The sequence below is a fragment of the Klebsiella sp. GW_Kp182 genome (assembly GCF_040062275.1).
Lineage (GTDB): Bacteria > Pseudomonadota > Gammaproteobacteria > Enterobacterales > Enterobacteriaceae > Klebsiella > Klebsiella michiganensis.
The window spans coordinates 115,343-230,087 of the sequence record NZ_JBEAFQ010000002.1; the positions used below are offsets into that span (position 1 = coordinate 115,343).

The window sequence follows — 114,745 nt, forward strand, 5'->3', positions numbered from 1 at the left end:
AATATTTATGCGACAACGTCGATAGCGACTGGGTTTTCTTTTACGATGATGATGCCTGGCCCGAGAGCGATGCGCTGGAAAAATTTGCCCAGCTAGAAAAGGCTAACTGTCGGGTGTTCACCGCTTTGGTCAAGGATCTTCAGGGGCAACCCTGTCCGATGAACATGCCTTTTGCCAAAGTTCCGTCGTCGTTTATGGACACATTACGCTACATCAGAAATCCTGCGGAGTTTCTTCCGTCGGTTTCCCGGGCGTGTGCGGTACAGACGGTTTCCTTTGTCGGTATGATTATTCAGCGAGATGTGCTACAAAAGCGTCTCCACAGTATTCACGACGAATTATTTTTATATTTTGACGATCTCTATTTTGGCTATCAGCTGACATTAGATGGCGAAGCTATTCGCTATTCTCCCGAGGTCATCTTTACCCACGATGTGAGTATCCAGGGGAAATGTATTGTTCCCGAATGGAAGGTTTATTATCTTTGTCGAAATCTTATTTTGGCGAAGAGAATTTTTCCGCGAGTTGCCATTTTTAGCCGTCTCTCAATCCTTTTACGGTTGATTAAATATGTATCAATATTGCCATGGCAACGCAATAAATTGTTATATTTTAAATACTTGCGTCGTGGAATTATCCATGGTGTAAAAGGAATCAGCGGTAAGAATCATTAAGTGGATATAGCAATGAAAAAACTGTGTTATTTCATAAACTCGGATTGGTATTTTGATTTGCACTGGATTGATCGTGCGATCGCCGCCCGAGATGCTGGTTATGAGATTCACATCATCAGTCATTTTGTCGACGGTAAAGTGCTGAATAAATTTAAAACATTCGGTTTTAAGTGTCATAATGTCCCACTTGATGCTCAATCATTTAATGCATTAACTTTCTTTCGGGCCTTTTTTGCCTCCCGAAAGCTCATTAAAGAAATTAATCCCGACCTTTTACACTGTATCACTATTAAACCCTGTCTGATCGGTGGGCTCCTGTCCAGGACAAACAACCGTCCCATCATCGTGAGTTTTGTTGGTCTGGGTCGTGTATTTTCAGGTGATACGGGTTTGCTTAAGCTATTGCGCAATATCACCATCATGGCCTACAAATATATTGCCAGTAATAAGCGCAGTATATTTATGTTTGAGCACGATAAAGATCGTAAAAAACTGGCGGGTTTTGTCGGGATTGACTATCAGCAGACTATTGTCATCGATGGCGCGGGTATCAATCCGGAGATCTATAAATATTCTCTGGAGCAGGAGCGTGACGTTCCGGTTGTGCTGTTTGCCAGCAGAATGCTCTGGAGTAAAGGGCTCGGGGATTTAATTGAAGCCAAGAAAATCCTCGAAGCAAGAAATATTCATTTTACGCTAAACGTCGCCGGGATACTCGTTGAAAACGATAAGGATGCTATATCCCTTGCGGTGATCCAGCAATGGCATAAAGAAGGCCTGATTAACTGGTTGGGTCACAGCTCTAACGTCTGCGACTTGATCGAGGAGTCGAACATTGTGGCATTACCTTCGATCTATTCCGAAGGCGTGCCGCGTATTCTGCTTGAGGCTTCCTCGGTTGGCCGGGCCTGCATTGCCTACGATGTTGGCGGCTGCGATAGCCTGATCATTAATAACGATAACGGCATTATCGTGAAAAGTAACTCTCCGCAGGAGCTGGCCGATAAGCTTGAATTCTTGTTAGCCAATCCCAAAGCACGAGTAGAGATGGGTATTAAAGGACGGCAACGCGTTCAGGATAAGTTTTCTAGCGGTATGATCATTAGCAAGACCTTAAAGACTTATCATGATGTGGTTCAGGGATGATGTAACGCAAGAGATTACAGCTTCATGTAAATCAAACACCTCCGAAGCGGTTGCATTTTAAGCTATGTAACTGCTCAGCAAACGCATGATGAGTTTAATGATTGCGTGCCACTTATTTTGAAGGTGATTGAATGTCTGATGAATCAAGTAACGTTATTGTATCCGTTATTATCCCTGTCCATAACGCCGCGGAGTATATTGCTGAGACGCTTACTACGGTGTTAGCCCAGTCTTTAAAAGAGATTGAGATTATCCTTGTTAACGATAGCTCAACGGATAATACTCTGGATATTGTCACTAAAATAGCCAGTGAAGATTCGCGAGTCCGGGTTATCACCAACCCGAGCAACGTTGGTGGCGGCGAATCGCGAAATATTGGCCTACGTGTAGCGACCGGCGAATACATCATTTTCCTCGACGATGACGATTACGCCGATAAAGAGATGTTAAAGAGAATGTCCGACCGGGCTACGGCCCTGCAAACGGATGTTGTTATCTGCCGGTGCCAGTCAATCGATCTGCAAACCAATACCCGTTCTCCCATGCCTTTGTCGGCGCGTGAGGATTTACTGCCTGAAAAAGAGGTCTTCTCTTCACGGGAAATTGCTGACGATTTTTTCAGAGCCTTTATATGGTGGCCATGGGATAAGCTCTTCAGACGCGAGGCTATCCTGGCAATGGGCCTGGAGTTTCAACCGCTGAGAACCACAAACGACCTGTACTTTGTGAGTTGTTTCATGCTGTTAGCAAATCGCATCTCTCTGGTTGATGAGATCTTAATCTCTCATACTATCCACCGCGCTGAGTCGCTTTCCTCCACCAGAGAAAATTCGTGGCACTGCGCGCTGCAGGCATTAACTTCGCTACGTTTGTTTATGCAAGATCGTGATTTACTGGCGTCCAGAAGTCGTGATTTTAATAATTACGCCGTTGTTTTTCTTGAGTGGCATCTCAATACGATTTCTGGCGGTACGTTTAACCCGTTGTTTAATGAAGTAAAGTCGTTCATCTTATCTTTAGAAATCGATCGTGATGACTTTTATGATGACTTTATCAAAGCTGCGTATGGCCGGATCGTTAATCAGTCAGCGGAAGAGTATATTTTTTCTCTGAAAGACAGAGCGTTACGCGAGCTTGAACATTCACAAATGATGAACTCAACGCTGCAGGAAGAAATGACTTCTCTTAAACAGTCGACGGTATCTCAGCGAAGTGAAATTGATGTTCTGAAGGCGCAGGTTAGCGATAAAACCACCATTATCCACGAGCTTGAACAGCGGAATACGCGTTTAGAAGAAGAATATCAAACTCAACAACAGAAATTGCTCAGCATTGAAAATGCGTACCATGAGCTGACTCAGCGCTATACAGATTTGGTTTCATCTTTGTCATGGAAAATGACGAAACCATTGAGGCTAGTTAAAGAAATAACCGCCCGAAAAAAGTCATGACGATGATAAACCGGTGATATCAACCAGCGCGCTGGCGATGTTGATATTGCAAGGGAGGCGTCATGCCGCCTCCCTTTGATCACTTACTTATGCCTGCTCCGCAGGTTTTCCACCACATCCGTTAAATTCAGCCCCTGATCCTGCAGCAGCACCAGCAGGTGATACATCAAATCCGACGCTTCATTCTTCAGTTCGAACTGGTCATGCACCGTCGCGGCCAGCGCGGTCTCCACGCCTTCTTCCCCCACTTTCTGCGCAATACGTTTGGTGCCGCTGGCGTACAGCTTCGCGGTATAGGAGCTTTCCGGATCGGCGTGTTTGCGTTCCGCCAGCAGCTGCTCCAGCTGATATAAGAACAGCCACTGATGGCCGGTTTCGCCAAAGCAGCTTGAGGTGCCTTTATGGCAGGTTGGGCCAATCGGATTAACCAGCGCCAGCAGGGTATCGTTATCGCAATCCGGGGTGATGCTCACCACGTTGAGGAAATTGCCCGACGTTTCCCCCTTGGTCCACAGACGCTGTTTGGTCCGCGAATAAAAGGTCACCTTGCCGGTCTCTTCGGTTTTCGCCAGCGCATCCTGATTCATATAGCCCAGCATCAGCACTTCACCAGAAACGGCGTGCTGCACGATGACCGGCATCAGACCGTCGGTTTTTTGCCAATCCAGCTGTTCACTTAACATACCCTAATCTCCACGCCCTGTGCTGCCAGGTACGTTTTCAGTTCACCAATATTAATAATTTGCTTGTGGAACACCGAGGCGGCCAGCGCGCCGTCGACGTTAGCGTCGCGGAAGGCTTCCAGGAAGTGCTCCATGGTGCCCGCGCCGCCGGATGCAATCAGCGGCACGTGGCACACGGCGCGGACCTTGCTTAACTGCGCCAGATCGTAGCCGTTACGCACGCCGTCCTGGTTCATCATATTGAGGACGATTTCGCCGGCCCCGCGCTTTTGCACTTCCTGCACCCAGTCCAGGGTTTCCCACTGCGTCACCCGCGTCCGGCTCTCATCGCCGGTATACTGGTTGACGTGATACTTACCGCTCGCGGCGTCAAACCAGGTATCGATGCCCACCACAATACACTGCACGCCGAAACGGTCGGCCAGACGGGTAATCAGCGTCGGATCCGCCAGGGCAGGGGAGTTGATGGAGATTTTATCCGCGCCGAAGGAGAGAATTTGCGCCGCATCGTCCAGCGACTTAATGCCGCCGGCGACGCAGAACGGAATGTCGATCACTTCCGCGACCCGCGACACCCAGCTTTTGTCCACCACGCGGCCGTCGCTGGAGGCGGTGATATCGTAGAACACCAGCTCATCCGCGCCTTCGTCGGCATAGCGTTTTGCCAGCGGGACGATATCACCGATGATTTCGTGATTACGGAACTGCACGCCTTTCACTACCTGGCCGTCGCGAACGTCGAGACAGGGGATTATCCGTTTTGCCAGCATTGAATGGCCTCCGTTACGTTAAATTTACCTTCCAGCAGCGCCCGGCCGACAATCACCCCGCGCACTCCGGTTCCGCGCAGTGCGGCGATATCATGCAGATCGCCAATGCCGCCGGAAGACTGAAATGCGACCTGCGGATAGCGGGCGCAGACTTCTTCATACAGCGAGACGTTAGACCCGGCCAGCGTCCCGTCGCGGGAAATATCGGTGCACAGCACATGCTGCAGGCCGACGGACTGATAGCTCTCCACCAGCTCCTCCAGGGTTACGCCGGAGTTCTCCTGCCAGCCGCTGACCGCCACCTGCTTGTTGCCTTCCGCGTCGATCCGCACGTCAAGCGCCAGCACCAGATGCTGCGGGCCAAAACGCGTAAACCAGCCTTTCACCACTTCCGGCGACTTCACCGCCGTCGAACCCACCACCACGCGCGCCACGCCTGCATCAAGCAGGGCGGCCACGTCTTCTTCCGTCCGCACGCCGCCGCCAACCTGCACCGGCACGTTCACGCCGGCAACCAGGGTTTTCAGCAGCGGGATCTGGCGCTTCGCCGGATCTTTCGCCCCAGTCAGGTCGACCAGGTGCAGCACTTCGGCCCCCTGAGCGGCATAGGATTGCAGGCGCGGCAGCGGGTCGTTACCGTAGTCGCGCTGCTGACCGTAATCGCCCTGATGGAGGCGGACGACCGTGCCGTCAATTAAATCTAAAGCAGGAATGATCATCACATCTCCAGGAAGTTTTTCAGCAGCTGCGCCCCGGCGCTGCCGGAGCGTTCAGGGTGGAACTGGACGCCAAAGAAGTTATCTTTCTGCACCGCCGCGGTGAAGGCCTCGCCGTAGCTGCACTGGGCGATGGTATTGACGTTGACCGGCATCGCGTAGCTGTGGACGAAGTAAAAATACGCCCCGTCTTCAATGCCGCGAAACAGACGATCGCCGGCTTTGGCGTATACCCGGTTCCAGCCCATATGCGGTAGCGGCAGGCCGTGGTCGGTCATTTTCGGCACGTCCTGGTCGATAATGCCCAGCAGGTCAACGCCGTTATTCTCCTCGCTGCGTTTTCCCAGCAGCTGCATGCCGAGGCAAATGCCCAGCACCGGCTGGGTACAGGCTTTAATCAGCTCGATTAAATCGCGCTCGCGCAGCTGGTCCATCGCCGCCTGAGCCGTGCCCACCCCCGGCAGAAACAGTTTATCGGCGCGCAGCACCACATCCGGGTCGCGGCTGACCTGCGGCTCGTAGCCGTGGCGGCTCACCGCGGATTTCACCGAATTGAGGTTGGCGCAGCCGGTATCGAGGATCACCACGTTCATCAGAGTACCCCTTTCGAAGACGGCAGCGTGTCGCCCTGGACGCGAATCGCCTGGCGTAGCGTGCGGCCGAAGGCCTTAAACAGGCTCTCTACGCGGTGGTGGTCGTTTTTGCCCTTGGTTTTCAGGTGCAGAGTGACCGCCATGGTATAGGAGAGCGAGCGGAAGAAGTGTTCCACCATCTCGGTGCTCAGATCGCCAACGCGCTGATAGGTAAAGTCTGCTTTGTATTCGAGGTGCGGACGGCCGGAGATATCCAACGCGCAGCGGGCCAGGCATTCGTCCATCGGCAGCACAAAGCCGAAACGGCCGATACCGCGCTTGTCGCCGAGGGCCAGCTTCAGCGCTTCGCCCAGCGCGAGCCCGGTATCTTCCACGGTGTGGTGATCGTCGATATAAAGATCGCCGCCGACGTTAATCTCCAGGCGGAAGCCGCCGTGGGTGGCGATTTGGTCAAGCATATGATCGAAGAAGCCGACGCCGGTGGAGATTTTGCTGCCGCCTTCGCGGTCCAGCCACACTTTCACATCCACCTGGGTCTCTTTGGTGATGCGCTCAACGTGGGCGTAGCGGTCGTGGCGGGTTAGCTGTTCGCAAATGGTCGGCCAGTCCAGCTTTTCGCGGTCATAGCGCAGGCCGGTAATGCCCATGTTATCCGCCAGCTGGATATCGGTCGCGCGGTCGCCAATCACGTAGCTGTTGGCGGTGTCCATCAGCCCTTGCTCCAGCCACGGCAGCACCAGTTTGGTTTTCGGCTTGCGGCAGTCGCAGTTATCCGCCGGGAGATGCGGACAAATCAGCACCTCGTCAAAGTTGACGCCCTGCGAGGAGAATATCTGCATCATCAGGTTGTGCGGGCCGTCGAACTCGTCCTGCGGCAGGCTGGCGGTTCCCAGCCCGTCCTGATTGGTGATCATCACCAGCCTGTACCCTTCCTGCTGCAGCTTCAGCAGGGCCGGGATCACCTGCGGCTCGAACGCCAGCTTATCGAAGCGGTCTACCTGAAAATCAACCGGTGGCTCGGAAATCAGCGTACCGTCACGGTCAATAAAGAGAAACTTCTGGGTCATACATTCTCCGCAGTCAAAGCGTCAATGACGCGCTGGCTCTCTGCACGGGTACCGATAGTGATACGCAAACAGCCGCTTAATGAAGGTTGTTTATTCTGGTCACGTAAGATAATGCCCTGATCCCACAAAGATTTAAATACCGCGCTGGAGGCGGTGATCCGCGCCAGAACGTAGTTGCTCTCGGAATCGAACACCTCTTCAACGCAGGCAATGCTGCGCAGCTGGCTGACCAGATAATCGCGTTCGCCGAGGATCTGCGCCACGCGCGCCCGCATGGCGGCAATGCCTTCCGCGCTGAGCGCCTGGGCGGCGATGTCGGCGACCGGCGTCGAGAGCGGATAAGGTGCGATAACCTTCATCAGCACGTTAATCACCTCGGCGTTGGCGAGGGTAAAGCCGCAGCGCAGTCCGGCCAGGGCGAAGGCCTTGGAGAGGGTACGCAGAATCACCAGGTGCGGATACTCGTTGAGCCAGGTTGCCAGCGTGGCCTGCGGGCAGAACTCAATATAGGCTTCATCCGCGACCACGATGGCTTTACCGCGCGCCATCTCCAGCAGGGTGCGAAAATCTTTCGGGTTGATAATCTGCCCGGTCGGGTTATTCGGGCTGCAGACGAACACCACTTTCACGCCGTCAAGATTGGCCGCGATGCCCGGCAGATCCAGCTGCCAGTCGGCGAGGGTGGGCACCGTACGGCAGGTCACGCCGATGGTTTCGGCGCTGACGCTGTACATGCCGTAGGTCGGCGGACAGTAGAGCACCGCGTCCTGGCCCGGCTCGCAGAAGGCGCGGATCAGCAGTTCAATGCCTTCATCGGCGCCGCGGCTGACCAACACCTGCTCCGGCTTGACGCCCGCATACTGCGCGTAGCGTTCAATGACCGCTTTCGGCTGCGGTTCCGGATAGCGGTTCATCGTCTGCTCGGTCAGCTGAAACGCGACCGCGGTCGGGAATTCGTTGGCGTTCAGCCAGACGTCGCCTTTACCGCCCAGACGGCGAGCAGATTGATACGGCGTCAGCGCGCGGACGTTGGCGCGGGCTAAATCTTCGATGCTCATGCTTGCTCCTTAAGGGCTGCGACGCGCAGCGTAACGGCGTTTTTGTGGGCGTCCAGACGCTCGGCGGCGGCCAGAATCTCAATCGTTGAGGCGAGGGCAGCAAACCCGTCGCGCGACAGCTCCTGCACGGTCATGCGTTTCTGAAAATCCGCCAGGCCGAGGCTGGAGCAGGTGGCGGTGTAGCCGTAGGTCGGCAGCACGTGGTTGGTGCCGGAGGCGTAATCGCCGGCGGACTCCGGCGACCAGTCGCCGAGGAATACCGAACCGGCGCTGGTAATGCCGTCGACCAGTTCGCGGGCGTTGCGGGTCTGAATAATCAGGTGCTCCGGACCGTACTGGTTGGAAATCTCCACGCACTGGGCGATATCGCGCGCCACGATGATGCGGCTGGCGGAGAGCGCCCCGCGGGCCGTTTCCGCACGGGACAGCGCGGCCAGCTGGCGCTCAACGGCTTGCGCGACGCGGGTGGCCATCTCGCTATCCGGCGTCAGCAGGATCACCTGCGAATCCGGGCCGTGCTCCGCCTGGGAAAGCAGGTCAGAGGCGACGAAATCCGGAGTGGCGCCGCTGTCGGCGATCACCAGCACTTCCGACGGCCCGGCGGGCATATCGATAGCCGCGCCGTCAAGACGCTGGCTGACCTGGCGCTTGGCTTCGGTCACGAAGGCGTTGCCCGGGCCAAAGATTTTATCGACCTTCGCTACCGATTCGGTGCCGAACGCCAGGGCGGCAATCGCCTGCGCGCCGCCGACGTTAAAGATATTGCGCACGCCGCACAGCTGGGCGGCATAGAGGATTTCATCGGCAATCGGCGGCGGCGAGCACAGCACCACCTGCTGGCAGCCCGCGATGCGCGCCGGCGTGGCGAGCATCAGCACCGTGGAGAACAGCGGCGCCGAGCCGCCGGGAATATATAAGCCGACGGAGGCGATAGGGCGGGTCACCTGCTGGCAGCGTACGCCCGGCAGGGTTTCCACATCGACGGCCTGCAGCCGCTGCGCGTTGTGGAAGGTTTCGATATTTTTGACCGCCACGGCCATCGCCTGCTTGAGCTCGTCGCTCAGGCGCGCGCCGGCGGCGGCAATCTCTTCATCGCTGACCTTCAGCGCCTTGACGTCGGTTTTATCGAACTTCGCGCCGTATTCGCGCAGGGCCGCATCGCCGTTGTCTTTAACGTTATTCAGGATCTCCGACACCGTCTTGCTGATGCTCTCGGAGGCGGAAATGGCCGGGCGCGTTAAGAGCTGTTGCTGTTGTTCTGCGCTACAGCCGTTCCAGTCGATAATTGTGTTGAAGCTCATGGTTGTTTCCCCTGTTTATCCCGTGACCGACCCGCCGGTTTACTCCATCATCTTCTCAATCGGCAGGACCAGAATGGAGCTGGCGCCCAGCGCTTTCAGTTTTTCCATGGTTTCCCAGAACAGGGTTTCGCTGCTCACCATGTGCATCGCCACGCGCTGCTTGTCGCCGGCCAGCGGCAGAATGGTCGGGCGCTCGGCGCCGGGCAGCAGGGCGACCACTTCTTCCAGGCGCTCGGTCGGCGCGTGCATCATGATGTATTTTGATTCGCGGGCCTGAATCACCCCCTGAATACGGGTCAGCAGGCGGTCGATCAGCTGCTGTTTGCTATCGGCCATCTCGCCGTCGCGCTGGATCAGGCAGGCTTTGGAGCGGAACATCACTTCCACTTCGCGCAGGCCGTTCGCTTCGAGAGTCGCGCCGGTTGATACCAGGTCGCAAATCGCGTCGGCCAGACCGGCGCGCGGAGCCACTTCAACCGAGCCGTTCAGCAGGCAGGATTTGAACGAGATCCCTTTCTGGTCAAGGTAGCGCTTCAGCAGGTGCGGGTAGGAGGTGGCGATGCGTTTGCCGTTAAGCGCCGCCGGGCCGTCCCAGGGTTCATCCGCCGGGGTCGCCAGCGACAGGCGGCAGCCGCCGAAGTCGAGACGGCGCAGGGTGAAATAGCGCGGGTCTTCGCCCTGAGCGCGGCGGCTCAGCAGCTCTTCCTCCAGCACGTTTTCGCCGATAATCCCCAAATCGACCACGCCGTCCATGATAAGGCCCGGAATATCGTCATCACGCACGCGCAGAATATCGATGGGCATATTTTCCGCCAGCGCGATCAGGCGCTGGGTGTGCAGATTCACTTTGATGCCGCAGCGGCTGAGTAATTCGCGTGAATCTTCGCTTAAACGCCCTGATTTCTGAATAGCTATGCGTAAACGGCTATTGTCTAACATTCTTATTTTCCTCTGTAACCCTGTCTGAATCTGTCCGAATTCGGTCCAAAAAAAAGCCCCCGGAAGTGAATCTTCCGGGGGCTCTCTTTGCGTTCATGCACCACTGGAAGATCCAAACGTCTTCCAGCACACATCGCCTGAAAGACTAGTCAGGATGATGGTGATGATGGTGGTTTTTAAATTGAACGCTGTTCATAAAATTCTCTGTGAATGACTATGCATTTGATGCCTTTTAACCTAAACCACTTCACTCGCATAAAGCAAGGGCTTTTTTCTATCATTAATTGATTTCATATTGACCTTAGAAATTGTCAGCTGCCGCCGGCTGGCGTAGCCTTAAGTCAGCACAGCGAAAATTCAGGAGCAAGGGGATGAAAAAGGTCGCAATTGTAGGTTTAGGATGGCTGGGTATGCCGCTTGCGCTGTCGTTGATGTCGCGGGGATGGCAGGTGACCGGCAGTAAGACCACGCAGGATGGCGTCGAGGCGGCGCGGATGTGCGGCATCGACGGCTATCCGCTGCGTCTGGAGCCGCAGCTGGTCTGCGACACCGAAGATCTGGATGCCTTAATGAACGTTGACGCGCTGGTCATTACCTTACCGGCGCGGCGAACCGGACCGGGAGAGGACTTTTATCTTCAGGCGGTACAGGAGATCGTCGATACCGCGCTGGCGCATCACGTGCCGCGTATCATATTCACCAGCTCAACGTCGGTTTACGGCAACGCCAGCGGCACGCTGAAAGAGAACTCGCCCCGCAACCCGCAAACCGCTAGCGGGCGGGTGCTGAAAGAGCTGGAGGACTGGCTGCATAACCTTCCCGGCACCTCGGTGGACATTCTGCGCCTCGCCGGGCTGGTGGGGCCGTCCCGTCATCCGGGGCGCTTTTTTGCCGGAAAATCCGCGCCGGACGGCCAGCACGGCGTCAATCTGGTGCATCTTCAGGATGTGATTGCCGCGATCGAACTGTTACTGCAGGCTCCGAAAGGCGGGCGCATCTATAATATATGTGCGCCTAAGCATCCCGCGCGCGGCGTCTTTTATCCGCAGATGGCCCGCGAGCTTGGGCTTCCCGTCCCCGTATTCTCTGATAACCCGGAGAACGGTAGCGGTAAGATCGTAGATGGCAGCCGTATTTGCAACGAACTGGGGTTTGAGTACCAATACCCCGATCCGCTGGTCATGCCGATGGAGTAATGCGCCAGCGGTGAATCGCGTACCGTAAGGGGGTAGCGATGAAACCACTGCTGGATGTGCTCGTCATTCTTGATGCCCTCGACAAAGAGGGCAGTTTTGCCGCCGCCTCGGCGAAGCTCTATAAAACGCCGTCGGCGCTGAGCTACACCATTCATAAGCTGGAAAGCGATCTCAATATTCAACTGCTTGACCGCAGCGGCCACCGGGCGCGCTTTACCCGTACCGGGCAGATGCTGCTGGAAAAGGGGCGCGACGTGCTGCACACCGCCCGCGAACTGGAAAAGCAGGCCGTCAGGCTGCAGCAGGGCTGGGAAAATGCGCTGATACTCAACGTCGACGCCACCTTTCCGTTCCCGCTGTTGGCTCCCGCGATCGCGGCGTTTTATCACCAGCATCACGCCACCCGCCTTGAATTCCGCCGCGATATCCCGGGCGCAAACTGGCAGATGCTGATGGAAGGGCGGGCGGATCTTCTGCTCGGCGTGCTGGGCGACCCGCCGGCGCTCAGCGGCTGCGGCTCTGTTCTGCTGGGAGAGGTGGCGCAGGCGTTTGTTGTTGCGCCCCGGCATCCGCTTGCGCAGATTGCCGGCCCGCTGGGCTGGCGGACGTTGCGCCGTCATCGGGCGATTGTGGCCGACGGCGCGTGGCCGCAGATTGACGCTCAGGATAGCCTGGCGGTATTCGATCTTTCCGCCCGGCTGACGCTGCTGTGCGCCGGACTGGGATGGGGCTATTTGCCGCTATTTCAGGTACAGCCTTTCATCGCCCGCGGCGAGCTACAAATATTAAAAACCACGGTGCCTGAACCGGTCAATCGCGCGTGGATAGGCTGGAATGAAGATATTTGCGGCCAGGCGGGCGAGTGGTGGCGAAAGGAGATATTAGCAAATAGTGCTATCCATCAGGTCTATAATACTAAAATCGTATGAATATTAATCTGTTAGAGAATCGCCGTAATTATTAAGCCTTGTAACATCTTGTCATCGTGCCAGTAGTTGTTGCAAAATACGCGTCCTGAAAATCAGAAACTGGCCGACGCTTTTTTAAAGTGTCGGTTATTTTTTTGGTTGAAAGACACATCATTCAATACCAAGAGGCCGGGCTTCGTACCGGATAGATATTTACTAAAAACCGACAGTGGTTGTCGCTGAGGAATACAAAGAAATGGGGCAATTTTTTGCTTACGCGCTGGCGTTCACCGTAAAAGGGGATAACTATGTCGCATAACGCTACTCCAAAAACCTCTCGCGTGGAATTACGTAAAACGCTTACGTTGATTCCGGTTGTCATGATGGGCCTGGCCTATATGCAGCCGATGACGCTGTTCGATACGTTTGGTATCGTCTCTGGATTGACTGATGGTCACGTTGCGACGGCTTACGCCTTCGCGCTGATCGCCATTCTTTTCACGGCGCTGAGCTACGGTAAACTGGTTCGCCGTTTCCCGTCGGCGGGTTCCGCTTATACCTACGCGCAGAAATCCATTAGCCCGGCCGTTGGCTTTATGGTTGGCTGGTCATCGCTGCTGGACTACCTGTTCATGCCGATGATCAACATTCTGCTGGCGAAAATTTACTTTGAAGCGCTGGTGCCTTCTATTCCATCGTGGATCTTCGTTGTCGCGCTGGTGGCCTTTATGACCATCTCCAACCTGCGCAGCATCAAGACCGTGGCGAACTTCAACACCCTGATCGTTATCCTGCAGATGGGCATCGTGGCGGTGATTGTTGGCCTGATTATCTACGGCGTTATGCACGGCGAAGGCGCGGGCACGCTGACCAGCACCCGGCCGTTCTGGTCTGAAGGCGCGCACGTGGTGCCGATGATTACCGGCGCGACCATCCTGTGCTTCTCGTTCCTCGGCTTCGACGGTATCTCTTCGCTGTCTGAAGAGACCAAAGACGCAGAGCGCGTGATCCCGAAGGCTATCTTCCTGACCGCGCTGATTGGCGGCCTGATCTTTATCGGCGCTTCCTACTTCCTGCAGCTGTACTTCCCGGATATCTCGCGCTTTAAGGATCCGGACGCATCGCAGCCTGAAATCATGCTGTACGTGGCGGGCAAAACCTTCCAGTGGGGCGTACTGATTTTCTCCAGCGTCACCGTACTGGCGTCCGGCATGGCCGCGCACGCGGGCGTTTCCCGTCTGATGTACGTGATGGGCCGCGACGGCGTGTTCCCGACGCGCTTCTTCGGCTACGTGCATCCGAAATGGCGGACTCCGGCGTGGAACGTACTGCTGGTCGGCGCGATTGCGCTGCTGGCGATTAAATTCGACCTCGTCACGGCGACGGCGCTGATTAACTTCGGTGCGCTGGTGGCGTTCACCTTCGTTAACCTGTCGGTGATCTCCCAGTTCTGGATCCGTGAAAAGCGCAACAAAACGCTGAAAGACCACTTCAACTATCTGGTTCTGCCGGTGTGCGGCGCGCTGACCGTTGGCGCACTGTGGATCAATCTGGAAGAGAGCTCCATGGTTCTCGGCCTGATCTGGGGCGGTATTGGTCTGGTCTACCTGGCCTGCGTGACCAAAAGCTTCCGCAACCCGGTACCGCAGTACGAAGACGTTGCCTGATCGCGTTTGGTGATGTGAAAAGCCGGAGGGAGACCTCCGGCTTTTTTGTTTCTGGCGTTCCGCAGGCCGGGCAGGAGCTCGGGTAACCGCTACTCAAAGCAGGCGCTGCGCTCCCGGCACTCGTCGCAGCTTGGCGACCGGCAGATAACTTCCCCCTGCTGGAGCAAACAGCGCTGACGGTAAAAGAACTTTTTCCAGCGCATATTGTGTTCGTTCATCGCCACCAGCTGCGGAAAGCAGTCGATCATCAGCAGGCGCAGTTCGGCGCGCGACGCAAGGCCCAGATCCTGCCAGAGATGGTTAAACGCCAGCGAAACCTCGGCGATAATCTGCGCCATCGGCCCGGCCTCCTGCTGCATCCAGCCCGCCAGCCACGCGCCCAGCTGCTGGCGCTCCTCTTCGCGGGTAGCGTTGAGTTCGCTCATCAGGCGGCGGCGGGTTAGCGCCTCGCCGTCCAGCGGCGTCTCCGCCTCGCCCAGGCGTCGCCGCAGCGCCTGCCAGTCGCGCGGGCTAAGCCCCATGCGCAGCGGAAAGCTGCCTTTCCCCGCGTGGTACAGCAGCCATAAGCGCCGCAGCCAGTCGAGCGGCGGCATCAGGCGACCCCCTTATGCGGCAGCGCGGCAGGCCAGCTCCCCCGGCGCTGCTGCCACCACGCGGGCAGCACTTCGGAGACCGGCCGCCACGCGCCGTCAACGCACGGTTCAATGCCTTCCTGTTCCAGCATTTGCCACGGCGTATGGCCGATACGCACGCAGAATACGGCTTTAACGTCCGCCAGCAGTTCGAGGATCGCCGCGAACCGGGCCGCGTTATCCTGCGGCTCGCACTCTTCGCGCCCCTGACAATATTTAGGCGTAAACCGTTCGTTGACCAGCACCATGCCGGCGGCCGAGAGGCTGTAGATAGAGAACCGGTCGGTGTGGCCAAAGTGGCAATCAATCACGTCCCCGCGGCTTGACGCCACGGCGACCAGGCAGGCGTCATCGGCTTCAGATTCGCCGCGGGTGGCAATGCTGGCGTGCAGCTGCGCGCGCTGGTGGAGGATTGGCAGCCAGGCCGGGAGGCTCTCCGGGGCCGGAAGCTGGGTAAACTGCTGGCTGCGATCTTCGCCAAGCATCCCGATGGCGTCGGCGCGGCACTGGTGGCAGTGGGTCATCTGCGGCATCACTTCTCCGCACCGGCTGCGGGTGGCGGCGAGCGTCTCTGCGTCCGGCTCCGGCTGGCCGTTGAGGCCAAACACCGTGCCGTGCTCCGGCCTGGCGATCAGCGGCATAATATTATGGATAAACGCGCCGCTGGCCCGCAGCGCGCTGCTCACGTCGGCCATGCCGCTATCGTTGATGCCGGGGATCAGCACCGAATTTATTTTCACCAGCACGCCCTGGGCGGTCAGCCTGCGCACGCCCTCCAGCTGACGAGCAATCAGAATCTCTCCCGCTTCGCGTCCGCTGTAGCGCTCGCCGTCCAGCCATAGCCAGGCGTAGATTTGCGCGGCAATCTCCGCGTCGAGGGTATTAATGGTGACCGTGACGTGGTCAACCCCGACGTCCAGCAGGCGGTCCACCGCGTCGGGCAGCATCAGCCCGTTGGTCGACAGGCATAACTTCAGGTCCGGCAGCTGTTCGCGGATCAGCTCCAGGGTACGGAAGGTGCGGGCGATATTGGCGAGCGGATCGCCGGGGCCGGCGATGCCGACCACCGAAAGCTGCGGGATCGCCTGTGCGACCTGACGCACTTTGACGACCGCCTGCTCAGGCGTGAGCAGCGTTGACGATACGCCGGGGCGGGACTCATTGCTGCAATCGAATTTGCGATTACAGTAATTGCACTGCAAATTGCAGGCGGGCGCGACGGGCAGATGCATCCGCGCGAAACGGTGATGCCCATTACGAGAGTAGCAGGGGTGCGCGGCAGCTTTATCGGCCACAAGCGGCGTCAGGGCGCTGTCATCCGCCGGGCGGCAGGCTGGGCCGCCAGAAAAAGAGGAGCAGGAAGTCATGGTCATACCTTCGTGGTTGGGCGATACCTTCCTGCTGCAAATGCTATACCAGAGGGGATTTTTACAACGCTATGAAAAATAAACGCTTTAACTGACTGCCGGCCAGGTAAAATTGTCGTAATTCCGCCGCGCTGGCGACAATGTCCTGAATCTCACATAACGCTTCACAGTCGCGGCATGGTGATATCCATGATCTGAATGCGATACGCCACCTGACGCGGCGTCATCCCGAGCAGCCGCGCCGCTTTGGCCTGCACCCAGCCCGCTTTCTCCAGGGCGGCGATCAGCCGCTGGCGCTCGTCGAGGCTGTTGTCGAGCCAGCCGTCTTCCGTCTGGCCGCCGTTGGGCAGCGCTTTCGGCGGGTTATCGCGATGGTTGAACAGAATCACGTCCCGGTCGATCAGGCCGCTTTCCGACATCACCGCCGAACGTTCGAGACAGTTTTCCAGTTCGCGGACGTTTCCCGGCCAGCTGTACTCCATCAGCAGGCGAATTGCCCCATCGCTGATGCGCAGCGTTCGCCCCTGGCTGTGGGCGATTTTACGTACCAGAAAATGCGCCAGTTCGGCGATATCCTCCTGGCGCTCGCGCAGCGGCGGCAGCGCGATAGGCATTACGTTCAGGCGGTAGTAAAGGTCTTCACGGAAATGCCCCAGCCGCACCTCCTCTTCCAGATGGCGGTTGGTCGCCGCGATGATGCGTACGTTGACGCGCAGGGTTTCATCGCCGCCGACGCGCTCCATCTCTCCTTCTTGCAGAATTCGCAGCAGCTTGGCCTGAAACGAGGCGCTGCTTTCACCGATTTCATCCAGGAATAGTGTGCCGCCGTCCGCCAGCTCAAAGCGGCCTTTCCGCTGGCGCACCGCGCCGGTGAACGCGCCTTTCTCATGGCCGAACAGCTCGCTCTCCAGCAGATTGTCCGGCAGCGCCGCGCAGTTAAATTTGACGAATGCGGCGGCGGCGCGCGGGGAATTATGATGAATGGCGTTGGCGATCAGCTCTTTCCCGGTGCCGCTCTCGCCGCGCACCAGCACCGTGGTATCCCAGCGGGAGACCTGACGGATAATGTCCATAATCTGCCGCATCGCCGGGCTTTTGCCGACCATATTCTCCAGGCCGAAACCGCGCGAAGGGGTACAGGCGCGCGGGCGCTCAACTCGGGGGCTCTGCTGCGGCGGCTGCGGGGCGGAGGTCGGCAGAATCATCAGGCGAATCGTCTGGGCCACCAGATTGGCGACGGTTTCGAGAAAGCGCGTGCAGGCGGGTAGCCGCTCTTCCTGACGAGCCATCGGCTGCGCCGCCAGTACGCCGATGGGCCGGGAATGAGGGCCCATCAGCGGAACGGCGATAAACGGCAGGTCGTAGTCGTACAGGCTCAGACGATCGAGAAAGCGCTGGTCATCGGCGACGCGCGGCAGCACCAGCGACTGGCCCTGCGCCAGCACGGTACCGACCAATCCTTCCCCCGGCCGGTAGCGAATTTGCGTACTGCCGGGCAGCGTCTGGTTTTCCGTTTGCTGCAGCGCTTCGATGCTCAGGATCTCCTGCTGGCTGTCGTACAGGCAAATCATCCCGTGCTGCATAAACGCATCGTTATGTAAAACGCTCAGCACCTCCTGCAGGGTCTTGCTCGCTTCGGTAGCGCGGCTCAGCACCACGCTTATCCGCTGCATGGCGGTAAACTGCTGGGAGAGATCGAAGCGCCTGACGGTGGTGTCCGAATCGGATTTATGGATCATTGCTCACCTCCGGTCAGGGTATCAAAGAGCGGGAATCGCAGAATGAGGCTGGTGCCTCCCTGGGGTCGAGAAGCCAGTTCAATCGCGCCGCGGTGGTAGGCGACCAGCGTTTGGATCAGCCGCAGCTCCATCCCTTTGCCGGGAGAGTTTAAAGCATCGGGTGAGTGGGCGTAGCGCACCTGCAGCAGCGGTACATTGTCGTTGAGATACAGCGAGAGCCAGCCCTCGTCCTCTTGGGCATAAAGCTCGATCTCCAGCGGTACGGAGGGCAGTTCAGCGGCGAGGGCCAGCGTCCGATCGAGCCATAAACTTAAGCAGGCCAGCATCTGGGTACGCTGGCCGAAGCCGACCAGATGCGGCGATGCCATGTCAACCCGCAGCCGCGCGCGGTCGTCAAAGCGGGTGCGGTAGAGGGCGTACAGGTCGTCAAAGAAGGGCTGAAGCGGCCAGACGGCGCTGCTTTCCAGCTCGAGAGAAGGGCGGCAGCGCTGCAGTCGCGCCATGGCTTCTTCGCCTTCGCGCCATGCCGCGTCCAGCGCCACGTTGCCGCTGCCTTCGCCGTTCAGCCGACGGGCCGCCGCCAGCATATTGATCGGGCAATTAAGCTGAATCAGCGCCGCGTCCAGCGACTCGCGAATGGCGGCCAGCAACTTTCCGGCGGTCATCTGCTGCTTCAGACGGTCGAGACGGCCCTGCTCCTGCTGCTGGCGCTGCTGGGTACAGTCGGCGATCACCACCAGCGTGCGCGCCGGGGCGCTGTCGACAAAATAGCGGCTGGCTTCTTCGCTTACGCCGGGCAGCGCCCAGCAGGTCACCGACAGCCAGCGGACCGCGCCGCGAACCACCACCGGCAGGATTTGCTCCGCGCCGGGCCCCATTTTGCGCGGTGAAATCTGGAGCTCGACCAGCAGCTCTTTTCCGCCGCAGTCCGCGCAGTACGTTTTGTAGGCGAGATTATCCATCACCACCCGATCCTGCTCATCCACCACGACCACGGCGGCGGGGATGTTGTTGAGCACCGCCTCCATCAGCGTCATATGATTGCGCAGCCGCTGTTCCAGGGTATAGCTGACGCTGATATCCCGCTGCATCGCCAGATAATGCTCCAGCTCGCCCTGGGGATTCAGCACCGGCGTGATGTCGATATCCACCAGATACAGGCCGCCGTCGCGGCGCTGATTAATCAGCTGGCCGCGCCACGGCTGGCGCTGAAGCAGGGTTTGCCACATCTGCTGGTAGATTTCTCGCGGCGTCTGGCTGCTGGCCAGCAGGCGCGGGTTTTGATTGAGCAGTTGCGCCAGCGAATATCCGCTCTGGCGGCAAAACGCCGGGTTGGCGTAGATAATATTCGCCCGGGCGTCGGTGAGGGAAATGGCTACCGATGCCTGTTCGACCATCGTAAAAAATAGCCCCGGATGTTGTTGAGTCAGCGCACCGGCAATCGCCTCGGGTACGGCGTTATCGAGCATCATATTCAGGGTCATCGCAAACTCCTGTGTCGCAGTTATGACAATTTGTCCGACACCGTGACGAGAACGCCGCGGCGTTTGTCGAATCTCGATAACCATGCAAAGCGTGCGCCCTTATCGGCGTGATAAGCAGAAACATTGATCCGGTAGGGGAAAACCCAGCGCTTTTTTCATTTTAAGCGGCCCGCCGGCCCCGCTGCGGGCGGCGGGAGGGCGCGGAAGCGATCGTTTTGGGGCAGGGGTGAGCCGCGATAGTGCAAAGAAACCTGGCACAGCCTTCGCAATACCTCTGCGAGAACGCGTGTTTTCAACCCCCTTTCCGACAGGAGCGCAATATGGCGAACATTGGTATTTTCTTTGGCACCGATACCGGTAAAACCCGCAAAATCGCGAAAATGATCCACAAACAGCTGGGCGAGCTGGCGGATGCCCCGGTCAACATTAACCGCACGACGCTGGACGACTTTATGGCCTATCCGGTGCTGCTGCTGGGCACGCCGACGCTCGGTGACGGCCAGCTGCCGGGGCTTGAGGCCGGATGCGAAGGCGAATCATGGAGCGAATTCATCCGCGGCCTCGACGACGCCAGCCTGAGCGGGAAAACCGTGGCGCTGTTCGGCCTCGGCGACCAGAAAGGCTACCCGGACAACTTCGTTAGCGGGATGCGTCCGCTGTACGACGCTCTGCGCGCGCGCGGCGCGCAGATAATCGGCAGCTGGCCAAATGAGGGCTATGAATTCAGCGCCTCTGCGGCGCTGGAAGGCGAACGCTTTATTGGGCTGGTACTGGATCAGGATAACCAGTTCGACCAGACCGAAGCGCGTCTGGCGAGCTGGCTTGAGGAGATTAAACGCGCGGTGCTGTAGGCGTTAACGGGTAGCCGCGAGGCTACCCGCACAGGCCCGGCTGACGGGAAATCGTTTGTTCCAGCCACTGGCGCTGATGGCGCTGCTGGCTCTGCTGCCAAAGATAATCGCGCGCGCTCTCCAGCGCCTGCTGCGGCTCCATGGGCGCGGCGGGACGAATTGCTTCACACCATAAAAGATGCCACCCCAGTTCGCTGGCTACGGGGAGGCTCAGGGCATTTTCCGCCAGTGAAAACAGCGCGGTCTCAAGCTGGGGATAGAGCAGCCCGCGGCTAATCCAGCCCAGACGGCCCTCTTCCAGGGCGCTTGGGCAGTGGGAGTGGCGGCGAGCCAGCGGAGCAAACGCGTCCCGGGAGGCGTTGATTTGCCGATACAGGCCGAGGATCCGCTGGTGTACGGCTTCGCGGTCGCCATCGACCGTCAGCAGCAGGTGGCGGGTCAGACGCTGCTCCGGGCGCATAAACTGCGTCTGGTGGCGCAGGTACCAGGCCTGCACCGTGGAGAGATCCGGCTGCGGCGCCTGGCGGGCGATATCGGTAAAGCCGACCTCCAGTCGGGCGTGATGCAGCACGATGGCTGCGCGCTCCGGCGGCGTAAATTCCCCCTCGTCGAGCCAGACGGCAAGGGAGGCGGCGATATTCTCCAGCAGCGCCGCCGGAATATCGCTTTCCGGGACCCGCGCGACGATCGCCTGCTCCATGCGGCACTGACGTTGCCAGGCCTGTTCAAAAGCCTGCGTATCGTCCGGCTCCAGGGCCGTCGGGTCGCTATTCCAGCGGCTGCGCGCCAGCCGCTGCCGGGCAAAACGTTGCCATGGGTTCATTCTTCTCTCTCCTCTATAAGGGTGATGGCCCGCGCCGGAACCCTGAACCAGCGGCCGCTAAAGTCCACGGTGTAGCTGTCGCCGGTCTCTCCGCGATCGGTCGCCTCGATGCGTCCCCGCTGGCCGACGGCCACGACGACTTCGCCGTTGACCGCGAGCGCCATCTGGCAGGCGACGTTATCACCGTATTGCAAGTTTCCGGCCAGCCACGGCTGGGTGATGGGGATCAGCTCCTGTTCGCGGCAGCCGATGATCCGATCGCTCTCCGGAAAGTGGATCTGGTAGATAATTTGATCCTGCAAAAAAACGCCCCAGTCGCGCACAAAGCCGGTGCTGCCGCGCCTGACCAGCAGCGCGCCGGGGGCGAAGCCCGCCACGGTGCCGTCGTTACGAATCGCGCGTACGACGCGGACCTCTTCGCTAAAGGTGAATTTCGGTCTCATGTTCCGCTCTCCTGAAACTGTTGCTGATAGCTCTCCGCAAGCAGTCGTCGCGCCAGCAGCCAGTGAGCGCGGGCGTTTTCCTCCAGCCGGTTTTGCAGCGGCACCTCGGCGCGCAGTTTGCGGTGAAAGGTTGCCAGCACCGGCAGGCAGCAGCGGCCAAGCAGCTCGGGCTGATAGGGGACGGCGAAAAACTGGAAAAAGGATTCGGCGGAGCGAAGTTCGTCCACGCCGGGAATTTGATAAAACCACTCCATCATTACCCCCTCGCCCGCAGGGCGGATTCACCGCACAGCTCGTCGTAGATAGCCACCAGCTCATAATCTTTCGGGCTGCGCTTCCAGTTCTCGGCGAAGCGGCGGATGGCGGGCAGCAGCTGGTTAATTTGCGCGGCGTTAAGGTGATAGCCCATCTGGTCAAATACGCCGTTGACCGCCTGACGCCCGGAGTGTTTACCCAGCACCAGCCGGTAGCTGCGGCCCATCAGGGAAGGGGCGATCGACTGATAGCTCTCGCTGTCGCGCAGCAGCGCCGCCACGTGGACCCCTGATTCATGGGTAAACACCAGCTCGCCGACCAGCGGCTGCTGCGGGTCGATGGCGCGCTGGGCGGCTTCGGCGACCCTCTGACAGAGCGCGGGCAGCGCCGGAAAATGCACGCCGGTCTTCACGCCGAGGCAGCGCTCCAGGCCCAGCGCGACGGTTTCCAGCGCCGCGTTGCCCGCCCGCTCGCCGAGGCCGAGGATCGTCGTATTCACGCTGGTGGCCCCGGCGCTTACCGCCGCCAGCGTATTGGCGGTGGCCATACCCAGGTCGTTGTGGGCGTGCATTTCGATTTCTCCGGACCAGACTTCGCGCAGGGCCGAGATTTGCGCCGCGGTGGTGAGGGGGTCGAGCAGGCCGACCGTGTCGGCATAGCGCAGGCGGGCGGCGCCGCACTGCTGCGCGACCTCGGCGATAGCGTGCAGGGCCTGGACGCCGGCGCGCGAGGCGTCCTCGCAGCCGATGCATACCCGCAGACCGAGCGTATGCGCAAGGCGGATAAACATCGCCAGCCGCTCCAGCAGCACCGTCAGCGGCTCGCGCAGTTTGTACTGCCGCAGCTTATCTGAAGCCGGAATCGAAATATCCACCCAGTCAACGCCCAGATCGGCGCTCTGGCGGATTTCCAGCGCGTTCATCCGGCACCAGGTCATCAGCGTCGCGTCGGGCAGCTGACGACGCACCAGCTGGATCCGCGCGATCTCCTCGTCCCCCATCGCCGGGGTGCCGACCTCCATCGCCGTAATCCCTGCGGCATAAAGCGCCTCGGCAATGGCGACCTTTTCGCTGGTGCGAAAGGCGACGCCGGGGCTCTGTTCGCCGTCGCGCAGGGTGGTATCGTTAATCAGCACGCGTCCCATCAGCCACCTCCGCCTTAGCCGTAAACCGGCGTGAAGACGGCGTCCGCCGGGCGCGGCTTGCCGTTGTGCCAGTAGGGCGACAGCGCGCGCAGCCGGTCGATAATCGGCGGCAGCGCGGTGACGACGTAATCGATCTCTTTCTCCCGGGTGTAGCGCGAGAGGGAAAAGCGGATGGTGCCGTGGGCGGCGGTATAGGGGATATTCATCGCCCGCATCACGTGGGAGGGTTCCAGCGAGCCTGACGTGCAGGCGCTGCCGCTGGAGGCGGCGATCCCGGCCTGGTTGAGCAGCAGCAGAATGGCCTCACCCTCAATAAACTCAAAGGCCAGATTCGCCGTGCCGGGCACCCGCGGCTGGCTACCGCCCATCACCATGACCGACGGCACGCTGGCCAGCAGGCGATGCTCCAGCCTGTCGCGCAGCTGGCCGATATGCGCCATTCCCGGCAGATGAATATTCGCCAGCTCGCAGGCCGCGCCCATGCCGACGATTCCGCAGATATTTTCCGTCCCGGCGCGCCGACCGTACTCCTGATGACCGCCGCGCAGCAGCGGGCGAAAGCGCGTTCCCCGGCGCAGATAGAGGCAGCCTACGCCTTTTGGTCCGTGAAACTTATGCGCCGAGCAGGAGAGCATGTCGATGCGGGTCTCGCCCACGGCAATCGGCATTTTGCCCACTACCTGTACCGCATCGCAGTGAAACAGCGCCCCTTGTTCATGGGCCAGCTCCGCCATTTCGGCGATCGGGAAAAGCACCCCGGTTTCGTTATTCGCCCACATCACGCTGACCAGCGCGACGCGCGGGCTGAGCGCGGCGCGGAACTGCGCCATGTCCAGCGCCCCCTCGCTATCCACCGCGATGCGATGAATCAGATAGCCCTGGCGCTCCAGGTGCTCGCAGGCCGCCAGCGTCGCCGGATGTTCGACCGCGCTGGTGATAATTTCGCGCCGCTCCGGCAGCAGGGCGATGGCCGAGGCGATGGCGGTGGCGGTAGCTTCGGTGGCGCAGGAGGTAAAGATGATCTCGCTGGGATACTCCGCGCCCAGCAGCGCCGCGGTCTGTTGATGCGCGCGCTCCAGAGCCGCCTGGGCCGGTATGCCAAAATCGTGTATCGACGAGGGGTTGCCGTAAAAGTCGGTCAAAAAGGGCATCATCGCTTCCAGAACCATCGGGTCCAGACGGGTGGTGGCGTTGTTATCGAGATAAACCTGTTTCATCTTGTCCCCCTAGGGTCAGTTAACCGCGGCTCAGGCCGCCACCACTTCCATATAACAGCCGGTACGTTCCATCAGTTTTTGCTGCAGCCAGGCCAGGGTCATATCGGTCATCATGCAGCCGCTACAGCTGCCGGAGAGGCTGACGGTCACCTGGTGGTTGGCGACGCTGAGCAGCGACATATCGCCGCCGTCGGCCTGAATATGCGGGCGCAGTTCAGCGATGGTCTCGACGACGCTCTGCCAGTGCGGATCTTTGCCGCTGGCCGCGGCGGGCGGCGTCTGCGGCGGCTGCGCGAGGATCTCCGCCAGCGCCAGCTCGATTTTTTCGTGGCAGGCGGTGCAGCCGCCGCCCGCTTTGGTGTAGTTGATCACCTCTTCAAGGGTGGTCAGGCCGTTGTTCTGCACCGCGCGGCGAATGTGTCCTTCATCGACGCCGAAGCATTTGCAGATCAGCTTGCCCTCCTCATGCTCTTCCTCCAGGCTTTCGCCGCGAAAGTTGGCGATGGCCGCGCGCAGGGCCTCCTGGCCCATCACCGAGCAGTGCATTTTCTCCGGCGGTAGCCCGTCGAGATAATCGGCAATCTGCTGATTGGTTATCTGCCCGGCTTCGGCCAGGGTATGGCCGATAATCAGCTCCGTCAGCGCGGAGGAGGAGGCGATGGCGCTGCCGCAGCCGAAGGTCTGGAAGCCCGCTTCCTGGATAATTTCGCTTTGCGGGTCAACGCGCAGCATCAGGCGCAGCGCGTCGCCGCAGCTTAATGACCCCACATCGCCTACCGCGTTGGCGTTGTCCACCACGCGCGCGTTGCGGGGATTAAAAAAATGGTCTTTCACTTTCTCGGAGTAATTCCACATGCTGTCAGCTCCAGGGATGATGACGGAAAACGCCGGGGCGCGGTTCACCGCAGGAGTGCGGTGGCGTTAACGAACTAGCAAATGCGATACCAGAGAATAAAATGCAATATTTTCAATTTGTTATATTTTGCCCTGACAAGATGCGCCCGACAGTGTCGGGATGTTTTGTGGGCTTTGTCACACAAACGACACGGCTAGCGGCGCGGGTCCGGTTCCTCATGCCACTCCTGTTCCTGCAGCAGACGGGTAAAGCGCTCCGGGTCGCGCTGGCGCGCATTTTTGCGCTGCCCTTTGTCGTACCAGTAAAGCTGGATCTCCTGCAGTAAGCCGACGATGGTAGTGTCGGCGGGAACGCGTTCGGCGCGGACGCCGACCTGCAGCAGCTGACGAAAAACCGCGTCGCCAATCGCCACGCAGAACAGCGTGACGCAATCCTCAAGGGCGTGGACCCGCCTGGCGATCTTCTCCGTCTGGTGGCCGTTCTCAACGGAGAAATCAACCACCCGGATCAGGGTGACCCGATCCGCCTTGACGCCGTATACCACCAGCCGCGGCGTGGCGCCAAAATGCTGATCGACATGACGATAGTCGGAACTGGCGAAGGCGACCTTCATAGACCACTCATCGGAGTGGACCATATCAAACTGACGGTTAATCGGCGGCATAGGCGCCTCCTGTGGAGAGTGAAGATTCGGTGTTCTGGCGAAGCGGCGATCGGTAGCGGGCGAGGTGGTGATGGCGCTCGCGCATCAGGTTTGCCAGCTCGAACAGCGTATCGCGCATTCCGCTGTATCCCTGACGCACCCGGCGGAATTCACCGAGCTTGTCAAAGATCGGAAAACCCGCGCGCACCAGCGGCAGCGCAAACTGCTCCGCCAGGTCGCAGGCGTGGGAGTTGGCCACCAGCAGGTCGGCGGGTTGGGCGCACAGCAGCGTTTGCAGATCCTCCAGATCTCCCGGCACCACGCGTTCCACCGGCAGCTGGCGCAGGCTGGGATGGCCGGTAGGAGCCACCAGCGGGCCGGGCTGCATCCCCTGGCTGTTGGCGAAATCACACCACGCCGCCAGCAGATCGCCTTCCGCCGCTATCGCCATGCGCTGGCCCTGAAGCCACATATGACAGTCGATCATCGCATCCTGCAGCTGACCGCGCTGGCGCTCCAGCCACGGGGGAACGGCGCGTCCGGAAATTTTCGCCAGTTGATGAATAAAGGCGTCGCAGCGATCGAGGGTCATCAGGTGCGGCAGGGCGATAACCTCGCCCCGGCAGCGCGGGGCCAGCAGCGATGACGCGCGGTGGAGGGAGACGCCAATGGCGAAGCTGCACAGGCTTTGTCCCATCTGTTCTATCTGGCGCAGCGGCGTCCCGCCCTGGGTCAGCGGCGAGAAATCGCCTTGCGCCAGGTGCCCATCCATCGATTGTGCCAGGTCCGGCAGGATTATCGGCTGCAGACCAAAGGCTTCGACGCATCGGCGCAGCCACTCGATATCGCCCGGCGAGCAGAGGTGGCTGACCAGCAGGTTGACCCGGCGATTGCGCTGAGCCGGGCGCGGCGTCGGCGCAACCCACTGCTCAATGACGCTCTCGAGCACCGCGCTGAAGCCGTTTTCCATGGAACCATAAAAATCCGGCGTGTTAACGGTTAATATCGCCACGCCCTTGTGCCGGGGATACTCTTCGCGAAACTGGCGAACCACGCGGGAAATGTCGCTGCCCTGAGCCTCAGACAGCCCGGTACTGAGCAGCACGATAGCCTGCGGCGCGTTGCGCTGGCAGAGGGTATCCAGGGCGGTGAAAATATTGCCGTCCGCGCCCATAATCGTCGAGGTGGGGTCCATCGCCGTCGACTGCAGGGGAACCGGGTCGTGGAAGTGTTGAATAAAAAAGACTTTGGCGAAGGCGCTGCATCCCTGCGCGCCGTGGACCAGAGGAATACTGTGTTCGATCCCGAGGCTGGCGAGGATTGCGCCGAGCGGCTGGCCGGTCTTGATCGGGCTGACCGCCAGCGGTTTATCGGTGCGGAAAATGTCTGCCATGGTGAACTCCTTAGTGCCACGGGGCGCGGGCATGGGTTTGCGGCCAGATGGGACTGTCGATGGTCTGACACAGCTGGCGGGCGAGGGTGACGATCCCCTTGTAGCCGGCAAAGGCGTGTTCGCGCTCCTGATTGATATCGAGAAACGGCAGCCTGGCTTTATAGGCGGTGTACATATTGCGTCCGCCGGCAATCATCAGGTCGGCCTGATAGCGATAGACCACATCCAGCAGCGTGCGGGCGTTGCCTTCTTCCAGCATTACCGCCTCTTCACCCATCAGCTCGCGGATCCGCTGTTTATCCTCTTCGGTGGATTTACGCGTGCCGGTTGCCACCACGGTCATGCCCAAATCCTGAAGCGCCGAGACCACCGACCAGGATTTCACCCCGCCGGTATAGAGCAGCGCTTTGCGGCCGCGCAGCCGTTCGCGCCACGGTTGTAGCGCCAGTTCCGCCGCCTGTTCCTCCCGCGCAATCAGCGCTTCGGTGCGCTGGCTAAGGTCGTCATCGCCCAGCAGCGCCGCCAGCTGGCGCAGGGCGTCGGAGGTGGCGCGGATCCCGTAGAAGCTGCCTTCGAACCACGGCGTGCCGTAGCGCTGCTCCAGCGCTCTGGCGACGTTAATTAGCGCCCGCGAGCAGACCAGCATATTGGCCTGCGCCCGATGCATGGTCTGGATCTCGGCGAAACGGCCATCGCCGGAGAGGCTGCCGAGCACGCGGATCCCCAGCTCGTCGAGCAGCGGCTGAATATGCCAGAACTCGCCGGCAATATTGAATTCGCCAATCAGGCCAATATCGTGACGCTGCTCCGGGGCAAAGGGCGTGCTCTCCGGCCAGGGCGCGGGCTCGCGCTGACCGATTACCCGTTTCACCATGACTTCGCCGGCCAGCCGGTTACCGAGATTTTTACTGCCGTAAAAACCGGCGGCGTCAATGGCGATAACCGGTACGCCGGTGGCGGTCTGCGCGGCCTGGCATACCGCTTCCAGGTCATCGCCCTCCATGGCCGGTACGCAGGTGTTGTAGATAAAGACCGCCGCCGGGTGATAACGGGTGACGATATGGCGCACGGCGTGAAACAGGCGACGTTCGCCGCGGCCCATAATCACGTCCTGTTCGTTGAGATCGGTGGTGAACCCGAGCCGATTCAGGGTGGGGCCGGAGCTGGCGCTGCCGCGGTTATCCCAGGAGCTTCCGGCGCAGCCGATGGGGCCATGGACCAGATGCGCCACGTCGGCAATGGGCAGCAGGGTTATCTGCGCGCCGTCGAACGCGCAGCCGCCGGCGGTGGCGCCGGGTTTGGGCACGCTGCAGCCGGATTTTTGTTTATGGTTGTGTTCACAGGCCGGTTCATCCAGCAGCGCCAGAATTTCATTTCCCTTCATAGTGACCTCGTTGACGGTGGGGGATGAGGGGGAAGATGCAATTCGCGCTCCATAAGCAGCGCCTTGATATTTAAAGAAAAAGGGTTGTTGGCTTTGCGACAAAGCCAACAATCGGACAAGGGATGGCGGGGCGTGTCTTGTTTTGGCGAATAATTGTTTTGGCGAATAATAAGATAAGTGGAATATTCCGTTCACGGCGATATCGCGCTGGCATGGCTATTTGTTGCTGGAAGGCTGGCAGCGAGGGGGTTAGGCGCATCAAGAAAATTGGCGAGAACGCAGGCGCGCATCCAGGACTGGCCACCAGGACGGTGGCCAGAGGGCGGTCGAGACAGGGAGGTCGAGTCCGCCCGTTCCGCCAGATGAAGCCGGAGTGGAGCGTACCGCGCAGCGGCAATTTTCAGCGCGATGCCGGGGGTCATGGGGGGCGGGCGAAACGCCCCCCATGCCGTTCACCCGCAGCGGTCGTCATCAAGAAGCCCGGAACAACCGTGAACGGAATATTCCCCTGACCGTAACGTGGGGAACGCGTCCATGCGCGAAAAAAAGCCCGCGGGGTCAGCGGGCAACAAGCACAAAACAGGGATTAAAAAACGCGCGCCTCCAGAGGGTTCTCCCGGTTAAGCCGCTTCGCCAGCCACGGCGGCAAACGGCCGGCCAGCAGCGTATTGATCGCCTCACACTGGGCATGAATCGTCGTCCCGGGCTGCGCTTTCATCGGGTGGATCCGGTGGCGGATCAGCCGGGCGGCGGCGGGCCCGCCGATCTCCTGACAAAACAGCAGCTGGCAGTCTTCAATCAGCCGGGCGCGCACTTCGCTGGCTTCCTGCTGGGTGGGCGAGGAGGGATAGCGGCGCAGATCGTGCAGCCAGCCGCCTTGCTCATCGAACGCGTAGATAAAAAACAGCCGCCCCTGACCGAAATGGCCGTTAATCATCAGGCCATCCTGGGAGCAAAACGCCGCCAGCAGCTGCGGCGTTCGCTGGGCAGGGTGAACGATGCGTAAATGGGCGGGCAGCGCGCCCTGCAGGCTCGCCATCACCCGCGACCAGCGAGCGGGGGACATCACCGCCGTCGCGGAGGGAAAGCTGGCGGCCAGCTGCGGCTGGGTCAGGGTCGCCAGCCGCGCCGGGGTCAGCGTCTCGCCGCACTCCTGCGCCAGCCAGTCGACAATTTGCGCCGGCTGCAGGTCCGGCAGGGACTGAAACAGCGCCAGCATGCGCCAGAAAAGGGTATCGTTGTCGGACATCTCCAGCTCCTTATATCAACGCGCCGCGCGTCGCGCGCAGGCTTATCGGAAAGGCGGGGCGCCCCGGCTGCGGATTGACGTAGTAGCGGCGTCCCCCTTCCAGCGAAATCGCGCCGCCCCAGCGTTCAGCGTCGTTATGCTCAATCTGCAGCACTCGCGCCTCCAGATCCTGTTTCGCGATATAGGCGTACAGGTCCGCGCCGCGCTCACGGAAAATCACGATGGGCATACTCCCTCCTGGCCCCGCATGACGCGGGGCGCCTGATGGTTAACGGACGAGATCGAAACTGTAATCGGTTTTGCCCAGCTGGCTGGTATCGCTATCCAGTTTCTCCAGCACGGCGTTTACCAGCGTCGTCACAATGTTCATCGCCCCTTCATAACCCCAGGTTGTCTGGCGGTGCAGATGGTGGCGGTCGAACAGCGGAAAGCCGAGGCGGATAAGCGGTACTTCAAAGGCTTTGCCCTTCGCCAGGGTGTCGCGCTGGATAAACTTGCCGTAGGAGTTGCCGATCATAAAGTCCGGCTGACGGGTGAACATCAGCGAACGGAAGTGCCACAAATCGCAGTTGATAAACACTTCGCTGTCGCGCCCGTACGGCGAGGCATCAAGCATTTTCTTCATCGCTTTTTGCCAGCGTTTGTTGGCGTTATGGCTCAGGATCACCGTCGGCTCGCAGCCCAGCTCCAGCAGGAAGCGGGTGAGGCCCATCACGAAGTCCGGGTCGCCGTACAGGCCAAATTTCTTGCCGTGCAGCCAGGTGTGGGAATCGAGCATCATGTCAACCAGCCGGCCGCGCTCAAGGGTGAGGGCGTCGGCGATCGGCTTGCCGCTAAGCTGGCTGACGGTCATCAGCAGTTCATCGGTAGCGGCCAGCCCCAGCGGAATCGCGACCTCGGTGGCGGGCTGGTTCCACATCTCCTGCACCACTTTTTTGCTCTTCTGCAGCTGCCACGGCTGCAGAAGCAGCGTATCGATGGCGTCAGGGGCCTCTTTCATCTCCTGCTGCGTGGTGCCGCCGGAATACATCCGATAATGGCCGTCGGCGGGCGTGTCGAGAACTTCTGACGGATCGGAGAGCAGGCTGCACGGCACCGCCATCTGTTCCATCATTCGCTTTAATACGCGGAAGTTGCCGAGATAGGTTTCAAAGCCGGTCACCAGATTGAGCTTCTGCAGTTTGCCCGGTTGCCCCTGGTAGTCCGCAGTGAAGGTTTTGGCGAAGCCTTCAAACATGTTGTCCCAGCCGGTGACGTGGCTGCCGATAAAGCTTGGCGTATGGGCATGGGGCACGGCGATGCTGCTATCGACGAAGCCATCTTTTTTGGCGTTGGCGATAAACGCCTGCAGGTCATCGCCGATGACTTCCGCCATGCAGGTGGTGGAAACCGCGATGATCTCCGGCTTGTACAGGGCGCTGGCGTTCTGCAGACCCAGATTCATGTTGTTGTTGCCGCCGAAGACCGCCGCGTCTTCGGTCATCGAGTCGGAGACGCAGGCGATCGGCTCTTTGAAATGGCGGTTAAAATAGGTGCGAAAGTAGGCCACGCACCCCTGGGAGCCGTGGACGTACGGCAGGGTATTGGCAAATCCCAGCGAGCAAAGCACCGCGCCAAGCGGCTGGCAGGCTTTCGCCGGGTCAACGGTCAGCGCCTCGCGCTGGAAATTCAGCGCTTCATACTCGGCGGTGGTGGTCCAGGCAAAGACCTCCTGCACGCGCTGGGCATCGTGCGCTTCCTCCAGCTGCCGCTTATTGCGGAACAGCTCCTGGTATTCATCCTGTTCGAATAGCGGATAGCAGCTATTAATTTTATCAATCGTTTGGCTCATGGTGTTCTCCTCCCGCGCCACAAATCGGTGAACAGACGGGACAGTGAGTGGGCAATCACGCAGACTTCAGCCACGGCGCGGTGAGTTCGTTCCACGCCGGGTTGTTCAGGGTCATATCCATATCGCGGGCGAAAATGGCGAAACCATCGTAGCCGTGGTACGGGCCGGAATAGTCCCACGAGTGCATCTGGCGAAACGGCACGCCCATTTTCTGGAAGATATATTTTTCCTTGATGCCGGAGCCGATAAGGTCGGGCTTCAGCGCCTTAACGAACGCTTCCAGCTCATAGCTGCTGGCGTCATCGAACAGCAGCGTGCCCTCTTTCAGATCCGGCAGGGTGCGGTCGTAGTCATCGTTATGGGCAAACTCGTACCCGGCGGCGATGATCTCCATGCCGAGATCCTCGTAGGCGCCGATGACGTGGCGTGGCCGCAGGCCGCCCATATAGAGCAGCACCTTACGCCCCTCCAGGCGCGGGCGATATTTGGCGATAATCGCCGCCATCTGCCCCTCATACCGGGCGATCACCGCTTCGGCGTTCGCGCGAATGGTATCGTCAAACTGGTCGGCGATTTTGCGCAGCGATTCGGCGATTTTGGTCGGCCCGAAGAAGTTGTACTCCATCCACGGAATCTGATGTTTCTCCTCCATATGGCGGGCGATATAGTTCATCGAACGGTAGCAGTGAACCAGGTTCAGCTTGACGAATGGGGTGTTCTCCATCTCCACCAGCGTGCCGTCGCCGGACCACTGCGCGACCACCCGTAGCCCCATCTCTTCCAGCAGGATGCGCGAGGCCCAGGCGTCGCCGCCGATGTTGTAGTCGCCGATGATCGCCACATCGTAAGGGGTGGTTTCAAACGGCTGTCCTTCGCGATTGTTGAGGATCCAGTCGCGCACCACGTCGTTGGCGATATGGTGCCCCAGCGACTGCGACACGCCGCGAAAGCCTTCGCAGCGTACCGGGATCACCGGTTTATCCAGCGCTTTGCTGCTGGCGTTGGCCACCGCGCTGATATCATCGCCGATCAGCCCCACCGGGCATTCCGACTGTATGGTGATCCCTTTGGTGAGCGGGAACAGCAGCTCCATCTCTTCAATCAGCTTGCTGAGCTTTTTATCGCCGCCGAAGACGATGTCGCGCTCCTGAAAATCAGAGGTGAAGTTCAGCGTGCCGAAGCTATCGACGCCGCTGACCCCGGTGTAGTAGTTGCGTCGTCCGGCGCGGGAATACTGGCCGCAGCCGACCGGCCCGTGCGAGATGTGGGCCATATCCTTGATTGGCCCGAATACCACCCCTTTCGAGCCGGCGTAGGCGCAGCCGCGCACGGTCATCACGCCGGGTTGTGATTTGCGGTTAGAGATAATGCACTTGCCGACGCTCTCCATTTGCGGATCGCTGACCATCATGTGCTTTCTGCGCTCTTTTCGCGCGGTTTCCGGGAACACCTCCAGGACTTCCTGGATCAGCGCCAGATTACGTTCGCCCGTTGCGTTGGTCATCATTATTGTCCTGTGCTCAGGCCGCGCTTTCTTCGGCGGCGGTTTTACCAATGATGCTGGTGTCTTCTTCTTCCATGATGCCGAACTCCATCAGCAGCGACTCCAGCTCATCCATGGTGCAGGGTGTCGGCACCACTTTCATGGTGTTGTTGACGATCTTCTGCGCCAGGGTGCGGTATTCGTTGGCCTGCTGGCAGGCGGGGTCGTACTCGATAACCGTCATTCGGCGGATCTCCGCGCGCTGCACGATATTGTCGCGGGGGACAAAGTGGATCATCTGGGTCCCGAGCTTTTCCGCCAGGGCCATGATCAGTTCGTCTTCACGGTCGGTCTGGCGTGAGTTACAGATCAGGCCGCCGAGGCGCACCTTGCCGGATTTAGCGTATTTAACGATCCCTTTGGAGATATTGTTGGCGGCGTACATCGCCATCATTTCGCCGGAGCAGACGATGTAGATCTCCTGGGCTTTGTTTTCGCGGATAGGCATGGCGAAGCCGCCGCAGACCACGTCGCCGAGCACGTCATAGAAGACAAAATCGAGATCGTCCTCGTAGGCGCCTTCTTCTTCAAGAAAGTTGATCGCCGTGATCACGCCGCGCCCCGCGCAGCCTACGCCTGGCTCCGGGCCGCCGGATTCCGCGCAGCGCACGTCGCCGTAGCCAATTTGCAGCACGTCTTCGAGCTCGAGATCCTCGACCGAGCCGACTTCCGCGGCCATCTCCATAATGGTGTTCTGTGCTTTAGCGTGCAGGATCAGGCGGGTGGAGTCCGCCTTCGGATCGCAGCCGACGATCATCACTTTCTTACCCATCTCCGCCAGCGCGGCGACGAGGTTCTGCGTGGTGGTGGATTTGCCGATACCGCCTTTACCGTAAATAGCGCATTGACGCATGGTCATGGTGACTTCTCCTGTGGTTGAGTGTTTGCCAGCAGAGAAGTGCAGGGAACATACCAGCCGTGCCTTTTTATTTATTTATCTGATTTTTATGAATTTATTAATTCATTGCCGCGCAGGGCGTAAAACAAAACGGCACAATAAGGCCACCAAATGTGGGAAACAGAACAATTCCGCCTGCCGGGGCCATTGTGGCGGTTTGTCGTCTGTTCAACAGCTTGTCGTCCCCTGTGTCTTGTTCCACGCAATCTCTCGGCGCGCTGCGTTGCCTTTATCTTCATAACGCGTTGAATTCGCGCTAACTCTTCGGTCATCCGCGAGCTGGCACAGGCTGTGCTTGAGGCAACAACTGGGTTTGCCGCTTATTTGAGGCGGCGAAGATGCCTCTCACCTTCGAGGATTGAACAATGTCCGGAAAAATGAAAACAATGGATGGCAACGCCGCGGCGGCCTGGATCTCTTATGCCTTTACCGAGGTCGCGGCGATTTACCCCATTACCCCTTCCACGCCGATGGCGGAAAATGTCGACGAGTGGGCGGCGCAGGGGAAAAAGAACCTTTTTGGCCAGCCGGTGCGCTTAATGGAGATGCAGTCGGAAGCCGGCGCGGCAGGCGCGGTACACGGCGCGCTGCAGGCCGGGGCGCTCACCACCACCTATACGGCCTCCCAGGGGCTGCTGCTGATGATCCCCAACATGTACAAAATCGCCGGTGAACTGCTGCCGGGCGTCTTTCACGTCAGCGCCCGGGCGCTGGCGACCAATTCGCTGAATATTTTTGGCGATCACCAGGACGTGATGGCGGTTCGCCAGACCGGCTGCGCGATGCTGGCGGAGAACAACGTGCAGCAGGTGATGGATTTGTCGGCGGTGGCGCATCTGGCGGCGATTAAGGGACGCATCCCGTTTGTTAACTTCTTCGATGGTTTCCGCACCTCGCACGAAATTCAAAAAATCGAGGTGCTGGAATATGACCAGCTGGCGACGCTGCTGGACCGGGCCGCGCTCGACAGCTTCCGCCGTAACGCGCTGCATCCGGATCATCCGGTCATCCGCGGAACGGCGCAAAACCCGGATATCTACTTCCAGGAAAGAGAGGCGGGTAACCGTTTTTATCAGGCGCTGCCCGATATTGTCGAAAGCTATATGGCGCAAATCAGCGCGCTCACCGGCCGGGAGTACCATCTGTTTAACTACACCGGCGCGGCGGATGCCGAACGGGTGATTATCGCCATGGGGTCGGTCTGCGACACCGTTCAGGAAGTGGTGGATACGCTGAACGCGGCGGGAGAGAAGGTCGGGCTGCTCAGCGTGCATCTGTTTCGCCCTTTTTCGCTGGCCCACTTTTTCGCTCAGCTGCCGAAAACCGTACAGCGGATTGCCGTGCTTGACCGCACCAAAGAGCCCGGCGCTCAGGCTGAACCGCTGTGCCTGGATGTGAAAAACGCCTTCTACCACCACGACGATGCGCCGCTGATTGTCGGCGGCCGCTACGCGCTTGGCGGTAAGGACGTTCTGCCTAACGATATCGCGGCGGTCTTTGACAACCTCAATAAACCGCTGCCGATGGACGGCTTTACCCTCGGTATTGTCGATGATGTCACCTTTACCTCGTTGCCCCCGCGCCAGCAGACGCTGGCGGTCTCGCATGATGGCATCACCGCCTGTAAATTTTGGGGCATGGGCTCGGACGGCACAGTCGGGGCCAATAAAAGCGCGATTAAAATCATCGGCGACAAAACGCCGCTCTACGCGCAGGCCTACTTTTCCTATGACTCGAAAAAATCCGGCGGCATTACCGTTTCGCATTTGCGCTTCGGCGACCGGCCGATCAATTCGCCCTACCTGATTCATCGGGCCGATTTTATCTCCTGTTCGCAGCAGTCCTACGTGGAGCGCTATGACCTGCTGGATGGGTTAAAGCCGGGCGGGACCTTTTTACTCAACTGCAGCTGGTCCGATGCGGAGCTGGAGCAGCATCTGACGGTCGGCTTTAAACGCTATCTGGCGCGGGAAAATATCCATTTTTATACCCTGAACGCCGTGGATATCGCCCGTGAGCTCGGGCTGGGCGGGCGCTTTAACATGCTGATGCAGGCGGCGTTCTTTAAGCTGGCGGCAATTATCGACCCGCAGACCGCGGCGGATTACCTCAAGCAGGCGGTTGAAAAAAGCTACGGCAGCAAAGGGGCGGCGGTGATCGAGATGAACCAGCGGGCGATCGAGCTGGGCATGGCCTCGCTGCATCAGGTGACCATTCCGGCGCACTGGGCGACGCTGGATGAGCCCGTGGCGCAGGCTTCAGCCATGATGCCGGATTTCATCCGCGATATTCTGCAGCCGATGAACCGCCAGTGCGGCGACCAGTTGCCGGTAAGCGCGTTTGTCGGCATGGAAGACGGCACCTTTCCCTCGGGCACCGCCGCCTGGGAGAAACGCGGGATCGCGCTGGAAGTGCCGGTCTGGCAGCCGGAGGGCTGCACGCAGTGTAACCAGTGCGCCTTTATCTGCCCCCACGCGGCGATCCGCCCGGCGCTGCTCAGCGGCGAAGAGCAGGACGCCGCGCCGGCCGGGCTGTTGAGCAAACCCGCTCATGGAGCGAAGGCGTACCACTACCATCTGGCTATTTCGCCGCTGGATTGCTCCGGCTGCGGCAACTGTGTGGATATCTGTCCTTCGCGCGGCAAGGCGTTAAAAATGCAGTCTCTTGATAGCCAGCGCCAGATGGCGCCGGTCTGGGACTATGCGCTGGCGCTGACGCCGAAGAGCAATCCGTTCCGGAAGACGACGGTCAAAGGCAGCCAGTTTGAAACCCCGCTGCTGGAGTTTTCCGGCGCCTGCGCGGGATGCGGCGAAACGCCTTATGCCCGCCTGATAACCCAGCTGTTTGGCGACCGGATGCTGATCGCTAACGCCACCGGCTGCTCTTCAATCTGGGGAGCCAGCGCGCCGTCGATTCCCTATACCACCAACCACCGCGGGCACGGCCCGGCATGGGCGAACTCGCTGTTTGAGGATAACGCGGAGTTTGGCCTCGGCATGATGCTCGGCGGCCAGGCGGTGCGTCAACAAATCGCCGATGATATGACCGCCGCGCTGGCGCTGCCGGTCAGCGACGAACTCCTCGACGCGATGCGCCAGTGGCTGGCGAAGCAGGATGAAGGCGAGGGTACCCGCGAGCGCGCGGACCGGCTCAGCGAACGGCTGGCGGCGGAAAAAGAGGGCGTGCCGCTGCTGGAGCAGCTATGGCAGAACCGCGACTATTTTGTGCGCCGGTCGCAGTGGATTTTCGGCGGCGACGGCTGGGCCTACGATATCGGCTTCGGCGGTCTCGATCACGTGCTGGCGAGCGGGGAAGACGTGAATATTCTGGTGTTTGATACCGAGGTTTACTCCAATACCGGCGGGCAGTCGTCTAAATCGACCCCGGTGGCGGCCATCGCGAAGTTTGCCGCGCAGGGCAAACGCACGCGGAAAAAAGATCTTGGCATGATGGCGATGAGCTACGGCAATGTGTACGTGGCCCAGGTCGCCATGGGCGCCGATAAAGATCAGACGCTGCGCGCGATCGCCGAGGCTGAAGCCTGGCCGGGACCGTCGCTGGTGATTGCCTACGCCGCCTGCATTAACCACGGGCTGAAAGCCGGTATGCGCTGCAGCCAGCGCGAGGCGAAACGGGCGGTTGAAGCGGGATACTGGCACCTGTGGCGCTATCATCCGCAGCGGGAAGCGGAGGGCAAGACGCCGTTTATGCTCGATTCCGAAGAGCCGGAGGAGAGCTTCCGCGACTTTTTGCTTGGCGAAGTGCGCTACGCCTCGCTGCACAAAACGACGCCGCATCTCGCGGATGTGCTTTTTAGCAGAACCGAGGAGGATGCGCGCGCCCGCTTTGCCCAGTATCGGCGGCTGGCCGGTGAGGAGTAGGGGCCGGCGCGCAGGCCTTTAGTTATCGTGCTGCATGACCTTAAGCAGCGTATCCAGCAGGCCGGGAAAGCGCGCGTCTAAATCTTCCCGGCGCAGCGAAATCAAATTCTCCCGCCCCTGAGGCCGCTGCCAGATCACACCGCTGTCGCGCAGGACGCGCCAGTGGTGGGTCATGGTCGACTTCGCCACATCTTCATGACGCAGGGCGTTACAGCTCTGCTCGCTGCCGTCGGCAAGGATACGGATAATCTCAAGCCGCAGCGGGTTGCCGAGAGCGAAAAGGACATTTTCGAGGCGAATTTGTTCACGTTCGGGGTGATTGGCGATCATAATATTCCTGTGTCGGCGGCGGCGCAGCTCCGTGAGCAGCAGCCCGTATCGGCGGCTGGCCGGTAATATACCGAAACTGCTTTTCTAAAGCCACGCGGGTCGTCGCAGCTTCACCAATAGTAACGATAGCAAAAATAGTTCGAATATACTCGTACAGTTGTACTATGATAGATGCCGTTATATGAACGGCGGCCAATTCCGGCCGCCTGTTAACAGTCACAATGACTAAGGACGCATCATGCCCCGACCCATCCCCCTCGAACGTTATCGCAACATCGGTATCTCCGCGCATATCGATGCCGGCAAAACCACCACCACCGAGCGCATCCTGTTTTATACCGGGATGAGCCACAAGCTGGGGGAAGTACACGATGGCGCGGCAACCACCGACTGGATGGCGCAGGAGCAGGAGCGCGGGATCACCATTACCTCCGCGGCGGTGAGCTGCTTCTGGCCCGGCATGGACCGCAGCTTCGAGCCGCACCGGATTAACATCATCGATACCCCCGGGCACGTGGATTTCACCATCGAAGTGGAACGCTCCATGCGCGTCCTGGACGGCGCGGTGATGGTTTACGACTCCGTCGGCGGCGTGCAGCCGCAGTCGGAAACCGTCTGGCGGCAGGCGAATAAATACCACGTTCCGCGGCTGGCCTTCGTCAACAAGATGGACCGCCCCGGCGCGGACTTTTTCCGCGTGGTGCAGATGATGATCGATCGCCTGAAGGCCAATCCGGTGCCGATTGCGATCCCGGTTGGCGCCGAAGAGCACTTCACCGGGGTGGTGGATCTCATCAAAATGCGCGCCATTTTGTGGGATGACGCCACCCAGGGGATGACCTTCAGCTATGCGCCGGTGCCTGACGACCTCGTGGAAACCGCCCGTCTGTGGCGGGAGAAAATGGTCTCGGCGGCGGCGGAAGCCAGCGACGAACTGATGGATAAGTATCTCGAAACCGGTGAGCTGGACGAGGCGGAGATTGTCGCCGGTCTGCGCCAGCGCACGGTGAAGGGGGAAATCCAGGCGGTGCTGTGCGGCAGCGCGTTTAAAAACAAAGGTGTGCAGCGGATGCTCGATGCGGTGGTTGAGCTGATGCCGTCGCCGCTGGATATCCCGGCGATTCAGGGCGTGGATGAGAAAGGGCGGCCCGCTGAACGTCATCCGGGCGACGACGAACCGTTCTCGGCGCTGGCCTTCAAGCTGATGACCGACCCCTACGTCGGACAGCTGACCTTTATCCGCGTCTATTCCGGGATGTTGAAAAAAGGCGATGCGGTGTGGAATCCGGTGAAAGGTAAGAAAGAGCGCATCGGACGCATCGTGCTGATGCAGGCCAACGATCGCCATGAGGTGGACGAACTGCACGCCGGGGACATTGCCGCCTGCGTCGGCCTGAAGGATGTCACCACCGGCGACACGCTGTGCGACCCGGATGCGGTGATTACCCTCGAACGGATGGAGTTTCCGGAGCCGGTGATTTCGCTGGCGATTGAACCGAAAACCAAAGCCGATCAGGAGAAAATGGGTATCGCCCTGCAGCGGCTGGCGGCGGAAGATCCGTCATTTCGTCTGCATACTGACGAGGAGTCCGGCCAGACGATCGTTTCCGGGATGGGCGAACTGCATCTGGAGATTATCGTCGACCGCATGAAGCGTGAGTTTGGCGTCGAGGCGAATATTGGGCGTCCGCAGGTGACCTATCGCGAGACGATCCGCAAAACGGTCAAAGAGGTGGAGGGCAAATTTGTCCGCCAGTCCGGCGGTAAAGGGCAGTACGGTCACGTGGTGCTGACCCTGGAACCGCTGGAGCCGGGAAGCGGTTTCGTGTTTGAGGACGCGACCAAAGGCGGCGTGGTGCCGCGCGAGTACATCCCTTCAGTGGAAAAAGGGCTGCGCGAAGCGATGGGCACCGGCGTGCTGGCGGGCTATCCGGTGGTGGATATCAAGGCGACCCTGACGTTTGGTTCGTATCACGACGTCGACTCGTCGGAGATGGCTTTCCGGATGGCGGCGATATTTGGCTTCAAGGAAGGGGCGCGCAGGGCCGACCCGGTTATTCTTGAACCGGTGATGCACGTGGAAGTGGAGACCCCGGAAGAGTACGCCGGGAATATCATGGGCGATCTCTCTTCCCGTCGCGGAATGGTGCAGGGGATGGAGGAGCGGTTCGGCAGCCAGATTATCCGCGCCGACGTGCCGCTGGCCGAGATGTTTGGCTATTCCACCACGCTGCGTTCAATGTCCCAGGGCCGGGCGACCTACAGCATGGAGTTCCACCACTACGCGGAAGCCCCGCGCAACGTGGCTGAGGCGATTATCGCCAGCCGCGCCAAAGGCTAAGCAACGTTCCCGGGTGCGACGCGAGGCGTCTTACCCGGGCTACGAGTCCTGCCATCGTTTGTAGCCCGGGTAAGGCGTTAGCCGCAACCCGGGAATTTCTGCCAATCAAACAATATCCTGCGCGTACTGCCACAGCGCCTTCAGCTGTGCCAGCTTCTCTTTATCGTCCGCATACTGCTGGTACAGCATCTGCAGCTCATCGGCGTAGGTCTGCAAAAACTCAGGCGTAAAGACCTGGCGACGGTGCTCTAACCAGCGCTGCTGCTCGGCTTCATCCAGCGTGCCGGGATAGTTGCGCGCGCGATAGTTGAACAGCAGGCGCTCGATACGCTGATCGGCGAAGGTAATATCCAGCGCCGGCAGGTTGCGCGGCTCGGTTTCGAGTACGATTTTCATCGCCGCGCGGTCGGCATCGCTGAAAAAGCCGTTATACAGCTGCGTATCGACATTATCGGACGGCACAAACGGCTCCGCTTCGGCAAAAATCGCCACCGCTTTCTCACGTACCTGCGGATTGGCCCGCAGCAGCTGGGCGTTCTCCAGACAGCGCTGGATATTGATGCCCAGCCGGTCGGCATCCTGCGGACGCAGGGTGTTTTGCTGCGCCAGCACCGGGCATTTATTCAGGTGGACCAGCTTGATCGGCACCGCAGCCAGATCGCCCAGCTCGCTTTTCGGCGTATACAGCCGCTCGCGCAGGGTGTCGGCATCGAGCTCCAGCAGGGGGGCGATGTCTCCGGCCAGGTCGACCATAATCACCGCGTTACGGTTGTCCGGGTGCCACGCCAGCGGGGCGACCAGGCTGGTATTGCCGCGCGCCGCGCCGAACATGCCGGAAACATGCACCAGCGGTTTGATTTGCGGCACGTCAATCAGCGTCGCCAGCTTACGCTTGTTGCGGTGGGCGTAAAGATAATCGAACAGGCGCGGCTGCTGGGTTTTCACCAGCTTCGCCATGGCGATAGTGGCGTAAACGTCGGCCATCGCGTCGTGGGCGTTGCTGTGTTCGATGCCATTAGCGACGGTCAGATGCTCCAGCCGGAAGCTCGGTAAGCCCTCTTCATTTTCCGGCCAGTTGATCCCTTCGGGGCGCAGCGCGTAGCAGGCGCGCATCACGTCCAGCAGATCCCAGCGGGAGTTGTCGTGCTGCCAGCTCCAGGCGTAGGGATCGTAAAAATTACGATAGAGAATGTTGCGCGTTACTTCGTCATCGAAGCGCACGTTGTTATAGCCGACGATGCAGGTTTTCGGCACCGTGAACAGATCGTGAACGCGGCGGGCGAAAGCGGCTTCGTTGTCCCCCCTGGCGTTCGCCTCCTGCGGCGTTATCCCGGTGACCATGACCGCCTGCGGCTGCGGCAGATAGTCATCGGCGAGCCTGCAGTAGAAGACTTCGGGTTCGCCGACGATATTCAGGTCTTCATCGGTGCGAATGGCGGCAAACTGCGACGGTCGGTCGAGCGAGGGACTGGTGCCGAAGGTCTCGTAATCGTGAAATAAAAATCCGGGCTGGCTGGCGCTATCTTGCATAATCTGTTCATTATTCCTGGTGGCGAGCAGCCTTCATGGTAAACGATTTGCCGGGCCATCAGAAGGGTATCCCCTTTGTCACGCGTCGGCGATGTCATATTTTCTTGCAATTAAACCCTGATTTGAAACGAGAAGTTCCGTAAAAAGGACGGCGAATCTGTCAATTTAGAGGATATGCCGTTGAAAGGCCGTTTTTTTATTGCTGTATCTTTGCTCGCTGCGAGCGTTTCCTGCGCATTTGCCGCCAATGATTTTCCCGTCAACGTGACGCCTCCTTCTATTCAGGCCGGTTCCTGGGTGCTGATGGATTACACCACCGGCCAGATCCTGACCGCCGGTAACGAGCATCAGCAGCGCAATCCCGCCAGCCTGACCAAACTCATGACCGGCTACGTGGTCGATCGCGCTATCGACAGCCAGCGCATCACCTTTGACGACATCGTCACCGTCGGGAAAGACGCCTGGGCGCAGGGTAACCCGGTCTTTAATGGTTCTTCGCTGATGTTCCTTAAGCCCGGCGATCGGGTCAGCGTACGCGATTTAAGCCGCGGGCTGATCGTTGACTCCGGCAACGATGCTTGCGTGGCGCTGGCGGACTACGTCGCCGGCGGCCAGCCGCAGTTCGTCGCGCTGATGAACAGCTACGTGGAAAAACTGCATTTGCAGGATACCCATTTTGAAACCGTCCACGGTCTGGACGCGCCGGGTCAGCACAGTTCGGCCTACGATCTGGCGGTGCTCTCGCGGGCGATTATTCACGGCGAGCCGGACGTCTACCATATGTACAGCCAGAAGAGCCTGACCTGGAACGGCATTACCCAGCAGAACCGCAACGGTCTGCTGTGGGATAAGACCATGAACGTCGATGGTCTGAAGACCGGCCACACCTCGGGCGCCGGCTTCAACCTGATTGCCTCCGCGGTGGACGGCCAGCGCCGGCTGATTGCGGTGGTGATGGGAGCCGACAGCCCGAAAGGGCGTGAACAGCAGGCGGCGAAGCTGCTGCACTGGGGCCAGCAAAACTTCGATACCGTCCAGGTCCTGCAGGACGGCAAGCAGGTCGGCGTTGAGCGTATCTGGTATGGCGATAAAGAGCAGATTAAGCTGGGGACCGATCAGGACTTCTGGCTAGCGCTGCCGAAGTCGGAAGTCTCGCGCATTAAGGCCAAATACGTGCTGGATAACAAAGTGCTGGAAGCGCCGATCGCCGCCCATCAGCGGGTTGGCGAAATCTCCCTTTACGATGGTGATAAAGTGGTGGCCCACTGGCCTCTGGTGACGCTGGAAAGCGTTGGCAAGGGCGGCGTGCTGTCGCGCTTTAGCGATTATCTGCATCAAAAACTGTAACTTCTCCGCCGCTCCGCCCGGAGCGGCATCTCGTAGCTGTTTGATTATTATGCCGCTTCGGTTGGCGCTTCGTTTACTTTCACTCCATTACCTTACCCGGTCACCCTTCAGGAAAAAGCCTGGCGCTTGTGCGCCATAAATGGAGCTGGGAAGATGAAATACTTTGCGCGTAGTGCGCTTTCTCTGGGACTTTTCACCGTTTTTAGCACTTCTGGTTTTGCCTCCGGCCTCGTTCTGGCCGATAACGAATTCCGCAATGATTTAGCCTGGTTATCCGACCGTGGAACCCTCTCGTTGAGCCTGTCGACCTGGCCTCTGAGCGAAGAGGAGATTAAGCGCGCGCTGGCCAATGCCCATCCGACAACGTCCGCAGAGCGGGTGGTACTGGGTCGGGTAAATCAGCGATTAAGCGCGCTGAAAGCTGACGTGCGCGTTACCGGCTACAGCTCCACTGATAAGCCGGGCACGCCGCAGGGGTTCGCCCAGTCTTACCCCGCCGACCAGTCGCTTTCTCTCGCCCTGAACAACAGCGGCGAATGGTGGGATCTGCACCTGCAGGGCAATGTTGAAGGCGACAAGCGCATCAGTAACGGTTCGAGCGTGAACGCCAACGGCGCATACGGCGCGGTTAAGCTGTGGAACCAGTGGCTGGCGTTCGGGCAAATCCCCCAGTGGTGGGGGCCGGGCTATGAAGGTAGCCTGATCCGCTCCGATGCCGCGCGTCCCATGACCGGTTTTCTGCTGCAGCGCGCCGAACAGCGGGCGCCGGAAACCTCATGGCTAAGCTGGATTGGCCCCTGGCAGTACCAGCTTTCCGCCAGCCAGATGAACCAGTACGCAGCCGTACCGCATACCAAAATCTTCGGTGGTCGCCTGACTTTTTCACCGCTCACCTCGCTGGAGCTGGGAGCCTCGCGCGTTATGCAGTGGGGCGGCGAAGGGCGGCCTTCCTCATTCAGCAGCTTCTGGGACGGCCTCACCGGCAATGATAACACCGGCGACTCGGCCGACGATCCCGGCAACCAGCTGGCCGGTTTTGATTTCAAGCTGAAGCTGGCGCCCACCCTCGGCTGGCCGGTGAGCATTTACGGCCAGATGATCGGCGAGGACGAAGCCGGATATTTACCCTCGGCGCACCTCTATCTTGGCGGCGTGGAAGGGCATCACCAGTGGAACAGCAATGCGGTTAACTGGTATCTGGAAGCCCACGATACCCGCTCGAACATGGGCCGTACTAACTACATCTATAACCACTTTATCTATAAAGACGGCTACTACCAGCAGGGCTATCCGCTGGGCGATGCGATGGGCGGCGACGGGCGTTTATATGCCGGTAAGGTGGAGCTGGTAACCGAAGAGAATCAGCGCTGGAGCGCGCGGCTGGTCTACGCTGAGGTCAATCCAAAAAACCAGCGAATCAATAAAGCCTTCCCGCGCGCCGATACGCTGAAGGGCGTACAGCTGGGCTGGAGCGGCGATGTTATGCCAACGGTACGCCTGAATACCTCCCTGTGGTACACCGACGCTAACCACAGCGCCAGCGACGATGTTGGGGCCAGCATCGGCGTTGAGCTACCGTTCAGTTTATAACCGTATGGCGGCGATTTTTTCATCTTCTTGCCGCGCGGATTTGTGAATTGCCGCACATACTGTGGGTGATAGTACTGCTAATTTATGTGTATATACATACAGTATTTTATCAACAGTGGAGGCAGCATGGACTATAACGTTAAATCCGTAGGCAAGAAGAAAATTGCTGGTTTTCATCTGGTCGGTCCCTGGGAGCAGACGGTAAAACAGGGGTTTGAACAGCTGATGATGTGGGTCGATAACAGCCAGGTGCCGGCGCAGGAGTGGGTGGCCGTTTACTACGACAACCCGGACGAAGTCCCGGCGGAAAAGCTGCGCTGCGACACCGCCGTCACGGTGGCGGACGACTACCAGATTCCTGAGGGTAGCGAAGGCGTGATGATGACCGAAATCGCCGGCGGGGATTATGCGGTTGCCCGTGCCAGAGTCGAGAATTTTGACTTTGCGACGCCGTGGTACCAGTTCTTCGAGAGCTTGATGCAAAGCACAACCCATCAGATGGCGATGAAGCCCTGTTTTGAAGTCTATCTTAACGATGGTAACCAGGACGGCTACTGGGATATTGATATGTATATCGCGGTCGAGCCAGCGGTGAAGTAGAACATTGTCCCTTCGTTTGACAAGGTTTATTACATTCGCGTGATGCTTGCGGCGAAAAAGCAGTTACAATTGGCCTTTTCGTTGTGTCGGAGTAGGTTGTGCGCGCGGATAAATCACTTAAGCCATTTGAAATTCGGCTGTATCGCCATTACCGCATCGTCCATGGCGTGCGAATAGCATTGGCCTTTGTGCTCACCTTTGTGCTGGTGCGCCTGCTTAACGTTCCTGAAGGCACCTGGCCCCTCATCACCCTGGTGGTGGTGATGGGGCCTATCTCCTTCTGGGGAAATGTCGTACCGCGCGCGTTTGAACGTATCGGCGGCACGATCCTCGGCTCGGCGCTCGGGCTGGTAGCGCTCAAGCTGGAGCTTATCTCTCTGCCCATTATGCTGCTGTGGTGCGCGGTGGCGATGTTCCTCTGCGGCTGGCTGGCGCTGGGCAAAAAGCCCTATCAGGCGCTGCTGATCGGCATCACCCTGGCGGTAGTGGTCGGCGCGCCGCCGGGCGATATGACCACCGCGCTGTGGCGAAGCGGCGACGTGATCTTCGGCTCCCTGCTGGCGATGCTGTTTACCGGTATCTGGCCGCAGCGGGCCTTTCTGCACTGGCGTATCCAGATGGCCAGCTACGTCACCGCCTTCAACCGTCTGTATCAGGCGGGCTTCTCGCCGAACCTCGTTGAGCGTCCGCGTCTGGAAAAGCATATGCAGAAGGTGCTTAACGACGTGGTGAAAATGCGCGGATTAATTACCCCTGCCAGCAAAGAGACGCATATCCAGAAGGCCATCTTTGAGGCGATCCAGACCGTCAGCCGTAACCTGGTGTGTATGCTGGAGCTGCAAATCAACGCCTACTGGGCGTCGCGTCCCGGCCACTTCGTGATGCTTAACGCCCATACGCTGCGCGAAACCCAGCAAATGACCCAGCAAACATTGCTGACTATCGCCCACGCATTGTATGAGGGCAATCCGCAGCCGATTCTTGCCAACAATGAAAAGCTCAACGAAATTGTGGCCGAACTGCGCCAGCTCATCAAAGAGCAGCAGGACGACAATTTCTCCGAAACGCCCATTCACGGTTATGTCTGGTTAACTATCGAGCTGGCGCGCCAGCTCGAACTGCTGTCGCATTTAATCTGCCGTGCGTTGCGTAAATAAAGACCAGACTCACGTGGTTTTTCCATCGCTTGCTTCGATTCAGCAGCGTTTAGGGTTATGATAACGGCAAAGGAAAAAACATTGTCATCAGCGGCTGCTAACAGTTATGTTAGCCCTATGTAGCAGTCGCTTTAGCGAATCCGAATCTCAAATATTAGGGGTATAAAAATGGAAACAACTAAGCCTTCTTTCCAGGACGTACTGGAGTTTGTTCGCCTGTACCGTCGTAAGAACAAACTGCAGCGTGAAATTCAGGACGTTGAGAAAAAGATCCGTGATAACCAGAAGCGCGTACTGCTGCTGGACAACCTGAGCGACTACATCAAGCCGGGCATGAGCGTTGAAGCTATTCAGGGCATCATCGCCAGCATGAAGAGCGATTACGAAGATCGCGTTGACGATTACATCATCAAAAACGCCGAGATCTCCAAAGAACGTCGCGATATCTCTAAAAAGCTGAAAGCGATGGGCGAAGCGAAAGTCGAAGATAAATCTGCCGAGTAAGCCCCGTTAATGCGCTCCGGCGGCGCTCGCTGCCGGAGTTTCTCTTCTTCCTCTTGCGTGACCTCACAGTTCCTTAGCAAAACCGCCCGCGCGACGCTGAACCTTTACCCAGGAATTTGGTATACTTCCGCCGTAAACATATTGATATCGGAAGGGTTTATCTCATGCTGTCCCTGCAACAGGTGCCGCCGCGATGATACTGATGACCGGCGACGCGCTTAGCGGCCAACGCCGTGACGCCGAATCTTTACTCAACTCTTTCGTTTCGGCGATCTTCATCGCTACCTCCCGGCTCTCCGACAACCAAATGGCCGCGCGCATTCAACACCACCGTGATACCCGGCTTGCCCACTGGCGGCTGGAAGAACTCGGGCAGGCTTTCTCCGCGCGGCAGCCGCGCGGATAAGTCAGGTCACGGTCGGTGGCGGGCATGAATAACCGCTGTCGCGGGGTTTATCGACAGGAGTCATCACTCAATGATTAAGTCTTTTTTTGCCGCATTATCATTTATCAGCCGCCTGCCGGTCCCGGCGCGTTTATCCCAGGGGCTGGAAATTGAACAATATCAACGTAGTATCATCACATTCCCCCTGGTGGGGCTGCTGCTGGGGGCGATTGCTGGCGCCGTTGTGATGCTGCTGCAGCCGTGGTGCGGCGGCCCGCTCGCCGCGCTGCTCGGCGTGCTGGCGCTGGCGCTGTTGACCGGCGGGTTCCATCTTGATGGGCTGGCGGATACCTGCGATGGCATCTTTTCCGCCCGCCGCCGCGAGCGGATGCTGGAAATTATGCGCGACAGTCGGCTGGGCACTCACGGCGGGCTGGCGCTGATTTTTGTGCTGGTTGCCAAAGTGCTGGTGGTCAGCGAAGTGGCGCTGCGCGGCACGTCGGCGCTTGCCGCGCTGGCTGCCGCCTGCGCCGTCGGCCGCGGTATGGCGGTACTGCTGATGTATCGTCAGCGCTACGCCCGGGAAGAGGGGCTGGGCAACTTGTTTATCGGCAAAATCACGCTGCGTCAGTCTCTGATTACCATGGGGATCGCGCTGGCGCTGGCGACGCTGCTGCTCGGGGTCAACGGTCTGCGGGCGGCGCTTATCACTCTGGTGCTGGTTTGGGCGCTGGGTCAGGCGCTCAAGCGTACCCTGGGCGGGCAAACCGGTGACACATTAGGCGCGGCGATTGAGCTGGGCGAAGTCATATTTCTGCTGGCCCTGCTGTAGGAGTTGCTTTATTCCCGGTGGCGCTGCGCTGACCGGGCTACAAGTCCACCGCTGTCTGCGGGCCGGTAGCCCGGGCAAGGCGCAGCGCGCCGCCTGCGGGGAATGTGTCGGAGTGACGGATTGGCGTGGTTTCTCCCGGCTCGCGCTGCGCTTAGCCGGGCTACAAATTCACAGCTGTCTGCGGGCCGGTAGTCCGAACAGGCGCATCGCGCCGCCTGCGGGGAATGTGCCGGAGTGATGAACCGGTGTGGTTTCTTCCCGGTGGCGCTGCGCTTAGCCGGGCTACGGGTTAACAGCAATCTGCAGGTCGGTAGCCCGGACAGGCGCAGCGCGCCGCCTCCGGGAAAATTATTCAGCGCACGTGCTTACAGCGCTTTTTGCCATACGCTCTGCGGCAGGAGGTAAACATCTGCCGGCGCCGTCATGCCGTCGGTCACGATATGCTGAATGCCGCTGGCCATTACCGCCAGGGTCACATCAAAGGCGTTCAGGCTATCGCCAAAGCCCGCGGTCAGGTTGAGCATTGAACCGTTCGCCATCAGATAAACGGTTTTATCGCCCATCCGGTAAGCGTTGATATAGGGCATGACCTCTTCATGACGGAACTGGCGCAGGTACTCACAGTCAATCTCTTCCGCCACGTGACCCACGTTGAGAATAAACACCCCGTCTTTGGACTTATCCAGCGCCTGGCGGTTGACGACTTTTTTACCGCCGGTCGCCGTGGCCACCACATCCGCGGAGGCAATCGCCTCCTGTAATTCAACGACGTGCCAGCCATCGTAGGCCGCCTGTAGTCTCCGCGCCGGGTCGATTTCCGCTACCATTACCTGGCCGCCGAAGGCCTTCGCCGCCGCCGCTACGCCCTGGCCAACCAGACCATAGCCGATGACCAGCACTTTTTTCTCATGCAGGGTCAGGTGGGTCGTCTGGAAAAAGGTGTGCCAGGCGGTCAGGCCGACCATATGACGGTTGTGCAGTCCCTCTTTTACCGGCAAATCATCCCAGTTAAAAATCGGGTAGCCGGGGTGAATATCGCCCAGGCGGCTAACGCCAGAGCCGGTCGCCTCAAGGCCCGCGACGATATTGCCAAACTCCCCGCGCTGATGCAGTAGGGTGGTAATATCCGCGCCCATTTCGCACAGATGCGTCGGCTGCCAGGCAATCGCTTTTTCCCAGGATTGCTGCCAGTCGGCGTCGCTCATATCCCGCCAGGCGCAGGCTTCCGCGCCGCGCTCCACCAGCCAGGCGACCACGTCATCCTGCACCGTCGTTGGGTTACAGGTGGTAAGAAAAACCTTCGCCCCTTTCTCCAGAATTCCCTGCACCAGGGGGATCATTTTCATATCGAGGTGCATACAGCAGGCGAGACGCACCTGGCTGAGATCCGGCAGGGCGGCGACCTGACGCAGGGTGCGCGGCATATTCTGACTGGCCCATGCGATCTCTTTCTCTAATTTTATCTTGTTATTCAACGTGTTTGACCTTCAATCCATAGAATGCTGATACCCAGAGGTGAGGGGATTTTAACGTAGCGCGCGCCGTTTTTACATTCACAAAATGAATGACGAAAAGCCACGACAAAGACATGGTTGTTAAAATAAGGTTAAAAAAAGAAAATGAAACATAAGTTCTTATTATGACGTAAGCGAGCTACACGATGTTAAGCGTTTTACCCGGATCGCTCTTTTCGCGGATCCGCATTTTCCTCGGTCGCCTCAAGCCGCACGCCCTGCCGGTTGCCAGAAAACATATTGTTCTGGCCTCTCTCGGCGCCGGGACGGGACTGGCGGTGACCAGCATGTTCAGCCACTGGCTGTTAGGCGAGGTCAATATCTGGTTTATCGCGCCAATGGGCGCATCGGCAGTGCTGCTGTTTGGCGTCCCGAGCAGTCCGCTGGCCCAGCCGTGGTCGATTGTCGGCGGCAACGTGCTCTCGGCGCTGATTGGCGTGACAGTGGGAATGGCGATCCCGAACCTGGCGCTGGCCTGCGGCGTGGCGGCGGGGCTGGCGATCGCCGGTATGTATTTCCTGCGCTGCCTGCATCCACCGGGTGGGGCGGTGGCGTTAACGGCGATCCTCGGCGGGGCGGGGGTGCAGAGTGAAGGCTACCACTTTGTTCTGACGCCGGTATTGCTCAATTCCCTGATGCTGGCGCTGCTGGCCATCGTCTTCAACAACATGGTGGGACGACGCTACCCGCACCCGCTGGCCGCAGAAGAGGTAAAGGCCAAAGCCGTACCGCTGGGCCTGTCGGTGACCCGCGATGATATTCACGCGGCCCTGCTGGACGGCCAGTTTCTCGATATCGATGAAGACGACGTGCAGGAGCTGCTGGAAAATATTGAACATAAAGCCAGACAGCGTATCGCCAGCGCCCGGCGATCCTGATGAGCTTTTCGGCTCTCTGGGGAACGCGGATTAACCCACGTGTTCCCCTTTTTATTGCCTTCCTCCCCGGCCATTAGCCTGAACCAGGCATTTTTCTCCCCCCGAAAGCAACAAGCTCTGCGGATCGTGACTGCGATCGACAAAATTGGCCATTCAATGAGCAAAAAGTTGACGCCCTTAACGAAATGAATATTTCAAAATAACTTGTTATGGATTTTTTAATCCGGTGGGGTATAACAAGTTGTTAAATAATGCACCCGGGTGCAAAGAGGTGCAAATGTATTCCTGATGCCAGAACCTGCCGTATCTGGTTCGGCAATGTGATCTTTTTATTCATAAAAACAAAACGATAGAACGCTCATCCCTGACAGGACAACAAAATGACCGATCATGTGATAACTGAAAGTCGTAAAACAGATAATGATAAGAAAATCAGATTAATAACCCTCGTCTCAACCATCGGTGGACTGTGCTTTGGTTACGACACCGGGGTTATTTCCGGCGCGCTGATTTTCATGAAAAACGATCTTGGCCTCACTCCTCTGCAGGAAGGGCTGGTGACATCGTTTTTATTATTCGGCGCGGCAATCGGCTCTGTCGGCGGCGGCTGGCTGTCCGACCGACAGGGACGGCGGAAAAATATTCTGTGGGTGGCGGTGATTTTTATCTTTGGCGCCCTCGGTACCGCCGTCGCCTGGGATATGTCGTCGATGATAATCGCCCGCTTTATTCTTGGCCTGGCGGTTGGCTGTGCGTCAGTGACGGTACCGATTTATATTTCAGAACTGGCGCGACCCGCGCAGCGTGAACGGCTGGTGACGGTCAACGAACTGATGATCGTCACCGGGCAGTTTCTCGCTTACTCCGTCAACGCTTCCATTGTCAATTTCTATCCCGACATGTCGCACAACTGGCGGCTGATGCTGGCCATTCCGGCGCTACCCGGCGCGCTGCTGTGGATTGGTATGCTGGTAATGCCGGAGTCTCCGCGCTTCTTCGTGCGTAAGGGGCAAATAGACAAAGCGGTTGCGGTGCTGAAAACGATTCGTCGGCCCGAAGAGGTGGAGCAGGAGATCCGCGATATCCAGCAGGTGAGCCAGATTGGCATCAATCATGGCCGATTTGTTGACGAGCTGAAGAGAAAATGGGTACTGCAGCTGATTTTGATCGGCCTGATGATTGTGCTGGCAACGCGCGTAACCGGCGTGAATACCATTATGTACTACGCGCCGACGGTGCTGAAAGCCACCGGACTTGGCGATGCGGCGGCGGTGACCGGCGCCGTGGCTAATGGCGTCGTCTCTATTCTGGCCACGCTACTGGGGATGCTGTTAATTGGCAGGCATTCCCGACGGAAAATGTTCTTTACCGGACAGATCGGCGTCACCCTTAGCCTGGTGTTGATTGGCCTCTCGTTCAAGCTCTTCTTCCATATGGAAACCGTCGATGGCGTCAGCGGCTTGCACGCCAACTTTACCGGTGCCAGCTACATCATTCTCGCCCTGATGCTGGTGTTCCTGACCTTTATGCAGGGTTGGATCGCACCGGTATTCTGGCTGATGCTCGCGGAAATCTACCCGCTGCGGATGCGCGGTCTGGGAATGGGTTTTGCGGTATTCGGTTTATGGATATTTGACTTCATCATTCAGTCTATTTTCCCGATTTTACTCAACAGCTACGGCGGTGGAATGACCTTCGGCTTCTTCGCGGCTACCAACGTCATAATGCTGATTCTGCTGGTGAAGTTCCTGCCGGAAACCCGCGGGTTAACCCTCGAACAAATTGAACAAAAATTCAGATTCTGATTTAGCAACGTGGAGGAATATATGACAGTTAATATCGGTTTAATTGGTTTGGGTATGATTGGGCGCGACCATCTCCAGCGTTTCCAGACGGTTATCCAGAACGCCAGGGTCAGCGCCGTCTGCGATATCAATCGTAATGTGACCGACGCTATTGCCCGCGAATATGGCGCTCAGCCCTATTACGATGCAGTCGAGATGATTCAATCAGACGACGTGGATGCGATCTTTATTTGCTCTATTGGCCCGGTACATAAAGAACAAATTCTGGCGGCCATTAAAGCAGGTAAACCGGTGTTTTGCGAAAAACCGCTCACCCCGACCGCCAATGAAGCCAAAGCGATTATTGATGCTGAAGTAGCCTACGGCAAACGTATGCTGCAGTTGGGCTTTATGCGCCGTTTCGACCCGGGGTACAACCAGCTAAAAGCCACTCTGGATAGCGGTGAACTGGGGGAAATATTGCTCATCCACTGCGCCCATCGCAACGCCTCCGTGCCGGAGAGCTACACCCTGGAGATGGCGATTAACGATTCGGCGACCCATGAAATCGATATTATCCGCTATCTGCTTAACGAAAATATCGTTTCGGTGCGCGTCGATAAACCGCAGAAGAAAACGCGCAGAGCCTGCGCGCATCTGCAGGATCCGTTGATTGTGATTTTTGAAACTGAATCCGGCGTACGTATTGATGATGAGCTGTTTGTTAACTGCGATTACGGCTACGACATTCGTTGTGAAGTGATTGGCGAAAATGCCATCAGCGCGTTGACCGAACAGGCACTTACCACCGTCCGTTCGGCGCAGGGTTATAGCCGCGCTATCCCCAAAACCTGTATGGAACGTTTCGCCACCGCCTACGATCGCGAGGTGCAGAATTTCGTTGACCGGGTAAACCTGGGGGCGGAGATGAGCGGGCCATCATCGTGGGACGGATTTGTCGTGGCGATGGTATGCGATGCCGGCCTGGCGTCGCTGAAGGATGGCGAAAAGCACGCCGTCTCTCTGCCGGAGTGTCCGGCGCTCTACCGCTGACCCATTAACGAAGGGAGAGGCGCATGTTAACTCTGAAACCAGAAGATATTTTTATTGGCTGTCGGGCGAATTCAAAGAAAAAGGCGCTGCGTATTGCCGCGGATTCCCTGCAGGCCAGCGGCTACGTCAGCGAGGGTTTTTTTGAATCAATGGTGGAGCGCGAAAAGGCGCTCTCTACCTGGCTCGGGGCGGGGGTCGCCATGCCCCACTGCAGCAAGGAGGGTATTGATCTGGTGCGGCAAACCGGTTTCCAGCTGCTTCAGTTTCCGGATGGCGTGGGCTGGGGGGAGGGTAAAGTGGCCTTCCTTGTGGTCGCCGTGGCGGCAAAAAACAATGAACACATTGATGTTATAGCGGATCTGGCAGACCTGCTTGATGACGAAGTGAAAACCACGCTGCTGGCCAGCGCCGACAGCAAAGACGCGTTTATGCAGATCCTCGAAGGACACTCATTTAAGAAGGATAGAATATGAAACTGGCACTCTGTACCGATGTTCTCGCCGGCCTGGCGTTCCCGGAAATGCTCGATCGCGTCAAGCAGTACGGCATTGAGGGCGTGGAGATGACCGCAGGCGGCTGGTCGCCTTGTCCGCATGTTAAAACTGAAGAACTGCTGGCTTCTCCGGCAGCGCTGGCGGCGTTTCGCGGCGAGCTGGAAAAGCGCGGAATGGAGATCGTCGCGCTGAACTGTTCGGGTAACCCGCTGGCCCCCGGCGCCCTTGGCGAGAAGCACACCGCCAGCAGCTACCGTACCGTCGAGCTGGCGGCGAAGCTGGGAGTGAAAAAGATAGTCATGATGAGCGGCCTGCCGGGCGGCGGGCCGGACGATAAAATCCCTAACTGGATCACCTCGACGGTTTCCTGGCCGGACTATATGCCAGGCGTGATCGATTACCAGTGGAACGAGGTTGCTATTCCCTGGTGGCAGGCTTTTACCCGCCATGCGGCTGAACACGGCATCGAACAGATTGCCCTCGAGGAATTCCCCAGCCAGCTGGTTTACAACCCGAGCACGCTGCTGCGCCTGCGTGAGGCGGTTGGCGACATCATCGGCATGAATCTCGATCCGTCGCATCTGATCGCCATGGGGGCAGACCCGATTGCCGCAGCCCGTAAGCTTGAAGGGGTGATTTATCACGTCCACGGCAAAGACGCGCGTATTGAACGCGGGCTGGCGGATGTCGACGGCTTACTGGAATACCAGCCGGTTACGCAGACCAAAACCCGCACCTGGAACTACGTGGCGGTTGGCTGTGGACAGGATTTGAAGTGGTGGAAAGAGTTCTTCTCGGTGCTGCGCATGACCGGATATAACGGTTATGTGTCGCTGGAGATGGAGGACCTGACGATGAGCGTTGAAGCAGGGCTACGGACGTCTATTGATGCCCTCAACGCCACATTAAGTCAGTGACAACGGGCCGCGTTTTCCCTCCGGGGGGCGGGAGAACGCGGCGCGTTTTTTGTTGAGCGGATTTTATCTTGCTGTATTTTACGTTCTATTGGATGTTTTTTATCAGGAACGTTAAAACCGAGTATGAGCGCCCCTAAACGACAAAAAGCGACCGCCAGCGACGTTGCGTTACTGGCTGGCGTCTCCAAATGGACGGTTTCCCGGGCATTTACCCCCGGGGCTTCTATCCAGCCCAAAACCCGGGAAGAGGTGATGAAAGCCGCTAATATTCTGGGATATCGACCAAATTTACTGGCGCGTAGCCTGACGCAAAAGAAAACGCATATTATCGGCGTGGCGGTAGACGAGCTGCGCAATCCCAATATGGTGCTACTGCTTAACGAAGTGACCCGCCAGCTGCAGAATCGCGGCTACATGGCGCTGGTGATTAACGTTACCGACGAAGAAAACACCCGCACGGCGATGGCGCTGGCTTACCAGCTCCAGGTTGATGGTATCTTGTTTATGGCCACGGTCCTGACGCCGGAACTCATCGCGATTGCCACTGAAATTCATCGCGTTCCGCTGGTGCAGATTGGCCGTAATACCGATCATCCGGAAATCCAGGTGGTCAATATTGACGGCTGGATTGCCGGAAAACAGCTTGCCGAACTGCTGCTGGCGCAGGGGCATCGCACTTTTGGCTATATGAAAGGGCCGGATACCGCCTCGCACCATTTAATGAGGATGGAAGGATACGAAGCGGCGCTGGAGCAGGCAGGTTGCCGGCTTGATACTCTGCTGGTTGCCGGACAGTATTTACGTACCCGGGGATATGCGGCGATGAGCGACTATCTGGACGCGACGTCCGCAGGCGAAAGAGTGGATGCCCTGTTCTGTGAAAACGATATTCTGGCGATAGGCGCGCTTCAGGCGCTGCGCGAGCGCGATTTAACGATGGGTATTGTCGGTTTCGATAATATCGATGAGGCGGCGGCGCCGGAATGGCAGCTTACTACCTACGATCAGCGGCGCGAGCGGCTGGTGGAAGAGGCGTTGAATCGGCTCATCGATGTAACTGAAGGGCCGTCGGCGACCTGGCGCACCGGGGAACCCATCGTGCGCCAGTCCCATCGCCGCCAGGGCTAAAGTTCGCCGGTGATGTACTGCGCCACGCCGCAGCCAAAACTCCAGTCCCCTTTGTGGTTGCTGATTACCGAGACCATCAGATCATCGCCGCTCAGCCCGCAGTGCTCCTGGAGCTCAGCCAGCAGGGTGGCATAAAAAAGCTGCTTCTGTTCTTCGCTGCGCGGGCTGGTATATACCCTCACCACCACCACCTCCCGGCTTCGCGTCAGCCCCAGCCCGGTATCTTCAATAATCATATGATGAGCTTTGTTTTCGTGAACAATCTGGTAGCGATCGCGCTCTGGCACCTTGAACGCCTGCACCACGGCGCGATGTGCCGCATCCAGCAGGGTTTTGATCTCGCTTTCGCTGCGTCCTTCAATGATATCAAACGTCAGTAATGGCATAGCAGATGGTCCTTATTGTCGGATTACCTCAGTGAGAGAGATGCTAACCCGTGCTGAAGCCGGCAAAAACCGCTATATTTGAACTCATTGTTTTTATCTGTGAACAATTACTATGCGCGAGATCCGCCCGGAAATTTACTGGACCCACCTGTACTGGCTTACGGTGCTGGAGGAGCAAAAAAGCTATACCCGCGCCGCGGAAAAGCTGGCGGTCAGCAAATCCGCCATCAGCCAGAAAATCAGCGAGCTGGAGCGGGTTACCGGTAAGACGCTGGTGCACCGAACCACCCGCAGCGTGACCTTAAGCGAAGATGGTCTGCGGCTGGTGGCGGAGCTGAACGAGCCGTTTGGGCAGATTCGCGAGATCTTTACCGGCACCTGCGACGAGGAAGGCGGCCCCCTGCGCGGTACGCTGCGCCTGACCGCGCCGGTCGCATTTTCACGTCAGCAGCTGGTCCCGGCCATCACCCCTTTTCTGCACCAGCATCCGCAGCTTCATCTCCAGCTGGAGGTGACCGACCGACTGGTGTCGCTCGCCAGCGAGGGGTTCGACCTTGCTATTCGCCACTGTCGCCGCGAGCTGCTGCCGGAGACCCACGTGGCCTGGCCGCTGTGCCGTACGGCTACCCTGGTGGTCGCCTCGGCGGACTATATTCGCCGCTTTGGCCGCCCCGATTCGCCTGACGCGTTGCGTCAGCATCAATGCCTCACCTACCCGCGCGGGCCGCAAAGCCCGCACTGGACCTTTGAGCGCGACGACGAGCGGGTGAGCGTGAAAGTGCAGGGGCCGTTTGCCACCAATAACAGCGAATCCCTGCGCGACGCGGTGCTGGCGGGGCTGGGCGTTGCCTTACTGCCGGATTTTAGCGCCAGGGAAGCGATTGGCCGCGGGCTGGTTCAGGAGCTGCTGCCGGGATGGCGGCCGGTGGATGCGTTTGCGGAAAGTCTGTACGTCATTCGCCCCTACACGCCGCGCGTATCGCGGGCGGTAGAGACGTTTAGCCGCTATCTGAAGGCGACCTTCAGCTGATATTTTCCAGCTGCTGCGCCAGCGCCTCGCGAAAGCGGGGCAGCAAATCGGCGCCTTCTGAAACCAGCTCCGCCAGGGTCACGGTTTTATCGGCGCGGTATTCCCGCCCGCTGCCAAGCCGGGCTTCGAAATCATTGGCCGCCCGGTGAGCCGCCGCCAGGTCGGCATCCAGCAATACCACCGCGTGCGCGAGAACCACATGGCCTCGACCTTCCGCCATTGGTCGCCAGTACTGGGCCGTGCCGGCTATTTTTCGCACCTGCTCGCCCTCGCCGCAGGCCAGATTATAGCGACCATCGCAAAATGAACCGCTAACCGCCCGGCAGTGGCTGGCCACGCCAAAGGTCGCCAGCGTGCGCTGCAACAGGCCGCAGAGGAAAAGATAAATCGGCTCTGCGGCTTCGCCCAGCGAGTGATAGACCGGCCAGGCCAGGCTGAGATTGACAATTCCCGGCCCCTGCGGCACCAGCCCGCCGCCGGAGCGGCGCTGCCAGACCGGCCATCCCTGGCCGGCGAACTGCTCGCTCACCGCCGGGAGTTCGGCAAATTTCCGGTAGCTTCCCGGCACCACAAACCCCTGCGGGGCCTGCCAGAGCTGAGCCACCGCCTCACCGTCGAGCGCCCGGGCAAACAGCGGCTGCTCGGCAAGGGTGGGATCGGCAAAGTAACCAACCGGTAGCTGCTGGTGGCTAAAGCGCAGCGGCCAGCAGGGTTCCTGAATCATGATTTCTCCTTATCGGCGCTATTCGCCATGGCGGCTGGGTTTCATCAGCATCGCCGTAAGGGCGGAGAGCAGGCAGCCTGCGGTCAAGTAGATAGCGACGCTATGCCAGGCGCCGCCGGATAAGGTGACCAGGGCGGCGGCGATAAACGGCGTGAAACCGCCGCCGACAACGCTGGCAACCTGATACCCCACGCCGGCCCCGCTGTAGCGATAGCTGGCGCCAAACATTTCGGTAAACATTGGCTGCTGAACGCAAACCACCATATCGTGCGCAATATTTGCCAGCATAAGCGCGAAAAACAGGATCCAGAAGTATGACTGGCTTTCGAGCGCCATAAAGAACGGGAAGCCGCTGAGGGTGCCGATCAGCGCCCCGGTGATATAGACGCGGCGACGGCCAAAGCGGTCCGCCAGCCAGGCGAAGCAGGGGATCGTCAGGCAGCTGATGGCGCCGACAAGCAGGCCAATATTCAGAAACAGCTCGCGCGGCAGGCCGAGATTCTGCGTGGAATAGTTAAGCGCGAAGGCGGTGACGATATACATCGTCAGCAGCTCGCACAGGCGCAGGCCGATAATCATTAAGAACGCGCCCGGATGGCGGAACAGCGCTTCCACGACCGGCAGCCGCTTTTTCTTCGGCTGCAGCTGCTGTTCGCGCTGCTGCTGTTCAAATTCGGCGGATTCCGCCATGCCGTTGCGGATCCAGAGCGCCGCCAGCACCAGCACGACGCTAAACAGGAACGGCAGACGCCAGCCCCAGCTGAGGAACTGTTCATCGGTGGTGCAGGAGCTTATCAGCGACACCAGCCCTGTAGAGAGCAGCAATCCGACACCGTAGCCCACCTGCACGCCGCTGCTGTAGAACGCCTTCTTATTTTTCGGCGCGCTCTCTACCGCCAGCAGAGCCGCGCCGCCCCATTCGCCGCCCACCGCAAAGCCCTGGACGGCGCGCAGCAGGACCAGCAGAACCGGCGCCCACCAGCCAATCTGGCTGAAGGAGGGCAGCAGACCGATACAGGCGGTGGCGATCCCCATCATCCATACCGTCAGCATCAGCATGCGTTTGCGCCCGAGGCGATCGCCGAAATGGCCGAAGATAATGCCGCCCAGCGGGCGGAAGAGGAAGCCGACGCCGAAGGTGGCAAAGGCGGCGAGGGTGCCCATTGCCGGGCTGATTTGCGGGAAAAATTCCCGGTTAAATACCAGCGCGGCGGTGATGCCATAGAGAAGAAAGTCGTACCAGTCGACCACGGCCCCGGCGAAGCTGCCCCAGGCCGCTCTGCGGGCGCGGTTGAGTGAACATGCCTCCTTGCCGGGGCGCTGAGAAATTAACGTTGAGTCCATACCTGTCCTGTCTGTTGCTGAGTTTTTAATTATTGGAATGAGACGCTTTCCGAATTCGCGCCTGTCCTGAGACTACCGCGCAGAAGGGCATGTGAAAAGATTTTTACCTGCTCTGGGCGTTTAAAGGCATAAAGCGTTTGCTTCGCCGGGGGATGAACGCCCTTGTAGCCCGTTCAGAATGCGAGCTTAGGACTTCGCTTATTGTTTTTAATTTTAATTTTTGAACCCAACGGGGACACCTTTTAAGAAATGACTTAAATGGTTTACAATTAACAAGTCTCCAATTTCGGAAGGGTGAGTTAAATGCGTTTAATTTTTGCAGCTTTATTTTGTGTCATGGTTTCGCCTTCCGCTTTTGCAGAAAAACTGCCAGCGCCTGTCGGCAAACCCGTTTTAACTATTTCCGGCCTGATTGCTAATACGAATGAGGGCGATACCGCCGTTTTTGATGTCGCCGCATTAGAAAAGCTGGGGATGGAAACGCTGGTGACGACCACGCCATGGTATTCGGGCAAGGTCCGCTTTGACGGCATTTCCCTCAGTAAACTCATGGATTTAGTCGGCGCCAAAGGCAAGTCAGCCCGGGTGCTGGCGCTCAACGATTACACCACGATTGTCCCCCTGGACGACTTTCATAAATTTCCGGTAATTTTGGCTTTAAAAATGAACGGCGAATATATGCGCATTCGTGATAAAGGGCCCTTATTTATTGTTTATCCTTACGACAGTAGCCCGGAATTGCAGAATCAGATTTATTATTCCCGTTCGGCATGGCAGGTTTCGAAGATTATAATTGAGTAAGGGTTTGATCTTGAATCGAATACTCACTGCCATTATTTTGTCGCTCTTCATTGTGACCGGTTACATTACTTATCTGGTGCATGAGCGGCAAAGTGAGCTGCAAAAATTAACCCGTTATACTGATTCGTGGTCCGTTTCCCAGATAGTCTCCGAGTACATGCGCCTCGAGGCGCGACTCAGCGCGATGGGGCTGGGGGTGAAGGGAAGCGACCACGATGAGGTGCGCCTGCGTCTGGAAATTATGATGAGCCAGATTGCGCTGCTGCAGCAGGGTGATTTGGGAAAGTTTATCGGCAAAGATCCTCACCGTAAGGCAATAGTTAACAGCCTGATTGATCTTCTGGACCGGCTGGATAAGCAGCTGGACACCATGACGACAGCGCAGCTGAAGCTGATGCTGCAGGAGATGAGTACCCTGGACGGGCCGTTGACCTCACTCGCGTCCACCTCGCTCGCCCAGGATTTTAATCTGGTTAATCTGACCCACGATAAAATACAAAATCTCTATTACATCTATTCGGCGATTTCCATTCTGCTGATTGTTCTCTGTATCACGCTCGGGCTGTTGATGCTGAAGCAGAATAACACCCTGCGTCGCGCCCACGTGCGGATGAAATTACTGGCGACCGACCTGCAGGCCTCAAAAGAAAAGCTTCAGGTGCAGAACCGCCGTCTGCAGTACGATGCCTATCATGATTCGCTGACCGGGATGCCCAACCGTCTCTCTTTCTGGCAACGTCTGCAGGAGGTCGTCAATCAGGTGCGGCCCTATAACGGCTCGGCGGTCGTGATGCTGTTTGACCTGGATAATTTCAAGGACGTCAACGATACCCAGGGTCACGATGCCGGGGATAAGCTGCTGCAGGATTTGGCCAGCCGTCTCTCCTTTTTTCGCAAAACGTCAGAAACGCTCTACCGGCTGGGAGGGGACGAGTTTGCCCTGGTTTCCCATGATTTAACCGAAGAGATGGCGCTGGAGCGGGCGAAGGTGATCCGGGAAAAGATCAGCCAGCCGTATCAGATTTACGACTCGCTGATCCAGATTGGCGCCTGTATCGGGATTGTGATCTCTGACGGGGAAAGCCGTACCGACTATTTATACAAATGCGCCGACCTGGCGCTGTATGAAGCGAAAAAAGAGGGTTCCGGCAACGTTCAGGTATTCCGTCCCGGACTGCTTCAGCGCCAGCAGGAGAATAAATCCTTTGAAGATGACCTGATGCAGGCGCTGAACAAAGGTGAGTTCAGGGTTTACTACCAGCCGATAGCCGACACCATGAACGGTGAAATCTACGGCTACGAAGCGCTGGTGCGCTGGTTTCATCCGCTGCGCGGCAGCGTCCCGCCGACCGAATTTATTCCGGTAGCGGAAAAGATTGGCCTGATTAATCAGCTGGGCGAGTGGGTGCTGCGAACCGCCTGCGAAGCGGCCGCCAGCTGGTCGTCGCCGCTCAAAGTGTCGGTTAACGTGTCGCCGGTTCAGTTAATGAACAGTTCACTGACCGATACCGTGGTAACCATCTTAAGAACAACCGGGCTGGATCCGTATCGGCTGGATTTGGAAATTACCGAGTCTGACGTCTTTAACGAAAATACCCGTTCTCTCGAGATCCTGAGCCAGCTGCGCGAGCTCGGGGTGCAGATCTCCATTGATGATTTTGGCACCGGCTATTCTTCGCTATCGCGGCTAAGCTACTTCCCGTTCGATAAGATAAAAATCGACCGCTCTTTTGTGATTAACATTCCCGATCAGAAAGATGACCTCGATATCGTGCGGCTGATTATCAGCATGGGTAAAAGCCTGCATATGCGCATCGTGGCCGAAGGTGTCGAAACAGAAGAGCAGCTGGAGTCCTTACGCAAATTAGGCTGTGACCTGGTACAGGGGTATTTAATCGGTAAACCGGGACCGCTCAGTTCACCTGAAAATAAGTAATTTGCCTTTTAATATGGGCGGTTCTAGTTTATCTAAAATCGCCCATATTTATTTTTTAAATAGATCTAATCCCTAATGAGTACAATAAGGGGTAGGAAAACGTATCGGTAAAAAATAATACCCGCAATGATTAAAAGGGGTATATCATATGCAACATATTTTCCCATTTTCGACCGTATATGTGGTGCGTTAAGAGAGGCGAAATCATGCAGCGAATCATTATTCCTACCCACTATGTGCATACCCGGAGCACGCCGCTGTGGACGAAGCGGACGGCGCCGGCCTCAATCTGGAAGCGGCATCTGGATGCCGGTACCCGGCAGGGCGTCTATCCGCGCCTGTCGGTGATGCGAGGGGCGATACGCTATCTCGGATATGCCGATGAAACCAGCGCGGAACCGGTGGAAACCCTGACCATTGCCGAAGGTGAATTTGGCGTTTTTCCGCCCGAAAAGTGGCACCGCATCGAGGCGTTAACCGAGGATACCGTATTTAACGTGGACTTTTACGTTGATCCTAAAATTCTTATCGAGGGATAATATGAACAGTGAAAATAAAGGCTATGCGTTAGCGCTGATCAACGGGAATAATAAAGATAAAAAAGAAAAAGTGTATCTTAAGCCGATGGCCCTGTATGTCCCTGATATCGCCACCCAGGCCGTGGCTGAGCTTATTTCCACGCTGTCGGTGGAAAACGCCGGAGGAAAGGGGTTTATATTGACGGTGACCAACAATAATAACGGCGTCTCGGTCGATAGCGAGTTTGCTTCTCTGGCTGAGCTGCAGGATCCGCAGACGGCGGCCGATGCGGTAAAAGATCTGATTAATATTGTCCGCGGCTACGAGTCCGACGAAGAGACTAACGTCTGCGGCTGGTAATCGTTTGCCGACGCAGAATCGTCAGCTGCCGTCTATCGTCAGCTGACGCTGGACGGCTCTCGGTGGCCTGCGTCAGCCGTATCCCGCGGTATTTAGCGGCGCGTAATATGTTTAACATTGTATTTGTTGGTATTCTGGTAAATGTCGGATAAATCAACAATGGTATTGTTATGGGCATAGCTGATCGACTGCACCCGTAGCAGCAGGCTGTTTTGTGGAACCTGTAAGAGCTCTGCTTGCTCCCGGGTGGCCAGAACCGGGGTATAGCTGCGGTGGCTCTCCAGGATGGTGATATTGCACTCTTTCTTGAAATAGTTAAATTTCGATCTTTCCAGATTTCCAACGCTTAGCCAGGGAAAAATCGCCACCGGTATATAGCTGTTCTCAATCAGAATAGGTACGTCGTCAATCATCCGAATGCGTCTGACGTAATAGACCTTCTCTCCCGGCTCAATTTTCAACTGTTGTGCGATAGCCAAAGGCGCATCAAGCATCGTGAACTCAATGACCTTATTGCGATAGTTGGTGACGCCGCCGATGTGCATCTGGTAGTTGAAGCCGTCAAGTTCCCCGCCGCGATAATTGCTCTTACGCGCCACGTATGAACCGCTGCCGTGGCGTTTGACGATCAGCTTCTCACTTTCCAGCAGCGTGAGCGCCTTGCGCAGGGTCATGACGGAGACCTGCAGCTCCCCGGCCAGCGCTTTTTCACTCGGTAGCGCATCTCCCACCTCGAATTCATCGCTATTGATGCGATTTTTTAGCCTGTCTGCGATTGTTTTATATATCACTTATAGATTTCTCGTGGTGTGTTCTGTCAGCGGATTATCATTTTATCTTGTTAATAATTAACATATTTTTGTCATTGCGGGGCGTTGTTTTGTCTCTGTCATCTATTTATCTGCTTTTACTTATATATCTGTTGCCGCAAGAGAGATATGACTTTCATCACAGATGACGATTTCACCGCTCTGAATTATGTCTGCCGGCGCATAGGCTGAAACGCATGTATCGGGCGCTGACGGCCGATGTGCGGGACAGGGGGTGAGGATGATCGGGGTAAAAAAATTACAGGATTTTTCGAAGGCCATGATTGGGCCGGTTTTGTATCTGCCGGTTATTGGTCTGCTGATTGCGTTGTTTAGTATGACAACCAATAAAATCTGGGTCGCGGAAGAGAGCTCGCTTTATCTGCTGGGGAAATATGTTTCCAGCATGCTCTGGGCCATCATGAACAATCTTGGCTTCTTCTTTTGCCTCGGGCTGGCCAGCGGGCTGGCAAAAACCCGAAAAGCGGAAGCGGCTTTTGTTGCCGCAATGACCTGGTTTATGTACCTGGCGGCCAACAATAGCTGGCTTACTCTGACCGGGCGGCTTGTTGAGGGGAGCAGCAACGCGCAGCTTTACGGCAGCGGGCAAACCTTTATTTTTGGCTTCCAGGTCATTGATATGGGCGTGTTTCTTGGCATCATTCTGGGCTGCGCGGTGGCTTTCATTCATAACCGCTTTGTCGATATCGAGTTTCGCGGCGCATTCTCAATTTATGGCAACAGCAAGCTGGTTCTGATCGTAATGATCCCGCTGGTCGGCGTGTTTGCCATCGCCACGGTGTACGTCTGGCCGATTGTTGAACATGGCATATCGGCGCTGACCGGGGTGATGAAAACCTTCGGCGCCGCCGGCGTTTTTCTGTACGGTTTTCTCAATCGTTTTCTTATCCCGACCGGGCTACACCACCTGATTTGGTCGCCCTTTGTCTTTACCTCCATTGGCGGACAGCTGTTGATTGATGGCCAGACGGTGGTGGGGGCAAAACCGATTTTCCTCGCTGAAATTGCCCATAGCGCTGGGCCGTTAAGCGACTCGGCGCGATTTCTCACCTACGGTATGGTGAAAATTTTCGGTACCGCCGGAATGGCCCTGGCCTTTTATACAACCGCCAGGCCGGAAAATAAGCAAAAGTTGAAAATCACGCTGATTCCTTTGATTGTGACTTCATTCCTGGTGGGGATCACCGAACCTTTTGAGTTTTTATTTATCTTTACCGCACCGTTGCTATGGCTGGTTTATTCATTACTGGACGGTTTTTTCCAGATGCTGGCGTGGCTGCTGGATGTGCGGGTCTGCGCCACCAACGGCATTATCGATTTTATTGTTTACAACATTCCGGCGGGAGCGCACCTCACGCGCTGGCCTGTGTTTGTCGCGCTGGGGTTAATGGAAACCGCGACGATGTTTTATATCGGTAAGTTTCTGATTCTGCGTTTCAAAATGCGTACACCGGGCCAGGAGCAGCAGGGGGAGGGGGCTAACCAACCGGCAAGCGTAAGCGCGCCTGACAGGGCTTCCGGCGAGCAGGTCATTCTGGGCCTTGGCGGCAAAGAAAATGTCTGTTCGGTCGAGAACTGTTTTACGCGGCTTCGGGTTGACGTGCGGGACCCCGCATTAATTCAGGAACAGATTCTGAAGACCAGCGGCGGTACCAGCGTCATTATCAAAGGCAATCACGTTCAGGTTATTTATGGTTTAGGGGTTAATAAAATCCGTAATGCCGTGAATCGCTATTTAGATGTACATGAATAATGAGGTGGAAGATGAAAAATAAATTCGTTGTGACCATAGCCGGCGGCGGCAGTACGTATACCCCAGGGATTGTTATGATGCTGCTGGAAAATATGGACAGGTTTCCGTTAAGCGAAATTCGTCTCTATGATAATCATCACGATCGCCAGCGCGTGATTGGCGAAGCCTGTGCGATTCTGGTGGCTGAACATTATCCGCACGTTGCTTTTAGCTTCACCACCGACCCGCAGGAAGCCTTTACGGGCGTCGATTTCGTGATGGCGCATATTCGCGTCGGCCTCTATGAGATGCGCGAGAAAGACGAGAAAATTCCGCTTAAATATGGCGTGATTGGCCAGGAAACCTGCGGCCCGGGCGGTATCGCTTATGGTATGCGCTCTATCGCCGGCGTCCTTGAGCTGGTTGACTACATGGAAACGTATTCGCCGGGCGCGTGGATGCTCAACTATTCCAATCCGGCGGCGATCGTTGCCGAGGCCACGCGTCGACTACGCCCGACGGCCAAAATTATTAATATCTGCGATATGCCGGTGGCTATTGAAGGGTTATTCGCCGATATTCTCGGGCTGAAATCGCGTAAAGAGATGAACGTCCGTTATTTTGGTCTCAACCATTTCGGCTGGTGGACCAGCATTACCGATAAGGCCGGCAACGATTTAATGCCGGCGTTAAAAAACCACGTTGCCGAGCTGGGCTATTGCAGTCCGAAAGAGGATTTTCAGCATAAAGCGCCGAGCTGGATTGAGACCTTCAAAAAGGTGAAGGACGTTTTTGCGCTGGATACCGATACGTTACCCAATACTTATCTGAAGTACTATTTTTATGCCGACTATGAGGTTGCCCATTCAGACCCTGACTTTACTCGCGCCAATGAAGTGATGGCGGGGAGAGAGAAGGAGGTGTTTGATATGGCCAGAGAGATCGTCGCCCGGCAAAGTGCCAAAGAGGCGCATTTCCATGCCGGGGCGCATGCGACCTTTATTGTCGACCTCGCCTGCGCCATCGCCTTTAACACCCAGGAGAGAATGCTGCTGATTGTGGAAAACAACGGCGCTATCGCGAATTTTGACGATACCGCGATGGTTGAAGTGCCTTGCCTGGTGGGCGTTAATGGCCCCGAGCCGCTGGCGATGGGTAAGATCCCGCTGTTTCAAAAGGGGATGATGGAGCAGCAGGTGGCGGTTGAAAAACTGGTGGTCGACGCCTGGGTTGAAGGAAGCTATCAGAAGCTGTGGCAGGCGATGACCCTGTCCAAAACGGTACCCAGCGCTTCGGTCGCAAAAGCTATCCTTGATGAACTGATCGTCGCCAACCGTGGCTACTGGCCGGAGCTGCGCTGATGTATCGCCAATGCCCGATGTTTCCCATCGGGCGTTACCGGTATCGCGATGCCGGCGCGATGCTCCGCCTCGCCCGAAAGCGGCTGAAGAAGCTCCGCCACGTTCTCCCTGCCTACCGGCGCCGAGAGGTAGTTGCCCTGAAAGCGGTCGACTCCCAGCGCCTGCAGTTTGTTGAATTTCTCCAGGCTATCTACGCCTTCGGCAATACAGCGGCTGCCGGTCAGCTGGCAGTAGAAGATAAGGCTTCTGATCAGCGCCAGCGCGTGCGGATCGCGCTGCATATCGTTGACGATGCTCATATCCAGCTTGTAAGCGCTGAATCTCATCGTGCGCACCGGAAACATCACGCTGCTTTGCGAGAAGCAGTCATCAAGCATGATAGGGAAGCCGCGCTTTTGCAGGCGGGCGATATTTTCGGCGATTTTGCCGTGACCGTTGAGGTCGGTATTTTCAGCAAACTCCAGCACCAGCCTCTGCGACCTGTGCGGCTGACGCAGCTGCTGGCGCGCGGTTTCCATCATGCGAAGCAGGTTCTCGTTGCCGGCGACGGCGGCGGGAATATTCACGGCGAAATAACACTCGCCGGAATGCTGATTAATATTCTGCACCGCTTCCTGAAGGACAAACGCGGTGAGCACCAGCCAGGCATATTCCGAGCGTATTTGCGGTAAAAAATCGCCGGCAGCCAGCACGCTGCCGTTTCGGTTCCAGCGGGAGAGGATCTCCATTCCCTTTACCTGATGGTGTTCATCGGTAATGGGCTGAAATACCGGAAAAATCTGGCGGCTGTGGATCGCATGGACAAGTTCACGCTCGAAAGCGGAAAGGGCGGCGATGCTCTCGCTTTTCTGGTCTCTTATCTGGCTGCCGGGAAAGCGGGCGGCCATTTCAGGGTGGTGTTCCACCATTTTTTTTAATCCTGCGGTTCTTTGATTGTAGAGCGTCTTGTGGCTGATGCCGCGGCGTTGAGCCTGAGCGCTGGCGCGGTAGCCGCAGAGTAAACCGAGGATAGCGTCCAGCTCCGGCCGGGTGATCCCGGCGGGGCGCTTGCCGAGCGCTCGCGTCTCATCCTCTGCCAGCTGCTCAAGAGAGGGGTATTCTTCGAGTACGGCGTCGCGCAGCAGCGCCGCCAGGCAGGGGACCGGCAAATCGGAAGCGGCGGCCCGTACGGCGGTAAGCAAACGCCGGTCTGCGACCTGATGCACCAGGGTGGGCCACAGCCAGCTTGCCGGGCTGCGGCTCAGGAACAGCATGGGCAGCGGCGTGGGGGACCGCGCCAGCAGCGCGGCGGCTCGCTTCAGGGTTGCCAGTAGCCCGGCGGGGCCTTCCGGGAGAAACACCACCACGCGGCGAACGCCGGCAGGCAGGGGCGGCGTCTCCGGGGGCAGCACAACGGGCCTGGCTCCTCCCTTCGCTATTATCCCGCTCAGCCCCTCGGCAGCCAGCGAACAGGGCGACAGGATAGCGACGAGCGGCTGCCCGCCGCCGGGGGGCGGGAGATTATTCGTAAACAAAAGTCACTCCGATAATCGACTGCACGTTACCCGCGGTCACCTGCCCGCTGGTGCGCGCGTAGTTGGCGGTTAATCCGAGGCTGACCGCCGAGGTGCCTACGTTGCCTAACGACACCGTACTGTTGGCGGGTACGACGCTACCGTTGCGCGTCAGTTGAACGCCCACCCCCTGGGCAGGGGACGCTGAGGCGGTATTGGTAAATATCGAGTTGCCCGCGTTCTCCGTGGTGCCGGAGAGGTAATAGCCCAGATTCTGGTTTTGCGCGCAGTAAACCGTCAGCGGAATGGCGGCGGATGCGGGATATTCCGGCAGCGTCACCGTCACATCGCGAGCAGAAACGTCGCAGCCGCCGGTTGGCACCACGACGTTATTGTTGGCGTAAATGTTCCACACAAACTGGAAGTCGTCGTTATCCTTGTTGTTGGTCTGACGCAGGATCAGGACCGCGATCAACGACCCGGCGGAAATGGCGACGCCGCCTGCGCTACTGACGGGCGTCAGATAGAGGACGGTAGGCCAGGGGCTATCAACAATGGAGCTATAGGTCATACGCGCCGTTTCGCTGGTGGTTGGAAACGGGTAGCTGATGCCGTTATACCTGACGGTGCCGGAAAAGCTCGACAGCACCCCGCCGTAGGCCGAGCCGCGCTGCAGCGTTACGTAGTCGATCATGGAATCCGGAAAGTCGTTATGACAGAAAATCTGCGTCGAGAGATCCACCACCAGGTTCTGCCCGACGCTGACCGCCGGCGCGAGGTTCACGTAAACATTCGCCGATCCGCCGCCGATGGGGATTGTCACCCCGGCGGCGGTTTTACAGGCGAACGACCAGGCGTTAAGCGACCAGCCCGCCAGCAGCAGCGTTAACAGCAGGGTGATTATCTTTTTCATTACTCTGTTCTCCTGGCTCAGGCGTAGGTATAGGTGACGTTAATCACCGCCTGAATAGTTCCTTGCGTCGCACCGCCGTTGACCGTCAGCGCTCTGACCTGTAGCGGGAAGCTGGCGGACTGGGTGGCGTCGTCGACCTGTACCTCTTTTCTCGCGCCGGTGTTCAGCGTGGTGCCGCCCTCATCCTGCAGCTCAAGCTGGATGTTGCCGGCGGTACCCTGGTTCTTGTAATAGCCGGTGGCGTCCGCCGTACCGCTGAAGCTGGCGGTGACCCGCGACGTGCCGACCGGGCAGTTGCTCAGGGTGAGCGCCACGCTGTGCCAGGGCGAAGCGGCGCCGGCGGAGACCAGGCTAAAGGTATAGAGATCGCCGAGATCGACGGTGGCGTTAACGGTGGAAACGGTACAGGGTTTGGCCACCACTTTGCCGTTAACGGTAATGGTGACGTCGGCGGCCTGTAGCGTCGGGGAGGACGCCGCCAGCATCGCGGCCAGCAGCCATCCGGAATAGGTCGGGTTCATCAGCGCCTCCGGTTACTGAAATTCAAGCGTGAATGTTGCGGTTGCATTAACGTGTCCGGCGGTCACCGGTACCCGGGTGGCCATCAGCCGGGCGTAAAAGTTCAGCGTGTTGGTCTGGCCGGGGGTCAGCGTGGTCCAGGGGATCGCTGACGATGCGGCATTGAGCGGCAGCGCCGTCTGCTGCGCGTCAAGGATCTGCACGCCCATCCCCGCCGCCGCTGAGGCGCCGCCGTCGAGCTGTAGCAGGTCGGTATTGATGCTGTCGGCAACGCCAACAAAGCCGACCTTCACCGCGGTAACCGAGCTGCCGCAGGGCGACAGCACGATACGAAACGGCACCAGCGGCGTGGTCGCCCCAACCGCATGGAACTGCTTCGCGGCGTTATCCATCAGGTCGACGGTAAAATCTTTCGACTCGCCCGCCACGGCGCAGGCGTTATCCCGAACGTAGCCGCTGATGGTGATGGTGCTGTCCGCCGCGCTGGCATTGTTGACCGCCAGCGATACGAGGGCGCTCAGCAGATACAGGGTTTTTCTCATCATGGTCTCCTTAGCGGCACTCGGCGGACAGCGGGATCAGCATCTGGTTCTGTTTTTCCGGCGGCAGGCTGTAGTCAGCCTCGCAGCTGGCGTTCGGACCTTCGCCCCATTTCGCCCGCACTTTGCCCGCCAGGGGCATCCCGCTCAGGTAGACCTGGCCGTTATCGGCGACGATGCTGCTGGCCTGGCTGCCGTCAGAAGTCACCAGCGCGCCGAAGGGAACCGGCTTACCGTTGTAGATGAGAGACATCAGCAGCTTGAGCCCGACGTGGGCTTTAAACTCCGCGCGGACAATCGCGCCGTGGGTCGGCACCACGCTGGCCACCGCATCGTCCAGGTCGACGTTATCGGCCAGGCTGTTGGTGTCCAGCGCCACCCGGTTTTCCCGGTATTCGGTGGCGTAGGGCAGCACGGCGTAGCCGCGCCAGTCGGTCTGAACCCCGGTCTGGTTTTCCACTTTGACGTTGTCTGCGCCGGGGGCTTTGATCAGCACCACCGTGTCGTTCATCGGCTGGCTCAGCGTGACGCCGTCGGCGTGGGCCAGCACGCCGCCGCTCAGGCCGTAGTACAGCTGTTTGATGCCGTCGCTGCGGCTGTAGCCGACGTTGGCGTTGCCGTAGCCGCCGCGGTAGTTCAGCGCCGCGTAGCCGGTGCCTCCGCTGTTGCCCTCACCGCCGCCGGCGTAGCCGGTCTGCATGCTGTAGCTCAGGTTGTTGCCCTCCAGCAGCGTGCCGTACAGCCCGGCGAGGCTGGTGGTTCTGCCGTTCAGATCGTTGGACATGCTGTAGCTGGCGCTGGCGTGGCGCCAGGCCGATTTGCTGTCGGAACGCAGCCAGTGGCTGAACGGAATATTGACGTTGACCGCCAGCATCTGGTCGCGCCCCTGCTGCCAGGCGTTTTTGGTCAGGCTGTAGCTGAGCGTCCAGTTGATATCGTCGATGGCGGCGTTGAGTCCTGCCTGAAGCTGCTGATCGGCCTTGCCGGTGCCCCAGTAGGTCTGGTGGCTGCCGCTCAGGTAGAGCGTGGCGGTGCGCCCCAGCTGCTGGGTGACGCTAAGCTGCACTTTGCCGCGCTTGTTGTAAGCGAGGTTGTAGTAGTCGGTGAATTTAGGCTTCACTTCAATCACCCCGTCCTGGGTCTCGACGTTGTAGCCGCTCATCCGGCTGTAGGTGGTATCGGCGAAGCTGAAGTAGCCGCGCGTCGAGTAGCGGTAGCCCACCAGCTGAATATTGGTGCCGGTATCCGTCAGCGACTTGTTATAGAGGAAACGCACCGACTGCCCCTGATGCTCGCTGTCATCGGGCAGGGTGGCGTTGGCCTGGGTGACATCCAGCGACAGCGCGCCCAGGTCACCCATGTTTTTCCCCACGCCGAGGTTAAAGGCGCGGTAGCGGTCCGCCAGCTGGGTGCCGCCGTACAGCGTCCAGCCCGCCGGAAGGCCGTGCAGCAGGGTGCCCTGGAAGAACTTCGGTTTCTCCTGCTGATTGCTGCCGCTGCGGTACTCACCGGCGGTAACGGCATAGCGGGTATGGCCCTCGCGCTGGAGCACCGGAACGGACGAGTAGGGGACGGTGAACACCTGGCTGCTGCCGTCGGCCTCTTTGATGGTCACCTGCAGGTCGCCGCCGTTGCCTGCGGCGTAGAGATCGTTGATGGTAAACGGGCCGGGCGGCACCGTGCTCTGGTAGATCTCATAGCCGTTCTGTTTGACCGATACCTGAGCCGTGCCCCGGGCAATCCCGTGAATGACCGGGGCGAACCCCTTCTGGCTGTCCGGCAGCATATTGTCGTCGGAAGCTAGCTGCGCGCCGCGGAAGTTAATGCCGTCAAAGACGTCGCCGTTGGTGTAGCTATCGCCCAGCGTGAGGCGCGAACGCAGTAGCGTAATATCACGCTCAAGCCACGAGTTGATATGCTGCCATTTGTTTTCATTGGTCGTCGAACTGCCGCTGCTGCTGTAGCTCCATGTGGTGTTGTCGCGCAGGCGCCAGGCGCCGAGGTTCAGCCCGCTCTGCAGGTTCAGGTACGCGTAGTTGCTGCTGCCGCCGACGTCGTTGTGCACGTTGTTGCCGGTGAAGTTGTAGTTCAGTAGCCCGGCGTTAATTCCGTGGTCCCAGAGCTCAGGCGGAATATAGCCGCGGGCGCGGTTGCCCATAAACGCCTGGGGCACGGTCAGATACAGCCGCTGCTGCCCGGCATCAAAGCGGGTGGTGGCGTCCTTGATCATCTCGGTTAGCGGTACGCAGGCATCCGCCGCCAGCACGTCGATTCCGGCAATGGCCGCGGTATTCACGCCCATGCTGGCCAGCTGTCCGCGGGTCAGGCAGGGGGCCAGCCCGTGGCCCTTTTCAGCGGCATTAAAGGTGATATCGCGGGTGGTCATATACCCGTCATTCAGGTAGATATCCGCGCGATAGGTACCCGGCGGCAGCTCCTGGCCCTTTTCAAAACCGGACAGATCCGCCACGGCGGCGGGATCGTCCGCCAGAAAGCGTGGGTTGAAATAGAGCTCCGCCTGCGCGTAAAAAGCCGGTGAGGAAAGTAAAAGGGCAAGAGGGATCTGCGCGAATACGCGAGCAGATCCTGGAGTCATTCGCCGGGAGCCCAAGTGGTCGAGTCCATATTTCAGATGTGACATAGTCCCTCCGGTCCAAAGTCGCCCGGCCATCGTTATTTTTTTCGTTCAGGGGGAGAGCGCTGCTCCCCGGTCAGTTACTGCATGACGCCTTTCATACGCGGGGTGAGTGCGCCGTAGTCGTTAATCGTCCGGTATGTAATCTCGCGACCTGCATCGGACGGTAAACTGACGCTGGCTTCGCCCATCGGCGGGACCAGCGCATTTTTCAGCACCCGGGTTCCGGCGTTGAGCTCGGTGACCGTCTGGTAATAAGGGGTTGGGTTAATCAGCGTGAGTGAGCTTCCGCTGCGGCGGAACTTCAGCTTTTCCGCGGCCTGATCCGGCGGTAGCGCCAGTTTGGCCGGGCGGTAATAAAGCTTGATACGGCTGATAATCGCCAGCTGTAGCGTGTTTTCGCTGAGCTTTGATTTATCCATCGATGGAATTGCTTTGACGTTCATCCAGAACAGCGTTTCCCGGTCCTGCGGCAGCCGGCCGTTGGTGGCATCGAGGATGCGCAGAGTATTCTCTTTCTTCCCCTGCATGGCGAACAGCGGCGGGGTAATGACAAAGCTCCCGTCTTTCGCGCCATCGGCGTTCTCTACCCATGACTGGATCAGATAGGTGCTGTCGTCGTTATTGGTCACCGCCAGCTGAGCCTGTTTCTGTCCGGCCGGATAAATCACGCGGGTCGCGCCCAGCGCCACGCCGGCCTGCGCCTGAGCGGTAAAACCGGCGGTGGAGAGCAGCAGGAGTCCTGCCAGTAAACCGCGCATCCCGCGCGTGGTAGCCCGTCTATTTTTCATGCTTATCTCTTTCTTTCTCACGGTGAATTCCTGTTACCGGCGCTGATTACTGGTAGGTCAGGGAGAACCAGGCCTGAGCATTTGCCGCTCCTCCGGTGACCTGATTCCCGGTGGAACGATATTTGGCGACAAAATGCAGCGTCGTTGGCCCCGTGTGCAGCTGCGTCCATGCCCCTGCGGGCGCATTGAGCGGGATCTGACTGCCGGTTTTATCAAACAGGGCAACGCCAATGCCGGTCGCGATCCCCGGACCCTCGCCAACCGAGAGGACGTCCGGATTTTTACCATCGGCGACGCCGTGAAACGCCACGCCAACGCGCTGGCTCACGGCGGTACTGCACTCCTGCAGGTGAATATCGAAGGGGACGGGATTGGTGTCCTCCCCGGCCGAATGAAACCGATTGCTGCTGATTTGCCCCATCTTGACCGTCATCTGCCGGTCGCCCGCTTCAACGCGACAGGACTCGGCAATGACTATCCCCTGAAAGCGCATGTTCCCGCCGGGCAGCATGGTGTCCCACTGGTTTCCTGCCAGCGCCAGCGGTGGGAGCAATAAAATCAACAGACCAGACTTCATTCTTTGCATCGTTATCACCCTTACTCTTATTCGGATAACGGGCCGTCCTGGCCCGACGCGCTTCCCTGCCTGATGAAAAAATTACTCGTACTGCACTTTAAAGGTGGCGTCAGCGTTAGCGGTACCGGCAGTGGCTGCGGCAGTCGCGTAGTAGCGAGCCTGGAACGGGATAACGTTAGTGCCATCGTTCAGCGTGGTTTGCGCGCCGAAGGCGGCGCCATCCAGCGCCAGCGGGGTACCGGTACGGTCAAGGATCTGTACGCCGACGTTAGTCGCGCCGCCCGCAGCGGAGTTCTGCAGGGCCAGTACCGTTGGGTTGGCGCTGTCAATCGCCGTGCCGGTAAACGCGACGGAGGCTTTGGTGGCGACGGTGGTATCACAATCATTCAGCTGGATATTGAAGCCGACAGCCGTGCTGGTGTTACCTGCGGTCGCCAGCTTTGCAGAACGAACCTGGCCTAACTGAACGGTCTGGTCGATAGAACCAGCATCGACTGCGCAGGCCGCGTTAACCACTTCCCCTTTAAAATGCACCGTACCGCCGTTCACCGTAACGGTATCGGCCAGAGCCGCAGCAGAACTCAGGGACAGTGCTGAAATAACGATAAGTGCTAATTTGTTCATGATAAAACTCCTGTTTATGAATAATCCTGAAGCTATGCTTCACTTAAAAAAACATTTATTGTTGAAAAATAACTTTTGAAACGTAATCCTGTTTTTACAACCTAATTTATTCATCAGGTTGCGGCGGTGCGTATAAATAGTCTTAAGTTTCACGCCAAACTCTTCTGCGATCTCCTGGTTGCTTTCCCCTCTGCTTAACATGCTTAACATCTGCTTTTCACGCAGGCTTAGCCGGTACTTTGTATGATAATTTCCTGAGGTTTCTTTCTTTAAAAAGAAATTCAGGATGCTTCTGGTATTACTTTTTTTGTCCAGTACGGTTATTTTTTCAAATAGCTCGGACTTATAAAAAGCTAAGTCGCTGGATGCGAAGGCAACAATGTTTTTATTTGAAAAATAAATCCACTCCGAACCCGAAAGGTCGTTAGAGTCCAAATCTATAATCAAAAAGAAATTGTCAATAAACTCTACTCCAAGCAGTTCAATCAGGCCCAGAGTGAAATATTTATCCTTAGATAAAATATTAGTTGATAGATTCATATCTGAACGCGATCTCATCCTTGGGTTGACCTTTAACTCATCGTTAATAAAACCATTCAGCGAATTGAGAGTAATCTAACATCACCCGTCTCAATGAGGCATGCAGCTGAGGCTCTAAAAGATGTAACCACTACAAAGTTATCATTTTGTGGGTGTTTTGTTTGTGATTTTAATTGTAAATGGCGTTAAAGGTTTATAATTTGTTTTTTTATAGGTTTTTGTAAATTAAAAATGATAGGGTTGAGTTATCATTAAGCTCTGAACAATAGGCACACTCTTTGTATTGGAATTTTCTTAGGGAACATTCCTTGATAAACGTCTGACATCTTTATCTTTAGCCAATCAGATTTCTTTTTATCTGCCTGTGTATATCCCTATAGAGGTGTGCAGATTCTCGCTTTTACGCTGTCTTCAGGACGCTTTCAGCTGATACATCCCGATAGCATCAAATATCTCACCGTCTGCGATTTTCAGCTTTATTTTTCGGCCCCATAAGCGTCAGGGGAAAATAAGCATCTCCCTTTCTTACCGGTGGCCTAAATCCTCCAGGGTGCTTAGGACTTAACCTATATTATTCGGGAGGTCCCGTGTGGACGATTAAAACAACGGATACGTTTGCCTCGCTCGATGATACCGATCGAGCCAGCGTGCTTGCAGCGCTGTTGGTCCCGCGGGAAAAGGGGCCGGGTTTGTCCAGACCGTATGCCGATACGCTTAGAGGCTCCCGCTACGGCAGCATGAAAGAGCTGCGTATTCAAAGCCGGGGCGATCCGATTCGGGCGTTTTTCGCTTTTAACCCGGCCAGGACAGGTATTGTGCTTTGTGCCGGAAATAAGGTCGGTAGTGAAAAGCGTTTTTACGATGAGATGCTCCCGATTGCCGATCGGGAGTTCACGAGCTGGTTGAACACACTTAAAGAGAAGGCGTAACGCGATGGGCAGAACGCTGGAACTGCTTATTACGGATGAAAAAACCGAAGTCGCGGCCGAAGCTCAGGCGATGGCGGCAGACATCCTGCTCAATATCCACCTCGCCGAACTGCGTGAAAAAGTCCAGAAAACTCAGGTGGAAATGGCGCAGGCGCTGGGCATCAGACAACCGACCGTTGCAGTAATGGAAAAACCAGGGCGTGACCTGAAGCTCTCCACGCTTAAACGCTACGTTGAAGCGACCGGCGGTAAACTGCGCCTTGATGTTGAACTGCCTGATGGTTCCCACTACGGATTTGTACTGTAAACACAGACGCTCCCTGAAGTGGGGCGTCACCCCCTTTCATCCGTCTGAATTGTTCTGATTTTGTTGCCATTTCCTGACCTGTCATTTTAATGATAAAAAAATGAAGGGCCTGCCAGGCGGGAAGATATCTTTGTAAGCACACCCGTTTTAGTTCCACGCACTTTTTGAGATTTCCGGGGTTTCAGGCATCAGTCGGTACTCTTCCGGTGTCAGGTTATTCAGGGATTCGTGGGGGCGCTCGCCGTTATATTCAGCCAGCCAGCGCTCTGTAATTTCCCGTGCTTCATTCAGTGTTCTGAACAGATAAAAATCCACTATTTCTGTTCTGTATGTCCGGTTGAACCGTTCGATAAAGGCATTCTGCGTTGGCTTGCCGGGCCTGATAAACTCCAGCATCACACCATGCTCTTCTGCCCATTGTGCCAGCGTCAGCGAGACCAGTTCCGGACCGTTATCCATCCGCATCTTTAGCGGATATCCGCGGTTTGCCACGATCCTGTCCAGCACTCTCACGACCCGCTGCGCCGGGATATTCAGGTCAATTTCGATCGCCAGTGCTTCGCGGTTAAAATCATCCACCACGTTGAAGGTCCCGAAGCGTCTGCCGTACACCAGCGCATCGTGCATAAAATCGATGGACCAGCTCTGGTTCATCGCCTCTGGCGTCGCCAGCGGAGCCGGATTACGCACTGGCAGGCGCTGTTTTCCCTTACGGCGAAAATTCAGTTTCAGCAGGCAGTAAATCCGGTGAACGCGCTTATGATTCCAGCTTTTGCCCTGCCTGCGCAGCACCTGAAAAAGCTTTTTAAATCCGTATCGTGGATAGCGTTCAGCCGCCACGGTCAGCGCCATAATGACTGGCTCATCACGTTGCGTAACCGGCTGATAACGAAATACCGTCCTGCTCAGCGACAATATCCTGCATGCCTGACGTAAGCTCATGGCAAACTGCGCGGTCAGATAGCTGACCAGCTCACGCTTTATCGCTGGTTTTAAAGCTTTTTTCAATAACGTCTTTCAATGCGCGGAACTCGAGACTCAGGTCCGCAAACATCTGTTTCAACCGGCGGTTTTCATCTTCGAGGTCCTTCATCTTTTTGATATCAGAGGCTTCCATACCGCCGAACTTCGCTTTCCAGTTGTAGTACGAGGCCTCAGAAATCCCGGCTTCGCGGCACACATCTTTGACGGTGCGTCCGGCTTCGACGGACTTCAGAACGGCAATGATCTGGTGTTCGGTGAATCGGGCTTTGCGCATGGCGATCTCCTCCAGGAACATAATCAGCATGCAGGAAGATCTCTAAATGTGAATGGTCCGCTTTACCGGGATGCTTACAGAATGACCACCTATTTTTTCTGCTTTTTTATTTCTGTACACAAGTCGAGTACTATGATTTGGGGTTATTAAACTAGCAAAAGCGGCTGAGCTTCGGTTGTGTGTGGGGTTAGATTGAAAATGCTGTCCAATTTTCTGAATACCGCTCCAGTTGACGGTTTGAGCGGTTTTCACATAATTGATGACTGGTAGCATTATTTATGCGTAGATATAACATTAGTTATAAAATTTAATATTGAATCAAATCCAGAAAAATCTATAGATTTATATTCTTTTCTAATTATTTTTTCCACGAAGACACTTTTACTATAATGCATTGTATTATCTGTATCATTGTCCGGATGGAATGTTTTCCCATCCAGTTTTCTAGATAACAATTCTTCTGTGAAAAAGTCTTCTATTTTGCTACTATCATTACCGTTTATGAGTGGAGTCTTAATTAAGTATAAATTCTTTGTTATGAAATAAAATCCATCTTTCTCTTCTGCGTTCTTGTATTTTCCCCTTATAGTCGGGACTAAATTAGAACTTCCGCTATCATTATCAGTAAGAATGATGACTGGGTTTTTTAATAAGGGTTTTTTGTATTTTTTTAATTTTCCATCATATGATTCAATGAATTTTTTTATCGAGCTGGTTCCATTCAATAAATCTAACAAGTGATTAACTATATTAGTTGCTGCTAGTATCTGTATTTTCAGTAGTTTTTTGCCTTCCGTCTCTTCTATCAAACTTGGGTAGTGATTGCTTCTGGATTTTATTGCATATTTCATATAAGCAACATCAGTCTTCCCTTCGCAGATAATTATCGGCTTATTATTAGCAACAAAATATTTATAAAATAAAAAGTCAGCATACATCCGATCACTAGCATCTAATAATACACTGCCCTTAGCATCTCTTTTAACTTTACCATGATGAATGGTTATTTTTCTTGTGCTGTATATATAGTTTAACATCCCGCCTAACTGCTCTTGTGACCCTTCAAGGCTTTCACCATCAGATAGTTTTAAGTAAAACTCATTTGTGTTGAACAATTGATGAACCATCGACTTTACAGTGCGCCGGTATTCCGATGGAACATTCACAATTTTGTTTACAACTAACCCCGTAACATCTTGTCGCGAATCACAATACTGTAATCTAGTTTTTTTATCGTTAACAGAGAATCCAGAACGGAGAATTTCTTTCCTAACCCGCCTACCCGGAATCCATGTATTTTTTGCACTTTGCCTTACAATATCAGATGGAAAATCAGTTTTATTTGTAGAGAATGTGAGATCATCTGCATATCGAGTATACGTGCAACTATTTGTAGAAGCCAGTTTTGCTAAACGAACGTCAAGAATATTCAATATAAGATTCGAAATTACGGGCGAACAAGGACTTCCTTGAGGTAATCTCCCTTCATGGCAGGCGATTTGTGCTAAGATCGTTGCAGCTTTCTCATTTAAATTGAAATAATTATTTTTAATAAAAAAACCACGCACTCGGCCAAAATTTATTGTGCCAAAAAAATCCGTCAAATCAATATTAAATACTAAACGTTTATTCCTATGCTTGCTTGCATTTGTTATTATTGTTTTCCCTTTCGTAAATCCATGTGATATTTTATTACCTCTATGCATCCCATATATTTCTTCCAAGCATTCACTTAGCTGGCAGGCAAGTATTTTTTGTAGCGATTTTAATTTTTCATTCGGTGCATTTATAATTCTCACTCCACCACTTTTCTTATGAATCTCAAAGGATTTGTATTTGTTTTTCTCAAAATATAGTGAATAGGCTAAGTTTTTTGGCTCACAACCAAGGAATATTGCCACATCCCTCAAACTTTGTAATTGTGATATTTCTGTTAGTTTTGACATAATATTTAGTATATAGTAAATATAAAAGGTCTATAAGCACTCTTACCGCACTAAGGTCAATCATTCTGGCGGCGATTCCCTGATTGCTATGGGGCGGTTGTCTCCAACCTTTTCTTCACTTATCGCGATACGCGACACAAAATCTGCTTATAGACCAAGCACTTTTTAACATATTGACCAGAAAAAATCAAGAACCAGTTTGGAGCACCACAAGTTGACCGTTTTTACCTCAAGCTGCAAATAGTGTTTGTTTTCAACCACTCAGTAAACTTCGTAAGTTATTGCGAATAAGGCTGACAATATCGCTTATAGATAGTCCATGTAAACGAGCCAACTCTGCTACAACATTTGCTACATCTGCAGGTTGTGACGGTCTGTCACCGGTACGGGTGAATGGACCATCAGTTTCCGTCAGCATCCGCTCCAGCGGTATAGAAAGTACCATGGGAATATGTTTTGCGTTACTAAGCATTCCCGCATTAAGAGAAAAGTAGCAGCCTAACTCTAAAGCCCGTTTTGCCTCGTTCGTTGTTCCAGTGAACCAGTGAAGAACGATTTTTCCGCGCCCTGATGGTAAATGGGCTTCGATGAGATCGAGTACAGCTTTGACTGACCTAACACTATGAACTGTTATGATTTTATCGCCAGCTTGGGCACATTGCTGCAATATATGCTGAAATACTCTCTTCTGTGCATCTAGCGACTTGAAAAAACGAGGACCAGCATCCAACCCAACTTCGCCAACATACCGTGTTTCTGTAAGATATTGGTCCCATAGCTCAAGTTCGTTTTCATGTTCCGCAATCAATTGAGGGTGTAATCCTAACGCTGCTCTAACATACTTTGTACGTAGTGCAAGCTCGTGATTGCGCGGCCAAGCACGGGGAGTTGTGGTGACTGCTAATGTAAATACTTTGGCTTCTTCCGCACCTCTTACAGCCGCAGAATGATCCGGATAGAGATCTAAGTGGCAGTGGAAATCCACCAGTCCTTTAGTTGCATTCATGTAAATATCCTTTTCAACAAGGCCTCGTTGCGACACCATCAATGAGTCGCTCAACTTCAGCAAGCCCACGCCTGTAGACACCAGCTAGCTGTTCAAGGTGCATTGTTTCATCCGCGAGTGAACCCGGCTTATGAATCAATATATTGGCAAGTTGCGGGTTTCCTTTCAGGCGCGCTATAGCGTATTGAAAGGATCTGACCTGCACGCCAGTTGCTTGGCGTGTATCCAGGGGCTGCGCATGGAGATCTGTCACTGTATATACCGTTGGATCACTATCTGAACCCCATGCTGCCATCAATGCTGCACGACGGATCAAACATGGCAGACAATAACCACATTGTTCAATGCCATGTCCTAACCACCGGGCCTTGGCGGGAGATGAACATGATAATGAATCTGAAACTAGTTTTTTTAAAAGAGAAGGGTTTTGGCAAGACGAAGCCATTTCTCCTTTAGTTTTATCCCAATACGGATTTTGAATTTCGCCATCAATACCGAGTATGGTAAGCAACTCGTTCCATCTCGCCATATAATAAGGGTGTGTAGTGCGAGTACTGTTTGATCCCAATCGTAGTGGATCCAATGGCACATTGAGGGCAATTAGTCCATTTTCAGGGACGCGCAAAATGAAATGCTCCCCTAGTCCAGTTCCTGCGAAAACGCCAAGAGCAAAGAACAAGAACGATCTGCCTCGAGTACTGCTTTCTGAACTCACACCTTCTACAAGCCCTTCCTCAAAAGTCATACCAACTCGTAATCTCTCGAAAGAAGACGTGTTGTAATATCTTTTTAAACCAGCAAATAGCTTACTTTGCGCGTCACTAGTTGCACCTTCTCCGAAATGACTAACCAGAAGAGGAGTGGCTCCATTTTCCAGCGTGTCTATAGCCCCAATTAAGCTATCAAGTCCGCCAGAAAACAGACCTACAGAATCAAACGGGTGAGCTATCAAAGATAGTGGTGCTTCTTCGGCAATAGTAGCAAATCGCTCAGGGCGTGGCCTGAAATCGATAGTCCAGCGATCGCCGGTAAGAAAATCAAGAGATTTCTTGATGGTTGGCGCTGCTGAGCTCCAGATAGAAGGATCACTCACTGGCACTATCAATCTAATCTCACGTGTCCATGAATCTTGTGACTGCTCAACACGAGATATTCGTGTGTCAGCAGCATGAACGTGGGCAGCTAACACTAACAGATCAATACCCATTTCTGAGGGATATATGCCGATATCTTTCAAACTGAACAGTGAATGACCAATGCCATAATCCAAAGTCTGTTTGCCAGCGATGAGCTGTAGATAAGTTATCTGTTCATCAATACCAGCTACTGCGGCAAATGAATCATCGTAGCCGAAATGACCAACCAGGAGTTGTCGTTTCATTGATTATTAGCCTCTGCTTCACCAAGCGCCTGTAAAATCCCGAATGCAGACTCATAAATGGTATCCACGAACCCTTGAATTTGTTCTGGGGTAAGATAATGAGTCTCCGTTTGAGCACGAGCCAGTGCATCGTTTACTCCACCACGGATGAAATCACGCACCTGCTGCTCAACAAGATGTGCAGAATGAGCATTTATAGGCATGGACACCGCTTTGGTTCCGATATCATTACATATACGAGCTTCAATCGCATGAGTGGCATATAGTTCGAAAACGGTATGCATTTGATCTGGTGTAAATGTATTCAGATCCGTGAGCCCTTCGCCCGCAAGCTCTACGATAGTCTCAATATATGCTTCGCGAGCAATCCCTTCATCCACTGTACCTGCACCAGGGCAGATATAGTCGGCTAGCCCAACAAAAATTTCTGTTATTGGGCGACCTGCCAGAGATTCTAAATCCAGTGAGCGTAGCGCTTCATTAACACCTCTTGCTTGCGCATCTGCCAAGAAACCAAGGAGTCGTGCGCTCGCTCCTCTGGACGCGCCCATACGTTGTGCAGCCTGGCGAGCACCGCCTGATGACGTTGAGACATATTTCGATATAGCTCGTCCAAGGCTTGCACGATCAGTACCTCCAGATCCTGCAAATCGCGTGAAGTTGTTGCGTGCACCTGAGAAACGTTGCGGATCCGCTGCATTAGGTATTGGTGGATGATTTGGAGGCGTTAGTGGTTCAGGGCTATCTGTTGGCTGATGGTCGCCAGGTCCAGTGCCATTATCTGGTGGAGATACCGGGGGGTCGTTATCCAACCATGATGGAATAAGTGGAGTCCCGCCACTAGGTCCTCCATAAGCTGTTGAAGTTCCCATTAATATGTTCCCTTATGACTTTTAAGCGCTGCTTCGGCTGCGACTTTGAGGCTGATATTAGTAGTGATTTTGCTCCAATTCCCCAGCAACATAGTTAATCTTGTTACGCATTCGGTGTCTTTTATGACATTTTGCCAACCACTTACAACCCAAGGACCGGACTTATGTTTTGGCAAGGCCTCCAGGAAATCCATTAGCTGGCTCTGTAGGTTTGGTTGCGCTTTTACAAGAACGGTCAAGCCATCAATTCCAGCCGGTTTGATATCAAAAGTGGCTGTACTCATTATTTTGCTACGAACTGCTTCGAAGACTTTCTCGGCTTCAGGTTGTACAAGCTGCTTCAATTCTGACTCATAACTTTGGACAGTCATTTTCCCGCCGAACAATTTCTCGACCACTTCGGCTAAGTGACCCAGAACTGATACTGGGCCAAAATAATCTTTTTTGTCCTTTGTGACGAACAAGTAGGGCCGTAAGTCGAGACCTGATAGCTTTGGTGGGAGTCGAGCCCAGTCATTTATCGTTTCTGAAGATTTCCATTCAGTCAAAACCGCACTATCGGGAGATAATAATACTTCATCGGTTTGTTTTTCCTGTGGTTTATCATCACTGTTAGCGGTTATTGCAAGAAATGTCTCAAGTGCTTCGAGATCTTTGCAGAATCCTTCCGAATGAACCGCCGCTACAAGAGCAATTTGTTCGAATAATCTTGGGATAAAGCGTTCTGCGAGCATGAGTTTTGCTAACACGGGTAGTTTGATATCATCGCCAAAACCTCGTGCTGTTGCTGTGCGCTCGCGTAGCAAAAGGGTATTAAGAAAACGCTTGATTTGCCGGGGATTGCCTTTTGTACCGCTCGCCAGAATTGGTCCGATTTGGTCACTCAGGATAAGGGCATTATTTGCTTTATCGGCTTGCTGACCGAGAATTGATTTTACTGTGGCAGCGTCCAATCCACCGCTGGTCCAGGGACGTTTCAGCTTTTCCCTTGCAACGGTGATTAACCTTTCATAGTCTGGGTTATTCTCACCTATTTCTGCACCAGCAAGCAGTAATGTGACATAGATGCGCGTTTCTGTTTCACCCAGAGCCGGGATTCGGAATGGGACTTGGATGAGTTTTTCGAGATAATTACGAGCATAGTCCCGTGGCCCTGTGGTATCTGGTAAGTCAGGAAAGTGCTTACGCACAGAGTACTCAATCATTGCCTCATCTGCAGCGACTACAAATGCCGTTCGTGCGGTAAACACAAATAGGCGAATAGCTTCAAGGGTTTCAATGGCTGTGTCAGGCAGGCAACGGTCAAGGTCGTCGACCAATACCACGAGTTGATTGATACCTGCATCTTTCAGAAGTTGATCAAATGCCTTACGGAATGTTTCCACTTCCATCGGCACATTATTTGTTTCTCCTTCTTTCACTACCGCCTTTACTTCATCAATGGCGATAGAGATATTTTCCTTTGTGACTAACTGGGCGGGATTTGCGACTAGAGCTTCCAGGGAGCCAACAATGGCTCCAATTTGTCCTGGTGTTGGAACACCTGTGAATGCAGTCAATGCCAGACCACCAGCTCGTTTGGCAACCTTTAGCCAGTTAATGCTGCGGAATACGTCTTTGATAGCGCCTTCAACTTTTTTCAACGCCGGACGTTTTTCTACTAACCCCGAGACGATGCCTTCGATTAAAGCGATTTTGGCATCTTCAAATCCTTGGAAACGCCATCCATTGAATTTTAAGCACAAAACATCATCTTTATCCGAAAAGCCGGCTTCGATCATTTCAAGTACGCTGGATTTTCCTGCCCCCCAATCGCCATGAACACCAATCGTCACAGGGTGATTAGGTTCCTCACGAAGCAGCCCGATAATAGTCGAAGCAATGGCTTCGTTATTCAATAGATCAGTTTTTGTTTCGTTATCAGCCAGGATCATCTGTTCTCCTTGTTGTTCAGCATTACGCAAGATTTCCTCTAGTCTGAGTATTTTTTCAGTCCTAACACTGAGAGTTATTCCAGCCTCAGCCGCTCCCTAAGCTCCTTCACCAGCGACGCATCATCCAGTTCTGCACTGATCTCATGACGAATCGCATTAGTGAACTGTTCACTGCGCTCGCAGCTATGGTGATAACCATGAGATAGCCAGTTCCAACTCCCGAGAACAATGTAGCGGCCATCGATCATCATTACCTTTTCATGTGTCCCTTCCGTCAACCGGATAATATTCTCTTTTCCTAGTTGTTCGCGGTACTCGGCAACCAGAGTCTCATCATTATCATCCGCACGATCCATGCGCTGATGATAGTAGCCGTAATAAACTTTAACCCTGACGCCACGCCGCTGCGTGGCTACCAACTGCGCCAGCTCCGGCCTCTGATAATGCTTACCTCCCCGGCGGATCCACGGAGCGATGATAACCAGCTCCTGTTCACACTGACTGGCCAGCGCGCTAAATGCGGCAATATGTTCACAGTCGCGATAATAACGCTGTAGACGGGGGGTCTGGCTTAGGCTGGCAAAATTCGGATGCTGGCTACCTTGTTCAAGAAGGAAGCTTTCAGCAACGCTATCCGCAAGGACTTTCAGGTATCCACCTGCTTGCCGCAATCGATGATGGTTACCTACGACGATAAATTGCTGTTTTGCGCGTGAAACCACGACATTAAGCATGTTTGGTGCATCGTTTTGAAAATTCGGATTATCAAGAGGATGAAAAATTACCGGACTATAAATGATGACCTCAAAGCCAACGCCCTGAAACTGGTGCACTGTACCAATGCAGTTTTTCTGCCAGTGATTCATTCGTTGCGCAAGACGTTTAATCAACAATGACTTCTGATTGCTATAGGGTGTGACGATGCCAACATCGGCAGTCAGATCGTAACCAGCTTCTTCCAGCTTATCCAGCAATAGCTCAATAGCATCAACTTCATCCAGATTAGTGTTAACCATATCGCCTTTCTGACCTTCTACGCTGTAGAACATCAAATGATGTCCGCCTGATTTCTCAAACGCGCTGGCAATACGGCTAGAAGGGGAGGCCGTTTCCACGCTGACGCCATGATAGTTCGCCAGTCGGATGAAAAGGTCGGCAATAGGTTGCTGGCACCGGCGATGCTCATCGAGAATGATGCCATTACCCGTATCGTCTACCTTGCCGGAAAGCGTACCCGCAGCACGGTGCCAGCCCGTGACGCTTGCAGGTGAGACACGCTCATACAACGTATTGTTGCTGGCGAAATGACGCTCACGCAACTGTGTTTGCAGGTTTTCTGACAGGTTTCTGATGGGTTCAATTTGCAGAGGATCGCCAACAATCATCGCTTTCTCACTGCGACTCAATAGGGGCACCAGGGATTCAAGCGAAATCATGCCCGCTTCGTCGCACAGTGCCAGGTGCCACGGTTTATGCCCCTTGAGTTCATCGAGCTTACGATAACCAGCAACCTTCCACGCGGAAACCAGCGTGGTCGCCATTACCGGATATACAAGAGACAGTGCGCAATAGAAATCATCAAGCTTATCCAGCCAGCGATAATAGCCCGCACTAAGGCGCTTACTCATCAACGCCCGCCAGTGAGTCAGTACCTCTTCCAGCTCAATTTTCCGCTTCAGTTGCTCTTGCCAGAGATAACCGATAGCGGCTTCGAACATTTCCCGGTGTTGCCTGATAAAGCGTTTACGCGAAATGTCGCACCAGTTACCTTCCGGATAAAGCTGTTGATACTGTGCCGTTAGCTGTTGCGCCCGGATGACCTGACGCCATTGTGCCTGCAATTCTGCTACTTCAGTATTAAGAGCCAACAGGCCAACTTCCTGTTGAGCTTCGGGTTCCGCATGCAGGAGCAGCGCCAGTAGCGCTAAGCTGTCTACCTGCTGTGAAAGCATTTCCCCAGCATCAGCCAGAGCAGCCAGCTGACGATGGGGAAGGGAAGAAAGACTGAATTTGCGAAAGTCCTCCGGTGCAGCCAGGCTCATCTGTTGCAACCTTGCTGGATATTTCCTCTCGAAAAAACGAGCCAGATAACGCTTTATCCCTTTGCGCGGATAGTCGCGGTAATGCAGTTCCAGGGCCGGGCGTAGCGGTGAATCCATCCAGCTAAGTATCTGCTCCAGACTATGCTGCTGCGGCCATGTCGCCTGCAACGTCTGGTAAATTCTGCTGGCCTGTAGACGCTGCGCTTTTATCTCCCTAAATTCCTGCAGGCGCTGTTCTAACTGACAGGCTAAGGTATCCAGGTCGTCGGGGTGATGAAGCGAAACATCAATACCGAGTATCTGTGCATGAGCGGCGAGTGGGGGCATTTTTTCCATGAAACGGGCCGGTAGCTCTTTTGCTAGTCGGGTGTCCAGACCACAATCCACAACAGATTGTATCGCGACTGTCTTTTCATTCAGATACGCCCGGTAACAAGCGTTCATCTCCTCGCGATGCTTGAGTAAAACCGCTAAAAAATCGTGCTGCTGCTGTTGGTCATAGCTTTCCTGTCGCCAGCGACCAATCAGTTTTTCAAGCCGGGTAAGCTCATGCTGAACCTGTTCGTTCGAGCCGCTATGAAACCATAACCAGTCCAGATCCTGAGTTGCAGGGTCACTGCGCAGATCGTCAATGATATTCTCCACCGCTTTTATTGCAGTGGACGTGACCAGCATGCCGAAGTTCTGGTCCTTTCCATCAGCAATTGCCAGTGCTCTGGCAACCAGTTGTTGTGCGATGAGTGACTTGAATAGCGTAGTTTTACCCGTACCCGGCGCACCTTGTACGGCAATCAGGCGCTCATCCTGATTAATCGCCTGTATTGCCGCCATCTGCCCATGGCCCAGAGGATATTGCGTTTCAAACAAACCGCCAGTCACCACTTCGTGAATATGCGGGGCCTTCTCGTCACTATGGATATGGCTGAGATACTGCTCCAGCAACGGGAAATCACCAACCGCGTTATCACAAAGCCAGGTGAAATCTTCCGCATCACGCTTGAGGTTGTAATCCTCATTATGCAGCGGAGCCACCAGGGCATTAAACGCAGTTTCCAGCCCCTGATATTTACTGTTTGATTGCTGAGTGACCCATTTCAGAAGAGCCTTAAACGCCTCAAGGAACGTGTCATATTTACATCCCGTGAGCGCGCTGACGATACTCATCATATGACGGTTTTCACCGAGCTCATCCAGCTGAACACCAAACATTTCACGAAAAGCGAAGGGGAATGCGCTAACAAGTTGCCCATCTTTAACGGGAACTAGCAGGGTGTTTTCGTTCTGTTCAAAAAATGATTTTGGGAGGGGGAAAGAGAACAGCGGAAGGTATTTTACATTGGCCTTACCTCGCTCATTTTCGATACAGCGCAGTACCGGAAATAGCAGGTTAACAGGCTCAATATGGGTAGTTTTACCCTTTTCGTCATATTTAACGAAACGCCGGCGCCAGTGGTTGCGCATTTCAGGCGTAACACGGAGTACTACTCCGCTCTGGTTTTCTTCACAATTATTTATACCGAGCATGAGTTGTTGGTGCTCATGCACCTTGCTGGCCGGTATTTTACTCTTTTCTGCGCCACTGAATTTCACATAATCATGCCACGCTGAAAGGATATCTTTAGACGAGTTTTGCATCATGCTAAAAGAGCCTTAACCTGAGTATCTCCCTGAAATTAATGGTTAGAGAATAACACAGAGGCAGATATTTTAACCCTACCAATGGGGACATCTTTGTATGGAGATATAATATGAGTTACAGCGGCTAATAAGTTTTCCAGTTTGACTGAGATGAGTTAGCGTTCAAACAACTGGCACGCATTCTTATGGCGCTGCAAATGAAGGGCCTGCCAGGCGGGAAGCTATCTTGAGCTAGCGGGGGAATAATGAAAAGCAAAAAGCCCGCTCGAAAGCAGGCTTCTTAAATTTGGCTCCTCTGACTGGGATCGCCTTTGCCAGTAACTGGCTAATATGTAAGCTAAACCTGAATTCCCTTTCTGTCAAGACCACCAGAATGACCACCTTTCATTGAAGGTTTGCTGGAAGGAATAGTTGTGTTACTAAAGTAGGGAATATAATAACCTTGGTGACTATAGGCAAATGCTGTCCCTTGCTCTGCAACATCTTCAACGATTTCATGAATGAAAGTTACGGTGTGGGGGCTGCCCATTCTTTTGCATCTGCACGACTACCATAAACGCATCACGTTTGAAGTTTCATTAGCATCATAGAAAAGTTCAGTAAATTCACCGTTAACTTACTGTGTAATATATATTTTTTTGCCATGCGCTGGCACTTCCAATTTGTGGCGCGTTAGTTGCCAAGAGATTGGATTGTCCGTGGATTTGGGAGCAAGTTTTGCTATCCTCAAAAGTTGAGAAGATAAAAGCGATTATTCGATAGAGAAGGTGCCATTCCGGATGGCTGTCTTGTATAATCATGTTTTTCCTAGGGAATGGATTTGTATTTGTACATACATTCTAAGAATGTGTTTGTGCTGAAAAAATATTAATGAAAATGAGATTTGGTAGAGAGATGGTTTTCTATAATAAAGGGGGTGTGGTGTGAAAATTAAATATCCTAGTCTTTATGATATAACTAATAAGAGATCTGAAAACAATCAAAGATATTACTTTGCTGCTCTTAGAATTGAATATTTATTATTGATATTTAGTGCTGTTAATGCTTTTCTGGAGTATGACTACAAATATTACACTGCATTGTTTTTATTCACCATGCTAATGTTGATGGTAGCATTTAAACTTAAAAGTAAATTTGAAAGAGAGTGGTATAAATATAGAGCGGTAACTGAGTCAATTAAAACTATCTCGTGGAAGTTCTCCATGAAATCAGAACCTTTTAACGATAAAGATGAACCAAGGAATATATCACAGCTCGCATCTTATTTAGACGGTATCGTGGGTGGTAGTGAGTTTATATCTAAAAGTATCGACTCTGTATCAGTACTTGAAAGCACGGTTTCTGATGAGATGAAAAATATCAGAAAACTTAATCTTGATGATCGTCGAGATGTATATGTTAAATATAGAATAGATGATCAGCGTGACTGGTATATAGGCAAGGCACAATCTAATAAAAACTTAAGTTTATACTGGGGAGTGGTTGTTTTTTGTATTTATCTTCTTGCTTTTTTATGTTCTCTCTATAATGCTTTTTTGACACAAAATACTGAGAGTTTAATACCAATAAGTGTAGTAACAACGATAGCATCGGCTCTCGTTGGCTGGGTCCAGGTTAAAAGATATAGTGAACTCTCTGCATCATATTTTTTAACTGCACATGAGATTGGTATAATTAAAGAACAATCATCATATATTTCTGGAGAAAATGATTTCTCTGAATTTGTAAGAGACGCTGAAACAGCATTTTCTAGGGAGCATACGCAATGGCTCGCTAGAAGAGTAGCAAATAGGCAAGCCCCAATAAAACATTAGCCAAGTAATTAATTGTTAATTATTATTCTCTGATGATTAGTCAATTAATGAGTTAAAGATGAGGTTCTGACAAGGTTAATGGTATATTTTACCCCCCCCTTGTTTTGGGGGGTATAAAATAAATGATGCGTTAATAATTCATTCCATTTTAAATGGAGTTGTTTCTAATCGCGGAAATTATACTTTCTGTATTCCATCTGACAATCTCAATAGCCCTAGATGAAACAGTTGCTGATATCCTCAACGCTCCTCGAGGAACAACTCCAATAATAGGTATGTTATTGTCAAATGCTGTTTGTAATTCCCATTCCATCCAGTCGCTATGGGATGCATACATACCAGCAAGGCCTATAATTATATTTGATTCTAAAATTTTCTTTTTAAGAACCGTTTTTATATAGGGTGCGCTGATAGAATTTATCGGTTTATCTCGACTAACTTCTGAATACTCAGCTTTAAAGTATGCACGGGCATCGATAAGTCTTCTTAAATCTTCTAGTTCGCTATGATATGACCAAGCATGACTAATGAATACGTTATATTCCTTCGACATTTTATGACCTATGTGTACTGTGGTTTTTTTACTTATACTACTACATACAATAAAATATTGGCTATATTAACATTAATCTTATTGCTAATGAATTATTTTTCTAGAGATGGCATGTAACCTTATGTATTTTATGTGAATTTATTTGTTTATCATTAATCCTGGCCAAAATGCTTGATTAATTACCAAGCTAACTGTCTGAGTCGAGTTTCTTTTTACACCATCCATTAGTGCCTTGTTGTAGCTGAAGTCATAAATGAACTTAGGTTCATCTGAATTAATTCGAATACCTAAAAACCCATACCAAAGTAGCAAGTCTAATACACGAGCAGCACCATCATGCTCAATACCTGATTGCTTTAGTTTATTCATTACTTCTATTTCTGACAATTCACTTTCGCAGGCGATAAAAGCGTACAATGCACCGTCGGTTTCAGAAGAAATATCACGAAGTTCGTAGCCAATATCACGTAAAAGATCTGCAGAATAAGCATTTATACCTTTTTCTATATCACTTGCTTCTATAATTTCATGATTTAGATTGATAGCGAAGCTTTTACAATGGTTAATAAGATTGAGTAAAAAACGCGGCCTCATTAAAGAACGTTCAATCAGAAATTGAGAAGTTTCTTCGCCCATATAATGGCTAACAAAAAGTCGTAGCCACGCAGATTTGAAGTCCATATCTTCATCTAGTCCATTTGATACAATTCGCAAGCGAATAAGTTCACGTAGCAAATCGCCATCAGTCCAATCAAGAATGACGCTAGCTTCTTTGCCTCGATCAGATGTCTCCCTTACCAGTAGTTCGTAGACATCATTGCGCAGAAATACCACCGACCGAATTTTGAGATCTGGACTACTAAACTGACGTTCAATCTTTCGAGTAGCATCTATTAAGGCCCTAATCATTAATAAGTCTTCATGCTTCAATCCTGAGGTAGGCCAACCATTGTCAATGTTATCGAATAACAGCCATAAAATTTGTTTGTTATTTAAGTAGCGTCCCAGCATTTGTTTCAGGTTTTTAACATCGTGTTTATATAGAAGCTCAGTGACTTGGGATGAACTTAGGTTAACACTTTCTTCTGAACCATATTTTGATTGGTATTCAGAGTAAATTTTTTCCATCAGCATTGACATGCGTTCAGAAAAATCACCCTCATAATCATAACCTTCAACATAATATAAATCGGATAGCTCACGATAGCCTTCGTATAGAAGGTGATCATGAATATGGCGTTGTCTATCTTTTTCCAAGATTTTGTAACATATCTCTAAGAGAAGCACGTATTCCCAAAATGCCGTAATTGTATGCTGATACGTACCTTCAGCTAAAAACTGAAGGATTCTTTCTTTAAATTTTATAAGTTTGTAACCATCTGGCTTTAGATCTAAAACAATATTTTTGTTACGGTTCTTGTCGCGTTCTGCATCCCTAATTTGAAGGAAAATTGCCGACTTGCCGGAACCTTTACGTCCCACAACCAAATGAGCTTCACCCCGTAGGGACTTAAGAAACTGATCCGTTTCTAAATAATAGCGCTCAAGATCGCGCATTTCATTTTCAGCGGAAGTAGCACCGAGATTAACCTTTTTTATAAAGGAACGCTCGACCTTCGTATCGGATGCTTCGAGTTGCTGAAATGCTTGAGTAACCTTTGAGGCGAACACTTCTATTGCACGATTGACGTCATCGGGGTGGTAAGTCGCTTCTACAAAATCACGATAATCAATGGGGACTGGTTCATCACCAGACTGCAAAATGCTGAGCGCTTTTCCCATGCCATCAGCCAAACCGGCGATGAAGGCTGCTCGCATGTTATGAATAGCAAAACCTGTAGAATTCGAGGATAAAAGGGGAACAACAACTCCGTATGATTTTGCTACTTGCGTAATTGCATCATGTGCAGACAGACGGGGAGACTCGTTCGGATCGAAGTTACGATACGTGAAACCAGCCTTTTTAATCCTAGAGATTATTCGCGTTGACCAGTCGGTCTTGTATGGCGTATCGAGGAGATACACTGGAGCCTTAATGTTTAGCACTGCTGATGTATCAATAGCTTTCAAGACAGAAGCATTTGTTAAAAATGCGCTTAATTCAGAAGAGTTCTGATATTCCCGGTAACCTAAGGTATCGAAAATTCCCACATCAGAAATCTTAAGTCCTTGAGGTTGTAGGCTCTTATTTTTGACAAGCAATACGCGCTTCGATTTACCTATCGCATAACCTATTTCATACGTGACATTGAAATTAAGCTCACTGATGTCGGCAATCAATAAGTCCGTTGCATCAATAGCCGTTAAGACTTCATCAGAAATAAAATGCCCGACAACATCTAGAGCCATCCACGTTGAGATGGCTATCCTGCCTATGATTTTATTGCTGTTATCTACAGCCCGTTCGATAGTTTGCCCAACTTCTACGGGACTTGATGCGTAAGCGAAAAAGCCGGATAAATCCTTCATGCTTGAGATCCTACTTATAAACACCATGCGTACACCCTAGATCTTAGAGTATCGAGGGTGCATACAATGGTAAAGAGACATTTGCTAACTCCGTGCTGGTATTGTGAAGCTATCATTGGTTGTTCTATTGGCTAGGTTTCTTCCGAGATTTTTTTTGATTCTTTGATTGGTTGAAAGTAAAACCTTTTAGTGACCTTAGAAGCATTAGCGGTGGTAGAATAGAATCATCGCTGATGATGCATTGTTGCGATGTTCAAATTTTTCTAACCATTTGATATATTTTGTTTTTATTTCTATCTTCTTAAACTGATGCTTTCGTTTCCAAAAGGAATCGCTGAGATGCAAGTATGTTTTGTCGTGATGGGTTTTGGTAAAAAAACAGATTACGAAACTGGTCGTACTCTGGATCTAAATGCTACTTACGAAACGATTATCCAGCCTGCAGTTTTGAGTCGTGGTCTACGTTGTGTTAGAGCTGATGAGATTTCGCAGTCGGGTATTATCGATGTCCAAATGTACGAAATGCTGTTGCGCGCAGATTTAGTCATTGCGGACATCTCGACAGGCAACGTAAACGCGATTTATGAACTCGGTGTGCGGCATGCTTTAAGGCCCAATTCAACTATTATAATGAATGAAGATCAAGGTAAGCTTCACTTTGATCTTAACCATGTTAGTACCTTGAGATATGCTCATTTCGGTGAGGATATCATGGGGCGTGAGGCGATAAGAGCCATGAAGGCTTTAAGTGAACTGATAGAAAGGGCGATGGCTGATCGAATTATTGACAGCCCTGTCTATACATTTCTTCCAAATCTGCTTGCCCCAAGAATGTCAGACGATCAGTATGTTGAGATGGTCGATGAGGCTGAGGCTGCGCAAAAGAAACTTGCTCATCATATGTTTGAAGGCGAGAAGTTTCTAAGAAAAAGTCAACATGCTTTAGCAGTTGAGCATTTCAAAGCTGCACGCGAAATGAGGCCCGAAGAGCCTGATATCCTTCAAAAACTTGCTCTAAGTATATATAAATCGCAACTTCCTGATGAGATAGCTGCATTGCATGAAGGTTTAACAGTGTTAACTCCTCTCAAACCTGCACACTCAAATGATCCAGAAACTTTGGGCATTGCCGGGGCAATAAATAAGAGACTTTGGCTTTTACAGGGGGATCGTGCTGCACTTGACTTGGCTATAAGTTATTATGGGCGGGGATATGAAGTTCGGCGAGACTATTACAACGGTGAAAATTTCGCTTTGTGCTTTGAGTATCGTGCACATGAGCAATACGAAAAAGCTGAGAAAATATATGATTTTATGAGCGCTCACAAAATACGAAAGTCAATAATAAAATCATTGACTTTGATTGAATCGTCACCGGACTTTTTTGACAGGCCAGATAAACGATGGATATTTGCGACCTTAGCTAATTGTTATTTTGCATGCCAAAACATGGATGTCGGAAATGTATATGAGCAGAAGTTTATGGGTGCAGCAATGGCTCAATGGGAAATTGACACTTATTTAGCAGCTAAAAGTGAAGTTTTGTCTATCCAAAGTGAAAAATTAATAATTTTAGGAAACGTAGAAATGTGATTTTGACCACTAGTGCGGCTTAGCTTAAATGACATATATAAAAATGTTGGAATTTCTGTGTTTTTTATCAATCACAATGTTAAAAGTTGTGGATTTATTCCAATCAAGAAAAATTTCACCTTTTGAAATTTCTAGCCTGATTTTTTAACTATGAGATTTTAAAAATCGGATGTACCCTCTATGCTAATTTGTTCTTGTTTTGGATGTGAGAGAGGTTTATACAAATCATCCAAGTTTGATTTTAATTATATGAAGTTACTTGATTAAAGAGATGAATGGTTTTCATGATTATGCTCATCAAATACTGTAAATGAATCTATGGAATTTCTCAATTCCATAGATTCATACTTAATTTTTTATTTAAGTTCAGTAGATAAATTAGACCACGGTATGATTTTTATATTATTATCAGAAATCCACCTGGGTAGAACACCATCAAAATGTGTACCAGGGTGTACTGCTATAACCTTTTTCCCGAGTTCAAGGCTTTTTTCTACTTCCCATTTAACCCAGTGACTTTGCACTACCGAATCGGAAACAAAAACAACTGTCACTGATGCGCGATTAATGCGTTCACTAATCTTGCGTTTAATATACTCTGCTTGTTCACTGTTATAAGGCTCTCGGACTGAGTGATCATTAAATTCAATATCATTATTTTCATTTTTAGCCTGGGCTCGGAGAAGATTAACTTCATTCATGTCTTCAGTCGCAAAACTGATGAATACATTTCTTCTACCCTCATTAAGTGCTTCTTTAGCTTTTTGTTCGAGGGCTCTCACATCTCCAAGCCTGCTCCATCCACCTGTGCTGCTACCGCCCATTATTCATATCCTCGAACTTAAATTCATTACAAGAGATGCAGTTTCCACAAGGTTTTTCATTACCCATATGACACGAGTACGTATTTGAAATTCCTTTTTCATTTGCTAACATAACCACATCTGATTTAGTAAAAACAGAAAGGGGGGCAAGTACTTTAATTTTTCTGCCCATGCATAATGAAATCATTATTTCCGCCCTAGCAAGAAACTCTGACGTCTGATCTGGAAAGAGGCTTGTGCTTTCATGGAGTAGACCAATAGAAATAGCATCTGCATTTTTCTGATAAGCATAGGCAGCAGCTGTTAGTAAAAAAAGCAGGTTTCGCCCCGGAGTGAAGGCATCATTAATTACATGCAATGATTTGTCGGTGAGGCCAGAGTGTATTAGTTTGCCAAAGCCAGCCAAATTTGCTATTTCTGGTTCAGGCAGTCCCAATGTACTCATCGATAACTTGCACGCTGCAAGTTCCCTATCCCGAGCTCGTTGTCCATAGTCGATAAAGAGAGGGAAAATTTGCAGCCCTTCTTCCTGCGCCAATTTAGCGACCAGTGTCGAGTCAAGTCCGCCAGAAACGAGAGTAACGATGCTCATGCTAACTCCTCCTGATAATTTCTTTTCGCAACTCGCATTACAATCCAAATTGCCCAATCGAGCAGCCCGACTTGACAGTTCATTTGCTCTGCATGGTCACGTAGCTTATTTTCGTATTGGCCATATTTATTTAAACCTGAAATAGATGATTGACTGCCTGAGTAAATACCAAGCGCAGACATATAATCTAATACATGACGATCCAAAATGGCCAAGTCATAAGTTGCTCCACAATTGCGAAGAAACATGCTTGCTTGCTTTGGCCCTATACCATGAGCGTTAGCCACCAGCCATGCGCGTACGTAATATACATCGCAGCTAACCAATGAGTTTAGTGATTTCCCCGTTTGGGCAACTGCTGTGTGTGTTGCAGCTAGTTGTTCAGCTTTAGCTTTAGGAAAGCGATAACTCCGTTTTTTTCCCTCAACCTCCAATGGTCTCTTAAGAACTGCATACAAAAGAGTTATCAATTCGTCACGGTTTTCGTAAGAGTTGTGAAGCAACTGCTCTTTGTCAATGATATCAGCTGCAGCGACAGCAAGAGGGTAAGGCACTTGGCTGCTGAGTATGCAGCATGAGAGTTCCCACCATAAATAGCGTTCATCAGATACCAACCCGCACTCAATTCGAGTATCTAGATCTGCACATAAGGCTTTTACGGCTCGAGATAAAGCCTCCGGTGTGTAATTATTCATGGAAAAACCTCAGGAAAAAGCTTTCTTAACTCATTGCTGAACAATCTTGTTACTCCCGTCGCGAAGGGTTCAGCATCTTTTGTCGATATCATACTACGCATAAGCTGACCAAATTCTGCGTAGTATTCCAAATTGTAGAATGCTACTTGCCCTGCATATCCAATAGTTGTTTGAGCATCGACCATGTCAAGAAAAGGCGTTCGTTCTCCACTATTTTTGAAAAAATCGAAATGTTGGAAGTGATGTAGCCGCCCCCGCCGAGGATCAATTGCAAAACGACACCACTCTAAACCATCGAATGTATCTGCACCAGCAGCAACAAGAACTGCAATGCTCCATGGATTTCCGGTACCTAACAGATGAACAGGTTGATAATATGGGAGCTCATCTAGGGATTTTCTTATTTTTTTCATTGTACTAGCCCGGGCAGCAAGTCCAGCGCCAAGTTCTCTTTCTGGTATAGCTATAACTTGAGGGTTTAGTCGCTCAGAAATACCTTTTACGATCACAGGTAATCTAGAAAGCCCAGCATCATCCTGTGAAACATGCACGATGGGTAGCATTGGTGCAGTTGTGAATTTGGAATCCCTTTTAACAGCCTTCACTATCTGCTCTATGGCTTTTTCTGGTTCGGGGTTCGGTTTTGCCACATCAAAACAAAATGCCCAATCGTGGGGTGTATCCATCAGTGCTTGTCTGTAGTGAATGGGTTTCCATTCTTTATCCTGCAATCGACGTGCTTCGTAGTTTCCAGAATCAATCAGAACGAAGCCACCTGCTTTGCGGTATGCTTTAATTTTGCTAAGCATTTCTCTTTTGTCATGGGATTTCACTAAATCATAGGCTGACACAAGGATTGATGATGTTTTATGTACTCTGAGCACTTCTAATGCATCAGAAGGTGAGAACTGAGTCTCATGAGATGAAACAGACATAAATATGTTAGGAATAAGTAAGTTACTACCTGAGGTTGCCTGCAGCCTACTAGGGGCCTTACGAGGCAATACAACTCGTGCAATTTTTCTTTGCAGTTGTAGGAAACCTGGATGAGATGCATCGCCATCCCAGTCGCGAAGGTCAATACTCGTTAAACTTCCAAAAGGATAGGGAGGATCACTTTGATCTATTGTTAACCCGATAATATTTTGAGTATGTTTTTGAGCCACTCTTAGTTCGTCGGTGACGGTCGCTTTGCGCGAAAAGTCTGAAAACAAAGCCAAAACACATTTCGTCTCGGCAAGGTTTTTTTCAATAGCAGGTCTCCATTCACCAACAATATTGTCATCCCACCATACATCCCATTGTTGAGAAAGGAGTTCATGCAACCGCTGGGTTATATTAACATTCTCATGTGGATAAATTATATACACATCTGACATAAGTCAACAAAGCCTCAGATAATTTCATTTCGTTATACAACCTAATTCGCAATAATTATTAATTACATTTTTTATTGTGGAGTTGACGCTTGATAAGCATCAATTGACCAGGCGGTTAGGTACATTGCTGTAGTGAAATCATTTGTAATTAACGCGCTTTTAATCTCTGTCGTATTTGTAGTAATCCGTTCACGTAGCACGACGACAGGAATATCTTCTGCTATAGCATTGTTAATGCGATTCTTGGCGTCGATATTTAACCCATCATCTACAACCAGCACAGCATCAGCCACTATGTCCAAAGTGGAGAATGATAGTTCAGGGCAGTACACTTCCATCCCGAGCTCACTCAATGCTAAACGAGCTTCCTCAAGTACATATCGTTGACCTAATGAATCAACGGCTCCTTCTAAGCAAATTTTTGCCTGTGGAATATAGGTTACTGGCGACAATTTTGGCATTAATGTTTGGCTAAAAGTTAACTGGCGGCTGTCACAATATAGAGCGACCGACCTCGAAGCCAAATCAGCAGATTTTTCGGCTGAACAACCTCGGTAGGCCCAATGAAATGCAAATATGGCGCTAAATACATCTCCTGTACCGATCTTGAATACTTTCGAAGAGCGATATGCTGGTATATAAGTAATTTTCCCCGTTCTCTCATACACGGTTGCACCCTTTATTCCAGCTTTAACAACCACAGAATAAGCATTTTGCATCTTTATTAGCTGAGATACTGCTTCTTCTTGCTGTGCAATACCCGTTGCATGCTGTAACTCTAATTCATTTAGGACGATAGAAAGCTCATTAGCTTTAGAACCGTTATCGTAAAAGGCTTGGGGATTACGCCATGTCTGAGGGTCGTAAACAGCCCTATTAGCATGAACGACAGCATCTCCCTCCAAAAATCCGAAGCGTAACACTGCTTCTCCAGTCACATGGATTGGCCTTTGGCGTTCAATTTTTTTGATGGATGGTTCAATGTGAGGAACCGAAAGCGGATGGAAATAGGCAAAGGCAATAGATGTAGGTCGAAAATTTGTAGTTATACGGATACCTTGGCTTTTTAGTTGCGAAATAGCGCTTTCATCGGATGCAGATGCATAGGTATGTAACTCTGAATCTGAGCAAAGTGAAGCTATAGCCATAGCCGCACGGCCACCAGACCCGAAGGTCATATCCCAGAAGGGACTCTCACAGAGTTCACGATAAAGACCGCCAGCTATTTGCATCACCTGACTCCAATTTGAGGGAGCGAATAACAACAATAACCGTAAGAAAATTAATTGTTATCATTACTTTTTGAACGACTAGAAACCAATTGTAAATCTATATTACTGAGAATATAAAAAAAACCAATACTTTTATGATGCTTCTTTAAACAAAAAAGTGATTCGACAGAACACTTGAGATGGATGGTCTCTATGTTTCCGGATCGCGGATCGTATACATCCCATCCTCAAAATAATAAGCAGAATTATCAACACCATGAAGCAAGCTGCGTTACAACACTGGTAGAAGGCAGCAGGTCCTCTCCTACGTGTTTTCCCTTTTCATATCTGCTTCCGTTAAATCGTTTCCCAGCACAACCCGTCCCGCAAGGGTAAATGGCACGCATTCTGCGCCCTTGCAGGCCGGAACGATGCCGGGAAAGCGAACCGTCAGGCGATACGAAGACGAAAATCACACCACTGACGGAGAAAAAACATGACCATTTCCCTGCATACCACCCAGACTTGCGCCCCTAACACCGCAACGGTGACCAGCGTATCCCCGCTGGAGCAGTCAGGCTCCTCAAAAACGAAATTTTCTCAAACCAGAACAGATTTTTATCAGACCGTCACCGACAACATCATTGCAGCGCTTGAAGCCGGTGTAAAACCGTGGTCTTGCCCGTGGCAGCGCGTACCGGGTATGTCAGGATTGCCTTCAAATTACTCAACTGGAGCAGCTTACAGTGGGATGAATATCATGTTGCTGTGGTGCAGTGCATCAGAACAGGGATTCAATGATTCGCGCTGGATGACCTACAAACAGGCAAAAGCGGAAGGCGGGCAGGTACGTAAGGGAGAACACGGCACTACCGCCATTTTCTATACCACGCTGGAGAAGGAAAATGACGACGGAGAAACTGACTACATTCCGATGCTGAAGACTTTCACCGTGTTCAATGTTGAGCAAATTGACGGTTTGCCTCTGAGTGACAAAGCAGTTTGCCCGGCAGAGACCTTTGAACCATTACCGCAGGCGGAAGCGCTTTTCCGTAACAGTGGTGCAACCATCATTGAGAAGGGACAAAACGCCTTTTTCGCACCGTCAACCGATGAAATCCGTTTACCTGAACGTTGTCTTTTTAGCGATGTTGCCAATTTCTACGCCACCGGACTGCATGAGCTGGTTCACTGGAGCGGGGCAAAAAGCCGGCTGAACCGTGAAATGAAAGGGAAGTTTGATAGTGAGGGTTATGCGTTTGAGGAATTGATCGCCGAGTTGGGAAGCGCGTTCCTGATGGCGGACCTGGGGATTGTCGGAGAGGTTCAGCATGAAAGCTATATCGCTTCATGGCTGAAAGCACTGAAGAACGACAAACGCTTTATTTTCAAGGCCGCCAGCGCGGCATCGAAAGCGCATCGTTATTTGATGGATAAAATTTGAGCAAGAAGGAGTCGCAACGGAATGTGGCTTTGCGTGTAGGGCCGCTTAAAACAGTAACGCTGTAGAGGCATGAGTGAGGCGGAGCGCAGCCAGGCGAGCACCGAACAGTCATGTCCCTACAGTGGAATAAAGCAAGTCACACGGACAGGGCTGAATGGGCAGCTATTCTCGGTTACCAGCAACTGCCTGAAGCGCAAGTAGCCGCTGTTCCAGATTATTCAGTCTTTCTTCGAGGTCATGGCTCTGCTGTTCAATATCTTCCAGTGTTTCTGACAGAACATCACGCAGCAGCACAAAATTTGCGTGAAGGGCATAGACAAAATCATTGCCGCGAACCAGTAATACTTCACGCGGTATGTCCTGCAATGCGGAATGCGTCATCCATGTCACCAGCGCTTTTGCGCTCATTTCGATTAGTACGTCCGAAAGTCGATCAGTTTCTCTGTTCATTCTGGACTCCTGTCTGTTCTGATGATGGGGGAGTATTTCGGTAGGGCATGATTTCCGGTCGTTGCGCTGCTGGTGGGCGGGTTGGGGCAGTTGGTGATACAGAACAACTATATGCAGTTGCCTAAATCCAGCCGTTGCAACTCGTCGAGCGTGTAGATGCGGAAGACATTTCGGTGGCGGGTTTCCAGCGGGATGTGCTGATGGTTAACGATGACGTGCCTGATGCTGTCAAAGTGCCGTTCAAGACTGCGCTTTTTCTGCGGGTCCGGCACGATATAAAAAACGTAAATCCAGTTTTTACGTGTCCGCGCCAGCAAATGGCTGGCGATGATCGACTGGTAACGGGCTTTGGTTTTCAGACGGCGCTCGGTCTCAATGGCGATCACGGTGCCGCCGGGCAGGGTGATCAGACCGTCCGGGCGGTGACTGACCTGATAACGGCTGAGGAAGGTTGTGCGATCGCCGTTTATCCATCCGGATGCGCCTTTTTGCTCAAGGATAATCCGGGCTGACTGATTATCAAGGTGGTGCTCCAGCGTCCAGCCGGTAATTTTTGACGGCTCAAACCGTGCCGGGAAAAGCACGTCATCGGGTGTTAACACCACGGCTATCCCGTCACTGGTTATTCCCCACAATGAAATTTTCATGGTGCGTGATACCAGGACGTGCTTTTGTATTAAGCCCATTCCCTCGACTTTTGAAAGCAGGGAATACAGCGATTTATGATCCCTGAAGCCGAAAAGCAGCATCAGCGTTTTAAAGTCACTGTACGTTTCTTCCTTCAGAAAATTCAGCAGTCGTTGTATTTTTTCGCGGTGTCGCGTCTGGCGTTCGCTGTATGCGGTGATGAGCATCATTTCCCCTTTAAAAATCCAGCCATGACGGGTTTTCTTCTTTATTGGTATTCGGTGTTGTCGTGTCTTTTTCGTCCGTATCAAAAAAAAGATCGGATCGAGTTGCTGTGATATCCGGCGTTGATGCGGGTCCGGGGGAAGTTTCCTCCTCGCTAAAATCCAATGCGATGTTTATTGTTGCTGCGGTGGCGGCAATCGCGGGCGACATGGCACAGATCTCCAGTTCGCGTTTTTTCACCCTGATGGGCGAAATCAGCGAAGCAGAGGGGAGTGCTTTTGTCGTGAAGATGAAGCTGACAAAATCGGGTAGGTTCAGGATCATATTGCTGTCGGTAAAGAAACGCTCGGCCTGCCTGATGGTGCGTTCGCTGTCGATAGTCTCTGTCAGCACGGCGTTGGTTTTCGCTTTGCGGACCTCATCATCGACTAATATGGTGCCTGACATCCTGGCTACCCATTCAGCGGTGTCCGGATCCATGACACGATAAACCAGTTTGAATTTAGCGTTCTCAACGACCGCGCCGACAACGGCGTCACCTTTCAAATCTGCCGGACAGTCTTTTAAATCGGCAATCGACTGATGGTCCATAATAATATGCACACCTTTATCGCGTGCCGCGCCTAAACCCTCCAGCGCGGGCCTGGATAAATGGTATTTCAGTTCGGAAAGATAAATAGCAATGGGGCGGGGCACGTTTTTCACTCGCTCGCGCCTTTCTGCCAGCTGGTACAGGCGAACCAGCAACATACGTTGAGCGGTAATGATTTTGCTGTTGCGCATTGAGCCAATCACATAACAGCAACCGCCTTCCTCAAATATCGTATTAAGCGAAAATCCTGTCGGCGCATTGATGGCATTGAGCAAGGCAAGCTCTTCAATTTTCCCGAAAAAGGCTTTTATCTTATCTGCAATACCCTGAACGTAGTCGCCGTTATAAACATCCCGAATGGTTGAGGCAGTATTACGGGTGACAAATTGTGCGGCTATCCGGGCCGCTTTCCGATCGTCAATCCGATAAAAGTCAGATTCCTGACCTTTCTCTGCCAGGCTGAACCCGGCAACAAAAAGCTCTTCCAGTTCATCGGCGGTGATCTCTTCAATCAGGTTTAACTGGTATTGGGGTTTACGCAGGTCAATTAAGGCAAAGGGCTTCCCGGCATCTTCACAGGCTTTTCGGTAAAGGTGGGGTGCCCATTCATCATCCTTGGGGTCCATCACAAATACGCCTTCACCGGCCAGAATACTTTGGTAAAGTAATATCCCGGTGGCCACCCCTTTACCGGCGCCGGTGGTGCCGATGATATCCGCGTGTTGTTTTTGCCAGTCTTTTAACGGCAGGTACATCGGCTGAGTATCGCGGTCCATGCCGATAAATAACCCTTTGTTCAGGTCGATATAATCCAGCGGATTATAATGCAGTGTTTCCGGCAGCAGGGATTTCACCGTACGGACATCGGTGCGTAATTCCCGTTCAAGCGTGGTTTTTCTGACGAGGCGCTTCTTTATTTTGTCTAATTCAGGTGTTAATACCCTGCGCAGCAGAATATGCAAAATAAAACCCGTTACGGTAAAGATAATCAGCACTGGCCATGCCAGAACGGGAATACTGGCGACTACACGGCCTTGATAAAGCCACTGGAAAATCCAGATAACAACCGGGGCCATGGTACCGGAAAGAAAACACAGCATGGCAAAAGCAATAATCAGCTTTTGCCACAACGGGGCTTTTTGACGTTCATCGCTTTTCATCGACGCGAAAAACGGCATCGTCAGCCCCGATAACAGCGCCAGCATCAGTTGATGCTGTTGCATAATAGCAATGAAGCTCAGCGCGCCATTCACTATCGGCGACAGTGAAACGGCCAGCTTATTCAAAATCACGTTGCCTCCTTCGTCACCAGTTCGCCCCATGACATCGCCCCATCAATTCGCCCCACGGTGTCGGGCGAAAAGGCGGGGCGAGCGTATGGGTTAAAGAAGGTGGCCGCTGTACGGCCATATGCAGGAAAGCATGCTTCCCTGCACAACACGGCGTGCGCCAGTTCATGCGGGCTGGACGCCCTTATGATATGTTGCATGGGGGTAATGTCGCGGCTGGACGCCGAGCCAAAACCCCCAACGTCAACGGCGGCACACCGTCGCCCGCTACGCGCGACCACCCCCTTTAAGACGGTCGCTTTCGCCTTTTTCTTCCCTTTGCTCGTTCCTCGCAGCGGGAATAAAAGGGAAGCTGACCTTTAAAGAGGGTGGTCGCGCCACGCTACCGGCTTTGGGCCGGAGACTTAGCCGCGACGGTGTGCGGGGCGATGCCCCCCAAATAAACCGCTGTCGTGGGCGACAGCTTTCCGCTCGCTGGGGCGGCGAAATTTATTCGGCTCCCCCCGGCCGGCAAAATCCGCGTGGGCGCGGCTGTTTGCCGGTGAGGCGCGGTGCCTGAACTATTTTCGCTCCTTAACCCGCGAAAATAGTTCTGTCCGCTGCCTCATTTTTAAGGCCCCATTTCTTCACGCCTTAATCCGCGAAAAATGTGCTGGGCCGTAAAAACCTGAAAACCGCCACGCCTTAAGCCGGACTCGGCTAAAATATTTTGGCACTATAGGGGACCTGCGAATAAAATTAATACAGGGATTAATAGTGGCTCTCGCTGATTTCCCTGATGATGTCAGAATAACACTGACGACTTTCTTTAATGCTGGTTTCATCCAGCGTAAACCCTCGCCGGTTGGCTTCTTCTGTCAGCGTTATTCTGTCGGTGGCGTTCAGCGTTTGCAGCAACTGCAATAACCGGCAGACAACCCGGTAGTGATAAATTTCATAATAAAGACCGCATCCGTGCATCGCCTCATTTTCAATGTGCTCAATAACACAGGCTGCGCGCATGGAATCCCCACGCTGATGTGTCCAGGGATGCTGAATAAAACCCGGCTTGGTCATAAAGATAACCTCCGCTAATTAACCACGCATGCGGCCAAATTTATTGATAATCTGGCGGGTAATTGCCGGGGCTGCCGAGTCACACTCAAGTAAAAATGATTTTCTGGCATCGGCAGTATGGTCTGGCAGAAAACCGTGCTTGTTCTTTTTCACGATATTAAAGAATGCACGTTCGGCCGAATGGCATTCATTGCCGCCGCCGTTCCCGGTGGCTTTGCCGTACATGCATATCACCACTTCACAGGCGTCAGCGGCCATGACGGAAGTTGAACATAACGCCATAATGCAGAGTAATAATGCGGAGGATACTGCTTTTTTCATTTCGGTCACCTTCATATTTAAACGAGGGTTGTGTGTTTTGATAAGTTATTTATTGGAGCCCTTTACTGAATACACCTCTCATGTCATTGAGATGAAGGGGTTTAAAATAAACATCACTCATCCGGCGTATGCCACCGTGAATATCAATGCTGACTATCACATCAATGCTCTTAAGCACCTTGCGTAACAGCACGTCGAAAGTCATGTTCCGGCAGTCAGGGTTTTCATAGCAGCGGTCAATTAACCCTTCAATACATTCTTCCGGGCTGCCCGCATGCAGGGAGGTCATCAATCCCTCATGCCCGGAACCGACGATTTTCAGGGCATCCCAGGCTTCCCGCCCGCGAATTTCAGCCAGTAATATCCGGTCAGGGTTCATACGATAATTGGCGCGTATCAGTCTGCCGGGCGTGACAATGGCATTATCCCCGGCATCCGCCGGATAAAAGAGATGGACATAATTGGTGTGGTGATAAAAACGGATTTCGGGATTATCCTCAATGGTGGTCAGCCTGAGGTGCCGGGGAATATGGTGCAGCAGCGTTTTCATATAGGTGGTTTTACCGGATCCGGTTTCACCGACGATAAAAATCGTCTTGCCGTATTCCACCGCTTTTTCCATAAAGCGGGGAATATCCTCACTCTGATAATAACGGGTCAGTTCAACATCTTTGCCTTCCGTTCGCTCCTGACCGCTTACCCGGTTATAAAATCCTGCATCAATCCATGACTGATGCGTTTTCTGCCCGAATGAGGGTTTGCGCAGCGTAATAGACACGGTATTACGCTCACAGGCCGGGGGAATAATGGCCTGAATGCGCTCGCCTGACTCAAGCGTGGCGGAAAGGATCGGCGAGGTGTCGTCGATATTATCTTCCTGCCAGGACGCCAGCGCTCTGGCAAAGGCGTAACACTGGCGCAACGTAATCGGGGCTTCATGTCTTCGCCATTTCCCCCGGATTTTGGTATGCAGTTCACCCGGCCGGTTAACGGCAATTTCCGTCAGGCCGTCCTGCGCAATAAAATCACCAAACAGCTGGTTTTTCATAAAATCCAGCGACAGGTTTTCAGCGTTCATACCACCTCTTTTTCAGTCGTAGCTGCCAGACGGATGAGAAATCAATGTCGGTGCCGGTCATGATCCCGATGACATCACCCTGATTCAGGTAAAGGGTGGGCGGGATATTTATGCTGTTGTCCAGCGTCGTTTTCGCCATTTCCGCCGTGGCGGCGCGGGTGTTTTCGGTGTAGTCGGTATTGCGGTCTTTCCCCGGGGCAGCATCCGACGCCGCCGCAGCCACGTCCTGCACGGTACTGAGCATCAGGGCATTGCCGAAGCGCTCCCAGAAATGGTTGTCGATCCAACCTGAGATCCCCGCCTCGCCGAGCGGGCCGCTGGCCTGCGTATCAGTTAGCGGGATTTGCAGGCTGCCGGGCTCAGGCGTACGCAGCTCCGTCCACAGCACAAACATCCGGCTGCGTCCGTGTTGCAGCGCCCCGGTGCGGTAGATGCCACGGGCGACCGTTCCCGCCGGGATCAGCGTCACATGGTTGCTGGCGCTGTAAACATCTTCACTGACCAGGCAGGAAATATGCCCCCCGACATCGGACACGAAGCGCCACATCATCGAACACGGGATATAGCGGTCCACCGGGATATAGAGATCAGGATCGAGACCCAACCGTCTGACGCCGGTGACGCGGGCGACGCCCGGATTGTCGTTGTTATCCGTTTCCGGCGCGGCAGTCTCCGGGCAGCGCAGGCGGCCATCTTTACCTCTGGTCAGTACTGACGGACAGGATGTGTACGTCGTGGATGATGACGGACTGTCGGACGTTTCTGCGTTGCTGCGCGTTTCACTCGGGGACGTGCGTGCAGTATCGCCCGGCATTGTTCGGGCGTTGTTCAGCCCGTCAGCCAGCGCGGTTGCCTTGTTCAGGGCGGGTGGTGCCGGTGGCGGGGTTGGCGCGTCAGTGACGGCCTGGCTGGCAGGGTCTGTTTTGTCCTGTGTGTGCGGCCCGAACAGGCCAAACGGGTTACTGTCCATGCCCAGATTTTGACGCTCATGAAGCGTCTTCCCGGCAGAAGGCGGCGGCGCGGTGTCGGCTTCTTTCTCATTACCCCCTTTCAATGCACTGAAAAGACGATCGCCGCCGGATGCCAGGGCGATCACCAGCGCCAGACTCAGCAGGCTGACGATCAGCGTGCGGTGACCGGATGCCTTACGAAAACGGGTCACTTCCGGCTGGCCGGGGGATGTTCTCTGCTCCGGCTCCTGATACGCCATTGCCGCATGGGCGCGTTCGCGGGCTTCCGCCTCCCGCTCTGCGGTGGTTTTTTCCGGTTCGTCCGGGACAGGTTTATCGGTCATTTCGCCTCCAGCGTAACGTACGGTGAAACAGTGTCGCTGCGGGTTATCGGGATGCGCCCAAATCCGTCGTTTTCGAGCCCCACCACCGAGGTGCCGTAACGTAACACCAGTTGTGGCGCTGCCGGCACCACCATCACGATGTAGTTACCCTGCTTAACCGTCCGGGGCGTGAGCGCCTGCTCTCGTCCGTTAACCCCCCGGAAAACGGAAGGCAGGGTTCTGATGGGGGAAAAACCGATATAAGCAAAACGACCATCATCCCAGGCAAAATCCGGTGCGATGGAGGCCGAACCGGCGGCGACCCGTTTGGTGTAGCGCCAGTTGCGCGGTGTGCCGGCCACTCCGAATGCTGCCGCTATTTGCTGCAGCTCCTGTCTTTTCCGTAGCTGCGCCTGACGCGCGGCGCTGGCAGCGGCGGATTGCTGGCGAACCTCGGTCGGATAGTGGTAACGGATAACGAACGCCTGCGCGGGGGAATCGTGGTCCAGCACGTTCAGCTCCAGGCTGTAATCACGCTTTGAGGTCACCACGAACAGGTTGGTCTTCCAGTCCTTCGCCGTGGGCAAAAATACCTGACTGACGTTGTTGCCGCTGGCGTCCGTCACCGGCTGGGTGATGGGGTTCGGGCTGACGCCCACCCGGTTATCACTTTTCGTCACCGTCCAGCCTTTGGGAAAGCCTGCTTGCGCATCAATTACAGCTTCATCGTCGTCAAACAGCAGCGTGGTGACGTAGCCAGGGCGGGTGTTCACCACGGTGGCGTTCTGGCTGTTATACGATACGTTCTGCATCCGGCTGTCATAGCCGCTGCCACGCGGGGTGGCGGCACTCCATGCCTCGCATGACACCATTAAGCCCGTCAGGAGCAGGATGTTTTTCAGCATCATTCGTTCCTCAGTTCTTTATCGCGCTGGTAGCTGGTGACAATAAAGCCCAGCGGGTTCACTTCACGCTGACTGTCCGTCAGTTGCTGATGCGGGACATAACGGTAAGTGAGGCGGATATTCCAGAAGTCCGTTTTCACTGAATTATCAGAAATACGGCGGAGGGTGCGCTTAATACGCAGTGTTGCCAGGTTATCCGGTCCGGTGGCAGGCGCATGCACATTAGAAATAATGTCGATATAGACGACATATTCGGCTTTATTAAAAATAACGTCCGGTGCCTGGTCGCCGTTAAACCCGTCCAGATAATCCCGGTTCACGCTGTCGCTGTTAAATAACTGTACGTCGTCATAATCACGCTGGAGGGAGAAATAATTATACCCTTCGCGGAGTCTGACATAGTGTGCCGCCAGTGAATGGGCCAGCGCTTTTTCAGACGCAATATTCCGCTCTTTAATGCGGGTCATATACTCATAACGACCGGTTTGTTTATCCACCGACCACAATTCAATGTCAGTGGTTTTCAGCGGCAGCAGAATAATCATGGCCGTGATCGCCAGTGCAGCCAGAATCAGCCCGGCAGCGGCCACCCGCCAGGCAGTTTTGCGGGAACGCTCTTCTTTTTCCAGCAGGATGGATTCAAAAGAGCGCGAGACATTAATGATACGCTGAATATCAGACATGGTGAGTCAGCTCCTGGATCATGGCGGGGGAATTCACCGGCTGGGGATCGCCGGAAACCGGCGGGAGGTCGCCCTGATGCTGCGCGCAGCCAGTAAGCGCGCACAGCACCAGAAGCAAGATGCTGAATTTCATGGAAGCCTCTTATCGGATAAATGCAGGAAGGCCGCACCGCTGGCATAGGCCACGGCGTGACGGAGAAAAGAAATTAGCGGTCGGGAGGATTAACGGTGACGCTGCTGATTCTGGCGTTTCATGCTTTCGATGGCGGTGGCACGTTTCTGCCAGGCGTTCACGGCTTTGCCCGCCCCTGCGGCAATGAACCTGCCGGTTGTCGCGGCTGCTGCCATGCCACCTTTGGCGGTCAGTCGGCCTCCGGCCTTCATGCCGGGTCTGGCGACGTCGGCAGATTGGCTCGCCAGCCCGCTCAGTCCGCTCATGGCTGCACCCTGTAACACGGCCTGTACGGCGGCACCGCTCAGCGCAGTGGCTATTTTCGCTGAAAAATACACCACGACGCCTGCGGCAATCCCGGCCAGCAAACATTGCGCCGCCAGGGTCACCATATTGCTTTCTGCAGACGTTGCTGTGGCGGCATCCAGTATTTTATTCAGGTAGTTGATGGCGATTCGGACAGACAGGGCAGAGAACATGATCGTTAAGATTGCGGTAAATATTGTTTTCAGCCAGTTATCAAACATGGGTTTAAGAAAACCGTACAGCAGGCAGAAAATAAAGAGTGGGGCGGTGGTGGTCATTAACAGAATGGTGATTTCGGCGAGCAGGTTGACAAAAGTTGCAGCGAGTAACAGAACGATTGCACCGCTCCAGACCAACACCTCGGCAAAGCCGCCATTCACTTTAACGTAGGTGGAGGTATCGAGATTAAACAGCGTTTGCCCCAGCGCTTGTGCCTTTTCCCACACCGTATCGAGCAGCGCCCAGACATTATCATCGCCACTGATGCCGTCCTTAAGCCCTTCAATGGCCGCAATGATGGCATCTAGCCAGCCATCGCGGTTTAAAACAAAGGTGGTGATCAGCAACATGCGCCCCACATCCCAGACAACATCTTCAACCGGTGTCTGGAGTTTGCCGACAAGCGTCTGATACCCGCGATACGTAATAAATAGGGTGAAGGAACTGACGATAATCGCACTGATCAGGGTGCCGTAGGTAGAAGACTGACCTTCTAACACGGCATTGAGTCCATCCATGATGTTTTTGTCCATACCAACAAAAATACCACCGGACATGGTGCCTCTCATTAGTCAGGAACAGACAGGGGATAAAATAGGGAGGGATCCCTGTTTTTGTTGGCGGGGATCTTACTGAGTGACGGATTTTCTTTTTTGGGCTTCCTGCTGAAACAGTGTCTCGAATTTTTCCCTGATGCCGGGTTTACCTGCCTGGGCAAACATGAGTGCTGCCCGGTGCGCAAACTCGCAGTTGTCGCTTGCCTCGCCATCCTTGAGGCATTGCGTATAGACCTTATAGGTGTCATCGGGATGTTCTTTATACCAGGCTTCTGATTTCGTCTCTTTACAACCGGATAAGACGAGAATGCCTGACATGACGCATAAGGTTAATACGGGTTTCAACATGTTAACCTCCCTATAGAGAGTTCAGATCGGCAACGGGCGCAGTTAATTGCTGTTGCTCAAAGGCTTTCTGTTTTTGCTGCTCCAGCAGCGTTGCTCGCTGTTCAGTCTGTTTGACTGACATCTCCCACTGGCTGGTCAGCGCATTCAATTGTACGCTTTTCGCCGCGATGGCGTTAGCCAGGTCCTGTGACTCTTTCGAATCCTGCGCATTAGCAATACGGTCTGATAAATCTGATATATCACCGAGCGTGCCCGTGATCTTGTTTTCAACCTCGGACGTATTTTCTATCGCTACGGCCTGATTCAGGATCCTCTGTTTGCAGCTGTCCAGATAGCGTTGTGAAGTGCTGGACGGGTTACAGGTATCGAACGTTTTATATTTGTTATACAAGCTATTCAGTTCAGAAGAATATGACCCGCTTTGGTTGCTCAGCAGGTCATCCAGTGAAATACCGTTTTGACGAAGATTATCAATATCGGTTTTCAGACTTTTGGCCTCGCGGAGAAATGCCTGAACGTCACGCACGCCCGTTGCCGTGGCTAATTGCTGCTTGTAGGCATCAAGTTCACTTCTATAGTGGGTAACCGTTTCCTGCCACTGCTGGAGTTTTTGGATCCACTGATTCATGGATTCGGTATTCTGTACGGCGTCGAATACCGGTATTCCGGCGCTTAGCGCCTGGGTGGAAATAAACAACGATAATGCCAGTATGATATCTCTGAACCGCATTTTCATTACCTCCGTCATGAATATTACAGGGCTTGTTCAAGGAATTCGGCTTTCCAGTCATCAGGCTGCATTCCTTCCTGATAAAGCGTGTCGAACAGCTTCAGGTTGTCTTCGCTCCCGCTCAGCATTTTGGTAAGTTTCCCGAGACCCGCTAAATCCATTTTCGCCATCGCCACAAAAGGCCGGGTTTCACCCGCGCGTAACGGCGTTTTCAGAACCACCATGTAGCGCTCCCCCGGATCGAGGTTTCTGACGATGTCGTACACGCTTTCAGGCACTTTCATCTTTTCCACGTAATCCGCCCGGCTGGCCTTCGGGTTGGCGAGAAAAATCTGCGTGCTGCACTGCTCGATAATCGCCGGGGCAATCGGGTGCTTGACGATTTCGTCAGGCGACTGCGTGGCGGGAACGAAGATGCCGTTCAGCTTGCGGATCACCTTCAGCATATTGAGCGAGAAGCGGGAAAATTCGACATCGGCCAGCCATTTCCAGAACTCGTCCATAAACATCACCAGCCGGCGGCCGTCCAGCAGGCTGGTGACGCGATAAAGCAGATAAAACGTGATGGGGCCGCGAATATCTTCATCATCGAGAAATTCCGTACCGTCGATACCCACGTTATCAATGTTGCTGATGATGAAGGTGTCTTCCTCATTGTCGAATACCCAGCCGAACTCGCCGCCCTGTGCCCATTGTTTAAGGCGAATGCGCAGCCCGTTGATGCGGGCATCGGTGGTTGGCGGCTCCGGCAGGACTTCCAGCAGTCGGGTGATACCGAATTTGCGGTATTCCGGCGGGTAGTCGAGCATAATGGTATCCACGGCGGCACTGATCCGCTCCTCATCGCGCGGATCGAGCGGCTTGCCGTTGCGGCGGCACAGCATGCGCACCAGCCGTTTGATAAAGCTGATATTCCGCCGGGTTGGGGCCAGCGCAAAAGGATTGAACCCGGTAGGCGTGCCGGTACGGATACGGAAGTAGCGTCCGCCCATCTGACGTATCGCCATCTCCGCCGCCCGGTCCTTGTCGAAATACACGGTAGTCAGTTGCTTAAGAGGGGCTGATTCAGAGAACGTCGCCGGATTGCGGTACTTCTGCATCAGTTGCTGCATCATGGTCATCAGCATCGTTTTCCCTGAGCCGGTTTTACCGATAATCGCCGTATTACCCGGCGTTTTTTCGTTGAAGTCATCCCGTCCGCTCTGGCTGTCGTGCAGGTTCAGGTAATACCCGCCACCGCCAGGGGATTTGAGGATGGCGATGGCGTCACCCCAGGGATTGCCGCTCCGCTTGTGGGAATGAAAGTTGTGCAGGCTCGCCAGGTCGGCAAAGTTCTGGCTGCTGACGGCCACCAGACGGGGGCGCATCGTATAGATACCCGGCAGTTGCGCCAGATACGCGGCGGGCAGCGACAGCGTGGACAGCGTCGTCATGATGCCGAGATCGGCGAAGGGCTGGGCCAGCGCGTTGGCATTCTTCACCACCTGCTCGGGGCTGTCTGAAGATACCAGCAGGGAAAAGTGGTATTTTCCGCAGGAGACATGCCCGGACTGGAGCAGGTCGCGCAATACAATCAGCTCTTCGCGCTGCGAGATGGCGTCGTCGTCCGCCGAATTTAGGCGCTTTTCCGCCAGGCGAATATGCTTCTGCGCCTCATCGCGGGCCATGCAGGTGAAGGACTGCGTCAGCACATACTCGCTTTCGGCATACAGCAGCGCGTCCAGCAGCCCTGTCGCGGTTTCAGGCGAATAATCTTTGATTTCCAGACTGCGAAAAAAGCGGGATCCGCTGACCGTCTGGCACTCGGCGGTGTCGGTGGTAAAAAAGACATCCGGCGTGCTTAACGTTTCATAAAATGGCGCACGCGTGACCGCCACCTTTTGCCACTGGCCGGTGAGCAGGCGGTGATACAAGGAAAGTTGGGCGGAATACACCCGCCCGTTGTCTTCATACATTCCCAGCGGCGTCGCCGTATAGCGGGACAGCGCTGAAGCCAGCGCATCCCGGTGTTCCAGCATCACTTTCAGAGCATCATCCAGCGCCGCTTTGCGTTTACCGGACGGCTGCGCCTTCATGGCCTTTTTCTCAAGCGGAGAGAAGGGCACATGGCAGACGGTGAAAAACAGCCGGTGCCGCCAGAACGGCTTTTCGTTGATCGGCTGGTAATACCACCGTGTCACTTCATCA

Annotated in this window: 105 protein-coding genes and 1 other annotated feature (2 of these 106 cut by a window edge); of the genes, 34 read left to right on the forward strand and 71 right to left on the reverse strand. The window is 54.4% G+C overall.

What is annotated here, in order from left to right; translation table 11 throughout:
- The 3 genes from ABLU88_RS02630 to ABLU88_RS02640 form a co-directional block, all read left to right on the forward strand.
- Positions 1-674: the 3' portion of a glycosyltransferase gene (locus ABLU88_RS02630; RefSeq protein WP_185219993.1), read on the forward strand. Its footprint begins 220 nt before the window's first position; the window shows 674 of its 894 coding nt (coding positions 221-894); its start codon lies off the left edge, out of view; its stop codon occupies positions 672-674.
- The gene (locus tag ABLU88_RS02635; RefSeq protein WP_348836141.1) at positions 675-1,820 is read left to right on the forward strand and encodes a glycosyltransferase family 4 protein; all 1,146 of its coding nucleotides are present in this window, start codon (positions 675-677) and stop codon (positions 1,818-1,820) included. It begins immediately after the preceding gene.
- 131 nt (positions 1,821-1,951) lie between these two features.
- Positions 1,952-3,271, forward strand: a complete 1,320-nt coding sequence (locus ABLU88_RS02640) for a glycosyltransferase family 2 protein (RefSeq protein ID WP_116280327.1) — start codon at positions 1,952-1,954, stop codon at positions 3,269-3,271.
- An 83-nt stretch (positions 3,272-3,354) separates the two neighbouring features.
- Here the strand turns inward: ABLU88_RS02640 and hisIE are convergent, their stop codons facing one another.
- From hisIE to hisL, 9 genes are all read right to left on the reverse strand, one after another.
- On the reverse strand, positions 3,355-3,954 hold the full coding sequence (gene hisIE, locus ABLU88_RS02645; RefSeq protein WP_004122447.1) for a bifunctional phosphoribosyl-AMP cyclohydrolase/phosphoribosyl-ATP diphosphatase HisIE: 600 nt from the start codon (positions 3,952-3,954) through the stop codon (positions 3,355-3,357).
- Positions 3,948-4,724: an imidazole glycerol phosphate synthase subunit HisF gene (hisF, locus tag ABLU88_RS02650; protein WP_014230048.1), complete on the reverse strand. Its 777-nt coding sequence runs from the start codon at positions 4,722-4,724 to the stop codon at positions 3,948-3,950. Before hisF ends, hisIE begins: the two co-directional genes overlap by 7 nt.
- Positions 4,706-5,443: a 1-(5-phosphoribosyl)-5-[(5-phosphoribosylamino)methylideneamino]imidazole-4-carboxamide isomerase gene (gene hisA / locus ABLU88_RS02655; protein ID WP_014230047.1), complete on the reverse strand. Its 738-nt coding sequence runs from the start codon at positions 5,441-5,443 to the stop codon at positions 4,706-4,708. Before hisA ends, hisF begins: the two co-directional genes overlap by 19 nt.
- A complete protein-coding gene (hisH, locus tag ABLU88_RS02660) occupies positions 5,443-6,033 on the reverse strand; it encodes an imidazole glycerol phosphate synthase subunit HisH (protein ID WP_014230046.1) in 591 nt (196 codons plus the stop codon). The genes hisA and hisH overlap by 1 nt, the downstream gene beginning before the upstream one ends.
- A complete protein-coding gene (gene hisB / locus ABLU88_RS02665; RefSeq protein ID WP_064404576.1) occupies positions 6,033-7,100 on the reverse strand; it encodes a bifunctional histidinol-phosphatase/imidazoleglycerol-phosphate dehydratase HisB in 1,068 nt (355 codons plus the stop codon). Before hisB ends, hisH begins: the two co-directional genes overlap by 1 nt.
- Positions 7,097-8,158: a histidinol-phosphate transaminase gene (gene hisC, locus ABLU88_RS02670; RefSeq protein WP_014230044.1), complete on the reverse strand. Its 1,062-nt coding sequence runs from the start codon at positions 8,156-8,158 to the stop codon at positions 7,097-7,099. The genes hisB and hisC overlap by 4 nt, the downstream gene beginning before the upstream one ends.
- Entirely contained in the window at positions 8,155-9,459 is a 1,305-nt protein-coding gene (hisD, locus tag ABLU88_RS02675) for a histidinol dehydrogenase (RefSeq protein ID WP_032719822.1), read from the reverse strand. Before hisD ends, hisC begins: the two co-directional genes overlap by 4 nt.
- Before the next feature lie 39 nt (positions 9,460-9,498).
- A complete protein-coding gene (hisG, locus tag ABLU88_RS02680; RefSeq protein ID WP_032693852.1) occupies positions 9,499-10,398 on the reverse strand; it encodes an ATP phosphoribosyltransferase in 900 nt (299 codons plus the stop codon).
- A 47-nt stretch (positions 10,399-10,445) separates the two neighbouring features.
- Positions 10,446-10,568 (reverse strand) — a sequence feature (His leader region).
- On the reverse strand, positions 10,544-10,594 hold the full coding sequence (hisL, locus tag ABLU88_RS02685; RefSeq protein ID WP_009654477.1) for a his operon leader peptide: 51 nt from the start codon (positions 10,592-10,594) through the stop codon (positions 10,544-10,546). Its footprint overlaps the feature before it by 25 nt.
- 175 nt (positions 10,595-10,769) lie before the next feature.
- On the opposite strand from hisL, the gene ABLU88_RS02690 reads away from it, so the two are divergent.
- From ABLU88_RS02690 to ABLU88_RS02700, 3 genes are all read left to right on the forward strand, one after another.
- Positions 10,770-11,594 (forward strand): SDR family oxidoreductase, encoded by an 825-nt coding sequence (locus tag ABLU88_RS02690; protein ID WP_004852412.1) that lies wholly within the window; start codon positions 10,770-10,772, stop codon positions 11,592-11,594.
- 38 nt (positions 11,595-11,632) lie between these two features.
- Complete coding sequence (locus tag ABLU88_RS02695; RefSeq protein ID WP_032750502.1) at positions 11,633-12,523, forward strand: LysR substrate-binding domain-containing protein; 891 nt, start codon at positions 11,633-11,635, stop codon at positions 12,521-12,523.
- 287 nt (positions 12,524-12,810) lie between these two features.
- A complete protein-coding gene (locus ABLU88_RS02700) occupies positions 12,811-14,169 on the forward strand; it encodes an APC family permease (protein ID WP_004103635.1) in 1,359 nt (452 codons plus the stop codon).
- Positions 14,170-14,258: 89 nt separating this feature from the next.
- Here ABLU88_RS02700 and ABLU88_RS02705 read toward each other — a convergent pair whose 3' ends face one another.
- From ABLU88_RS02705 to nifL, 4 genes are all read right to left on the reverse strand, one after another.
- Entirely contained in the window at positions 14,259-14,762 is a 504-nt protein-coding gene (locus ABLU88_RS02705) for a nitrogen fixation protein NifQ (protein WP_014230039.1), read from the reverse strand.
- Complete coding sequence (nifB, locus tag ABLU88_RS02710) at positions 14,762-16,168, reverse strand: nitrogenase cofactor biosynthesis protein NifB (RefSeq protein ID WP_348836142.1); 1,407 nt, start codon at positions 16,166-16,168, stop codon at positions 14,762-14,764. Before nifB ends, ABLU88_RS02705 begins: the two co-directional genes overlap by 1 nt.
- A 164-nt stretch (positions 16,169-16,332) precedes the next feature.
- Positions 16,333-17,907, reverse strand: a complete 1,575-nt coding sequence (gene nifA / locus ABLU88_RS02715) for a nif-specific transcriptional activator NifA (protein ID WP_014230037.1) — start codon at positions 17,905-17,907, stop codon at positions 16,333-16,335.
- On the reverse strand, positions 17,904-19,391 hold the full coding sequence (nifL, locus tag ABLU88_RS02720) for a nitrogen fixation negative regulator NifL (protein WP_348836143.1): 1,488 nt from the start codon (positions 19,389-19,391) through the stop codon (positions 17,904-17,906). Before nifL ends, nifA begins: the two co-directional genes overlap by 4 nt.
- A gap of 320 nt (positions 19,392-19,711) precedes the next feature.
- Between nifL and ABLU88_RS02725 the strand changes: the two genes are divergently transcribed.
- Positions 19,712-20,242: a flavodoxin gene (locus ABLU88_RS02725; RefSeq protein WP_049070196.1), complete on the forward strand. Its 531-nt coding sequence runs from the start codon at positions 19,712-19,714 to the stop codon at positions 20,240-20,242.
- A 22-nt stretch (positions 20,243-20,264) separates the two neighbouring features.
- Here ABLU88_RS02725 and nifM read toward each other — a convergent pair whose 3' ends face one another.
- From nifM to nifH, 14 genes are all read right to left on the reverse strand, one after another.
- A complete protein-coding gene (gene nifM / locus ABLU88_RS02730) occupies positions 20,265-21,065 on the reverse strand; it encodes a nitrogen fixation protein NifM (protein ID WP_046877505.1) in 801 nt (266 codons plus the stop codon).
- Positions 21,062-21,508, reverse strand: a complete 447-nt coding sequence (locus tag ABLU88_RS02735) for a nitrogen fixation protein NifZ (RefSeq protein ID WP_046877504.1) — start codon at positions 21,506-21,508, stop codon at positions 21,062-21,064. Before ABLU88_RS02735 ends, nifM begins: the two co-directional genes overlap by 4 nt.
- The gene (locus ABLU88_RS02740; protein ID WP_014230032.1) at positions 21,505-21,765 is read right to left on the reverse strand and encodes a nitrogenase-stabilizing/protective protein NifW; all 261 of its coding nucleotides are present in this window, start codon (positions 21,763-21,765) and stop codon (positions 21,505-21,507) included. The genes ABLU88_RS02735 and ABLU88_RS02740 overlap by 4 nt, the downstream gene beginning before the upstream one ends.
- On the reverse strand, positions 21,765-22,907 hold the full coding sequence (gene nifV / locus ABLU88_RS02745; protein WP_348836144.1) for a homocitrate synthase: 1,143 nt from the start codon (positions 22,905-22,907) through the stop codon (positions 21,765-21,767). The genes ABLU88_RS02740 and nifV overlap by 1 nt, the downstream gene beginning before the upstream one ends.
- A 14-nt stretch (positions 22,908-22,921) precedes the next feature.
- Positions 22,922-24,124, reverse strand: a complete 1,203-nt coding sequence (gene nifS, locus ABLU88_RS02750) for a cysteine desulfurase NifS (RefSeq protein ID WP_085520789.1) — start codon at positions 24,122-24,124, stop codon at positions 22,922-22,924.
- 30 nt (positions 24,125-24,154) lie between these two features.
- Positions 24,155-24,979 carry a Fe-S cluster assembly protein NifU gene (gene nifU / locus ABLU88_RS02755; protein ID WP_014230029.1) on the reverse strand — a complete coding sequence of 275 codons (825 nt, stop codon included), beginning with the start codon at positions 24,977-24,979 and terminating at the stop codon, positions 24,155-24,157.
- 194 nt (positions 24,980-25,173) lie between these two features.
- Positions 25,174-25,644, reverse strand: a complete 471-nt coding sequence (locus ABLU88_RS02760) for a NifB/NifX family molybdenum-iron cluster-binding protein (protein WP_049104338.1) — start codon at positions 25,642-25,644, stop codon at positions 25,174-25,176.
- Complete coding sequence (gene nifN / locus ABLU88_RS02765; RefSeq protein ID WP_014838918.1) at positions 25,631-27,016, reverse strand: nitrogenase iron-molybdenum cofactor biosynthesis protein NifN; 1,386 nt, start codon at positions 27,014-27,016, stop codon at positions 25,631-25,633. The genes ABLU88_RS02760 and nifN overlap by 14 nt, the downstream gene beginning before the upstream one ends.
- Before the next feature lie 10 nt (positions 27,017-27,026).
- Positions 27,027-28,400 carry a nitrogenase iron-molybdenum cofactor biosynthesis protein NifE gene (gene nifE / locus ABLU88_RS02770; protein WP_163462056.1) on the reverse strand — a complete coding sequence of 458 codons (1,374 nt, stop codon included), beginning with the start codon at positions 28,398-28,400 and terminating at the stop codon, positions 27,027-27,029.
- 586 nt (positions 28,401-28,986) lie between these two features.
- The gene (locus ABLU88_RS02775) at positions 28,987-29,649 is read right to left on the reverse strand and encodes a NifB/NifX family molybdenum-iron cluster-binding protein (protein WP_163462058.1); all 663 of its coding nucleotides are present in this window, start codon (positions 29,647-29,649) and stop codon (positions 28,987-28,989) included.
- A gap of 10 nt (positions 29,650-29,659) precedes the next feature.
- Positions 29,660-29,878: a putative nitrogen fixation protein NifT gene (gene nifT / locus ABLU88_RS02780; protein WP_014230024.1), complete on the reverse strand. Its 219-nt coding sequence runs from the start codon at positions 29,876-29,878 to the stop codon at positions 29,660-29,662.
- 39 nt (positions 29,879-29,917) lie between these two features.
- On the reverse strand, positions 29,918-31,480 hold the full coding sequence (nifK, locus tag ABLU88_RS02785; RefSeq protein WP_163462060.1) for a nitrogenase molybdenum-iron protein subunit beta: 1,563 nt from the start codon (positions 31,478-31,480) through the stop codon (positions 29,918-29,920).
- Between the two features lie 55 nt (positions 31,481-31,535).
- Complete coding sequence (nifD, locus tag ABLU88_RS02790; protein ID WP_014230022.1) at positions 31,536-32,984, reverse strand: nitrogenase molybdenum-iron protein alpha chain; 1,449 nt, start codon at positions 32,982-32,984, stop codon at positions 31,536-31,538.
- 16 nt (positions 32,985-33,000) lie between these two features.
- Positions 33,001-33,882: a nitrogenase iron protein gene (gene nifH / locus ABLU88_RS02795; RefSeq protein ID WP_004852391.1), complete on the reverse strand. Its 882-nt coding sequence runs from the start codon at positions 33,880-33,882 to the stop codon at positions 33,001-33,003.
- A 404-nt stretch (positions 33,883-34,286) separates the two neighbouring features.
- Here nifH and nifJ point away from each other — a divergent pair, with 404 nt between their 5' ends.
- Complete coding sequence (gene nifJ, locus ABLU88_RS02800; protein ID WP_348836145.1) at positions 34,287-37,802, forward strand: pyruvate:ferredoxin (flavodoxin) oxidoreductase; 3,516 nt, start codon at positions 34,287-34,289, stop codon at positions 37,800-37,802.
- 18 nt (positions 37,803-37,820) lie between these two features.
- On the opposite strand, the gene ABLU88_RS02805 is transcribed toward nifJ, so the two are convergent.
- Positions 37,821-38,132 (reverse strand): helix-turn-helix domain-containing protein, encoded by a 312-nt coding sequence (locus ABLU88_RS02805; RefSeq protein ID WP_064374863.1) that lies wholly within the window; start codon positions 38,130-38,132, stop codon positions 37,821-37,823.
- 238 nt (positions 38,133-38,370) lie between these two features.
- Between ABLU88_RS02805 and fusA the strand changes: the two genes are divergently transcribed.
- Positions 38,371-40,473, forward strand: coding sequence for an elongation factor G (gene fusA, locus ABLU88_RS02810; protein ID WP_163462064.1), 2,103 nt, complete (start codon positions 38,371-38,373; stop codon positions 40,471-40,473).
- Positions 40,474-40,578: 105 nt separating this feature from the next.
- Here the strand turns inward: fusA and sbcB are convergent, their stop codons facing one another.
- Positions 40,579-42,003: an exodeoxyribonuclease I gene (gene sbcB, locus ABLU88_RS02815; protein ID WP_224225725.1), complete on the reverse strand. Its 1,425-nt coding sequence runs from the start codon at positions 42,001-42,003 to the stop codon at positions 40,579-40,581.
- A 180-nt stretch (positions 42,004-42,183) separates the two neighbouring features.
- Here sbcB and dacD point away from each other — a divergent pair, with 180 nt between their 5' ends.
- From dacD to cobS, 7 genes are all read left to right on the forward strand, one after another.
- Positions 42,184-43,350, forward strand: coding sequence for a serine-type D-Ala-D-Ala carboxypeptidase DacD (gene dacD, locus ABLU88_RS02820; RefSeq protein ID WP_064404619.1), 1,167 nt, complete (start codon positions 42,184-42,186; stop codon positions 43,348-43,350).
- A 153-nt stretch (positions 43,351-43,503) separates the two neighbouring features.
- Entirely contained in the window at positions 43,504-44,940 is a 1,437-nt protein-coding gene (locus ABLU88_RS02825; protein ID WP_047723374.1) for a capsule assembly Wzi family protein, read from the forward strand.
- Positions 44,941-45,066: 126 nt separating this feature from the next.
- Positions 45,067-45,540: a DNA gyrase inhibitor SbmC gene (gene sbmC / locus ABLU88_RS02830; protein WP_048260881.1), complete on the forward strand. Its 474-nt coding sequence runs from the start codon at positions 45,067-45,069 to the stop codon at positions 45,538-45,540.
- A 98-nt stretch (positions 45,541-45,638) separates the two neighbouring features.
- The gene (locus ABLU88_RS02835; RefSeq protein WP_004103626.1) at positions 45,639-46,697 is read left to right on the forward strand and encodes an FUSC family protein; all 1,059 of its coding nucleotides are present in this window, start codon (positions 45,639-45,641) and stop codon (positions 46,695-46,697) included.
- 168 nt (positions 46,698-46,865) lie between these two features.
- Positions 46,866-47,201: a DUF496 family protein gene (locus ABLU88_RS02840; protein WP_004103624.1), complete on the forward strand. Its 336-nt coding sequence runs from the start codon at positions 46,866-46,868 to the stop codon at positions 47,199-47,201.
- A gap of 193 nt (positions 47,202-47,394) precedes the next feature.
- The gene (locus tag ABLU88_RS02845) at positions 47,395-47,607 is read left to right on the forward strand and encodes a bifunctional adenosylcobinamide kinase/adenosylcobinamide-phosphate guanylyltransferase (protein WP_053086428.1); all 213 of its coding nucleotides are present in this window, start codon (positions 47,395-47,397) and stop codon (positions 47,605-47,607) included.
- A gap of 70 nt (positions 47,608-47,677) precedes the next feature.
- Complete coding sequence (gene cobS, locus ABLU88_RS02850; protein ID WP_049078720.1) at positions 47,678-48,418, forward strand: adenosylcobinamide-GDP ribazoletransferase; 741 nt, start codon at positions 47,678-47,680, stop codon at positions 48,416-48,418.
- A gap of 365 nt (positions 48,419-48,783) precedes the next feature.
- Here cobS and ABLU88_RS02855 read toward each other — a convergent pair whose 3' ends face one another.
- Complete coding sequence (locus ABLU88_RS02855) at positions 48,784-49,893, reverse strand: adenosylhomocysteinase (protein ID WP_025106052.1); 1,110 nt, start codon at positions 49,891-49,893, stop codon at positions 48,784-48,786.
- Positions 49,894-50,078: 185 nt separating this feature from the next.
- On the opposite strand from ABLU88_RS02855, the gene ABLU88_RS02860 reads away from it, so the two are divergent.
- The 6 genes from ABLU88_RS02860 to ABLU88_RS02885 all read left to right on the forward strand — a co-directional run bounded on the left by ABLU88_RS02860 (position 50,079) and on the right by ABLU88_RS02885 (position 56,186).
- The gene (locus ABLU88_RS02860) at positions 50,079-50,810 is read left to right on the forward strand and encodes an HPP family protein (protein ID WP_049082968.1); all 732 of its coding nucleotides are present in this window, start codon (positions 50,079-50,081) and stop codon (positions 50,808-50,810) included.
- 380 nt (positions 50,811-51,190) lie between these two features.
- Positions 51,191-52,615, forward strand: coding sequence for a sugar porter family MFS transporter (locus tag ABLU88_RS02865; protein ID WP_014230010.1), 1,425 nt, complete (start codon positions 51,191-51,193; stop codon positions 52,613-52,615).
- 21 nt (positions 52,616-52,636) lie between these two features.
- Positions 52,637-53,647, forward strand: coding sequence for a Gfo/Idh/MocA family oxidoreductase (locus tag ABLU88_RS02870; RefSeq protein ID WP_014230009.1), 1,011 nt, complete (start codon positions 52,637-52,639; stop codon positions 53,645-53,647).
- 23 nt (positions 53,648-53,670) lie between these two features.
- Positions 53,671-54,120 (forward strand): PTS sugar transporter subunit IIA, encoded by a 450-nt coding sequence (locus tag ABLU88_RS02875; RefSeq protein ID WP_014230008.1) that lies wholly within the window; start codon positions 53,671-53,673, stop codon positions 54,118-54,120.
- The gene (locus ABLU88_RS02880) at positions 54,117-55,058 is read left to right on the forward strand and encodes a sugar phosphate isomerase/epimerase (protein WP_032693837.1); all 942 of its coding nucleotides are present in this window, start codon (positions 54,117-54,119) and stop codon (positions 55,056-55,058) included. The genes ABLU88_RS02875 and ABLU88_RS02880 overlap by 4 nt, the downstream gene beginning before the upstream one ends.
- A gap of 123 nt (positions 55,059-55,181) precedes the next feature.
- Complete coding sequence (locus ABLU88_RS02885) at positions 55,182-56,186, forward strand: LacI family DNA-binding transcriptional regulator (protein ID WP_049069621.1); 1,005 nt, start codon at positions 55,182-55,184, stop codon at positions 56,184-56,186.
- Here ABLU88_RS02885 and ABLU88_RS02890 read toward each other — a convergent pair.
- The gene (locus ABLU88_RS02890; protein WP_201993982.1) at positions 56,183-56,572 is read right to left on the reverse strand and encodes a tautomerase family protein; all 390 of its coding nucleotides are present in this window, start codon (positions 56,570-56,572) and stop codon (positions 56,183-56,185) included. The two genes, ABLU88_RS02885 and ABLU88_RS02890, sit on opposite strands and share 4 nt — an antisense overlap.
- 112 nt (positions 56,573-56,684) lie before the next feature.
- Here ABLU88_RS02890 and ABLU88_RS02895 point away from each other — a divergent pair, with 112 nt between their 5' ends.
- Entirely contained in the window at positions 56,685-57,602 is a 918-nt protein-coding gene (locus ABLU88_RS02895) for a LysR family transcriptional regulator (protein ID WP_004852363.1), read from the forward strand.
- Here ABLU88_RS02895 and ABLU88_RS02900 read toward each other — a convergent pair.
- Both ABLU88_RS02900 and shiA read right to left on the reverse strand, forming a co-directional pair.
- Positions 57,595-58,326 carry a lipoate--protein ligase A gene (locus ABLU88_RS02900; RefSeq protein WP_047723384.1) on the reverse strand — a complete coding sequence of 244 codons (732 nt, stop codon included), beginning with the start codon at positions 58,324-58,326 and terminating at the stop codon, positions 57,595-57,597. The two genes, ABLU88_RS02895 and ABLU88_RS02900, sit on opposite strands and share 8 nt — an antisense overlap.
- A gap of 18 nt (positions 58,327-58,344) precedes the next feature.
- Positions 58,345-59,670 (reverse strand): shikimate transporter, encoded by a 1,326-nt coding sequence (gene shiA / locus ABLU88_RS02905; protein ID WP_025106058.1) that lies wholly within the window; start codon positions 59,668-59,670, stop codon positions 58,345-58,347.
- 303 nt (positions 59,671-59,973) lie between these two features.
- Here shiA and ABLU88_RS02910 point away from each other — a divergent pair, with 303 nt between their 5' ends.
- From ABLU88_RS02910 to ABLU88_RS02925, 4 genes are all read left to right on the forward strand, one after another.
- The gene (locus ABLU88_RS02910; protein ID WP_032693833.1) at positions 59,974-60,471 is read left to right on the forward strand and encodes a molybdopterin-dependent oxidoreductase; all 498 of its coding nucleotides are present in this window, start codon (positions 59,974-59,976) and stop codon (positions 60,469-60,471) included.
- Between the two features lie 10 nt (positions 60,472-60,481).
- Positions 60,482-62,407, forward strand: coding sequence for an EAL domain-containing protein (locus ABLU88_RS02915; protein ID WP_025106060.1), 1,926 nt, complete (start codon positions 60,482-60,484; stop codon positions 62,405-62,407).
- Positions 62,408-62,613: 206 nt separating this feature from the next.
- Positions 62,614-62,946 (forward strand): DUF1971 domain-containing protein, encoded by a 333-nt coding sequence (locus tag ABLU88_RS02920; protein WP_049079460.1) that lies wholly within the window; start codon positions 62,614-62,616, stop codon positions 62,944-62,946.
- 1 nt (position 62,947) lies between these two features.
- The gene (locus ABLU88_RS02925; RefSeq protein ID WP_049079461.1) at positions 62,948-63,286 is read left to right on the forward strand and encodes a DUF1869 domain-containing protein; all 339 of its coding nucleotides are present in this window, start codon (positions 62,948-62,950) and stop codon (positions 63,284-63,286) included.
- A 92-nt stretch (positions 63,287-63,378) separates the two neighbouring features.
- Here the strand turns inward: ABLU88_RS02925 and ABLU88_RS02930 are convergent, their stop codons facing one another.
- The gene (locus tag ABLU88_RS02930; protein ID WP_014229998.1) at positions 63,379-64,077 is read right to left on the reverse strand and encodes a GntR family transcriptional regulator; all 699 of its coding nucleotides are present in this window, start codon (positions 64,075-64,077) and stop codon (positions 63,379-63,381) included.
- Positions 64,078-64,336: 259 nt separating this feature from the next.
- Here ABLU88_RS02930 and ABLU88_RS02935 point away from each other — a divergent pair, with 259 nt between their 5' ends.
- Together ABLU88_RS02935 and ABLU88_RS02940 are read left to right on the forward strand one after the other, a co-directional pair.
- Positions 64,337-65,869: a PTS transporter subunit EIIC gene (locus ABLU88_RS02935; protein WP_025106061.1), complete on the forward strand. Its 1,533-nt coding sequence runs from the start codon at positions 64,337-64,339 to the stop codon at positions 65,867-65,869.
- Positions 65,870-65,880: 11 nt separating this feature from the next.
- On the forward strand, positions 65,881-67,209 hold the full coding sequence (locus ABLU88_RS02940; RefSeq protein ID WP_014838902.1) for a 6-phospho-alpha-glucosidase: 1,329 nt from the start codon (positions 65,881-65,883) through the stop codon (positions 67,207-67,209).
- On the opposite strand, the gene ABLU88_RS02945 is transcribed toward ABLU88_RS02940, so the two are convergent.
- The 9 genes from ABLU88_RS02945 to ABLU88_RS02985 form a co-directional block, all read right to left on the reverse strand.
- Positions 67,188-68,723: an EAL domain-containing protein gene (locus ABLU88_RS02945; protein ID WP_177342565.1), complete on the reverse strand. Its 1,536-nt coding sequence runs from the start codon at positions 68,721-68,723 to the stop codon at positions 67,188-67,190. The genes ABLU88_RS02940 and ABLU88_RS02945 overlap by 22 nt on opposite strands.
- Positions 68,710-69,615, reverse strand: coding sequence for a fimbrial protein (locus ABLU88_RS02950; RefSeq protein ID WP_014229995.1), 906 nt, complete (start codon positions 69,613-69,615; stop codon positions 68,710-68,712). Before ABLU88_RS02950 ends, ABLU88_RS02945 begins: the two co-directional genes overlap by 14 nt.
- Before the next feature lie 17 nt (positions 69,616-69,632).
- Positions 69,633-70,136: a fimbrial protein gene (locus ABLU88_RS02955; protein ID WP_025106063.1), complete on the reverse strand. Its 504-nt coding sequence runs from the start codon at positions 70,134-70,136 to the stop codon at positions 69,633-69,635.
- A 12-nt stretch (positions 70,137-70,148) separates the two neighbouring features.
- Positions 70,149-70,676 carry a fimbrial protein gene (locus ABLU88_RS02960; RefSeq protein WP_014229993.1) on the reverse strand — a complete coding sequence of 176 codons (528 nt, stop codon included), beginning with the start codon at positions 70,674-70,676 and terminating at the stop codon, positions 70,149-70,151.
- Between the two features lie 10 nt (positions 70,677-70,686).
- Positions 70,687-73,314: a fimbrial biogenesis usher protein gene (locus ABLU88_RS02965; RefSeq protein ID WP_285924261.1), complete on the reverse strand. Its 2,628-nt coding sequence runs from the start codon at positions 73,312-73,314 to the stop codon at positions 70,687-70,689.
- Between the two features lie 74 nt (positions 73,315-73,388).
- Entirely contained in the window at positions 73,389-74,069 is a 681-nt protein-coding gene (locus ABLU88_RS02970; RefSeq protein WP_170927896.1) for a fimbria/pilus periplasmic chaperone, read from the reverse strand.
- Between the two features lie 76 nt (positions 74,070-74,145).
- Positions 74,146-74,685: a fimbrial protein gene (locus ABLU88_RS02975; protein ID WP_014838896.1), complete on the reverse strand. Its 540-nt coding sequence runs from the start codon at positions 74,683-74,685 to the stop codon at positions 74,146-74,148.
- Between the two features lie 72 nt (positions 74,686-74,757).
- Positions 74,758-75,300, reverse strand: a complete 543-nt coding sequence (gene fimA, locus ABLU88_RS02980; RefSeq protein ID WP_014229989.1) for a type 1 fimbrial major subunit FimA — start codon at positions 75,298-75,300, stop codon at positions 74,758-74,760.
- A gap of 39 nt (positions 75,301-75,339) precedes the next feature.
- Complete coding sequence (locus ABLU88_RS02985) at positions 75,340-75,840, reverse strand: LuxR C-terminal-related transcriptional regulator (protein WP_009653324.1); 501 nt, start codon at positions 75,838-75,840, stop codon at positions 75,340-75,342.
- Positions 75,841-76,427: 587 nt separating this feature from the next.
- On the opposite strand from ABLU88_RS02985, the gene ABLU88_RS02990 reads away from it, so the two are divergent.
- Both ABLU88_RS02990 and ABLU88_RS02995 read left to right on the forward strand, forming a co-directional pair.
- The gene (locus ABLU88_RS02990) at positions 76,428-76,769 is read left to right on the forward strand and encodes a type II toxin-antitoxin system RelE/ParE family toxin (protein WP_348836146.1); all 342 of its coding nucleotides are present in this window, start codon (positions 76,428-76,430) and stop codon (positions 76,767-76,769) included.
- Positions 76,770-76,773: 4 nt separating this feature from the next.
- Positions 76,774-77,076, forward strand: coding sequence for a helix-turn-helix domain-containing protein (locus tag ABLU88_RS02995; protein ID WP_348836147.1), 303 nt, complete (start codon positions 76,774-76,776; stop codon positions 77,074-77,076).
- Positions 77,077-77,223: 147 nt separating this feature from the next.
- On the opposite strand, the gene ABLU88_RS03000 is transcribed toward ABLU88_RS02995, so the two are convergent.
- The 7 genes from ABLU88_RS03000 to ABLU88_RS03030 form a co-directional block, all read right to left on the reverse strand.
- Positions 77,224-78,334 (reverse strand): IS3 family transposase gene (locus ABLU88_RS03000; RefSeq protein ID WP_348836148.1). Its coding sequence is split into 2 segments (ribosomal slippage): positions 77,224-78,082 and positions 78,081-78,334, totalling 1,113 coding nucleotides; the frame shifts between segments, so codons are not numbered across the junction.
- Positions 78,335-78,606: 272 nt separating this feature from the next.
- The gene (locus ABLU88_RS03005) at positions 78,607-80,280 is read right to left on the reverse strand and encodes a retron Ec67 family RNA-directed DNA polymerase/endonuclease (protein WP_348836149.1); all 1,674 of its coding nucleotides are present in this window, start codon (positions 80,278-80,280) and stop codon (positions 78,607-78,609) included.
- A 253-nt stretch (positions 80,281-80,533) separates the two neighbouring features.
- Positions 80,534-81,286: a Qat anti-phage system TatD family nuclease QatD gene (gene qatD / locus ABLU88_RS03010; RefSeq protein ID WP_348836150.1), complete on the reverse strand. Its 753-nt coding sequence runs from the start codon at positions 81,284-81,286 to the stop codon at positions 80,534-80,536.
- 13 nt (positions 81,287-81,299) lie between these two features.
- Entirely contained in the window at positions 81,300-82,667 is a 1,368-nt protein-coding gene (gene qatC, locus ABLU88_RS03015) for a Qat anti-phage system QueC-like protein QatC (protein WP_348836151.1), read from the reverse strand.
- Positions 82,664-83,374: a Qat anti-phage system associated protein QatB gene (qatB, locus tag ABLU88_RS03020; RefSeq protein WP_348836182.1), complete on the reverse strand. Its 711-nt coding sequence runs from the start codon at positions 83,372-83,374 to the stop codon at positions 82,664-82,666. The genes qatC and qatB overlap by 4 nt, the downstream gene beginning before the upstream one ends.
- Positions 83,375-83,538: 164 nt before the next feature.
- On the reverse strand, positions 83,539-85,473 hold the full coding sequence (gene qatA / locus ABLU88_RS03025; RefSeq protein ID WP_348836152.1) for a Qat anti-phage system ATPase QatA: 1,935 nt from the start codon (positions 85,471-85,473) through the stop codon (positions 83,539-83,541).
- Between the two features lie 74 nt (positions 85,474-85,547).
- Positions 85,548-89,153, reverse strand: a complete 3,606-nt coding sequence (locus tag ABLU88_RS03030; RefSeq protein ID WP_348836153.1) for an AAA domain-containing protein — start codon at positions 89,151-89,153, stop codon at positions 85,548-85,550.
- 923 nt (positions 89,154-90,076) lie between these two features.
- Here ABLU88_RS03030 and ABLU88_RS03035 point away from each other — a divergent pair.
- Entirely contained in the window at positions 90,077-90,967 is an 891-nt protein-coding gene (locus tag ABLU88_RS03035) for a DUF4231 domain-containing protein (protein ID WP_112216937.1), read from the forward strand.
- 148 nt (positions 90,968-91,115) lie between these two features.
- Here the strand turns inward: ABLU88_RS03035 and ABLU88_RS03040 are convergent, their stop codons facing one another.
- Positions 91,116-91,520, reverse strand: coding sequence for a TIR domain-containing protein (locus tag ABLU88_RS03040; protein WP_112216936.1), 405 nt, complete (start codon positions 91,518-91,520; stop codon positions 91,116-91,118).
- A 138-nt stretch (positions 91,521-91,658) separates the two neighbouring features.
- Positions 91,659-93,989 carry a hypothetical protein gene (locus ABLU88_RS03045; RefSeq protein ID WP_112216948.1) on the reverse strand — a complete coding sequence of 777 codons (2,331 nt, stop codon included), beginning with the start codon at positions 93,987-93,989 and terminating at the stop codon, positions 91,659-91,661.
- A gap of 339 nt (positions 93,990-94,328) precedes the next feature.
- On the opposite strand from ABLU88_RS03045, the gene ABLU88_RS03050 reads away from it, so the two are divergent.
- Entirely contained in the window at positions 94,329-95,582 is a 1,254-nt protein-coding gene (locus ABLU88_RS03050; protein ID WP_112216935.1) for a tetratricopeptide repeat-containing protein, read from the forward strand.
- A 356-nt stretch (positions 95,583-95,938) separates the two neighbouring features.
- Here ABLU88_RS03050 and ABLU88_RS03055 read toward each other — a convergent pair whose 3' ends face one another.
- The 5 genes from ABLU88_RS03055 to ABLU88_RS03075 form a co-directional block, all read right to left on the reverse strand.
- Positions 95,939-96,406: a TIR domain-containing protein gene (locus tag ABLU88_RS03055; protein WP_112216934.1), complete on the reverse strand. Its 468-nt coding sequence runs from the start codon at positions 96,404-96,406 to the stop codon at positions 95,939-95,941.
- On the reverse strand, positions 96,396-96,998 hold the full coding sequence (locus tag ABLU88_RS03060; protein WP_112216933.1) for a 7-cyano-7-deazaguanine synthase: 603 nt from the start codon (positions 96,996-96,998) through the stop codon (positions 96,396-96,398). Before ABLU88_RS03060 ends, ABLU88_RS03055 begins: the two co-directional genes overlap by 11 nt.
- On the reverse strand, positions 96,995-97,693 hold the full coding sequence (locus ABLU88_RS03065) for a DNA lyase (RefSeq protein WP_053142386.1): 699 nt from the start codon (positions 97,691-97,693) through the stop codon (positions 96,995-96,997). Before ABLU88_RS03065 ends, ABLU88_RS03060 begins: the two co-directional genes overlap by 4 nt.
- The gene (locus tag ABLU88_RS03070) at positions 97,690-99,072 is read right to left on the reverse strand and encodes a toll/interleukin-1 receptor domain-containing protein (protein ID WP_053142387.1); all 1,383 of its coding nucleotides are present in this window, start codon (positions 99,070-99,072) and stop codon (positions 97,690-97,692) included. The genes ABLU88_RS03065 and ABLU88_RS03070 overlap by 4 nt, the downstream gene beginning before the upstream one ends.
- Positions 99,073-99,143: 71 nt before the next feature.
- On the reverse strand, positions 99,144-100,304 hold the full coding sequence (locus tag ABLU88_RS03075; RefSeq protein WP_112216932.1) for a carbohydrate kinase family protein: 1,161 nt from the start codon (positions 100,302-100,304) through the stop codon (positions 99,144-99,146).
- A 475-nt stretch (positions 100,305-100,779) separates the two neighbouring features.
- Here ABLU88_RS03075 and ABLU88_RS03080 point away from each other — a divergent pair, with 475 nt between their 5' ends.
- Positions 100,780-101,727 carry a zincin-like metallopeptidase domain-containing protein gene (locus ABLU88_RS03080; protein ID WP_112216931.1) on the forward strand — a complete coding sequence of 316 codons (948 nt, stop codon included), beginning with the start codon at positions 100,780-100,782 and terminating at the stop codon, positions 101,725-101,727.
- Between the two features lie 162 nt (positions 101,728-101,889).
- On the opposite strand, the gene ABLU88_RS03085 is transcribed toward ABLU88_RS03080, so the two are convergent.
- From ABLU88_RS03085 to ABLU88_RS03150, 14 genes are all read right to left on the reverse strand, one after another.
- Positions 101,890-102,177, reverse strand: coding sequence for a hypothetical protein (locus ABLU88_RS03085; protein ID WP_112216930.1), 288 nt, complete (start codon positions 102,175-102,177; stop codon positions 101,890-101,892).
- A 107-nt stretch (positions 102,178-102,284) separates the two neighbouring features.
- Positions 102,285-103,031, reverse strand: a complete 747-nt coding sequence (gene mobC, locus ABLU88_RS03090; RefSeq protein ID WP_112216929.1) for a MobC family replication-relaxation protein — start codon at positions 103,029-103,031, stop codon at positions 102,285-102,287.
- A gap of 10 nt (positions 103,032-103,041) precedes the next feature.
- Entirely contained in the window at positions 103,042-104,913 is a 1,872-nt protein-coding gene (locus ABLU88_RS03095) for a type IV secretion system DNA-binding domain-containing protein (protein ID WP_112216928.1), read from the reverse strand.
- Positions 104,914-105,660: 747 nt separating this feature from the next.
- Positions 105,661-105,966, reverse strand: coding sequence for a hypothetical protein (locus tag ABLU88_RS03100; RefSeq protein ID WP_064387419.1), 306 nt, complete (start codon positions 105,964-105,966; stop codon positions 105,661-105,663).
- A gap of 18 nt (positions 105,967-105,984) precedes the next feature.
- A complete protein-coding gene (locus ABLU88_RS03105) occupies positions 105,985-106,287 on the reverse strand; it encodes a TrbM/KikA/MpfK family conjugal transfer protein (protein WP_064387418.1) in 303 nt (100 codons plus the stop codon).
- Between the two features lie 49 nt (positions 106,288-106,336).
- On the reverse strand, positions 106,337-107,365 hold the full coding sequence (gene virB11, locus ABLU88_RS03110) for a P-type DNA transfer ATPase VirB11 (RefSeq protein WP_159214484.1): 1,029 nt from the start codon (positions 107,363-107,365) through the stop codon (positions 106,337-106,339).
- Entirely contained in the window at positions 107,355-108,659 is a 1,305-nt protein-coding gene (gene virB10, locus ABLU88_RS03115) for a VirB10/TraB/TrbI family type IV secretion system protein (protein ID WP_159214483.1), read from the reverse strand. Before virB10 ends, virB11 begins: the two co-directional genes overlap by 11 nt.
- Entirely contained in the window at positions 108,656-109,543 is an 888-nt protein-coding gene (gene virB9 / locus ABLU88_RS03120; RefSeq protein ID WP_159214489.1) for a P-type conjugative transfer protein VirB9, read from the reverse strand. The genes virB10 and virB9 overlap by 4 nt, the downstream gene beginning before the upstream one ends.
- Positions 109,543-110,226, reverse strand: coding sequence for a type IV secretion system protein (locus tag ABLU88_RS03125; protein ID WP_159214482.1), 684 nt, complete (start codon positions 110,224-110,226; stop codon positions 109,543-109,545). Before ABLU88_RS03125 ends, virB9 begins: the two co-directional genes overlap by 1 nt.
- Positions 110,219-110,359, reverse strand: coding sequence for a hypothetical protein (locus ABLU88_RS03130; RefSeq protein WP_009635182.1), 141 nt, complete (start codon positions 110,357-110,359; stop codon positions 110,219-110,221). The genes ABLU88_RS03125 and ABLU88_RS03130 overlap by 8 nt, the downstream gene beginning before the upstream one ends.
- 89 nt (positions 110,360-110,448) lie before the next feature.
- Entirely contained in the window at positions 110,449-111,480 is a 1,032-nt protein-coding gene (locus ABLU88_RS03135) for a type IV secretion system protein (RefSeq protein WP_159214481.1), read from the reverse strand.
- Positions 111,481-111,552: 72 nt separating this feature from the next.
- Complete coding sequence (locus ABLU88_RS03140; RefSeq protein ID WP_038423101.1) at positions 111,553-111,828, reverse strand: EexN family lipoprotein; 276 nt, start codon at positions 111,826-111,828, stop codon at positions 111,553-111,555.
- 10 nt (positions 111,829-111,838) lie between these two features.
- The gene (locus ABLU88_RS03145; RefSeq protein ID WP_159214480.1) at positions 111,839-112,558 is read right to left on the reverse strand and encodes a type IV secretion system protein; all 720 of its coding nucleotides are present in this window, start codon (positions 112,556-112,558) and stop codon (positions 111,839-111,841) included.
- A 23-nt stretch (positions 112,559-112,581) separates the two neighbouring features.
- Positions 112,582-114,745: the 3' portion of a VirB3 family type IV secretion system protein gene (locus ABLU88_RS03150; RefSeq protein WP_196588745.1), read on the reverse strand. Its footprint extends 584 nt past the window's final position; 2,164 of the gene's 2,748 nt are visible here — the last part of the coding sequence; its start codon lies beyond the right edge, outside the window; its stop codon occupies positions 112,582-112,584.

Bases quoted from the DNA above. Each gene is read 5' to 3' on its own strand.
- ABLU88_RS02910 (WP_032693833.1), top strand. From the start codon at position 59,974: ATGCGTTTAATTTTTGCAGCTTTATTTTGTGTCATGGTTTCGCCTTCC.
- nifL (WP_348836143.1), bottom strand. From the start codon at position 19,391: ATGACCCTGAATATGATGCTCGATAACGCCGTACCCGAGGCGATTGCC.
- ABLU88_RS02805 (WP_064374863.1), bottom strand. From the start codon at position 38,132: ATGATCGCCAATCACCCCGAACGTGAACAAATTCGCCTCGAAAATGTC.
- ABLU88_RS02950 (WP_014229995.1), bottom strand. From the start codon at position 69,615: ATGAAAAAGATAATCACCCTGCTGTTAACGCTGCTGCTGGCGGGCTGG.
- ABLU88_RS03085 (WP_112216930.1), bottom strand. From the start codon at position 102,177: ATGAACAGAGAAACTGATCGACTTTCGGACGTACTAATCGAAATGAGC.
- nifK (WP_163462060.1), bottom strand. From the start codon at position 31,480: ATGAGCCAAACGATTGATAAAATTAATAGCTGCTATCCGCTATTCGAA.
- cobS (WP_049078720.1), top strand. From the start codon at position 47,678: ATGATTAAGTCTTTTTTTGCCGCATTATCATTTATCAGCCGCCTGCCG.
- qatD (WP_348836150.1), bottom strand. From the start codon at position 81,286: ATGAATGCAACTAAAGGACTGGTGGATTTCCACTGCCACTTAGATCTC.
- fusA (WP_163462064.1), top strand. From the start codon at position 38,371: ATGCCCCGACCCATCCCCCTCGAACGTTATCGCAACATCGGTATCTCC.
- ABLU88_RS02940 (WP_014838902.1), top strand. From the start codon at position 65,881: ATGAAAAATAAATTCGTTGTGACCATAGCCGGCGGCGGCAGTACGTAT.
- hisIE (WP_004122447.1), bottom strand. From the start codon at position 3,954: ATGTTAAGTGAACAGCTGGATTGGCAAAAAACCGACGGTCTGATGCCG.
- ABLU88_RS03045 (WP_112216948.1), bottom strand. From the start codon at position 93,989: ATGAAGGATTTATCCGGCTTTTTCGCTTACGCATCAAGTCCCGTAGAA.
- ABLU88_RS02725 (WP_049070196.1), top strand. From the start codon at position 19,712: ATGGCGAACATTGGTATTTTCTTTGGCACCGATACCGGTAAAACCCGC.
- ABLU88_RS02880 (WP_032693837.1), top strand. From the start codon at position 54,117: ATGAAACTGGCACTCTGTACCGATGTTCTCGCCGGCCTGGCGTTCCCG.
- hisA (WP_014230047.1), bottom strand. From the start codon at position 5,443: ATGATCATTCCTGCTTTAGATTTAATTGACGGCACGGTCGTCCGCCTC.
- ABLU88_RS03135 (WP_159214481.1), bottom strand. From the start codon at position 111,480: ATGTCCGGTGGTATTTTTGTTGGTATGGACAAAAACATCATGGATGGA.
- mobC (WP_112216929.1), bottom strand. From the start codon at position 103,031: ATGCTCATCACCGCATACAGCGAACGCCAGACGCGACACCGCGAAAAA.
- ABLU88_RS02840 (WP_004103624.1), top strand. From the start codon at position 46,866: ATGGAAACAACTAAGCCTTCTTTCCAGGACGTACTGGAGTTTGTTCGC.
- virB9 (WP_159214489.1), bottom strand. From the start codon at position 109,543: ATGCTGAAAAACATCCTGCTCCTGACGGGCTTAATGGTGTCATGCGAG.
- ABLU88_RS03100 (WP_064387419.1), bottom strand. From the start codon at position 105,966: ATGACCAAGCCGGGTTTTATTCAGCATCCCTGGACACATCAGCGTGGG.
- ABLU88_RS02900 (WP_047723384.1), bottom strand. From the start codon at position 58,326: ATGATTCAGGAACCCTGCTGGCCGCTGCGCTTTAGCCACCAGCAGCTA.
- ABLU88_RS02700 (WP_004103635.1), top strand. From the start codon at position 12,811: ATGTCGCATAACGCTACTCCAAAAACCTCTCGCGTGGAATTACGTAAA.
- virB11 (WP_159214484.1), bottom strand. From the start codon at position 107,365: ATGAACGCTGAAAACCTGTCGCTGGATTTTATGAAAAACCAGCTGTTT.
- ABLU88_RS02705 (WP_014230039.1), bottom strand. From the start codon at position 14,762: ATGCCGCCGCTCGACTGGCTGCGGCGCTTATGGCTGCTGTACCACGCG.
- hisD (WP_032719822.1), bottom strand. From the start codon at position 9,459: ATGAGCTTCAACACAATTATCGACTGGAACGGCTGTAGCGCAGAACAA.
- nifA (WP_014230037.1), bottom strand. From the start codon at position 17,907: ATGATCCATAAATCCGATTCGGACACCACCGTCAGGCGCTTCGATCTC.
- nifU (WP_014230029.1), bottom strand. From the start codon at position 24,979: ATGTGGAATTACTCCGAGAAAGTGAAAGACCATTTTTTTAATCCCCGC.
- ABLU88_RS02775 (WP_163462058.1), bottom strand. From the start codon at position 29,649: ATGTCCGACAACGATACCCTTTTCTGGCGCATGCTGGCGCTGTTTCAG.
- ABLU88_RS03130 (WP_009635182.1), bottom strand. From the start codon at position 110,359: ATGAAATTCAGCATCTTGCTTCTGGTGCTGTGCGCGCTTACTGGCTGC.
- ABLU88_RS02885 (WP_049069621.1), top strand. From the start codon at position 55,182: ATGAGCGCCCCTAAACGACAAAAAGCGACCGCCAGCGACGTTGCGTTA.
- nifB (WP_348836142.1), bottom strand. From the start codon at position 16,168: ATGACTTCCTGCTCCTCTTTTTCTGGCGGCCCAGCCTGCCGCCCGGCG.
- ABLU88_RS02935 (WP_025106061.1), top strand. From the start codon at position 64,337: ATGATCGGGGTAAAAAAATTACAGGATTTTTCGAAGGCCATGATTGGG.
- ABLU88_RS02695 (WP_032750502.1), top strand. From the start codon at position 11,633: ATGAAACCACTGCTGGATGTGCTCGTCATTCTTGATGCCCTCGACAAA.
- ABLU88_RS03055 (WP_112216934.1), bottom strand. From the start codon at position 96,406: ATGGGCGGTAGCAGCACAGGTGGATGGAGCAGGCTTGGAGATGTGAGA.
- hisG (WP_032693852.1), bottom strand. From the start codon at position 10,398: ATGTTAGACAATAGCCGTTTACGCATAGCTATTCAGAAATCAGGGCGT.
- ABLU88_RS02965 (WP_285924261.1), bottom strand. From the start codon at position 73,314: ATGTCACATCTGAAATATGGACTCGACCACTTGGGCTCCCGGCGAATG.
- shiA (WP_025106058.1), bottom strand. From the start codon at position 59,670: ATGGACTCAACGTTAATTTCTCAGCGCCCCGGCAAGGAGGCATGTTCA.
- ABLU88_RS02740 (WP_014230032.1), bottom strand. From the start codon at position 21,765: ATGATGGAGTGGTTTTATCAAATTCCCGGCGTGGACGAACTTCGCTCC.
- fimA (WP_014229989.1), bottom strand. From the start codon at position 75,300: ATGAACAAATTAGCACTTATCGTTATTTCAGCACTGTCCCTGAGTTCT.
- nifV (WP_348836144.1), bottom strand. From the start codon at position 22,907: ATGGGACGCGTGCTGATTAACGATACCACCCTGCGCGACGGCGAACAG.
- ABLU88_RS02985 (WP_009653324.1), bottom strand. From the start codon at position 75,840: ATGAATCTATCAACTAATATTTTATCTAAGGATAAATATTTCACTCTG.
- hisC (WP_014230044.1), bottom strand. From the start codon at position 8,158: ATGAGCATCGAAGATTTAGCCCGCGCCAACGTCCGCGCGCTGACGCCG.
- ABLU88_RS02825 (WP_047723374.1), top strand. From the start codon at position 43,504: ATGAAATACTTTGCGCGTAGTGCGCTTTCTCTGGGACTTTTCACCGTT.
- nifD (WP_014230022.1), bottom strand. From the start codon at position 32,984: ATGACCAACGCAACGGGCGAACGTAATCTGGCGCTGATCCAGGAAGTC.
- nifN (WP_014838918.1), bottom strand. From the start codon at position 27,016: ATGGCAGACATTTTCCGCACCGATAAACCGCTGGCGGTCAGCCCGATC.
- ABLU88_RS02735 (WP_046877504.1), bottom strand. From the start codon at position 21,508: ATGAGACCGAAATTCACCTTTAGCGAAGAGGTCCGCGTCGTACGCGCG.
- ABLU88_RS02875 (WP_014230008.1), top strand. From the start codon at position 53,671: ATGTTAACTCTGAAACCAGAAGATATTTTTATTGGCTGTCGGGCGAAT.
- ABLU88_RS02890 (WP_201993982.1), bottom strand. From the start codon at position 56,572: ATGCCATTACTGACGTTTGATATCATTGAAGGACGCAGCGAAAGCGAG.
- ABLU88_RS02975 (WP_014838896.1), bottom strand. From the start codon at position 74,685: ATGCAAAGAATGAAGTCTGGTCTGTTGATTTTATTGCTCCCACCGCTG.
- sbcB (WP_224225725.1), bottom strand. From the start codon at position 42,003: ATGCAAGATAGCGCCAGCCAGCCCGGATTTTTATTTCACGATTACGAG.
- hisF (WP_014230048.1), bottom strand. From the start codon at position 4,724: ATGCTGGCAAAACGGATAATCCCCTGTCTCGACGTTCGCGACGGCCAG.
- nifM (WP_046877505.1), bottom strand. From the start codon at position 21,065: ATGAACCCATGGCAACGTTTTGCCCGGCAGCGGCTGGCGCGCAGCCGC.
- nifJ (WP_348836145.1), top strand. From the start codon at position 34,287: ATGTCCGGAAAAATGAAAACAATGGATGGCAACGCCGCGGCGGCCTGG.
- qatC (WP_348836151.1), bottom strand. From the start codon at position 82,667: ATGAAACGACAACTCCTGGTTGGTCATTTCGGCTACGATGATTCATTT.
- ABLU88_RS02955 (WP_025106063.1), bottom strand. From the start codon at position 70,136: ATGAACCCGACCTATTCCGGATGGCTGCTGGCCGCGATGCTGGCGGCG.
- ABLU88_RS02895 (WP_004852363.1), top strand. From the start codon at position 56,685: ATGCGCGAGATCCGCCCGGAAATTTACTGGACCCACCTGTACTGGCTT.
- ABLU88_RS03075 (WP_112216932.1), bottom strand. From the start codon at position 100,304: ATGCAAATAGCTGGCGGTCTTTATCGTGAACTCTGTGAGAGTCCCTTC.
- virB10 (WP_159214483.1), bottom strand. From the start codon at position 108,659: ATGACCGATAAACCTGTCCCGGACGAACCGGAAAAAACCACCGCAGAG.
- ABLU88_RS03065 (WP_053142386.1), bottom strand. From the start codon at position 97,693: ATGAATAATTACACACCGGAGGCTTTATCTCGAGCCGTAAAAGCCTTA.
- nifS (WP_085520789.1), bottom strand. From the start codon at position 24,124: ATGAAACAGGTTTATCTCGATAACAACGCCACCACCCGTCTGGACCCG.
- ABLU88_RS03005 (WP_348836149.1), bottom strand. From the start codon at position 80,280: ATGTCAAAACTAACAGAAATATCACAATTACAAAGTTTGAGGGATGTG.
- nifH (WP_004852391.1), bottom strand. From the start codon at position 33,882: ATGACCATGCGTCAATGCGCTATTTACGGTAAAGGCGGTATCGGCAAA.
- ABLU88_RS02925 (WP_049079461.1), top strand. From the start codon at position 62,948: ATGAACAGTGAAAATAAAGGCTATGCGTTAGCGCTGATCAACGGGAAT.
- nifT (WP_014230024.1), bottom strand. From the start codon at position 29,878: ATGCCCATCGTGATTTTCCGTGAGCGCGGCGCGGACCTGTACGCCTAT.
- ABLU88_RS02690 (WP_004852412.1), top strand. From the start codon at position 10,770: ATGAAAAAGGTCGCAATTGTAGGTTTAGGATGGCTGGGTATGCCGCTT.
- ABLU88_RS03125 (WP_159214482.1), bottom strand. From the start codon at position 110,226: ATGTCTGATATTCAGCGTATCATTAATGTCTCGCGCTCTTTTGAATCC.
- ABLU88_RS03105 (WP_064387418.1), bottom strand. From the start codon at position 106,287: ATGAAAAAAGCAGTATCCTCCGCATTATTACTCTGCATTATGGCGTTA.
- ABLU88_RS02640 (WP_116280327.1), top strand. From the start codon at position 1,952: ATGTCTGATGAATCAAGTAACGTTATTGTATCCGTTATTATCCCTGTC.
- ABLU88_RS02845 (WP_053086428.1), top strand. From the start codon at position 47,395: ATGATACTGATGACCGGCGACGCGCTTAGCGGCCAACGCCGTGACGCC.
- ABLU88_RS03145 (WP_159214480.1), bottom strand. From the start codon at position 112,558: ATGCGGTTCAGAGATATCATACTGGCATTATCGTTGTTTATTTCCACC.
- ABLU88_RS02865 (WP_014230010.1), top strand. From the start codon at position 51,191: ATGACCGATCATGTGATAACTGAAAGTCGTAAAACAGATAATGATAAG.
- ABLU88_RS02960 (WP_014229993.1), bottom strand. From the start codon at position 70,676: ATGAGAAAAACCCTGTATCTGCTGAGCGCCCTCGTATCGCTGGCGGTC.
- ABLU88_RS03060 (WP_112216933.1), bottom strand. From the start codon at position 96,998: ATGAGCATCGTTACTCTCGTTTCTGGCGGACTTGACTCGACACTGGTC.
- ABLU88_RS03030 (WP_348836153.1), bottom strand. From the start codon at position 89,153: ATGATGCAAAACTCGTCTAAAGATATCCTTTCAGCGTGGCATGATTAT.
- hisH (WP_014230046.1), bottom strand. From the start codon at position 6,033: ATGAACGTGGTGATCCTCGATACCGGCTGCGCCAACCTCAATTCGGTG.
- ABLU88_RS03140 (WP_038423101.1), bottom strand. From the start codon at position 111,828: ATGTTGAAACCCGTATTAACCTTATGCGTCATGTCAGGCATTCTCGTC.
- ABLU88_RS02995 (WP_348836147.1), top strand. From the start codon at position 76,774: ATGGGCAGAACGCTGGAACTGCTTATTACGGATGAAAAAACCGAAGTC.
- ABLU88_RS03040 (WP_112216936.1), bottom strand. From the start codon at position 91,520: ATGTCGAAGGAATATAACGTATTCATTAGTCATGCTTGGTCATATCAT.
- ABLU88_RS02860 (WP_049082968.1), top strand. From the start codon at position 50,079: ATGTTAAGCGTTTTACCCGGATCGCTCTTTTCGCGGATCCGCATTTTC.
- sbmC (WP_048260881.1), top strand. From the start codon at position 45,067: ATGGACTATAACGTTAAATCCGTAGGCAAGAAGAAAATTGCTGGTTTT.
- ABLU88_RS03050 (WP_112216935.1), top strand. From the start codon at position 94,329: ATGCAAGTATGTTTTGTCGTGATGGGTTTTGGTAAAAAAACAGATTAC.
- hisB (WP_064404576.1), bottom strand. From the start codon at position 7,100: ATGACCCAGAAGTTTCTCTTTATTGACCGTGACGGTACGCTGATTTCC.
- qatA (WP_348836152.1), bottom strand. From the start codon at position 85,473: ATGATCCTGGCTGATAACGAAACAAAAACTGATCTATTGAATAACGAA.
- nifE (WP_163462056.1), bottom strand. From the start codon at position 28,400: ATGAAGGGAAATGAAATTCTGGCGCTGCTGGATGAACCGGCCTGTGAA.
- ABLU88_RS02760 (WP_049104338.1), bottom strand. From the start codon at position 25,644: ATGCCGCCGATTAACCGTCAGTTTGATATGGTCCACTCCGATGAGTGG.
- ABLU88_RS02970 (WP_170927896.1), bottom strand. From the start codon at position 74,069: ATGCGCGGTTTACTGGCAGGACTCCTGCTGCTCTCCACCGCCGGTTTT.
- ABLU88_RS02870 (WP_014230009.1), top strand. From the start codon at position 52,637: ATGACAGTTAATATCGGTTTAATTGGTTTGGGTATGATTGGGCGCGAC.
- ABLU88_RS03080 (WP_112216931.1), top strand. From the start codon at position 100,780: ATGACCATTTCCCTGCATACCACCCAGACTTGCGCCCCTAACACCGCA.
- ABLU88_RS03070 (WP_053142387.1), bottom strand. From the start codon at position 99,072: ATGTCAGATGTGTATATAATTTATCCACATGAGAATGTTAATATAACC.
- ABLU88_RS02920 (WP_049079460.1), top strand. From the start codon at position 62,614: ATGCAGCGAATCATTATTCCTACCCACTATGTGCATACCCGGAGCACG.